Source organism: Cupriavidus sp. UGS-1 (assembly GCF_021213615.1).
Taxonomy (GTDB): domain Bacteria; phylum Pseudomonadota; class Gammaproteobacteria; order Burkholderiales; family Burkholderiaceae; genus Cupriavidus.
On the sequence record NZ_JAJQJF010000001.1, the window covers coordinates 1 to 114183 of the forward strand.

Consider the following 114183-nt stretch of genomic DNA (forward strand, 5'->3'; position numbering starts at 1 on the left):
TTATGCCTGGTGACCATAGCAAGTCGGAACCACCCCTTCCCATCCCGAACAGGACCGTGAAACGACTTCGCGCCGATGATAGTGCGGACTACCCGTGTGAAAGTAGGTCATCGCCAGGCTCTCCATTCAAAAACGCCCCAGATCCCACAAGGTCTGGGGCGTTTTGCTTTGCGGCGGGCCGAAATAGGGCGACTTCAGCAGCGCTTCCCCGCTTGCCGCAAGTGCCTCACAATGCCGGTTTCGCGACCGCGCCTCTCATCCTTTATCTGAAAGTGACCACGCCATCCGACCATTGCTGGTACCTGTACCTGCTCGAATGCGCCGATGGCAGCCTCTATACCGGCATCACCACCGATGTCGCACGCCGATTCGCGCAGCACCAGGCGGGCACGGGTGCCCGCTATACGCGCTCGCGCAAACCGATCGCGATCGCCGCGCAGCTGCGTTGTGCCGACCGGGCGGAAGCGTCACGGCTGGAAGCGCTGGTCAAGCGCCTGCACGTCGCGCGAAAACGAGAGCTGTGCGCCTTGCTGGAGCTGGACCAGGCCGACATGCCGGATTTGCTGGCGTGGCTTCGCGACGGCGGCCGTCCATCCACGGCCGCCGCGCCGCTTGGGGAAGCGTGATTTGTTGGTGAGCAGGGCCCACACTTTCCTTCCCGCACTTTCCTTCCCGCACTTTCCTTCCTTAAGGCTCGTTTAAGTCTCGGCCCCTAGCATGTCCTCGTCGCGCCACCGTGGGCGCCTGAATCAACGAGGAGAACCAGATGATTCGCCGAACTGTTGCTCGTACCGCCATCGCCATTGCCGCCGTGGGCGTGCTGGCAGGCGGGTACAACTATCTCCAGAAGGAAGCGGTGTCATCGAGCTATGCCGCCTCGACTCCGGTTGTCGCGCAGGTCAGCGCCGCGCCGGGCCGCGCGATGGCAACGCCGACCGATTTCTCCGGCATCGTCGACCGTTACGGTCCGGCCGTCGTCAATATCAGCGTAACCGCACGCGCGCAGCGCACTGCGGCGCAGATGCCGCCGGGCATGGATCCCGACGATCCGATGTTCCAGTTCTTCAAGCGCTTTGGCATTCCGTTCCCCTACGGGCCGCAGCCGGACCAGCCGCAATTGGCGCGCGGGCTGGGCTCAGGCTTTATCGTCAGCCAGGACGGCATGATCCTGACCAACGCGCACGTCGTCGATGGCGCGCAGGAGGTCGTCGTCAAGCTGACCGATCGTCGGGAGTTCAAGGCCAGGGTGCTGGGCGTCGACAAGCAGACCGACATCGCGGTGATCAAGATCGATGCGAAGGACCTGCCGACCGTGCAGCTGGGTGACCCGTCTCAGGTTCGCGTCGGCGAGCCGGTCGTGGCGATCGGTTCGCCGTACGGCTTCGAAAACACCGTGACGGCCGGCATCGTCAGCGCGAAGTCGCGCGCGCTGCCTGACGATACCTATGTGCCGTTCATCCAGACCGATGTCGCGGTAAACCCCGGCAACTCGGGCGGCCCGCTGTTCAATCAGCGCGGCGAAGTGATCGGCATCAACTCGCAGATCTACAGCCGCACCGGCGGTTATCAGGGCCTGTCGTTCGCGATCCCCATCGACGTCGCCACCAAGGTTCAGCAGCAGCTGGTTGCGCATGGCAAGGTCACGCGCGGACGCCTGGGCATCGGCGTGCAGGAGGTCAACCAGGCGTTGGCGCAGTCGTTCGGCTTGCCGAAGCCGGCCGGTGCGCTGGTCAATACGGTCGAGCCGGATGGCCCGGCGGCGAAGGCGGGCCTGAAGCCCGGCGACGTCATCGTGCAGATCGGCGATGACACCGTCGACCGTTCGACCGATCTGCCGGAACACGTCGCCGATCTGAAACCCGGCACCGAAACGAAGCTGAAGGTCGTACGCGAGGGCAAGCCCATTACGCTGACCGTCAAGGTAGGCGCGGCCAACGAGCAGACCGTCGCGCAAAAGAGCGATGGCGCCGAGTCTGGCGGCAAGCTTGGCCTCGCGGTGCGGCCGCTGTCGCCAGCGGAGCAGCGCGAGAGCGGCATCGCCGGCGGCCTGGTAGTCGAGGGCGCGTCGGGTCCCGCGGCACGCGTCGGCATTCAACCCGGCGACGTGATCCTGGCCTTCAACGGCACGCCGATCAAATCGGTCGAGCAATTGCGCACGATGGTGTCGAAGGCTGGCAAGGAAGTAGCGCTGCTGGTGCAGCGTGACGACACGCAGCTGTTCGTGCCGATCGAACTGGGCTGATCGAACTCGGCAGACCGAAAGGCGCGCAAGGCGTCGCGCACGGGCGATCGATAGACGATCGACAAGCCCGGGCGCGACGCCATTTTTTGCCAGTGCGCTGTCGCGCGCCAGCGTATACGAGGAGGTATACGCGCACGTATACGACCCCGTATACCTGTCGTATACGCGCCGACGTCGACGGCAGGTATACGTATACGTACCCACCCCGAAATCGTTGCCCAGAGCGGTTTTCCGGGCTGCATAGCCACACAGGAACGCAATCACGGCGTATCATCTCGACTGCGATGCATGACGAGGCATCGGTGCCATCGTCTTGTGGACTCGATCGAAAAGGAAGTCTATGCAGTTGGATCTCACGCGTGCATCTACGGTGACGGCGACCGACCGGGCGCGGCGCATGCCGCGCGCGACGCCGTCGCCCCGTCGTCGCAAGAAGGTAGAGGTCACCTACTGGGAGCGCGGCTATCGTTCCCACTACTACCGCAACGAGCGCGGCGACAAGCTGGGCGAAGTACATCTGTCCGAGCGTGGCGAAGTGCCCGTGGTCTATCGCTGGGCGGCCGGCAACTATTCGGGCGCCGAAGGGTCGCTGGCGCACGCGCGCATGCGCGTCGAAGAGACCGTGGGCTTCGGCATGCGCCAGCTGCCGTTGTTCTGACGACGGCAACGCTGCCGGGCAACACCCTCACATCGACCGCAGCCTCTGCCGCGGTCCCGCGCGGCGCGCTCCATCGAGCCGGCGCTGCCACAGCATCGCCGCCGCGCACCGCGCCAGCAGCGCGATCGAGCGATACAGATCCTCGCACGCCATCAGCCTTGCCTATCGATGCAGCGGTCAGCGGGGCCGCGCGCTACGTCGGTTCTGCTTCGAGGCGCGCCGCGCGCGCTTCTGGCATCATCCGGTTATTCGCGCGCGAAACCGCCCCCTTCGCGCCTGGCTGAACCCGCGGCAAAGCCTGTTGCCTCGCCGCCTTGCCCGTCCCGCTGTCGCCATGACGACCCCTGCCGCTCCCCAACATCCCGATGCAATCGGCGACGCCGCCGCGCCGCCCGCCACGTCCTCATTCGATGCGCAGGAACTGGAGGCACTCGCCGCGGCGTTTCACCGCGACGGCTTCGTGGTGCTGCGTGGCCTGGCGGAGCCCGCCCTGTGCGATGCGATGGAGCGCGTGGCGCGAGCCCAGCTCGGCGCGGCGGTCGAGCCGGTCGAATACGAAGCCGAACTGGGTTATCCCGGGGCACCCCGCAGCCGCGACGCGGCGGGCGGAGCGACCGTGCGGCGCCTGCGCCAGGCCTACGATCGCGATCCGGTATTCCAGCAATGGGCGACCGACCCACGCGTGGCCACGCTGGTCACCGCGCTGCTGGGCGAGCCGGCGCAGCTGACGCTGGCCCACCATAACTGCGTGATGACCAAGCATCCGACCTATGGCAGCCAGACCGGCTGGCATCGGGACACGCGCTACTGGTCGTTCGCCAGTCCGGAGCTGGTGACGGTGTGGCTGGCCCTGGGAAAAGAAGACGAGAGCAACGGCGCGCTGCGCGTGATACCCGGCTCGCATCGGGTCGCGCTGGAGCCTGGGCAGCTCGATGCCGCGGAGTTCCTGGTGGACAGCCATCCGGCCAGCGCGGCGCTGTTGGCGGGCGCGACGCCGCTGTCATTGCAGCGCGGCGACGTGCTGTTCTTCGACAGCCGGCTGTTCCATAGCGCGGGGCAGAACCTGTCCGACGCGGTCAAGCTGTCGGTGGCCTTCGCCTATCTGGGACTGAGCAACCGGCCGCTGCCCGGCACGCGTTCGGCGCAGCACGGCATGGTGCAACTGCCCGCGCCGATGGCGAGCTGAAGCGCTGAATCCGAAGAAACGGGAAGGCGCAGCCGTCAGGTCCGCAGGCTGACCAGATTGGTGATCTTCTCCGACGCTTCGAGCAGCGGCGGCAGGAAACGGCGCACCATCTCCTCGGCGCTGGTGCGGTTGGCCTGACCACTGATGTTCATTGCGGCGATGACCTGGCCGGCGCGATTACGGATCGGCGCCGACAGCGACACCAGTCCTTCCTCGAGCTCCTGATCGTTCTGCGCCCATCCCTGTGCGCGGATGCGCGCGATGATCGCCTTCAGTTCGTCGATATCGGTGACCGTCCGCTGCGTGCGCTTGCGCAGATCGCTGGCGTGCAGCACGCGGTCGAGTTCCTGGTCGGACAGTCCGGCCAGCAGCACGCGGCCCATCGATGAGCAATAGGCGGGCAGCCGGCTGCCGATCGACAGATTGATCGTCATGATCTTGCGCGCGGGCACGCGCAGCACGTAGACGATTTCCGTCCCGTCCAGTACCGATACCGAGCAGCTTTCATGGACCTGCTGCGACAGCGCCTCCATGATCGGCTCGGCCAGGTTCCAGAACGGCATCGAGGTCAGATAGGCGAAGCCGAGGTCGAGGATCTTCGGCGTCAGCCGGAACAGCCGGCCGTCCGCCTCGACATAGCCCAGGCCCACCAGCGTCAACAGGATGCGGCGGGCGCCGGCCCGGGTCAGCCCGCTGGCCTGCGCGATTTCCGTCAGGGTCTGGGCCGGACGCTGGGCGTTGAAGGCGCGGATCACCGACAGCCCGCGCGCGAAGGACTGGACGTAGCTGTCGCTGGGCTTCTCGGCCGCGGTGCCGGCGTTGCCGGTGCTGCCCTGCGTTTCGGCGGCGGACGGCTGGGAATCCTGGGAATCGTTCGGGGCGTGGCTGGCCATCGAGGTATACGGCTGGATGCCGAATGCGCACGGAAAGGCCGAAAGAGTAGTGGAAAAGGCCGCAAACCGCCAGAGGGGCATGCCGCAATGCCCCGTTGTGCCGCAGACCGCGGCGGGTCGCGCCCGGCAGCGCCCGAGGCCTGGCGCCGCGGGCGCCACGCTCAGCGGAAACTCTTCTGTACCAGCACGAAACCCGCGATCAGCATGCAGACCAGCGCGAAGCCGTGCAGCAGATCCATGCCGGCCAGCAGCGTGGCCTGGCGGTCCACCTCCTGCGACAGCCGCGCCAGATCGAAGCTGGAGAGCCCGCCGCCCTGCTGCAGCGCGGGCTCGAAGCGCGTCACGTGCTCGACCAGATGGGTGCGGTGCGTGGCCGCGCCTTGCTGCATCCACATGCTGGCCAGCCCGGTGCCCGTGGCCGAGGCGATCTGCTTGCAGACGTTCTTGAACTGGTAGGCGTGGGCGAAGTCCTCGACCGGCAGATCGAGATAGGTCATCGAGGCGACCTGGATCATCAGCAGCACCGGCGTCAGTCCTTCGAGCAGCACCACCGGTACCAGCGCGTAGTCGGGCGCACCCGGCATCAGCCGCTGCGACAGCAGCATCGCGGCGCAGGCGTAGACCACCAGGCCGGCCGCAATCACCCGCCGCTTGCGGAACACCATCGCCATGCACAACGTCAGCACGACCGCGCCGATTGCCGACACGGTGCCGCTGACCGACAGCAGCATGCTGGTGGTGCGGAAGGTCAGGCCCAGTCCGCTCTGCGTCAGCGTCGGCAGCAGGTAGGCCCAGATCGCCGACAGCAGGTAGTACAGCGTGTAGAAGCCCAGGCCATACAGATACCGCCGGCCGAGCAGCCGCGACGGATCGATCCACGGGTCCTGGTGGCGATGCAGCCGCCAGGCGCAGAACAGCAGCAGCGCCAGCCCGGCGGCGGCCATCAGCGGCATGTGCGGCGTGCTGAAGAAGCGCGTGTAGCGCATCTCCTGCAGCGTGTGCAGCAGCACCAGCGCGCCGGCGGCGGCGCTGAGCGCCGCGGGCCAGTCCAGCGTCGATACAGGTGGGTGCGGGTCGCGCGGGCCGCGGCGCGGGTAGGTCAGCGCCACCAGTGCCAGCACCGGCAACGCGATCACGGCCTGGAACAGGAACACCGCGCGCCAGCCGATCTCGTCGAGGAAGATGCCGGTCAGCCACGGCGTCACCGCCAGCAGCCCGAACGATCCCAGCCCGAAGCGCAGCAGCAGCGGGGCGCGTTCGGTGGGCGCCGTCAGCAACTGCACGAGGATGCGCGAGGCCGCGAACAGGCCGCCGGCGCCCAGGCCCTCGATCGTCTTGCCGACGATCAGGCCGGTGGGGGAGCCGGCCTCCGCGCACAGGATCGCGCCGAGCACGAACACGACCAGCGACGCCATCGTGAAGCGCTTGTAGGTGATGCGCCGCGCGATCTGGTCGAGCAGCATGTTCATCAGCACGGCGGCCGCGGCATAGGCGCTGACCGCGTACAGGTAGTCGCTCGGCGTCGCATTGACGCCGCCCTGGATGTGCTGGCTCGCCACCGCCATCATCAGCGTCGACGAAAAGTCGAGCCCGGTGACCAGCCCTAGCGTCAGCCCGAATGCCGACAGCCGCAGCGGTCCCATCTCGGGGTGCGAGGCGAGACGCAGCGAAGGTGTCGGGGAGGGATTTGGCGCGGGCAGGCCCGCCGGCAAAGGTTGGTGGGGCATGGGCGCCAGCTTAGCCGCGCACGCGTGCGCGAAAAACCGGCTGCGCTGGAAACTTCGTCCGGCTGTCGGAACAATCGGCGCCGCGCGCGCCCATGAAAAATGCCTGCAGGCGCAGGCCGCGAAAAGGGGAGTCGTGTCGGTCGTACCGGGTCGTTGCGATCAGCGACCGCCAGATGCGCCGTCATCCTGCTGCCGCGCATAAACCACCAGCCGCAGGTGCCGGTCTTCGTCAACCGTCAACGACGTATGCTCGAACGGCTCGGCCTGGCCGTCGACCACCAGCCTGCGCACGCCATTGCAGGGCGCATGAACATCGTGCTGCCGCCACCACGCCTTGAACTCTGGCGCCACCCGTTCCAGCTGGTCCACCAGTTCATGAATATCGGCTTCCTGCGTGGCGCGGGCGAAGTCGCGGCGGAAGCTCGACAACATCAGCGGAGCCTGTTCCTCCCATGCGTCGATGCGCGCGTGCAGCATCGGATCGGTGAACAGCAGCCACAACAGGTTGCGCCGCTCGGGCGCATGCGTTGCGAAGCCGAAAAGCGCGTCGGCTGGCGCATTGAAGCCGAGCACGTCCCAGCGCAGGTTGAGTACGAAGGCCGGGTGCGGCAGGTCGTGCATCAAGCGTCGGACCAGCGGCGGCAGCACGCACCAGGTCTTGCCCGGCTCGGCAGGCGGGCGTTCGTGGGCCAGCAGGAATAGGTGACGGCGCTCGGCGGCATCCAGTTTCAGTACCCGTGCCAGGTTGTCCAGAAAGGTCGCCGACACCCCTATGTCGCGTCCTTGTTCCAGCCATGTGTACCAGGTCAGCCCGACGCCAGCGAGCGCTGCGACTTCCTCGCGCCGCAGTCCCGGCGTGCGGCGACGGCCACCGCTGGGCAAGCCCAGGTCGGCGGGCGAAAGGCGCTCGCGGCGCGCCCGCAGGAAGGCCGCCAGATCGGAGCGGGTTCGTTCCAAGCTTCGCATCGCTATCCCATTACTTTAAGTAATAGCATAAGCTGTTAAATTGTAATTGTTTAACAAGGATTCGAGAATGATTGCGTCTTTACTCGGGATACGCAAGATGAACTCGAATTCCTGCTTGGCGGCGCTGCCGGCGCGCGCCGTCAATGGCCCGCCGTGGCTCGGTTTGTCCGTTCTGCTGCTGGCCGGTTTCGTCACGATCTTCGACCTGTTCGTGGTCAATGTCGCCATCCCCAGCATGCAGGCCGGACTCGGCGCGAGTTTTGCGCAGATCGGTTTCATCGTGGCCGGCTACGAGCTGGCCTTCGGAATCCTGCTGATTACTGGCGGCCGGCTGGGCGACTGGTTCGGGCGACGGCGCTTGTTCATCGTCGGCATGGCGGGCTTCACCATGGCCTCGGCCTTGTGTGGCTTGGCCCCCGGCGCGGGATTCCTGATCGGCGCGCGGGTGTCGCAAGGGCTGGCGGCAGCCCTGCTGTTTCCACAGGTCTATGCGTCGATCCGCGTCAATTTCGACGCCGACGATAGCCGCCGCGCCTTCGGACTGCTGGGAATGACGCTGGGCCTGGCTGCCATCGCCGGGCAGGTGCTGGGTGGCTGGCTGGTGCATGCGGACCTGTTCGGGCTGGGCTGGCGCAGCATCTTCCTCATCAATGTTCCCATCGGGCTGTTTGCCATCGCGGCGGCACGCTACATCCCCGAATCTCGCGCGCCGCAACGACCAGCCCTGGACTGGACGGGCGTGGCGATGGTCAGCGCCGGGCTGGCGTTGCTGCTGGTGCCCCTGATCGAGGGGCCGGGCCAACGCTGGCCGGCCTGGAGCTTCTGGTCGCTGGGCGTAGCGGCAGCGCTGCTGGCGCTGTTCCATCGGCAGCAGGAGCAGCGGCGAAGGGCTGGCGGCTTGCCTCTGGTGGATATGCGGCTGCTGGCCCAACGCCGCTTCGCGCTGGGCGCGGTATTGGTGCTGCTGGTCTATTCCACGTCCAGTTCCTTCTTCTTGTGCTTCGCCTTGCTGGTGCAGACCGGGCTGGGCCTCGACCCCTTCGTGGCGGGCAGCATCTTCGCGCCGTGCAGCGTGGGTTTCGTGTTGGCGTCGCTTGCCGCGCCGCGGCTGGTGGCGCGCTGGGGAACGCGCGCCATCGTCGCGGGTGCGCTGGTCTACGCGGTCTCCGTCGGGCTGCTGATCGTGCAGGTGCGGATGGCGGGCGCGGAACTGGTGCCCGCGCGGCTGATTCCCGTGCTGGTCGTGGTCGGTGCGGGCCAGGGTTTCGTCATGACGCCACTGCTGAATCTGGTGCTGGGCTTCGTCGAGGAGGCACAGGTGGGGATGGCTTCGGGGTTGATCTCGACAGTGCAGCAGATCGGCGCGGCGTTGGGCGTGGCGGTGGTCGGCATCCTGTTCGGTGCGGCGCTGGCTGCCGATGAAGGCGTCGCCGCACAGGCTGGACAATATGCCTCGGCCTTCGTAACCGGGATGCTCTACAACCTCGGCGCGGCTCTGCTGGTCTGCGTGCTGTTGCTGATGCTGGCGAGAACCCAGCGGTCGGCAGGCTGACTGTATCGGCGTTTGGCGCAGTCCACAGGAATGCGGCACTGAAGTCATGGTGAAATGAAAAAACCGGCCCGCAGGCCGGTTTTCATTGGCACGCCGAAGGGCGCGCGAGGACGTCAGGCGCCCTGGCCGAAGCGATCGCGGTTGTCCGACACGTGGTCGGCGCGCGCGCCGTCCGTGTAGGCATCGACGCTGCGGGCGCCATCGGTGTAGGCGTCCACCGTGCGGGCGCCGTCGGTGTACGGGTCGGCCTTGCCGACGTGCATCGAGGCGCCTTCGAGACGCAGCACGTCGCGCTCGAGCGTGGTGGCGTGCAGCGCGGTGGCGGACAGGGACAGGCCGGCGGCGCAGAGCAGCGCGAAGGCCAGGCGACGGGGTTGTGCAAGAGTCTTCATGGTTTTTTTCCTTTGATCAAAGCCGTGTGGCCGGCGTCAGCCGACCACACCGCCCGAATCTACGCCCGTCGTTGGCGTGGAAAAAGAGGCTCTGCAGCAACACACTGTTCAGGCATGCGGACAATGGCCGCGAACCATCGTCTGGACAAGGCCGCGCTGGCGGCAGCGGGACAAGCGGGGTTCAGAGCAGATGCCGCAGGCCGAACAGGTTGACGCTCAGTCCGGCGATCACCATCAGCAGCACCTGCGCGAGGATGAACAGCACCAGCGGCGAGATATCGAAGCCGCCCAGGCGCGGGATCACGCGGCGGATCGGATCGAGCAGCGGATCGGTCAGCTGCTGGATCACCGGGGTGATCGGCGAATGCGGATTGACCCAGGACAGGATCGCCATCAGCAGCGTGACCCACATCACCAGGCTGATGCCCCACTTGAGCACGTTGAGCACCGCGATGCCGAGCACGGCGGGCAGCAGGCCGAACGGACTGCCTGCGGTCAGTCCGATCACCGCGAGCAGGAACACCACGGCGGTCAGCCAGGCCGCGACCACGGTGGCCCAGTCGATGCCGCCGACGCCGGGAATGATCCGCCGCAGCGGCCGTACCAGCCAGTCGGTGACCTGGAACACCGCATGCGAGATCGGATTGCGCGCGGGCAAGCGCGTCAGTTGCATCCACAGCCGCAGCAGCAGCGCCATGCCGAAGAGCGTGAAAACGGTGTCGAGCAGAAAGATGGCGATTTGCGAGAGCATCGGATTTCCGTGGTCGTGACGCAGGTGTCTGCGGACGCACAGATTCTGCCATACCCGCCATGCCGCGCGTAGCGCAACGGTGGCCCAGGCCGCAGAGGCGTGCCGGTGCGCCGCGCCGTGTCTGGCCGCCTTGCCGCGCACCTATAATGACGGCCGACTCCAGATTGCGGCCGCGCTGCCACGCCGGCCGCGCCATCGCACGCCATGAACCAGCCCCGTTCCCCGAGCGCCGCCGAGCTTGCCAAGCAGGACTTCGAGGCGCTGTCCGACTTCCGCTACCAGCTGCGGCGCTTCATGCGTTTCTCCGAAGACGCCGTGCGCGAGGAGGGCCTGACCGTGCAGCAGTATCTGTTGCTGCTGCATATCCGCGGCTTTCCCGGGCGCGACTGGGCCTCGATCGGCGAACTGGCCGAGCGGCTGCAGGCCAAGCAGCACGGCGTGGTCGCGCTGGTCAATCGCTGCGAGGCGGCCGGGCTGGTCAAGCGCAAGACCAACGCGGCCGACCGCCGCGTGGTCCAGGTCCATCTGCAGCCCAAGGGCGAGCGTTGCCTGAACCGGCTGGCGCTGCTGCATCGAAGCGAACTCGAATCGCTGCGCCACACGTTCCGCATCGCGCGCCTGACCGCCTTCAACGACGACGGCGTGTCGCGCGGCTAGGGCACGCGCGTCAGGCCGGCTGCGCCAGCGCCTGCGCGAGGAAGGTCAGTGCGCGGCCGTGGGCCAGCACCGCCGACGGCTGGTGATAGGAGCCGCGGGCCCAGCAATTGAAGCCGTGATCGGCGCCCGGATACACGTGGACCTCGGCGCGCGCGTTGCCGGCCATCGCGGCGCGCACCTGTTCGACCGCCTCGGGCGGAATATTGGCGTCGCGCTCCCCATAGTGGAACTGGATCGGGACGCGTACCGAGCCGGCCTGGTCCAGGCGGCGCTGGATTCCGCCGCCGTAGTAGGGCACCGCCGCGTCGACCAGACCGCGCGCCGCGCTCAGATACGCCAGCAGACCGCCGAAGCAGTAGCCGACCGCGGCGATCCGGCCGTCCGGCCCGATCTGCGCGCGCAGCGCCTGCGCCGTCAGCGCGATGTCGTCGACGATGACATCGGGATCGGTGGCCTTGTACAGCGCCATCGCGCGTTCCTTGTCGGCGCCCACATAGCCGAGCTCGATGCGCTGCGCCTCGCGCCAGAAGATGTCCGGCGCCATCACGACGTATCCATCGAGCGCGTATTGGTCGGCCACCGCGCGGATATGTTCGTTGACGCCGAAGATCTCCTGGATCAGCACGATGCCTGGTGTGCCGGGGCGCGTGCCGCCGGGCGGCAGGCTCAGGTAGGCATCGAACGCATGCGGGTCGGTGCCGACGCGGATCCAGCGGCGCAGCGTATCGTTTGCGGACAGGGTTGCGGTCATCGTTTCCTCCATCGGTAGGGCGCACAGGGTAAGGCAAGCCGCGCGAGCTTGCCAAGCGCGCACGGTCGGCCGCAGCCCCATCGAGGACGCTGCCCACATCGCATGTAGGCGGATTCCGACAAGCGCCGGGGCCGGCGGCGGACGGCGGTTCCGTGCAGGGCTTGCCATACTGCTGGCGGAGGTCCGCCGGACATCCTGGTCCCGCTGCGCCTCCTTTCGTTTCCGCAGGGATGCCGATGACCGCTGAAGACGCGCCTGAAGACCGGCATGGTGCAGCCGGCGTAGCGAGGACGGAGCGCCGCGATGGCGCACCGCCTGCCGGCGCCGGCCATCGCGCGCCTGACGCCACCACCGCGCGGCTGCTGCAGCCGGGCCGCAACTGCTGGCGCATCGAACGCGCGTCGCGCTTCGCCATGCTGGTCGATGGCGACGAGTACTTCCGCGCGCTGCGCTCGGCGCTGACCCATGCGGAACACACGGTCTTCATCCTCGGCTGGGACATCGACAGCCGCTTCGAACTGGTGCCCGGCGGCGCCGACGACGGCTTTCCGCGCGGGCTGCGCGATTTCCTCGACGCGCTGGTGCGGCGCCGCCGCCGGCTGCGCATCTACGTGCTCAGCTGGGACTTCGCGATGGTCTACGCGATGGAGCGGGAATGGCTGCCGGCGGTCAAGCTGGACTGGCAGACCCATCGCCGGCTGTCGTTCCGGCTCGACGCCCGCCATCCGGTGGGTGCCTCGCATCATCAGAAGGTGGTCGTGATCGACCACAGCCTGGCCTTCGTCGGCGGACTGGATCTGACGCGGTGCCGCTGGGACACACCCTCGCATGCGCTGCAGGATCCGCGCCGTGTCGACCCGGACGGCAAGCCCTATGGGCCGTTCCACGACGTGCAGGCCGTGGTCGAGGGCGACGTGGCGCGCGCCCTTGGCGAGATGGCCGCCGAGCGCTGGCGCCGCGGCACCCGGCGCGAGCCGCGCGCGCCCGATCCCGCGGATGTCCGCGGCCGGCGGCTGTGGCCCGATGGCGTCACCCCGCTGCTGACCGATGTGCCGGTGGCGATCGCGCGCACCGCGCCGGCGTTCGCCGGCGATCCCGGCGTCGGCGAAATCCGCGCGCTGCATCTGGACGCGATCGCCGCCGCGCGCAGCACCCTGTATCTCGAGAACCAGTATTTCAGTTCCGGCGTGCTGGCCGACGCGTTGGCCGCGCGGCTGGCCGAGCCGGAGGGCCCCGAGGTCGTGCTGGTCTCGCGCCGCAGCGAAAGCGGCTGGCTGGAGGAGCACAGCATGGGTGTGCTGCGCGCCCGCGCGCATCGCAAGCTGCGCAGCGTCGATGCGGGGCATCGCTATCGGCTCTATTACCCGCAACTGCCCGGCGAGGGCGAACCCGGCCCCGACGGCGCCCCGCTGCCCGGCATCAACGTGCACAGCAAGGTCATGGTGGTCGACGACACGTTGCTGACGATCGGCTCGGCCAATCTGAACAATCGCTCGATGGGGCTCGACACCGAATGCAATCTGGTGATCGAGGCCGGCGGCGATGACCGCATCGCCGCGGCGATCCGGGCGATGCGCGCGCGGCTGGTGGCCGAGCACCTGGCCTGCGATGCCGACGAACTGGCCGCCGCCCATGCGCGCGGCGAGCCGCTGCACGAGACCATCGCGCGTTGTCATCGGCCCGCTCAACGGACCCTGCAGGCCTTCGATCCGCCGCTGGTCCCCGAAGTGGATGCCGTGGTGCCCGACGAGCGGCTGCTGGACCCGATCGAGCCGATCGATCCGGACGGGCTGGTCGATGAGTTCCTGACGCACGAGGCGCGTCCGCGTGTCATCGGCCGGCTGGGCGTGGCGATCCTGCTGCTGGTGGTACTGGCGGGCCTGGCATTTGCATGGCGCTATACGCCGCTGCGCGAATGGGCGGACTTCCGCCGCGTGCTCGATGTGGTCGAGCAGATCCGCGACATGCCGATGGCGCCGCTGGCGATGCTCGGCGCCTATGTCGCCGCGGGACTGGTGATGGTGCCGGTGACGCTGCTGATCGTGGTCACGGTGATTGTGTTCGGTCCGGTCAAGGGCGCGCTGTGCGCGCTCGGCGGCGTGGTGCTCAGCGCCGCCACCGGCTACGGCATCGGCCGCTTCGTCGGGCGCGATGCGGTACGGCGCTATGGCGGCAAGCGCCTGAACGCGTTGAGCCAGCAGGTCGGCCAGCACGGCCTGCTGGCGATGGTGGTGCTCCGCCTGGTGCCGGTCGCGCCGTTCACACTGGTCAATCTGGTGGTGGGGGCCTCGCGCATCCGTTTTCGCGACTGCCTGCTCGGCACGCTGATCGGCATGACGCCCGGCATCGTGATCTCGGCCTCGCTGGTCGACCGCATCGCGGCGGTGGCGCGCAATCCGAACCCGCTGACGGTCGCGCTGCTGCTGCTGGTGCTGCTGATCCCGCTCAGCGTACTGTGGCTGCTGCGCCGGCGCCGGCGCGCGGATGCCGCGCAGGCGGCGCAGGCCGCGGAGGCGGCCCAGGCCGCCAGGGAGGCCCAGGTCGCGCAGGCGATGCAGCCGGCGCAGACCTCCCAGGCGGTGCACCGCGCCGCCATCGGCGAACCCCGCCATGGAGGGCATGCATGAGTCGGATCTATCCATTCCGTGCCGGCGACGTCGTGGAACCGGTCGCGCAGACACCGAGGGAGGCCGCCGCCGCCGCGGCGCCGGCGCAGTTCCTGGTGGCCAGCTACAACATCCACGGCGGCATCGGCGTGGACGGACGTTTCCTGCCGAAGCGGATCGCCGGCGTGCTGTCGGAACTGCAGGCGGACATCGTCGCGCTGCAGGAAGTCGAATCGCGCAGCACCGGCTTCGACATGCTCGCTTATCTGCGCGACCAGACCGGCTATCACGCGATTCCCGGACCGACGCTGACCCGGCACGACGGCGAATACGGCAACGCGCTGCTGACGCGCTTTCCGCCGAGCCGGATCCGGCAGATCGATCTGAGCGTGGGCCGCCACGAACCGCGCGGCGCGATCGACGCGACGCTGAGCTGTCCCGACGGCGTCCATGCCGCCCCGCTGCGGGTGATCGCCACCCATCTGGGGCTATGGCCCGGCGAGCGGCGCATGCAGGTGCGCAGGCTGCTGACCTCGCTGGCCGAGCAGCCGGGGGTGCCCACCGTGCTGCTGGGGGACGTCAACGAATGGTTCCTGTGGGGTCGGCCGCTGCGCTGGCTGCACGCGTACTTCGACGGTGCGCCGCATGTGGCGACGTTCCCGTCGCGGATGCCGGTGCTGGCGCTGGACAGGCTCTGGTGTTGTCCGCGCTCGGTGCTGGCCTCGGTGTCGAGCCACCGCAGCGCGCTGGCACGGATTGCGTCGGATCACCTGCCGCTGCTGGCGCGGCTGCATGCGCGGCCGGCGGTGCCGGCGGCCGCGTCATCCGCGGCGGTGGCGGACGAGGAAGCCGACCTGGCGCGCCAGGCCGATCAGCCGTCGCGATAGGCGTCCAGGCGGTTGTACAGCGTCTTCAGGCTGATGCCGAGCGCCTGCGCCGCGCGGCGCTTGTCGCCGTCGAAGCGTGCCAGCGTGGCGAGGATCAGGCCGCGCTGCGCGTCGGCCAGCGTGGTGCCGATGCGTACGTTCAGCACGCCGTCGGCGGCGGTGGGCAACGGCGGCTGCGACGCGATGTTCGGGTTCGGCAGTTCGATCACGCGGTCGGCCAGGATGAAGGCGCGATAGACCGTGTTGCGCAGCTCGCGCACGTTGCCGGGCCAGCCGTACTGGCACAGCCGCTCGAGTGCGCTGGCCGAGAACACCTTGTCGGTGCCTTCGGCGGCGTTCAGCTCGGCCAGGAAGTGCCTGGCCAGCGGAACGATGTCCTCGCGCCGTTCGCGCAATGGCGGAATATGCAGCGGCACCACGGCGAGCCGGTACAGCAGGTCTTCGCGCAGCACGCCGCTGCGCACGGCCTCGAGCGGATCGCGATTGGTCGCCGAGACGATGCGAACGTCGCAGACCACCTGTGCGTCGCCGCCGACGCGATGGAAGGTGCGCGTCTCCAGCACCCGCAGCAGCTTGATCTGCATGTCGGGCGCCATTTCGGTGACCTCGTCCAGGAACAGCGTGCCGCCGTGCGCCTGTTCGAAATAGCCGGCCTTCTGCTGCATCGCGCCGGTGAATCCCCCCTTTTCGTGGCCGAACAGCTCCGATTCGATCAGCGCCGGCGCGATCGCGCCGCAGTTGACGGCGACGAAGGGTTTGCCGCGCCGGTTGCTGCGCTCATGTATCGCGCGGGCCACCAGTTCCTTGCCGGTACCGCTTTCGCCGACGGCCAGCATCGGCACATCGGTGGCCGCCACGCGGGGAATCTGCTCGAGCAGCCGGCGCATCGCCGGCGAGGTGCTGCGCCACAGGAGCGCAAAGTCGTCGCGCGCCGGCCCCTGGCCGCCGTCCTCGCGTGGGTGGTCCCGCGCGGATTCCCGATGGCGGGAGCGCGTCGTGTCCGGCAGATCGTTCGAGGTGCTGGTCGACATGTAGCGAAAGGCGGAGCGGAAAATAGAGACAGGCGGTCGGCGGACGGTGGTCGCGGGCGGCACGGCCGGCGGCAGACGCGCGCGATCCACGGCTTGGCGAGAGCCGCATTGCGGTTCGCGTAACGCAATGCTAGCTTGCGATCGCGCGGGCCACCATTGCAGTTTGTCCGACAAGCCGGTACGGCGCGGCCACCAGCGGATGTCAGACTAACACCGGTATGGCGGCGCCTGGCGCTTGCATAGAATGGGGTCTATTCAGGGCAGCAACGCCCGCCGCGGCGGCAAGGGCCGCGGCGCCTGTCTCATTTCCACCATTCCGGTCAAGGGTTTCAGCGGCCGGCATCAGTCAAGCCTATGCCTCACATCCTGATCGACGACGACGACGAGAACACCTGTGCAGCGCTGGCCGAGATCGCCGCGGCGGAGGGCTTCACCGCGGCCACCGCGGGCGACCTGCGCGAAGCGTGCCTGCAGATCGGCTGGCAGATGCCCGATGCGGTGCTGGCCGATCTGAAGCTGCCCGACGGCGACGGCAAGGATCTGTTCAACGAAGTCGGCTCGGCCGGCGTCGATATCATCCTGATGACCGGCTACGCCAGTGTCGAGAGCGCCGTCGAGGCGCTGCGCCTTGGCGCGACCGACTACCTGGTCAAGCCGATCAACGTGGCCCGCCTGCAGACGGTGCTCAAGCGCATCGCCACCACGGGCGACCTGAAGGCGGAGGTGCGCTCGCTGCGTGGCGAGCTGCGCCGCTACGGCCGCTTCGGCCGGCTGCTGGGCAGCTCGGAGGCGATGCAGGCGGTCTATGACCAGATCAGCAAGGTCGCGCCCACCGAGGCCACGGTGCTGCTGGTCGGCGAAAGCGGTACCGGCAAGGAGCTGGCCGCGCAGACGGTGCACGAGCTGTCGCCGCGCCGGCGCCAGCCCTTCCTCGCCGTCAACTGCGGCGCGATCTCGCCGAACCTGATCGAATCCGAGATGTTCGGCCACGAGCGCGGCAGCTTCACCGGCGCCGAGCGCCAGCACAAGGGCTATTTCGAGCGCGCGGCCGGCGGCACGTTGTTCCTGGACGAAATCACCGAGATGCCGATCGAGCTGCAGGTCAAGCTGCTGCGCGTGCTCGAGGCCGGCACTTTCATGCGTGTGGGGACCAATCGCGAGCTGCGCGCCGACGTGCGCGTGGTCGCGGCGACCAACCGCAATCCGGAGGAGGCGGTCGCCGAAGGCAAGCTGCGTGCGGACCTGTATCACCGTCTCAACGTGTTCCCGATCGAACTGCCGCCGCTGCGCACCCGCGGCGACGACGTGGCGCAGCTGGCCGGGGCCTTCCTCGATCAGCTCAACGCCGAACACGGCACGCAGCGCCGCTTCGGGCCGGACGTGCTGGCCAATCTGCGGCTGCATTCGTGGCCGGGCAATGTGCGCGAGCTGCGCAACTTCGTGCAGCGCGCCTTCATCATGGCCGAGGACGACGTCATCGCCGAATCGCCGGTGCCGTTGCAGGCTGCCGCCTCGCAGGTGCCCGCCACCGCGATCGTCACGGTGCCCGTCGGCATGTCGCTGGCGGACGCGGACCGCGAGCTGATCTTCGCCACGCTGGAGCAATGCGCCGGCGTCAAGAAGCACGCGGCGGAGATCCTCGGCATCAGCCTGAAGACGCTGTACAACCGGCTCGAGGAGTACGCGGCCGGCGGCAAGTTGCCGGAGTCGTTCAAGACCTCCGGCAATGGCGCCAACAGCGGAACCAACAGCGGCGCGCACGAGCGCCCGCCCGCCGCCAGCTGACCCTGCACGAGACTGTCCTGCCCGCCCCCCACCACCGAAGCCTCGGGCTGGCCCGAGGTATGCTTCGGCTCGGAAATCCGGCCCACCGCAATGGCGCGGGGACCCTGAGATGACCCAAACCTCCATGTCCAAGCGACCTCTCCCCTCCAGCCGCGCCGATGCGGAAAACGGTGGCCAATCCGGTGGCCAGTCCGGCGGGGCGGGCACCGAACACTGGGTGCCGGCGACTGTCGATGCCACCTCGGAAGTCACGACGCTGATCGACCAGGTGTCGCACGATCTGCGCTCGGCGCTGAACGGCGTCCAGAGTTGGGCCTACGTGCTGGACCATTCGCTGGACGCGCCCACCGCGTCGGTGCAACGGGCACTGGCGGGCTTGCGTACCGCGATGCAGCAGCAGGTCGCGCTGATCCAGCATATGGAAGAGGCGGTGCGGTTGCTGGCTGACGAGGCCGAGCCGCAATGGCAGGCGGTCGATCTCGCGGCCGCGATGGCGCAGGCGATGGAGTCGGTCAAGCCGGCCGCCGAAGCGCGCCGCGTCACGCTGGCCGATGTGCTGGTGCACGAAGACCGCGGCGGCCGCGGCGATGTCCTCGTGCTGGCGGACCCGCGACGGCTCGAGCCGATGCTGCGCCATCTGGTGTTGCATTGCCTGAAACAGGCGCGCAACGGCGACACCATCGACGCGCATCTCGAACCGATGGACGACCAGGTGAAGCTGCGCCTCACCGAGAGCCGCGCGACATCCGATCGCATCAAGGAGCGCCTGTCGGTACTGTCCGAGTTTTTCCGGCGCGACGTGGGCAACGCCGGCGCCGCGCCGGCGCGCCAGAGTTCGGCGCTGCTGCTGGCGCGCCGCATGGCGGAGCTGCATGGCGCGACGCTGGGGGCTGAACCGTCGACCCAATGCGAGCAGGACGGCGACAGCGCCTGCATCGCGGTGACCTTTCCGCGCGTGCCGCCGGCGGCCGCGGCGGCAGGCCATGAGCCGCCGTTCGGTCCGTCCGCGGGTCCGGCCTGACGGACACCGCAGGGCCTGACGCGCACCAGGTCCAGCGCTGTTTCCCGGCTGCTGGATCCGCCTTTTTTCCCGCCCTTCCTCTGTCGTTTTCTCCCCTTCTTTTTTCCCGCCTTCCCCCCTTTTCACACGCGCGCACCGGCCGCTCGCGACGCCAGTACTTTTTACGTGCGATGCACTTTGTGCAACGCCGAGTGCTGTCGTATGCGCCGCTTGCGCGCCGGTCCCGGCATCTTCGCTTCTGGCCCGTCGCTTGCATCTGTTTCGCTATTCCAAACGAGCAGGAGCCGATGATGCAGAAGGCCAAGACCGGGTCCGCACCCGCCCATGGATCCGCCGCGAAGTCTGCCTCCGCCAGCGCGGCAAAGCCGGGCAAGAAGGCCGACCGGCAGGACGACGTGAAACAGAGCGACGCCTGTACGTATCAGCAGGCGGTCGACGAATCGGTGGAGATGACCTTCCCGGCGAGCGACCCGATTTCACCGAGCGCCGCCATGCATGCCGAGAAGGAGACCAGCACCGACGTGGACGACACCGACTGGGAAATCGAACCGGGCAGCGCGCATCAGCCCGAGGGCACGCGTCCCGCGGCCGAGCGCAAGGGCGCCGCCAAGGGGGCCGCCAAGTCTGCAACGAAATCCACGTCGAAGGCCAAGTCCTGATGCCAGCCTGGCTGGCGTCGCGACCGCCGAACGCCATGCCGAATTCGATTGCCGATCCATCGCTCGCCAAGCGGGTGTCTGCCAACCGATTCGAAGGAGCCAGCATGTCCCTGATCATCGCCGGACGCTTTGATACGTTCGCCCAGGCCGAGGCGGCGGCGGGCCAGTTGTTTGCCCGCGGTTTCGCCGAGGACGACGTGACCCTGTTCTTCGTCAATCCCCCGGGGCAGCACGGACGCTTCCCGCTCGGCGGCGACGTGGCGGTCGATGCGGGTACCCGCAAGGCAGGGGCGGGCGCGGGCCGCGGCATCGTGTTCGGCGCCATCGCCGGTGCCGTGATCGGCGCGGTGGCGCTGGCGCTGATGCAGGCCTCCGTGCTGGTGCTGGCGCTGGCCACGGGCCTGGGCGCCTACCTGGGTTCCCTGGTCGGCGCGCTGTCGATGACGCGCGACCCCGACCGCGTCTCGAACGCGCCCGATCCCAATCGCCAGGTCAAGACCGAGCGCGATGCCGGCGTGCTGCTGGCCGTGCATGTCAATCCCGATACGCGCGAGACGGCCGCCGAGGTGTTGCGCCAGGCCGGCGCCAAGGACGTCGAGCGCGCCTACGGGCGCTGGAGCGAAGGCCGCTGGGTCGATTTCGACCCGCTCGCGCCGCCGGTACCGGCCAGCCGTCCGTGAGGCTTGCCGGTTCAATGCGAGCCGCGGCCGCGGCGATCAGGGGCGCGAGCGCGCCGTTGTGTCAACCGATAACCGAAGCAGGAGCCGCCAATGAATCCACTGGACAGAGACCCGCGCGATCCGCGAGACATCAGAGACCCACGCGATCCCCGCGACCCGCGTGACATGCGCGATCCCGCCGCGGCACGCGCGCCTGCCGGCGCGACCATCGTCGGCGACGTCGATACCAATGCGAGCGGGCCCGGCCCATTCGTGATGGCCGCCGATACCTTGGAAGGCAACAGCGTGATCGGACCGGCCGGCGAGGACCTCGGCACCATCGACCACATCATGCTCGACGTGCAGGGCGGCCGTGTCGCCTATGCGGTGCTGTCGTTCGGCGGCTTCCTCGGCATCGGCGAGAAGCTGTTCGCGGTGCCGTGGTCGGCGCTGACGCTGGACACGCGTCGCAAGTGTTTCGTGCTGGGGGTCGACAAGGACAAGCTGAAGGCCGCGCCCGGCTTCGACAAGGACCACTGGCCGGCGATGGCCGACCCCCAATGGGCGACCAGCATCCACCAGTACTACGGGACCTCGCCGTATTGGAAGGAGGACTCGTACGATCCGTGGGCATGATGGCCCGCCTGATGCCCCGGTTGAGGCCTCCTTGAGGCCTCCTTGAGGCCCCCTTCAGGCCCCATACCGTCTGCTGACTGTCGTTCCCGCGAGCGCGGGAACGACGGCGGTGGCCAACGACAGAGACCGCTATGCGCGCTTGCGCTGCGGGCTGCGCGATGCGCTGTCGCTGCCGGCGCGTTTGGCCGCGGTTTTCTTCGTGGACGACGACGCCTTGCCGGACTTGGCCGCGCTCTTGCGGCTGCTTGCCGGCTTGGCCTCCTTTTCGTCCTTGGCCCCGGCTGATTTACGCGCGGTCTTGCGCGCGCCCGTGCTTCGCTTGCGCGGTGCTTTCTCTTCCTGCTGCTCGTCCGCTTCCTCGTCCTGCGCCTCGTCGCGTGGCTCGTCGCGTGGCTCGTTACGCCGCTCCCCGCGCGTACCGCCGCGATCGCCCCTGCGTTTGATGCTTTCCTTCAGCAGCGCCATCATGTCGATCACCTCGGCGGACTTGCGCGGTTCCTCGCCGCCTGGCTCGGCCGGCGTCAGCAAGTGGGTCTTGCCTTCGGCGATCTTCCCCTCGATGCGCTCCATCAGGTCGTCGCGATAGGTATCGCGATAGGCCTCCGGGTTCCAGTCCTCCTGCATGTCCTCGACCAGCCGGGTCGCCATCTCGATCTCGCGCGGGCTGACGCCCTGCTGCTTGCCGCTGCTCTTGGGCAGCTTCAGCTCGTCCATCGGCAGCACTTCCTCGGCCCAGCGCATGGTGTTGAGCACCAGCGCATCGCCGAGCACCAGCACCGCGGCCAGATGCTGGCGGTTGTGGATCACCACCAGGGCCAGCGCCGCGCGCCCGGTGCGGCGCAGCGTCTCGCGCAGCAACGCGTAGCCCTTCTCGCCGCGCCGGTCCGGCTCGAGATAGTAGGGCGTCTCGAAGTAGTACGGCGGGATCTGGTCGGCCTGCACGAAGCTGACGATATCGACGGTCTGCGTCGCCTCGACGTTGGCCTGGCGGAAGTCCTCCGGCGACAGCAGCACGTATTCGCCCTTCTCGTACTGATAGCCCTTGACGATATGGTCCTTGTCGACCGGCTTGCCGGTCTTCTTGTTGATGCGCTGGTAGCCGACCGGCGCCATGTCGCGCTCGTCGAGCCAGTCGAAGTCGAGCGCGTTGTCGCGCGCGGCCGCCTTCAGCACGACCGGGATGTTGACCAGGCCAAACGAAATGGCGCCTTTCCAGATGATGCGCGGCACTGGGCAGCTCCGGCTCAGGCCCGCTGCGGCGGAGGCGGCGGCACGTCGCCCGGCGGCGGATCGATGACGGGCTCGTGCGGATCGATCGGCGGCACCTCGGGTTCGGGCGTCCTGGGCGGCTGGTCCGGGGTTTGATCCGGTTCTGGCGTGGTGTGCATTCGTTTCTCCGTGGAAGCGTTCGGACTGGCGGCCGCGCCGGTGCCGACCGGGTGCGCCAATGGCGAATGCAGCGGCGGTGGCGCACCAGCGCCGGTCGTGGCATCCGAGCCGCCATCGCTGCGGCCATCGCCGCGGCATTCGTCGAGCAGGCGCGAGAGCACCTCCAGATCGACCGGCTTGGTCAGGTGGTCGTCGAAACCGGCGGCCTGCGTGCGCAGCTTGTCGCCGGGCTGGCCGTAGCCGGTCAGCGCGACCACCTTCATCGTCTGCAGCTCCGGTATCGCGCGCAGCCGCTGCGCGATCTCGAAGCCGTCCATGCCGGGCATGCCCAGGTCGAGCAGCACCAGCTCGGGCTTGTACTTGACCGCGCGCACGATCGCGGCGGCGCCGTCGAGCGCGGTGATCACGGTATGGCCGAGCGCTTCGAGCGTCATCGCCATCGCCTCCAGCGCGTCGACGTTGTCGTCGACCACCATCACCGTGCGCGGCTTGCCGGCCGGCGCCTGCCGTCCGCCCAGCGTCGGCTGCCAGCTGCGCCACGGCTGCATCGGCAGCTGCACGATGAAGCTGCTGCCATGGCCGGGCCCGTTGCTCTGCACCGACAGCTGGCCGCCATGCATGCTGACCAGCCGATGGACCAGCGACAGGCCGATGCCGGGCCCATTGCCGCCGGCCACGGCGATATTGCCGTTGGCGCCGTCGCGCTCGAAGGTCTCGCGCAGGCCCTGCAGCCGTTCGGGCGACATCCCGGTACCGTTGTCGGTGATCCTGATGGTGACCATGCCTTGATCGGCCTGGGCTTCGATCGACAGCAGCCCATCGGGCGGCGTGTACTTGGCCGCATTGTTCAGCAGGTTGCCGAAGATCTGCGTCAGGCGCACCAGGTCGCCGCGCACCGGCATCGGCCCCTCGGGCACCGACAGGCGCAGCTGATGGTTGCGCGACTCGATCAGCGGGCGGACCGTCTCGACCGCGGTGTTCAGCGCGGAACGCAGCTCGACCAGGTCGTCGCGCAGTGTGATGGTGCCGCGCGTGAAGCGCGAGATATCGAGCAGGTCGTCGACCAGCCGGGTCAGGTGATAGAGCTGGCGGGCGATGATGTCGCGCGCCTTGAAGCTGTCCTCGCGCGAGGGCGCGCAGTGCATCAGCAGATCGGCGGCGCTGCGCATCGGCGCCAGCGGGTTGCGCAGTTCGTGCACCAGCATCGCGAGGAAATCGTCCTTGCGGCGCTCTTCCTCGCGCAGCATCTTCTCGGCACGCTTCTGCTGCGTGATGTCCTCGCACACGCCGACCACGCGGTAGAACTCGCCGCTGGCGTTGTTGACCGGGAAGGCGCGCGCGCGCACGTCGCGGGTCTGGCCGTCGGCGTGGACCAGCGCGAACTCGAGGTCCATATGGCCATCGCGCAGCATCGCGTCGCAGGCAGCGCGCACGCGTTCGCGATCGGACTCGGCGACCCAGCCGAAGCAGGCGCTGCCGTGCCGATGCAGGTCTTCGACCGGACGGCCCGTCAGCGTGACGAAGGCCGGACCGACGAACAGGAACTTGCGCTCCTGCGGATCGAAGATCCACAGCACGTCGGACAGGTTGTCGGCCAGCTGGCGGAACAGGAACTCGTTGTCGCGCAGCGCCTGCGAGGTCCGGTGGTAGGCCTCCTCGGCTCGCCGCAGCCGCAGCAGCGCCTTGACGCTGGAGACCAGTTCCTCCGGCTCGACCGGCTCCACCAGATAGCTGTCGGCACCGTGGTCCAGCGCCTCGACCCGGTAGCGCGGGTCGCTGGCCGATCCCGACGTATGCAGGATCAGCGTGCGGCAGCTTTGCGGGTCGTCCTTGATGATGCGGCAGACGTCCAGGCCGTCGATGTCCGGCAGCTTCATGTCGAGCAGCACCAGGTCCGGCGCATAGCGGCGCACCAGCGACAGCGCCGACTCGCCGGTCGACGCTTCCAGCACCGCATAGTCCGCTCGGCGCAGGATGCGGCTCTTGATGTAGCGCGAGCCCTCGTTGTCGTCGACCACCAGCACCAGCGGCCGGTTGTCGCGGGAATCGGACGACGTTCTTGTTTCGATCGGACTCATGCTGTCCTCGCCATCGGCAGGCGTGCGGCGTGGCAACGAGGTGGCAGGTCGGTTTTTGCGTTCGGCGCAATCTTGCCGCCAACGCGGTTTGTAATAATTACCAATCTAGCTCTCCAACACTTGTAGTTGATGCAAAGCCACTTTTGAGGCGGAATTCGCTCGATAAGTGGCTTTAGCGGCGCTGCGCCTGACCGGAGTGGGCCTCCGCGCTGGGGGCGGTGCCGCCATGCGGGCCGCTGGGCCGGACCTCGGCCGCTTTCTGCGAGACCTCGCTGGGCGGCGTGGTGCCGGACGGCTGCGCGCCCTTGCCGAAGCGGGCGGCGATCTGGTCCTGCACGCGCGCCAGCGCGTCGGCCTGCTGTTTGGCGACCTCGGCCTCCTTGGCCTTGCGTTCGTCGGCGGCGCGCTGCTGTTCGGCGGTGGGCGCCGGCAGGCGGGCCTGCGCGGGGGTCCAGGCGAGCGCCGTCATCAGCGCCAGGGCGGCAAAGTGGGCAATGCGGATCGTGGTCCGAGGGGTTGTCATGGTGGCTCCCGGTTCGTGCTTGCGTCGTCGTTCCGTCACGCGTCCGGCGCTGCAATGCGCGGACGCATGTGTCCGAAGTGGCAAGAACCATGCCCTCGTTTGTCCGACACGGGGGAGCCGCATGATGCACTGCGGGGGTGGAACGGCGGCGGGGCGCCGGTCCGGGGGGCTTCAGCCGTTGCCGAGGCGCCGGATCGCCGCGGTCAGCGTCTGCCTGGTGCTGCCGTAGTCCGCCCAGGGATCGGCGTGCTCCATCTCCTCGATGCGCGCCAGGGCGTTGGCGATGGTCCATTGCGCGCCCGAGCGCAGCGATGGCAGCTCGTCCCAGCTGCACGGGATGGACACGCCAAGGCCCGGCCGCGCGCGCGCCGAGAACGCGGCCACCGTGGTGGCGCCGCGCCCGTTGCGCAGGTAGTCGATGAAAATTTTGCCGACGCGGTTGCGCGGACCGCTCTTGGAGACGAAGCGCTGCGGGATGGTCTTTGCCATATGCACGACCAGCTGCTGGGCGAAGTCCTTGACCTCGTCCCAGCCGAGCCGGCGCGTGATCGGCACTACCACGTGCAGGCCCTTGCCGCCGCTGGTCTTCAGGAAGGCCGTCAGCTCGAGCTCGTCGAGCATGCCCTTGGTCAGCGCGGCCGCCTCGACCACATGCTTCCAGGGCACGCCCTCTCCGGGGTCCAGGTCGAAGATCACGCGATCGGGCTTTTCGATCTGGCGCTTGTCGGCGTTCCACGTATGGAACTCGATCACGTTGAGCTGCGCCGCGGCGACGATGCCGGTCTCGCTGGCGACCTCGATCATCGGCGGGTGGCCCGGCCACAGCGACGGATCGAGGCGGTTGACGCCGGCGATGTTGAAGGTCTCGGCATGCTTCTGGAAGAACAGTTCGCCGCCGACGCCGGACGGGCCGCGCAGCACCGCCAGCGGCCGGCCGCGCAATTCCGGCAGCATGCGCGGGGCGACCGCCTCGTAGTAGCGCACCAGGTCGCCCTTGGTCGCGCCGGTCGACGGATCGATGACGCGATCGGCATGGCTGACGCGGACGTTGCCGATCTGCTGGCGGCCGGAGGAGGACTTCGTCGCGGCAGCGGGTCTGGCCGATCGCGACGTTTCCGCGGTCTCTGGCTCGTCGGCCTTGCCCGGCTTTCTGGCGGACTTCGCCGGTTTGTCGTCCTGCTTCGTCTTGTCCTTCGTCTTATCGTTCGCCTTCCGCTCGGAGGCCACCGTTTTTCCCTTGCCCACGGTCTTCCCTGGAGCGGGCATCGCCTTCTCCTTGCCGATTGCGCTGGCGCTCTTGTCGGACCGCAGTCCATGGAAGACCGCATGGCGGATCAGTCCGTCGCGCGTCCACGAGCCGAACGACACCTCGGCGACCGCCTTGGGCCGAACCCAGATGCCCTTCACGCCCTTGGCGATTGCCGGCATCTTGTCGAACGGGGAGGCATCGGTGCGCAGGGCATCGAGCTTGGCCCGGATCGTATCGAGCGTCTTCGTGTCGAAGCCGGTGCCGACCTTGCCGGCATAGATCAACCGGCCCGATTCGTCGTGGATGCCCAGCAGCAGGGCGCCCAGACCGTTGCGCGTGCCCTTGGGCTCGGTGAAGCCGCCGATCACGAACTCCTGCCGTTCGCTGCATTTGAGCTTGATCCAGTTCGGCGAGCGCGCGGACACATACGGCGCATCGACGCGCTTGCCGATCAGCCCCTCGAGCCGCAACCGGCAAGCCGCGCTGAGGATCTCCTCGGGGCCTGCCTCGAAGCTCTCGCTGAAACGCAGATGCGCCGACACGTTGTGTTCTTCGAATACCCGCCGCAGCAGGTCGCGGCGCTCGACCAGCGCGACCTGGCGCAGATCGTGGCCGGCATAGTACGGGACGTCGAACACGAAGAACTGGATCGCATCGGTGCGGTCGCTGTCGAAGGCGTTCTGCAACGCCTGGAAATCGGTGCTGCCGTCCTTGTCGACGACGACGATCTCGCCGTCGAGCCAGGCCGACGGCAGATTCAACGTGCCGAGTTCGCGCGCCAGCGTCTTCAGCTTCGACGTCCAGTCGTGGCCATTGCGCGTGAACAGCTTGACGTCGCTGCCGTCGATGCGGGCCAGCAGGCGATAGCCGTCGAACTTGAGCTCGTAGATCCAGTTCTGCGCATCGGCGGGCGCGCCTTGCACCAGCGTCGCCAACTGCGGCGCCAGCGTCAGCGGCAGTGCGGCGCGGCGCGCGCCGGGTGGAAGCCGGATGGCGCTGGCCGCGGACCGCTTGCTGGCGGCAGTCTTGCCGCTGGCCGCCGATTTGCCGGAGGCTGTTTTCTTCGCGGCTTTGGTTGCCGCGGTCCTGGTTGCGGTCTTGGTTGCCGTATTGGTCGAGGGCTTCGGCGCGGTCTTCGACGATGCCTTGCGCGCGCGCGCGCCGTCCGTCTCCAGCGCGCCACCGCCCAGTACGCTGTCCGGCATCGCCTCGGTGATATCGAACTCCGCCGCCGGCCGCGCCGCGTCGTCGCGCTCCTTGATCAGCAGCCATGGCTCCTGCCGTTCGTCCCGGCCGCGCATCCGTACCAGTGTCCAGGCCCCATGCAGCTTCTCGCCCTGCAACTCGAACTTGAGCTTGCCGTCGCGATAGCCCTGATGCGGATCGCCGATCGGCAGCCAGGTGCCGCGGTCCCAGACGATCACGGTGCCGGCGCCGTACTGCTTTTCGGGGATCACGCCTTCGAAGTTCGCATATTCGAGCGGGTGGTCCTCGACGTGGACGCTCATCCGTTTGTCGGCCGGGTCCAGGCTTGGACCCTTCGGAATGGCCCAGCTCTTGAGCGTGCCGTCGAGTTCGAGGCGGAAGTCGTAGTGCAGGCGGCGCGCCGCGTGTTTCTGCACGACGAACGACAGCGCTTCGGCGGTTTTCGCCGCGGCACGCTGGGCGACCGCGCGGCCGGCCGGTTCCGCCGTCGTGCCAAAGTCGCGCATCGTGCGATAGCGCTGCAGCGGGTCGGGATTCGCGCCTCGCGCCGCGCGCGGTGCCGCCGGACGCGCGGCGGCGCGCGACGTCGACCGTGTGCCCGAGCCTTTGGCCGCGGCTGCAGGGGTCTGCCTGCCGGTTCGCTTCGCTGCGGCCTTGGCCGGCTGCTTTGCTGCTCGCTTTGTCGCCATTGCGGCCGCTCCTCGATCGGAACACGCGGAATTGCGTGGCCCTGGTCCTTCGCGTCAAGCGCGGCATTTGCATTGCCGTGATTTCGCTTGAGATTTCGCTTGAGATTTCGCTTGTTAGTTCGCTTATAGGCAATCGGAATGCGGCGATCCATCGGCCACCGTCCTACATCCGGCAATGACCGGAACGATCGCCACCATGGCGGGATAGCGGGGCGAGCGGATCCGCATGACGAACAGCGGGCATGTTGCCGCGCTATGGGCGCTGCCGCACAGACGCCGCCGTGCACATCCTGCATGGCCGAGTAAAAAGTACGAGCCAGACGCATCGCGCCGTGTTGACCGGCGATATGGCCGCGTGTCGCCGCGGCGCGGCCTGCGGTGATTGCCGCGAGCCATTGCGTCGCCGTGGCGCGCGGCGAAGCGTGTCGGCCGCGCGTGGAAGACCTGTTGTTTCTGGCATGCGTTTCGCGTCATGGGCGGCGTAGGCCGGGTCCTGCGCGGGGCATCGCCGTGCCGGCAGGGCCTGATCACGAACCCGCCTGGCGTGGCCGCGGGCGTGCCGCCAACGCGCGCGCCATCGCGGCATGCATGGGCCGTCTCAGGAGTGAACAACATGACGAAACACCACCTCGTACGTAGCGCGCTCGCCGCGCTGGCATTGACCGGTTCCTGCGTCGCGCTGGCGCAGGTGCCGGGTGACCGCGGCGCTGCCACCGGCACCGCGCCGGGTACCGCACCGGCGGGCCAATACGATCCCGCCAATCCGGCCGCGGCAGGCACGCGCGATCCGTACAGCAGCGGCGCGCGCGTGGGCGACAAGTTCGATCCGTATACGCAGGGCACCAACCAGCCGACGCAGCAGTATCTGGCGCCGGCGGGCACGCAGCCGATGCCGATGAGCGGCAGCTACGACGCGCGCATGGAGAATCACGACACGCACTATCACGACCTGTCGACGCTGGGCTCGCGCGTCGGCAAGCGCAGCCAGTTCCTCGACGGAGGTTGATCGGCCGGCTGCATCGATTCGAGTACCGGGGACAGCAAGGAGCGCGGCGGGCATCGGCCCGCCGCGCTCCTGTCGTTTCAACGAGGCCGCCACTGAATGCTGTCGATCGGTGTCCCTCTATCGCTGCGGCGGAAACACGTACCACGAACCGTCGCGATGACGGAAGAAGACGATCGACAGCCGTTTTCCCGCGCGTTCGAAGCCGATGCACGCATAGGGCACGCGGCCGCTGCCGGTATGTCCGAAACGGGTGACCCGGCATGGGTGGCTGGCCGACAGCGGCAGCCATTTCTGCGCGGCCTCGCGCAGGGTCGTCGTCTTGCCTTGCATCGCACGCTCCCCTTGATGTTGGTAACGCGATGCCGCGCTCGCGAACGCAGCACGGCGGCGCGATCTCGCGTTCTTGCTTACCAGCGTAGGAGCGACGGCGCGCGCGGCACGTCGGCTTGATCCGCGGCGCGGCCTCGGCGATCGGCGGATTGCGTTGTCAGCGAATGACCACAGCGATGCCGTGAGGAATTTTCACGGGTCGTAAGAAGGGGAGGGAAGGGGAAGAAAAAAGGGACGCGGATGCGTCCCTTTGCTGCCGATGGAAGGCAGCCGATCATCGGCAATTACCGCTCGCGGTTCTGGCCCGACTGGCCGCCGGAGGACTGCTGCCCAGGCTGGCCGCTGGTGCCGGACTGCTGTTGTTGCTGGCCGCCGCTCTGGCCGCCCATGCCGCTCTGCTGGCCGCTCTGCCTGCCGCCTTGCTGCTGCTGGCCGCCTTGGCCGCTTTGGTTACCCATTCCGCCCTGCTGGCCGCTCTGGCCGCCGCCTTGCTGCGACTGGCCGCCCATGCCGCCCATGCCGCCTTCGCTCTGGCCCATGCCGCCCTGCTGACCGCCCTGGCGACCGCCTTGCTGTTGCTGACCGCCCTGGCCGCTTTGGTTACCCATTCCGCCCTGCTGGCCGGTCTGGCTGCCGCTCTGCTGATGCTGCTGAGACGATTGGCCACCCTGGCCCATGCCACCCTTTTCGGTGCCGCCTTGCTGCGCCTGCGGTTGCTGTTGCTGTTTCATTGCTGGTCTCCATCAGCGGCGAAATGCCGCGCCTTGGTGTCGTGCAATGGGCGTGCCACCGCGCCGCAACATGATTGCAAGCCGGGCGCCCGGGCATGAGACGACGCAGGTATGGCGTTTGCGTGTCGTCGATGGTCAACATTCGGTCAGGGGAGGGCATATGACCAAGCAACCGACGCATCCGGAACGTGAACCTCGGCAGGGTCAGGCCGGCGGACGGCCGCAGGGCGAGACGACGGGAGAAAGAACGGCACAGGGAACCAGCGAGGGTCCGGGACCGCTGGCCGAGAAGTCGCAGCCGGACCCCGGCACGCTGCCGCAGAAGGGCGGCGGCGAACCGATGCCGCGCCTGCCGCACGAGCGCGACGAATCGCATCAGAGCCAGCACACCGGCAGCCGGCCGGTGGGACGTCAGGCCGCGCGCGATATCGAGCGCGGCCTCGAGGAAACCGATCTGTACGGCTCGCGCGGGCGCCGTGGCGGCGCGGCCTCGGAGGACAACGATTGAGCCTAGTACGGCAATGACAGCCGATGCCGGCTCTGCCAATTGTCGACGTAGCGCTTGACCAGACGTGCATCGCCGCGAATCAGGATGCCGTTCTCGGTGTTGCGTTCCTCGGCCGATTTGGTGAAGTTGAACGAGCCGGTGAAGACCGCCTCGCCGTCGAAGATCATCACCTTGTTGTGCGCGATGGCGGGGCGCGAATCGATCATCACCTCGATGCCCTGGTGCTTCAGGAAGGTGGCGCTGGTATAGCGCTCGGACACCTGGCTCTTGTCCAGGATCACGCGCACATCGACCCCGCGCTTGCGCGCCTGCATCAGCGCCTCGGCGATCGGCTTGCTGGTGAACGAATACGCCTGTACCAGCACGCTGCGCCGCGCATTGCGGATCGCGTCGACCAGCATGGCCTGGCAGCTCTCGCCATCGGGCGTGAAGCACAGCGCGTAATTGGCGCCGTCAGCGAAGCTGCGCGCGCCGTCGGCGGGGGCTATCGGCACTTCGCCGCTGCGGGGCAGGATGCGCGCGGACGCGGCGGGCGCCAGCAGTGAAGAAGAAAGCAGAACGGACAACAGGGCGCCGGCGACGATGGCGGGCGCGCGAAACACAAAGGACATGAGACAGCGTGAATGCGTTGCCGCGGAGCGCGCCGCTCGCGGCAACGGTAGCCAATTGAATAACGAATCGAAATGGAAACGTTGCGAGGCGGGGAAGTTAGCAGCGCGAGCACGCAAAGGCAAGGCGGTTGGAACGGCGCGGCCCGGCTGCCTATGATGAAACGCGCGCCGGCACATGCCGACGCCGATCGGTTATCCCAACCCAGGCGCCATCAGCCCGGCGCCCAACCCTTGGAGGCAAGCGATGTCGAATCACACCTACAAGCTCGTCGAAATCGTCGGCACGTCGCCCGACGGCACCGATGCCGCGATCCGCAGCGCGCTCGCCAAGGCGTCGGAGACCATCAAGAACATGGACTGGTTCGAGGTGGTGGAAATGCGCGGCCATATCGTCAATGGCCAGATCGCGCACTACCAGGTCACGTTGAAAGTCGGCTTCCGCGTCGAATGAGCGTGCCGCACGGCTGGCGCCGCGCATGCCGCGGCCGCCGCCGCCGTGTTGGATTCCTTCCTTCCTTTCTTCCTTCCTTTGGTGTTCCTCGCTGCTGCCTGACTGTTCCGCTGAAGCGGCGCGCGGCTTGCGGTTTCACTTCCATCTCTGCAGGGGCGCCCGGGCTCCCGCCTTGACCCCGGAACCCCACGGGTGTACCCTCTGCATTGTTGTTCATTCTGCGAATTGAAGTTCGTATAGCGAACATCGGCAACAACAAGAGTCCGCATGACGGACCATCGTTTGACTGCTAGGGCCTTTATGGGCGCCGCCACGGCGCGCCCGGAACCACGCCAGGCAGAACCCTCCGGAGACGACGCTTCCAGCGGCCGCCCGACACGTCGGGCGGCGGGCTCCGGCCGGTCCGGCCAGGCCATCTCGACTGGAACGCAATTGATCAACAAGCTCTTCGACTCGGTGGAATCGGCGGTGGCCGACATCCATGATGGCGCGACCATCATGATCGGCGGCTTTGGCCTCGCCGGCATGCCGGCGCAACTCATTGATGCGCTGATCGCCCAGGGCGCGCGCGACCTGACCATCGTCAACAACAACGCCGGCAACGGCGAAACGGGCCTGGCCGCGCTGCTCAAGGCCAAGCGCGTGCGCAAGATCATTTGCTCGTTCCCGCGCCAGGTCGATTCCTACGTGTTCGATTCGCTGTACCACGCCGGCCAGATCGAGCTGGAACTGGTGCCGCAGGGCAACCTGGCCGAGCGCATCCGCGCCGCCGGCGCCGGCATCGGCGGCTTCTTCACCCGCACCGCCTACGGCACGCCGCTGGCCGAGGGCAAGGAAACCCGCATCATCGACGGCCAGGGCTATGTGTTCGAGTCGCCGATCCACGCCGACTTCGCGCTGATCAAGGCCGACACCGCCGACCGCTGGGGCAACCTGACCTACCGCAAGACTGCGCGCAACTTCGGCCCGATCATGGCGATGGCCGCCAAATGCGCGATCGTGCAGGTCAGCCGCGTGGTCGAACTGGGCGAACTGGACCCCGAGCACATCGTCACGCCGAGCCTGTTCGTCAAGCGCGTCGTCAAGGTCGACGCCGCTGCCGCAGACAACGCCGCGGCCAACGCCGCCTGACGCGCGGACGCGCCCAACCCGCATCGAAGAGAGAAGCGATATGCAACGCCTGACCCGCGATCAGATGGCCGCCCGCGTGGCCCGAGACATTCCGGACGGTGCCGTGGTCAACCTCGGCATCGGCCTGCCCACCCTGGTCGGCAACCATCTGCCGGCCGACCGCGAGATCCTGCTGCACAGCGAGAACGGCCTGCTGGGCATGGGCCCGGCGCCCGCGCCCGGCGAGGAAGACGGCGACCTGATCAACGCCGGCAAGCAGCCGGTCACGATCAAGCCCGGCGCCTCGTATTTCCATCACGCCGATTCGTTCGCGATGATGCGCGGCGGCCATCTGGACTACTGCGTGCTCGGCGCGTTCCAGGTGTCGGCCACCGGCGACCTGGCCAACTGGCACACCGGCGCGCCGGGCGCGATTCCCGCCGTCGGCGGCGCGATGGACCTGGCGATCGGCGCCAAGCAGGTGTTCGTCATGATGGAACACCTGACCAAGCAGGGCGAGAGCAAGATCGTTCCCGAATGCACGTATCCTCTGACCGGCATCGGCTGCGTGACCCGCGTCTACACCGACCTGGCCACCATCGACGTGACCCCGGACGGCCTGGTCGCCCGCGACCTGGTCGAAGGCCTGTCGTTCGACGAGCTGCAGCGCCTGACCGGCGTGCCGCTGAAGCAGGCGCAGCCCGCTTGATGCCCCGCCTGATGCACCATCCGATGGCGACGGATCGCAGTTGCTGCCGATACCGCCGCCACCACCACTGAAACCAAGGACGAGACACCATGACCGAAGCCTTTATCTGCGACGCGATCCGCACCCCCATCGGCCGTTACGGCGGCAGCCTGTCCGCGGTGCGCGCGGACGACCTGGGCGCGGTACCGCTGAAGGCGCTGATGGCGCGCAATCCGAACCTGGACTGGAGCGCGATCGACGACGTGATCTACGGCAACGCCAACCAGGCCGGCGAAGACAACCGCAACGTTGCGCGCATGTCGCTGCTGCTGGCCGGCCTGCCGCAAAGCGTGCCCGGCGCGACCATCAACCGCCTGTGCGGCTCGGGCATGGACGCGACCGGCACCGCCGCGCGCGCGATCCGCGCCGGCGAAGCCGGGCTGATGATTGCCGGCGGCGTCGAGAGCATGAGCCGCGCCCCGTTCGTGATGGGCAAGGCCACCACCGCGTTCTCGCGCGACGCGCAGATCTTCGACACCACCATCGGCTGGCGCTTCATCAACCCGGCGATGCGCGCGGCCTACGGCGTGGACTCGATGCCCGAGACCGCCGAGAACGTCGCCACCGACTACAAGATCAGCCGCGAAGACCAGGACCTGATGGCGCTGCGCAGCCAGGAAAAGGCCTCGCGCGCGCAGGCCGACGGCACGCTGGCGCAGGAAATCACCGCGGTCACGATCCCGCAGAAGAAGGGCGATCCGATCGTCGTCGAGCGCGACGAGCACCCGCGCGCCACCAGCATGGAAGCGCTGGCCAGGCTCAAGGGCGTCGTACGTCCGGACGGCACCGTGACCGCCGGCAACGCCTCGGGCGTCAATGACGGCGCCTGCGCGCTGCTGCTCGCCAGCGAGGCCGCCGCGCGCCAGCACGGCCTGACGCCGAAGGCCCGCATCGTCGGCATGGCGACCGCCGGCGTGGCGCCGCGCGTGATGGGCATCGGCCCGGCGCCGGCCACGCAGAAGCTGCTCAAGCAGCTGGGCATGACGATGGACCAGATCGACGTGATCGAGCTGAACGAAGCGTTCGCCGCGCAGGGGCTGGCGGTGCTGCGCGAGCTCGGCGTCGCCGATGACGATGCGCGCGTCAATCCGAACGGCGGCGCGATCGCGCTGGGCCACCCGCTCGGCATGAGCGGCGCGCGCCTGGTGACCACCGCGATGTACCAGCTGCATCGCACCGGCGGCCGCTTCGCGCTGTGCACGATGTGCATCGGCGTGGGCCAGGGTATCGCGATGGTGATCGAGCGCGTCTGAGCGGCGCCCGCATTCGCAGCGCCGAGAGGACGCTCGAGCCGCTCAAGCCGCTCCATCCGCTCAAGTTTTGCGGCGCGCCTGCCGTTGACCAAGGCAGGCGCCGACGCTCAGCGCTGCGACAGATTTCCCAACGCAGTTGGTGCGGCCGGGCCGACTGGCTCGCCGGTCCGCCGCACGCTTTCTTTGCGCCCGAATTTGCGCTGAACTTCTGCTGAATCTTCGCAGTACCGGTTCCATACCGGCATGGAGTAATCGGATGTCTCTTCCCGTTGCCACGCTCGTCACCGGCGCCAGTTCCGGCATCGGCCGCGCCATCAGCGAAATGCTGCTGGCCGACGGCGTGACCCGCGTCGTCAATGTCGACTATGCCGCCCCGGGCTGGTCGCATCCCAACATGACCTTTTTCCAGGCGGACCTGACCGACGCCGCGGCCACGCGCGCTGCGGCTGCCGAGGTGACGTCGCGTTTCGCCATCACGCGCCTGGTCAACAATGCCGGCGCGACCCGTCCCGGCACCGCCGATAGCGCGACCGTCGAGGATCTCGACTACGTGGTCGGCCTGCACCTGCAGGCGAGCCTGCTGTTGACGCAGGCCTGCCTGCCGGCAATGCGCGCCGCGGGCTTCGGCCGCATCGTCAACATGGCCTCGCGCGCGGCGCTGGGCAAGCCCGAGCGCGTGGTGTACTCCGCCACCAAGGCTGGCATGGTCGGCATGACGCGCACGCTGGCGATGGAGCTCGGCGGCGACGGCATCACCGTCAACGCGGTTGCGCCCGGGCCGATCGCCACCGAATTGTTCCGCCGCAGCAATCCCGAGGGCAGCGAGCAGACCAAGCGCATCCTGGCCAGCATCGCGGTCAAGCGCATGGGCACGCCCGAGGACGTGGCGCGCGCCACGCTGTTCTTTCTCTCCCCCGAAAATGGTTTCGTCACCGGACAGGTGTTGTACGTCTGTGGCGGTACCACGCTGGGCGTCGCACCGGTCTAGGCGCGGCCCTATTACAAGTCGTGGCCCGCATGGACGGCCACCGAGGAAACTCCCTGGAGCATACGATGAAGTTCAAGTCGCAACCGTCGCAGGCGCGCCGCCGCCTGCTGGCCGCCGGCGTCGCGCTGGCTACCACGTTCGCCGGCGTCTCCGGCGCTGCCTACGCGCAGGATGGCTATCCGACCAAGCCGATCACGATGATCGTGCCGTTCTCGGCCGGTGGCACCACCGACATCCTGGCCCGCATCGTCGGCCTGCAGCTGGGCAAGGCGCTCGGCCAGCCGGTGGTCATCGAGAACCGTCCGGGCGCGGGCGGCAACATCGGCGCCTCGCTGGCGGCCAAGGCGCCGGGCGACGGCTACACGCTGTTCATGGGCACCATCGGTACGCACGCGATCAACCAGTCGCTGTACTCGAAGCTGCCGTACGACCCGGTCAAGGACTTCGCGCCGATCACCCGTGTCGCGATGGTGCCGAACCTGGTGGTGGTCAACCCCAACGTGCCGGCCAAGAGCGTCAAGGAGCTGATCGCCTACGTCAAGGCCAATCCGAACAAGATCAGCTACGGCTCGTCGGGCAACGGCTCGTCGATGCATCTGTCGGGGGAACTGTTCAACTCGATGACCGGCCTGAACATCCAGCACGTGCCGTACAAGGGCAGCGCCCCGGCGGTCAACGATCTGCTGGGCAACCAGATCGGCCTGATGTTCGACAACCTGCCGTCGTCGTACCAGCACGTGAAGGCCGGCAAGCTGCGCCCGCTGGCCGTGACCTCGGCCAAGCGTTCGCCGGCGCTGCCTGACGTGCCGACCGTCGCGGAAGCCGGCGTGCCGGGCTATGAAGCGACGTCGTGGTTCGCGCTGTACGCCACTGGCGGCACGCCCAAGGCCATCGTCGATCGCCTGAACGCCGAAGTGGTCAAGATCCTGGCCATGCCCGACGTGCAGAAGCAGATGGCCGGTCAGGGCGCCGAGCCCAACCCCGAGAAGCCGGAACAACTGGCTGCCTTCATGAAGACCGAAGCGGCCAAGTGGGCCAAGGTCGTCAAGGCCTCGGGCGCGACCGTGGACTGATCGTTGCGGATGCCGCGCCAGGTTCGCGCGGCGCAACGACGGGAAAGCCGGCCTTCGGGCCGGCTTTTTCATGGCCGTCGCTTTTTGGGGCCGGTATAATCCGCGGCTTTCAGCGCAGCTTCCGGCCGGCATCCCCATGCCACGCCCGAACGCCGGACTGCACTCCGATTCGCCTTCCCCTGTTTTTTCGTCGCAACGCGGTTGCGAGCGCGCGCGGCGCCCTCCATAGACCAGACCCATGCTTTCCTTGCGCCAGCAATGGTTCGGCAATATCCGCAACGACCTGCTCGCCGGCACCGCCGTCGCGCTTGCGCTGATCCCCGAAGCCATCGCCTTTTCCATCATCGCGGGCGTCGATCCGAAAGTCGGCCTGTACGCGTCCTTCTGCATTGCCACGGTCATTGCCTTCGCCGGCGGACGGCCTGGCATGATCTCGGCCGCCACCGGCGCGATGGCGCTGGTAATGGTCACCCTCGTCAAGGAGCACGGCCTGCAATACCTGCTGGCCGCCACCGTGCTGACCGGCGTGCTGCAGATCCTGGCTGGCCGGCTGCGGCTGGGCGTGCTGATGCGCTTCGTGTCGCGCTCGGTGATCACAGGCTTCGTCAATGCGCTGGCGATCCTGATCTTCATGGCGCAGCTGCCAGAACTGATCGGCGTCAGCTGGCACGTCTACGCGATGGTGGCCGCCGGCCTGGCGATCATCTATCTGCTGCCGCGGATCACGCGCGCCGTGCCGTCGCCGCTGGTGACGATCGTCGTGCTGACCGCGGTGTCGATGCTGCTCGGGCTGGACATCCGCACCGTCGGGGACATGGGCCAGCTGCCGGACAGCTTGCCGATGTTCCTGCTGCCGCAGGTGCCGCTGAACCTGGAGACGCTGGCAATCGTGCTGCCGTATTCGGCGACGCTGGCGGTGGTCGGGCTACTCGAATCGATGATGACCGCGGCCATCGTCGACGACATGACGGACACGCCCAGCGACAAGAATCGCGAATGCATGGGGCAGGGCGTGGCCAATATCGCCGCCGGCCTGCTGGGCGGCATGGCGGGCTGCGCAATGATCGGGCAGTCGGTGATCAATGTGAAATCCGGCGGCCGCGGACGGCTGTCTACCTTGGTGGCCGGCGTGCTGCTGCTGGTGATGGTGGTGTTCCTGGGCGATTGGGTTGCCCGCATTCCGATGGCGGCGCTGGTCGCGGTGATGATCATGGTGTCGATCGGCACCTTCAACTGGGCCTCGATTCGCCGCCTGCGCGAGCACCCGCCCAGCTCCAGCATCGTGATGATTGCCACGGTCGCGGTGGTTGTGATGACTCACGATCTGGCCCGCGGCGTGCTGGTCGGCGTGTTGCTGTCGGGCGTGTTCTTCGCGTGGAAGGTGGGCAGGATGCTGGATGTCGCGTCGTCGCTGGAGGGCGGCGTGCGTGTCTACACGGTGACGGGCCAGGTGTTCTTCGCCTGCGCCGACCAGTTCGTCCGCGCCTTCGACATCAAGGAAGAGGTCAAACGCATTCGGATCGATGTCAGCCGGGCTCACTTCTGGGACATCACCGCGATCGGGGCGCTCGACAAGGTCGTGCTCAAACTGCGGCGGGCCGGAATCGACGTCGAGGTCGTCGGGCTGAACGCGCCCAGCGCAGCGATGGTCGAGCGCTTTGCATTGCACGACAAGGGCGGGGATGTCCGGGAATTGCCGGCGCACTGATCGCCGGCACTGGCTGCCGGCACGGGTCGCCGGCACGGGTCGCCGGGAGCGGCGGCAAAAAAAAGCTCGCGACTGGCAGCGAGCTCGAGTTCCGGCCCACCCGGGCAGGAGGAGACATCGTTGGGAGCCGCGGCAGCGCGGCTGCCTCGGCTTGGGCGTCGGGCGGGCTCGGGTCTTGGCCTGGGCCTTGACTCGGCCTCAGTTCAGGCTGACCTTGACCACCTGTTCCTCGACGCCGACAAAGCGGACCAGCTGGCGCAGCCCGCTGGGATACTCCTTGATGTGATGGCCGACCGGGGTATCCGGCAGGCGGTAATAGATGGCGCTGGACGGGGCGGCGCTGGTTGGGGCGGCGATTCGGCCTTCCACTGCGGAGGGACCGTCGCCTTCCCACGGAATATCCCGCTCCTCGGCGAGATCGTGCGATCCGGGCATGGCGGCTGTTCCTGATCAAATGCGGCTTTGTCTCCAATGTATTGCAGCGCCAGCCGATTTGCTATTTCACCTTTTTTAATTCTGGCCTAGCCATCGGCTCCATTTGTCATATTGCGAGCAATAGGGTGCAGGGCCGAGCCGATGGCTTGCGCGCCGCCTCCATGCGCTACCATTGGCGCTTTGCGCGCATTCCGGCGCGCATTTCGCTCCCATCGTCCGCATGTCGATCCAGCACGCCCTTCTGACCTCGTTGATGGAGAAGCCCTCGTCAGGCTACGAACTGGCGCGGCGCTTCGACAAGTCGATCGGCTATTTCTGGCACGCCACCCACCAGCAGATCTATCGCGAACTCGGCCGCATGGCCGAACGCGGCTGGATTGCCGCGCAGGACGACGAAACGGACGCGCGCAGCCGCAAGAAGGTCTATCGTGTGCTGCCGGCGGGGCGGGAGGAGCTGGTGCGCTGGGTGCTGTCGCCGACGGCCGGGCTGGACCAGCGCGACGAGATCCTGGTCAAGCTGCGCGCCGACGCGGTGGCCGGCCCGCTCGGACTGGGCGACGAGATGCGGCGGATGATCGCGTTGCACGAAGAACGGCTGGCAACCTATCGCGCGATCGAGCAGCGTGACTTCGCCGCTCCGCACCCGGACCGCGCCCAACAGCTGCGGCATGCGCTGCTGCGCCGCGGGATCCGTTACGAAGAGGATTGGGTGGCGTGGGGCACGGCGGTGTTGCCGTTGCTGGAGCCGGAGGGCGGGCGGTAGCCCGCGCGGCAATGGTGTTGTTGCCCGCCATCGCCGCACCAGGATGTCGATATGGAATGGGACTTCGCTAACCGATACCGCAGATCGCTGCCACCCGCAGTCGAATCTCTTTGAGTTCCTGTTCGGTCGCGCATTGCCCATCATAGCGGGCACTTCGGGCGATCCAATCCAACGTGGTGATTTGATCCGGCAAGGCCGCGCATTCGCGCGGCATGCCCGATATACGCACTTGCATGCGGGCACGAGCGGTGCCGGCGGGCGCGAGAGAGGTCGTCAGCGGAACCCCGATAAAGCGCTTTGTCGGGCCGTTGATTCCTGCCGGCGACAACACCAGTATGGGCCCGAAGCCCGCTTGTTCATGTCCCTTCGTTGGATCGAGGCTCATCCACCAGATTTCACCCGCTTGGGGAACTCGATGCTGAACGTCGGCCGTTGCGAACGCGCCGATTGCCGTGCCGCTCGTCGTGGTTGATCGCATAGACAATCATCAGTCGTTATCAGGATTGCCCGCGGCACCAAATTCATTGCCTACCGGAGCTCCCCAATCAACGGTAGCCTCGACCTCATGCCCGGCTTGCAGTTCGAGGATGAACTCCTCCAGCGAGAAGGAAGGCTCGGCCTTCTTCTCCAGGACCAATTTCCCCTCAAGTACCGTCGCCTCTATCACCGCGTTCTCAGTGATATTTGCTTCTTCTGCCAAGTACGACGGAATGCGAAGAGCAAGACTGTTGCCCCAACGCTTCACTGTCAATGCGGTCATTAGCTGTTCCTCCACTTTCAAACTTCGCGCGTGAGGAGAGCCCCCCGTGATCTGGTCGTCATGTTCGGGGAGCGGGACCGCAGGCTATATCGCAGACAGCTCCATTCTTTTGCTCCACCGTCAACCAATTCATAACTTTGGTAACGGGACGGCTGCGGTGCGGCGTCCTCACGTATCTACAGTGTAGATACGTGAATAGGGGGTGTCAATCTGGCTCACTGCAATGGAGACGGGGGCCAGGACGGTCCCCCGTCCGGTTTCGTTTACACCAGATCCCTCACCCCAACGCCCGCGCCGACGTCAGCCAGCCCCAGCCGGCGGCGGGCCAGCGCGTATTCCTCGGCGAAGCGGTCGACCAGGTCGGCGGCGGGTACCACGCGCTTGATCGCGCCGACGCCCTGGCCGGCGCCCCAAATGTCCTTCCACGGTTTGACCCGGTTCGAGCCGAAGTTCATCGCGGTCGGGTCGGACGCGGGCAGTGCTTCCGGGTCGAGGCCGGCGTTGACGATGCTCTGGCGCAGGTAGTTGCCGTGCACGCCGGTGAACAGGTTCGAATAGACGATATCGCCGGCCGTGCTGTCCACGATCATCTGCTTGTAGGCCGGCTGCGCGTTGGCTTCCTCGGTGGCGATGAAGGCAGAGCCGATATACGCGAGGTCGGCGCCCGCGGCCTGCGCCGCCAGGATGCCGTTGCCGCTGGCGATGGCGCCCGACAGCAGCAGCGGACCATCGAACCATTCGCGGATTTCATGCAGCAGCGCAAACGGGGACTGCGTGCCGGCATGGCCGCCGGCGCCCGCGGCGACCGCGATCAGGCCGTCGGCGCCCTTGTCGATCGCCTTGTGGGCGAACGTGTTGTTGATGATGTCGTGCAGCACGATGCCGCCATACGAGTGCACCGCCTGGTTGACCTCGACACGCGCGCCCAGCGAGGTGATCACGATCGGTACCTTGTAGCGCACGCACAGCTCCAGGTCGTGCTCGAGACGGTCGTTCGACTTGTGCACGATCTGGTTGACCGCGAACGGAGCCGACGGGCGGTCCGGATGCCTGGCGTCGTGCTCGGCAAGCTCGGTGGTGATGCGGTCCAGCCATTCCTCCAGCAGCGAGGCCGGCCGTGCGTTCAGCGCGGGGAAGGAGCCGACCACGCCGGCCTTGCACTGCGCGATCACCAGATCGGGATTGGAGATGATGAACAGCGGCGAGCACACCACTGGCAGGCGCAGGCGTTGCAGGAGCGGAGGAAGGGACATGGCGGCCTCGGTTCGTAAAGAAGGGTTGTGTTCGATGGATGGCTGCAATCGATGGCTGCATCGATATGCAACCAGTTGCATAGTGAATCGAAAGTTAGCACGGCGTTCGCAGGCTTTCAATACCCGTGACCAACGCATTGGCGCGCTGTGACGCTTGCGCCGGGCGATTACCGTACGGTGCCGCGCATCCGCTGCGTGGGGACGCGGTGGCGCCTTGTCTACAATGTGCCCAATGAATCAGCAGGAGTGCAGGTGAGCGACGATCCTCGACCGGCAGCCGCGGGCCGCGATCTGTTCGAAGGCAATCTGGCGGACTGGCATGCCGATCCCGAGCGGGCTTTCGATGGCTGGCTGGCGGTCCATGGCTTTGGCCATGGCACCGCAGTGGTCTATCGGGCCATGTGGGGCAAGCTGCTGCGCTGGTCGCGCGAACATGGCGTCGCGCCGCTGTCGTGGTCGGCCGCGCAGATCGGCGCCTTCCTGGATGCCGAGGGGCTCCACAAGCGCCATCGCTATCGCTATACGCGGCTGATCGAGCGCGTCTTTCACTACCTGTCGCTGCAGCAGGCGGGCCTGCATAACCCCGGCAGCCAGGCGGTGCGGGCCCATCTGGCCGAAGGCGACAACGATCCGACCCCCTTCCTGCTGCCGGCCGAGCGCGACGCCGTGGTGGCGCGTGTGCTGGAACCGGTCACGATGCCGGACGCGGATGCCACGCCGAGCGCGACCGCCTGGAAGCGCGCGCGGGACATCGCGGTGGTCGCCACGATGCTGGGCGCCGGCCTCAAGGTAGGCGAGGTACGGGGGCTGCGGCTCGACAGCATTGCGTCCGACGCCAGCGAGCTGCGGCTGACCCGTACCGACAACGGCCGCACCTATCGCGCGCCCGTGTTCGACTTCGCCCGCCGGCCCCTGCTTGCCTGGCTGGCGGTGCGAGAGGCGGGTGGCACGCTCGGCACGCTGGTGTTTCCGGCACAGCCCGCGGGACGGCCGCTGCACGCCGCCTCGCTGTACCGGCGGGTCGAGCAGTTGCTGGACGAGGCCGGCGTGCTGGACGGACGCACCGAGCGCGCCTCGCCGCAGACGCTGCGCAACAGCTATGGCGCGCTGCATTTCGAGGCCGGCGCCGAGCCGGCCACCGTCGCACAGTATCTGGGCATGCGCGATCTGGAGTCGGGCTGGCGGCTGCACGCAGCGTATACCGCCTGGCAGGCGCGCAGCGGCCAGCTTGCCGCGGCCGGGGCGGGATCGCCGGCCGGGTTACCATAACGCCCCTGACGGCGGTGGCTCGGCCCCGCCGTCCGCATGTTCAATCGATAAAGTTCACGATGCCAGACACTCTGCTGCTGACCGGTGCCACCGGCTATATCGCTTCGCATACCTGGGTTGCACTGCTCGCGGCCGGCTACGACGTGGTCGGGCTGGACAATCTGTCCAACAGCAACCGTGCGGTGGTCGACCGGATCGCCACCATTTCCGGCAAGACGCCGCGATTCGTCGAGGGTGACGTGCGCGACCGCGCCTTGCTGGACCGGCTGTTCGCCGAGCACAAGATCGGCGGCGCGATCCATTTCGCCGCGCTGAAGGCGGTCGGCGAATCGGTGGCGCAGCCGCTCGCCTACTACGACAACAACCTGAACGGCCTGCTGACGCTGTGCGCGTCGATGCAGGGGGCCGGCGTCAAGACGCTGGTATTCAGCTCCTCGGCCACCGTCTATGGCAATCCGCATGCGGTGCCGATCCGCGAGGAATTCCCGCTGTCGGCGACCAATCCCTACGGCCAGACCAAGCTGATGGGCGAGCAGATCCTGCGCGATCTCGAACGCGCCGACCCGCACTGGCGTATTGGGTATCTGCGCTACTTCAACCCGGTCGGGGCGCACGAAAGCGGCTTGATCGGCGAGGATCCGGGCGGCGTGCCGAACAATCTGATGCCCTATGTGGCGCAGGTGGCGGCGGGCCGCCGGGAGCGCCTGATGGTGTTTGGCGGCGACTATCCGACCCCGGACGGCACCGGCGTGCGCGACTACATTCACGTTTGCGACCTGGCCGACGGCCATCTGGCGGCGCTGCGCTATTTGAACGAGCGCGGCGAGGGAATGACGGTCAACCTGGGAACGGGCCGCGGTTACAGCGTGCTGGAGGTGGTGGAAGCGTATCGCCGCGCCAGCGGGAAATCGATTCCGTATGAAATCGTCGCCCGCCGCCCCGGGGATATTGCCTCGTGCTATGCGGACCCGGCATTGGCACAGCGCCTGCTCGGCTGGCAGGCGCGTCACGATCTGGACCGGATGTGCGCGGACTCGTGGCGCTGGCAGTCGATGAATCCGCTGGGGTTTGCGTCCTGAGGGACGATCCTCGCCGATTGCCGCAATGAAAAACCGGGCCTGGGTTTGGCCCGGTTTTTTTATTGCCCCGCGCCGACCCCAATCCCGGTGGCTGGGGCTTGCCGGTGTGGTGACGCCGCAAGGCGTCCCGGCGGATGCTGCCTTTATCGCACCAGGAAGTCGTCGATCGATTTTCCGGAGGCCAGCGCCTGGGTCAGCCAGCCGGGGCGCTTGCCGCGGCCCGTCCAGGTATTGCCAGCGCTGTCGCGATAGCGCACAGGCACTTTGCGCGCGGTTTTCTTGCCGGGTACCGCCTTGCTGCCAAAACCGAGATCTTCGGCGGTCAAGCCATATTCTTCGATTTTCTTGCGGATATCGTCGATTACCGCTGCCTGCTCTCGTGCCTTGATCTCTTCGGCTTGCTTCTGCAATTCGTTGATTTTCTGAACGATTTCCTGATAGGTTGCCATTTTGAGACCTCTGATTACGGTGGGCGAGATGAACGGCATGAATTATAACGGCCTGCGATAGCGATGCAAATGCTGGCGCAGGTTGAAACCGATTTTTGACAAAATCGGTCACGAAACCTTTCATGATGAACTTTTCTCGCGCCGGTCGGTCGCCGGCGTCATCTTTGGCCGGATTCCATGCGATTGCCGCCTCGCCGGCGTGGTTTCGTGATGCCATGGGCCTGGCTCTTTCGTTTGTCGCATTCGTTTTGTGCAATATGGCGCGGTAAAACGGATGCGATGTTGCCCTTGGCGCGTTTCCATTGCCCGTCGGCGTCACGGATCTCCGCCACAGGGACCCCGCCGCCATTCCCCGATTCAAGTAATCCCCACCGGCGGTCGATATCCCCACAGCATGGGCTGTCGCCCGGCAGGTTGGCGGACTGTCCGCCGCTACTGATCGATCGAGTCGTCCCATGTCCTTGCGTCGCCTTGTCCTGTCTTCGTCGTCGAATGTCCGCGCACAGCTTGCTGCCAGCGCGGGTGAAGCCAGGCAACGTGCGATCACCGACTGCTTTCGTTGCAATAAGGTGACGTCGCGTGCACTGCGTGCGGTGGCTATGCTAACGTCCCGGGCGATGCCGACCCGGCGGCCGACGGCAGCCGGTGCGTGCACGGTGCGCCGGGGTCCCGCACCACGATTTGCCGCGCTCGACGCGGTTCCGCAATACCAAGGGCGTCCCGTCGCCGGCCTGCGGGCCCGAGCCTGACGGCGCCACCTACACGCATTCCGCAGCGCCCCCTTCGATATGAGTTTTAGCGTTCTGCTGCTCGCCATCCTGCTCGGCATCGCCGTCGGCCTTCGCGCTGTCGGCCGTGGCCGCGATGGGACGGGATGGTCCGGCCGCATGATGGCCCTGACCGCGGGACTGGTGTCGCAGGCGTCGATCGGCCTGCCGGTCTGGGTCGTGTTGCTGTCCGGCTCGGTGCCGCGTTCAGCGGAGTGGTCGCAGGCGCTGGCCGCGCTCGTGGGCGGCATCGCGACGACGGTGCTGGCCCAATGGCTGCACCGCGCGCTGGCGTACTGGCGCGGTGCCGCCATGCTGGCGACGCTGGCCGGCGCGGGCGTGATCGCCGCGGCAGGAATCGGGCTTGGCCACCAGTGCGGCGGCGCGGCCTCGCGCACCGCCTGCATCGATGCGGTGAACCTGCTGCATCCGGCCTGGTTCGGCCTTGGCCTGGCCGTGCTGGGGACGGCGGCGTTCGCGCTGTTGTCGTTGCTGGACCGCCGCCATGCGCCGCAGCGCGAACGCGACGTCCTGCTCAGCGATGCCGGCGAGCCCGAGAGCGAGCGCAACGGCGGCGCGTCGCCGGGTTTGCCGGCGCGGATCGTGCGCCGGCTGAACGGCCGCATGCCGGGCCGGTTGACGGTCCGTCCCGTGGGGCGCGGCCAGGCGACCGTCGGTGAATACAGCGTGGCGACCGATGTGCCCGATCGCGCGGCGTTCGCCCGCTGGCTCGACCAGTCGATCGCCCATGCGCGGCTGGCCGAGACCAGCTGCGCGGTGCTGCTGATCCATATCGCCGACTTCCGCGAGGTCGATGAAGTCTTCGAGGTGCGCGCCGACGACATCCTCGCTCAGGACGCCAGCGTGCTGGCCCAGGCCGCGCTGGAGCCGCACGACTTCCTGGCGCGTCTGGCCCGCGACGAGTTCGCGGTCGGCGTCCCGGCGCTGCTCAATTCGAATCGCGCGCACGAGCTCGGCTCGCGCGTGCTGGCGTCGATCTCCGAGTTCGTCACCGCGCGTGGCCTGCAGATGCAGATCGGCGTCAATATCGGCATCGCGGTCTATCCGCGCGACGCGCAGAGCTCGGAAGGGCTGATGCAGGCGGCGCGCGTCAGCCTGTCCGAGGCGCGCGAATCCGGCTCGAACCAGGTGCGCACCTTCAATTCCGCCGCCGGCGAGCGCGCGCGCCGCATGCGGGTGATCCGCCGCGACCTGTGGCTGGCGATCCAGGACGACGGCCTGTCGCTCGAATACCAGCCGAAGTTCGACGTCGACGCGCGCACCGTGGTGGGCGCCGAGGCGCTTTGCCGCTGGCGCCATCCGACGCTCGGCGCGGTCAATCCGGCCGAATTCATCATGGTGGCCGAGCAGTCCGGTCAGATCGACAAGCTGGACGACTGGGTCATCGCCAGCGTCTGCAGCCAGGTGCGCGAGTGGCAGGACGCCGGCCTGCCGGTGGTCCCGGTCGCGATCAACGTGTCGGGGCTGCGCTTCGCCAGCCGCGATTTCCCGCAGTACCTGCTCGAGCAGATCCACCAGCACGACATTCCGCCGTCGGCGATCACGCTCGAGATCACCGAGACGGCGGCGATGAAGGACATCGCGCAGTCGTTGGAGACGCTGACCGAACTGCAGGCGCTCGGCATCCACGTCGCGCTGGACGACTTCGGCAGCGGCTATTCCAGCCTGGGCTATCTGAAGCGGCTGCGGGTCGGCACGCTGAAGATCGACCGCACGCTGATCGGCGGCCTGGAGTCGGATCCGCAGGGCCGCGCTATCGTCGGTTCGATGGTCGCGCTGGCGCACGAGCTGCGGATGCGCGTGGTAGCCGAGGGCGTCGAATCGCAGGCCCAGCTGGACATCCTGGCGCGCATGGGCTGCGACGAAGTGCAGGGCTATCTGCTGGCCCGCCCGATGGAAGCCGCCGGCTTCGCCGACCTGCTGATCACTGCGCGCCGCTGAACGCCACGCCTCGGAACCTGCGAACTAAAGGAAGCGAGCCTGCCGGCCGATAAGTCTGGTTGGCGCACAGCGCCGCGGTATGGGGCCGATCCCGGTCCGATATGGCGGCACGCGCCGCAGCGATGCGCCGGCAGGGGCCGGCGCCGACCAGCACAGCATACGGATCGCCGCACGGACCATGCCGGCCGATCCGCCGCCGTTTCGAGGTAGCCGCCATGCCAGCTCAACGCATTCTTGTCGTCGACGATTCGCCTTCCCTGCGTCGCATGATCGCCGCCTGCCTGCGCGCCGGCGGCTACGACGTCGCCGAGGCGGGGGACGGCGACGAGGCGCACGCGGCGGCCGAGGCCGCATCGCCGGCGCAGCCGTTCGACATGCTGGTCACCGACCAGGTGATGCCGGGCATGGACGGCCTGACGCTGATCCGCCGGCTGCGCGCCACGACGCGCTACGCCGCGATGCCGATCCTGATGCTGACCACCGAGGCCGACGGCCAGATCCGCGCGCAGGCGCGCGAGGCAGGCGCCAGCGGCTTCCTGCCCAAGCCCTTCGATCCCGATCAGCTGATGCAGTCGGTCGCCGCGCTGCTATCCCCCTCCGAAGAGGGGTAATTCCGGCCGCTTCCGACCCTTCAGCCGCGCATCGGAACTGCCGATAACCAGCAAGGGGCGAGGCGCGCGCCGTTCGCGGGCGCCGTTGGGGCCGCGCCATCGCGGCGCCATCGCCATGCAGTTGCCAGGGCAGTTGCCACGCAGTGGTCAATAAAGGCGGTCGGGCCGGCTGGGGTGCACTCCGCCAGCGTGCAACGACGGCCACAACCGGGGAGCGGGAGCGCAAGATGAACGTCAGCATCAGGACCGAAGGAAGCGGCGAGGAGTTTCTCGCCTTCACGCTGGGTCGCGAGGAATACGGCGTCGACATCCTCAAGGTGCAGGAAATCCGCGGCTACGAGGCGGTCACGCAGATCGCCAACGCGCCGGCCTATCTGAAGGGCGTGATCAACCTGCGCGGCACCATCGTGCCGATCGTCGACCTGCGCATCAAGTTCCAGCAGCAGACCGTCAGCTACGACCAGTACACGGTCGTCATCATCGTCGACCTGAACCATCGCACCACGGGCATCGTCGTCGACGGCGTCTCCGACGTGCTGACGCTGACCCCCGCCCAGATCAAGCCCACGCCGCAGTTCTCCGGCAATCTCGACACCGAATACATCCGCGGCCTCGGCTCGGTCGAAGACCGCATGCTGATCCTGGTCGATATCGAGAAGCTGCTGGCGACCGAGGAGCTGGCCGCGATCGAAGCCGCCGCCGCGGCCTGACGCGCGCACCCCGAACGAATCGAGCAGCACAACGTCATGAGAAACAACCAGCCTGTCACCGCGCGCGAATACAAGCTCGCGCCCAACGATTACCTGATCTCGCGCACCGACCTGAAGGGCCGCATTACCTTCGCCAACCGCGCGTTCATCGAGGTCAGCGGCTTTACCGCCGAGGAACTGCTCGGCGCTCCGCACAATCTGGTGCGCCATCCCGACATGCCGCCCGAGGCCTTCGAGGACCTGTGGCGCACGCTGCAGGCGGGCCGCTCGTGGGTCGGGCTGGTCAAGAACCGCCGCAAGAACGGCGACTACTACTGGGTCAGCGCGACGGTGACGCCGACCCGCGTCGACGGACAGACCGTCGGCTATACGTCGGTGCGCTCGATGGCGAGCGCCGAGCAGATCGAGGCGGCGCAGGCCGCGTACGCGCGCATTCGCGCCGGCAACGCCGGCGGCATCCGCATCCGCGAGGGCGCGGTGGTCCGCCGCGGGCCGCTGGGCTGGATCGACGGGCTGCGCCGCCTGGGCCTGCGCGGCCGCATCATGCTGTCGCAGGGCGTGGGCCTGGCATGGTTCCTGGCGGCGCTGGTCGCCTTCGAGTTGCTGGCCGAACCGCAGACGCGCGCGGCACTGCGGCCATGGCTGTGGGGCGGCTTCGTACTGGCGGGGCTGTCGGCGATGGCCACCGGCGCGGCGCTGCTGGCGATGGTGCATCGGCCGATGCGCGAGATGCTGGACTTCGCGCTGCGCCTGGGTGCCGGCGACCTGACCACGCGCTACGAGTTCTCCAGCAACGACGAGATCGGCGCGCTGGCCAAGGCGATGCAGACCATGCAGCGCAGCCTGCTGTCGGTCGTCCGCGAGATCCAGGAAGGCATGAGCGCGATCGCCACGGCCACGCGCCAGGTGGCCGCCGGCAACAACGACCTGTCGCAGCGCACGGAGCAGCAGGCGGCGTCGCTGGAAGAGACCGCGTCGAGCATGGAAGAGCTGACCGGCACGGTGCGCCAGAACGCGGACAACGCGCGGCAGGCCAGCGGCCTGGCGGCCAACGCGTCGGAGACTGCGGTCAAGGGCGGCGAGGTGGTCGGCCGGGTGGTGCAGACGATGGACGAGATCAACGGTGCGTCCAAGAAGATCGTCGACATCATCGGCGTGATCGAGGGCATCGCGTTCCAGACCAACATCCTGGCGCTGAACGCGGCGGTGGAAGCGGCGCGCGCAGGCGAGCAGGGCCGCGGCTTCGCGGTGGTGGCCGGCGAGGTGCGCAGCCTGGCGCAGCGCAGCGCCAATGCGGCCAAGGAGATCAAGGGCCTGATCGGCGATACGGTGGCGCGGGTGGACAACGGCTCGGCGCTGGTGGGCCAGGCCGGACAGACCATGGGCGAGATCGTGCAGGCGGTCAAGCGGGTGACGGACATCATGGGCGAGATCAGCGCGGCGTCGGCCGAGCAGAGCTCGGGCATCGAGCAGGTGAACCAGGCGGTGGCGCAGATGGACGAGGTCACGCAGCAGAACGCGGCGCTGGTCGAGCAGGCCGCCGCCGCGGCCGGTTCGCTCGAGGACCAGGCCGCGCGGCTGCGCGACGCGGTGGCGGTGTTCCGCGTCAGCCTGCACGCCGAGCCGCGCCCGCAACGTCCGCGCGCCGCGGCGGTGCCCGACACTGCAGCGCCGCGGCTGGCACGCGCGTGATGATGGGTTTTTGACGGGCGATCGGGACGGACGCCGGCAGGCGCCCGGCACCGATCGAAGCACGGACAGCAGTATCAACCGGCACGACAACGAAGCCGGAAAGCAAGCCGGCAAGCGCACCGATCGCTGGCGATCGGCGCCGCATCCGGCCGGACGGTCATCCAGAAGAAGAGGTAGTTCTCATGCAATGGTTCAAGCAACTGCGAGTCGCGACGAAGCTGGTCGTCGGCTTTCTGATCGTTTCCGTCATCGGCATGGCGATGGGCCTGCTGGGGGTGGTCAATATGGGCCGGATGACCGAGTGGACCAGCCGGATCTACAACACCGACCTGCAGGCGCTGAAGGCCGTGCAGGACGCCAACATCAATCTGCTGTACGCCAGCCGCGCGCAGATCGCGCTGCTGTCGGCCTCGACGATGGGTGAACGGACGACCGAGAAGACGCTGATCGAGAAGTCGTTCGGCGTGGTCGACGAGCGCATCAAGCAGGCCCGCAATTCCTTCCAGACCGAACAAGGCCAGGCGCTGATCAAGCAGTTCGATACGTTGCTGCCGGCCTATCGCGACCGCATGGCCAAGTACGTCGAGCTGGTCTCGCGCCAGCCGCTCGATACCTCGCAGTTCGAGAGCCAGGTGTTCGAGGAAAGCACGGCGCTGCTCAAGGATGGCCATGCGATCGAAGAGCTGATGTTCAACATGGTCAAGCGCCGCGACGCCGGTGCCCGCGCGAACATGGAAGAAGCCGAGGGGGTCTACGAGAGCTCGCGCCTGTGGATGCTGGCGCTGGTGCTCGGCGGCCTGGCGGTGTCGTTGCTGCTCGGCGTGTTCCTGGCCCGCGCGCTGTCGCGCCAGCTGGGCGGCGAACCGGCCTACGCGGCCGCGATCGCATCGCGCATCGCCGACGGCGACTTCTCGACCGAGATCAAGCTGCGCGCCGGCGACCGCGACAGCATGCTGTACGCGATGAAGCAGATGCAGCTGCAGCTATCGGGCATGGTGCAGGAGTTCAAGACCGCGGCCGAATCGATCGCGTCGGCCTCGCGCGAAATCGCCGCCGGCAACAACGACCTGTCGCAGCGCACGGAGCAGCAGGCGGCGTCGCTGGAAGAGACCGCGTCGAGCATGGAAGAGCTGACCGGCACGGTGCGCCAGAACGCGGACAACGCGCGGCAGGCCAGCGGCCTGGCGGCCAACGCGTCGGAGACTGCGGTCAAGGGCGGCGAGGTGGTCGGCCGGGTGGTGCAGACGATGGACGAGATCAACGGTGCGTCCAAGAAGATCGTCGACATCATCGGCGTGATCGAGGGCATCGCGTTCCAGACCAACATCCTGGCGCTGAACGCGGCGGTGGAAGCGGCGCGCGCAGGCGAGCAGGGCCGCGGCTTCGCGGTGGTGGCCGGCGAGGTGCGCAGCCTGGCGCAGCGCAGCGCCAATGCGGCCAAGGAGATCAAGGGCCTGATCGGCGATACGGTGGCGCGGGTGGACAACGGCTCGGCGCTGGTGGGCCAGGCCGGACAGACCATGGGCGAGATCGTGCAGGCGGTCAAGCGGGTGACGGACATCATGGGCGAGATCAGCGCGGCGTCGGCCGAGCAGAGCTCGGGCATCGAGCAGGTGAACCAGGCGGTGGCGCAGATGGACGAGGTCACGCAGCAGAACGCGGCGCTGGTCGAGCAGGCCGCCGCCGCGGCCGGTTCGCTCGAAGACCAGGCCGCCCGCCTGCAGGCGTCGCTGGCCCGCTTCCGTCTGGCCGCCGACGAGCTGTTCGCGCCGTCGCTGCAGGCCCCGTCGGTCGCCAGCCCGATCGCCGCTCCCGCGGCGCCGGCATCGGCCGCCGCGGTCGCCAGCCGTCACGACGAGCCTGCTGCAGCGGATCGTGCGGAACGTACCGAACGTGCCGAACGCGCCGAACGTGCCGAGCCGGCTCCGGCCAAGTCCGCCCCGCGCCTGCCGGGCCGTCCGGCTCCGCGCGCTGCCACCGCCGCTGCGGCTGCTGCCGCCGCCGGTGCCGACAGCGACTGGAGCGCCTTCTGAACACCCCGCCGCGGCGGGGCGGGCGCGGCCGGCACGGCGCGCCCCCGACCATGACAGACGATGAACAGCGAAATCACCCTGTCCCTGCCGCGTGAGGCCGCGGACAAGCTGCGCGGCGAGTTCGACCATTTCGTCCGGCTCTCCACGGGGCTGGACCGGCAGTTCGTGCCGCCCTCGTTCGAGGACTTCCTGCGTGCGCGCGTGATGCACCAGGACGGGCCGCTGACCGAGCGCGCGGTCACGCGCCTGCTGACCGGCGGCGAGTACGCCTGGGCCAAGCGCGTGTTCGACAAGCAACTGCCGCATGCGCTGGCCAATCTGATGCGCGATGCCGAACGCTTCGGCTTCGGCCTTGCGGTGCGCTCGGAATGGTCGCAGTCCGAACGGCTGGCGCAGGCGCGCAAGTGGGCGGTCGAGATTCTCGACCACGCCGGCGCCGATCCGGCGCTGGCCGATACGCTGGCAGAACACATCGCCAACGCGGCGATCGACGTGCGCACGATCGAAGAACAGATGCAGACGCCGGCCTGGCGTCTTGCCGACAGCCTGCGCCGGCGCGTCTACGACCTGCTGTATCTGGTGCAGACCGAGCGCGGCACTGGCGCCGCGCTGACCCGCCTGGGAGAGCTGCGCGCGATGGTGGGCCTGGCGCTCGACTACGGCGCGATCGACGCGCAGGAAGCGGGCCGCGTGATGGAGCAGATCGAGCACGCCCGGCCGCACCTGTTCCGCGACGAACCCGACGATGTATTCGCGCGGCTCGCCGCGTGGCTGCGCCGCGTCTTCAAGCCGATGCCGGCTGCGCCGTCAATGGTGGAAAGCGACAGGCGTTCGCCGTGAACGTGAAGCGTTTCCAGTAACACGGGAAACTCGCCCGAAAACTGCGCTGAATCGCCTCCCAAGTGATTCTCGCAGCATGTCTGCTGTTACAGATTTGATTCAGATCACGTTACAAGGTTGTTACATCTGTCTGCGTCGTTTCGGCCATGTATCATCCGTACGACAATGCGCATCCCCAACGTAAGTAGGGATTGGCAGCGGCAGCCGATTGCCGATATAAAGCGGTCAGTCCATTTACATTCCGTAACATTTGTTACCAGATGTGAGTTTTGTAACTGGACCGGAGTAGTTCCGATCAGATGTAGTACCCGTCGCACACGCACTGAAACGATCTGGACGCCGGAGGTCTGCCACCGGTAAGCGCTGGACAAGCGGGCGAGGGTTCCTTGGTAGCGGGGATAAATTGGAAAGCAGTGAACTTCTGCAGGAGATCAGGGAGGTCAATCTCGCCTATCTGCTGCTCGCGCAACGCCTGGTGCGCGAAAACCAACTCGAAGCCATGTTCCGCCTGGGCGTCAGCAAGGAGATCGCTGACATCCTGGCCAAGCTGACGCCGGCTCAGCTGGTCAAGCTGGCGGCGTCCAACATGGTCCTGTGCCGATTCCGGTTCGACGATCACGCGTTGCTGTCCACGCTGACGCATACCGCCAAGAGCCACGATATGCAGCAGATCCACGCTGCGATCCTGCTCGCGCGGCAACCGGTGGAGTCGCTCAATTGAGCGCGCTGCTGCAGGCCCAACCGGCCCGGAGCTACACGGCCGCTCCGGCCGCCCCGCGCAAGAGCGTACTGCAGGATGCCAACCAGACGCAGCTCGCCATCGAGCTGATCGGCCTGGGTGCGCGACTGCAGGTGCTCGAAGCCGAGACCACGCTGTCGCGCGACCGGCTGATCCGTCTGTACAAGGAACTGCGCGGCGTGTCCCCGCCCAAGGGCATGCTGCCGTTCTCGACGGACTGGTTCACGACCTGGCTGCCGAACATCCACTCGTCGCTGTTCTTCTCGGCCTACCAGTTCATGGTCGAGCAGGGCGAGGCGAGCGGCATTCGTGCCGTGGTCGCCGCATACCGGCTCTACCTCGAGCACGTGTCCCTGCTAGGCGGCGAAATTGTCTTAAGTTTTACGCGTGCCTGGACGTTAGTACGGTTCTTCGAGAGCAATATGCTGCAGCTTTCCAGTTGCACATGCTGCGGAGGACAGTTCGTCACACACGCCTACGAGCCGAACGCGAACTTCGTCTGCAGCCTGTGCCGGCCGCCATCGCGCGCGGGCAAGGCAAAGAAGCCCTCGAAGGACGCCACGCCAGCGCAACCCGCCTGATTCACGCCGGGCTTGCGCGGCGAGCCAGACCGAGGCGGCACGGCGCGCAGCTTGCCGTGTCTTCCGAGGTACGGCTCGCGCGTGTCCGACGCGTGTTTTTCTGACGGGGAATCGATCGTGCTAGTTGTTCTTGGCTATGTCGTCGTAGTGGCGGCGGTGCTTGGTGGATACGCCATGACTGGCGGCCACATGGGCGCGCTATATCAACCGGCAGAACTGGTGATCATTGGCGGCGCCGCGGTCGGCGCCTTCATCAGCGCCAACAGCGGCAAGGCGATCAAGGCGACCTTGCGCGCGCTGCCGCAGCTGCTCCGCAGCAGCAAATACAACAAGGCGCTGTACATGGAAGTGATGGCGCTGCTGTACGTGCTGCTGTCCAAGGCGCGCCGCGAGGGCATCCTGTTCCTCGAAAAGGAAATCGCCGATCCGGCCGCCAGCAGCGTCTTCAGCCAGTACCCGCGCATCCTCGCCGACCCGGCGATGATGGAATTCCTGACCGACTATCTGCGCATGATGGTCAACGGCAACATGAATGCCTTCGAGATCGAGGCCCTGATGGACCACGAGATCGAGACCTTCAAGCACGAGGCCGAAGTGCCCGCCCACGCGCTGGCGCGGGTCGGCGATGCGCTGCCGGCATTCGGCATCGTCGCCGCGGTGATGGGCGTGGTCCATGCGCTGGCCTCGGCCGACCTGCCGCCGTCGGTGCTGGGCGCGCTGATCGCGCATGCGATGGTCGGTACCTTCCTGGGCATCCTGCTTGCCTACGGCTTCGTCTCGCCGCTGGCCTCGCGCGTCGAGCATCAGGTTGCCGAGACGGTCAAGATGTATCAGTGCATCAAGGTCACGCTGCTGGCTTCGCTGAATGGCTACGCGCCGCTGGTCGCGGTCGAGTTCGGCCGCAAGGTGCTGTACTCGAGCGAGCGTCCGTCGTTCCTGGAACTGGACGACCACGTGCGCGAAGTCAAGAGCCTGACGTAAGCGCGTCGTCCAGGCAGTCCGCGAGCCAGTCCATTCGTCCGTCCAACGCAGGCCAAGCATGACCGATCACGCGCGCCCCATCGTCGTCCGACGCGTCGCCGCCCACGACAAGCCGCACGGCAACCACAGCTGGAAGATCGCCTACGCCGATTTCATGACGGCGATGATGGCCTTCTTCCTGGTGCTGTGGCTGCTGAGCACGTCGACGCCGAAGGACCTGGTGCAGGTGGCCGAGTACTTCCGCACGCCGCTGAAGGTCGCGATCGCCGGCGGCCAGAAGACCAGCGAGTCGCCGAGCGTGATTCCCGGCGGCGGCATCGATCCGGCCAGCAAGGACGGCGAAACGCGGCGCATGCGCGAGGACGACCCCCAATCGCTGCAGAAGCGCCGCGACCAGCTCGAGACCGAGCGGCTGCGCGCGCTGAAGCAGCGGCTCGAACAGCTGATCGAGAACAACCCGGTGCTGCGCCAGTTCCGTCCGCAGCTGCTGCTGGACATCACCAGCGAAGGGCTGCGCATCCAGATCCTCGATACGCAGAACCGGCCGATGTTCCGCACCGGCAAGGCGGTGGTCGAGCCGTACATGCGCGACATCCTGCGCGAGATCGGACCGGTGCTCAACGAGATGCCGAACAAGGTCAGCCTGTCGGGCCATACCGATTCGTCGACCTACATGAACGGCGAGCGGACCTATTCGAACTGGGAGCTGTCGGCCGACCGCGCCAATGCCTCCCGCCAAGAGCTGATCGCTGGCGGCATGCAGGAGGGCAAGGTGCTGCGCGTGCTGGGCCTGGCCGCCACCATGCCGCTGGACAAGAAGGATTCGCTGGCGCCGGTCAACCGCCGCATCAGCATCGTGGTGCTGAACCAGCGCGCCCAGGCCCGCTTCGAGGCGGAGAACGCCAGCGCGGCCGACGTCGCGGTGCGCGCCAAGGCCGGCGAGTCGGCGCAGGCGCTGCAGCAGGGAATGGACGAGGCGACCGGCGCGTCGGCGGCGCGGGCGCAGTAGAAAGGCTTGCCCTCTCCCCCGGCCCCTCTCCCGCAAGCGGGAGAGGGGAGCGCCTTCCGCATGCCGAGGGTGTTCCCCTCTCCCGCATGCGGGAGAGGGGTAGGGGAGAGGGCAGCCGGCGCTTAAATCAGTAACAAAATTTAATAAGACCGTCGGCGAGGTCGATAACCAGCTGGTAACGGCTCAATGCTTAGCAATCAGTGATTCAGGACGGTCATGTCTGTCGATATCGATATCACGCAGTTCTACCAGACCTTCTTCGAGGAAGCGGAAGAGCTGCTCGTTGAAATGGAGCAGTTGCTGCTCGGCCTCGACATCGAGGCGCCCGACGCGGAAGACCTCAATGCGATCTTCCGCGCGGCGCATTCGATCAAGGGCGGGGCGGCGACCTTCGGCTTCAGCGCGCTGACCGAAACCACCCACCTGCTCGAGAATCTGCTGGACCGCACGCGCCGCCACGAACTGGCGTTGTCCAGGGCCATCATCGATACCTTTCTGGAAACCAAGGACGTGTTGCAAGACCAGCTCAACGCCTACCGCAACGGTACCGAACCCGATCCGCAGACCCTTGCGCGCATCTGTGCGGTGCTGCAGCAGCTGGCGTACGAGACCGGTGGCGAAGCACCGGCCCCCGCGCCGGTAGCGGCCGCTCCGGCGGCGGCCCCGGCTGCCGCCACGGCCGCGCCCGGCGGCGCGCTGAAGGTGCGCCTGCTGAACGTGTCGAAGGACGACCAGGCGCTGCTGCGCGAGGAGCTCGGCAATCTCGGCGAGATCCTCGGCGAGACGCAGAGCGACAGCGAGCTGGCGATCGAGCTGGCGACGCAGTGCAGTCCCGACGATATCGTCGCGGTCTGCTGCTTCGTGATCGACGCCGAGCAGATCGTGATCGAACCCGCCACGGGCGCGGCTGCCGCGGCGCCGGCCGCCACCGCCGCGACGGCCGTTGCCGAAACCGTGGCCGCGCCGGCTCCGGCCCCCGTTACCCCCGCACCGGCGGCGGCACCCGCAGCCAAGGACAAGGAGCGCGCCAAGGCCAGTGCCGCGGCCGCGCACCAGGAGTCCGGCTCGATCCGCGTGCCGACCGAGAAGGTCGACCAGATCATCAACCTGGTCGGCGAACTGGTGATCACGCAGTCGATGCTGGCGCAGACCGCGTCGTCGCTCGACCCGGTGCTGTTCGACCGGCTGTTCTCCGGCATGGGCCAGCTCGAGCGCAACGCGCGCGATCTGCAGGAAGCGGTGATGTCGATCCGCATGATGCCGATGGACTATGTGTTCTCGCGCTTCCCGCGCCTGGTGCGCGACCTGGCCGCCAAGCTTGGCAAGCAGATCGACCTGGTGACCTTCGGCAAGGCCACCGAACTGGACAAGAGCCTGATCGAGCGGATCATCGACCCGCTGACCCATCTGGTGCGCAACAGCCTGGACCACGGCATCGAGACGCCGGACAAGCGCGTCGCCGCGGGCAAGGATCCGACCGGCCAGCTGATCCTGTCGGCGCAGCACCACGGCGGCAACATCGTGATCGAGGTCAGCGACGATGGCGGCGGCCTGCGCCGCGACAAGATCCTGGCCAAGGCGATGCAGAACGGCCTGCCGGTGTCGGAGAGCATGAGCGACGAGGAAGTGTGGCAGCTGATCTTCGCGCCGGGTTTCTCGACCGCCGAGGCGGTCACCGACCTGTCGGGCCGCGGCGTCGGCATGGACGTGGTCAAGCGCAACATCCAGGAGATGGGCGGCCATGTCGAGATCAGCTCGCGCCCCGGCAACGGCACCACCACCCGCATCGTGCTGCCGCTGACGCTGGCGATTCTCGACGGCATGTCGGTCAAGGTCGGCGAGGAGACCTTCATCCTGCCGCTGAACTGCGTGATGGAGTCGCTGCAGCCGAAGGCCGACGACGTGCGCACCGCCGCCAATACCGAGCGCGTGATGCACGTGCGCGGCGAATACCTGCCGCTGCTGGAGCTGCACCGCGTCTTCAACGTCGAAAACGCGGTACAGGAGCCGACCCAGGGCATCGCCATCATCCTGCAGGCCGAGGGCAAGCGCTTCGCGCTGCTGGTCGACCAGCTGATCGGCCAGCACCAGGTCGTGCTGAAGAACCTGGAGACCAACTACCGCAAGGTGCCCGGCATCTCGGCCGCGACCATCCTGGGCGACGGCAGCGTGGCGCTGATCGTCGACGTCGCCGCGCTGCAGCGCACCGGCGTGCGGCGCCAGGAGCCGGCGCTGGCGTAACGACAAACGGATATTCATACCGTCGTCCCCGCGAAAGCGGGGACCCAGCGACTCGACACACGATGCGGGAAAGACGCTGGGTCCCCGCCTTCGCGGGGACGACAAGGATTGAACAAGGAGCAACACATCATGGCCGGCATCGGACATAGCGACACCCCCGGAAGCGAGGCGGCGGGCCAGGAATTCCTGGTGTTCACGCTGGGCTCCGAGGAATACGGCATCGACATCCTGAAGGTGCAGGAGATCCGCAGCTACGACGGCGTGACGCGGATCGCCAACGCGCCGGACTTCATCAAGGGCGTGACCAACCTGCGCGGCGTGATCGTGCCGATCGTCGACCTGCGCATGAAGTTCCGCCTCGGCAATGTCAAGTACGACCACCAGACCGTCGTCATCATCCTGAACATCGCCGGCCGTGTGGTCGGCATCGTGGTCGATGGCGTGTCGGACGTGCTGACGCTGACGGGCGAGGCCATCAAGCCGGCGCCCGAGTTCGGCGTGTCGGTGTCGACGGAGCACCTGACCGGCCTGGCGACCGTCGAAGGCCGCATGCTGATCCTGCTCGATATCGAACGGATGATGACCAGCCCCGAGATGGAGCTGATCGAGGGCGAGGCCGCCTGAGCGGGCGCGGGCCCCCAACGGCCCGCCGCTCGCCATCGCCAGCCCCGCGCATCATCCTCACCTCGTCGCCACCCTCGCCGATCCGCCCGCAGACATGACGCCGCACCGAACCCCCGCTCCCCGCGCCGCGGCCCCCGCCATGCCGCTCGCCACGTTGCGGGACGACGCGCGCGACTTCCTGCTGACCGACCGCGACTTCGACAAGGTGCGCGCGCTGATCCACCGCCGCGCCGGCATTTCGCTGGGCGCGCAGAAGCGCGAGATGGTCTACAGCCGGCTGGCGCGCCGCCTGCGCGCGCTGCATCTGAGCGACTTCGCCAGCTACCTGGCGCTGCTCGAAGCCGACGAGTACTCCGGCGAGTGGGAGTTCTTCACCAACGCGCTGACCACCAACCTGACCTCGTTCTTCCGCGAGGCGCACCATTTCCCGCTGCTGGCCGAACATGCCAAGCGGATCGGCCGGCCGTATTCGGTCTGGTGCGCGGCGGCCTCGACCGGCGAGGAGCCGTATTCGATCGCGATCACGCTGGCCGAGGCGCTCGGCGATCGCGCCGGAACCGTGCTGGCCACCGATATCGACACGCAGGTCCTGGCCAAGGCGCGGACCGGCGTCTATTCGGCCGAGCAGGTCGCGCGGCTGTCGCAGGAACGGCTCAAGCGCTTCTTCCTGAAAGGCACCGGGCAGCGTGCCGGCCAGGTCAAGGTCAAGCCCGAGCTCGCCTCGACGATCACGTTCGAGCCGCTGAACCTGCTGGCGCCCGACTGGGGCATCCGCGAGCGCTTCGATGCGATCTTCTGCCGCAACGTGATGATCTATTTCGACAAGCCGACCCAGGGCCGCATCCTGGAGCGCTTCGTCCCGCTGCTCAAGCCGCATGGCCTGCTGTTCGCCGGCCATTCGGAGAATTTCTCCTACGTGACGCGCGCCTTCCAGCTGCGCGGGCAGACCGTCTACGAACTGGCGCCGGGCGCCGCCAGGGCCGGAGCCGCCTGATGCAGACGCCGCACCTGCCGGAGGCGATCGCCACCCGCACCTACTTCGACCGCGAGTTCGGCAAGCAGGCGATCAAGCTGCTGCCCAACGAGTACTACGTGACGCGCGACGACGTCGTGCTGACCACGGTGCTGGGCTCGTGCGTGGCCGCCTGCATCCGCGACGAAAAGGCCGGCGTCGGCGGCATGAACCACTTCATGCTGCCGGACGACGAGAACGCCGGGCCCGACCGCGTGCTATCCGCATCGATGCGCTACGGCTGCTATGCGCTCGAGGTGCTGATCAACGAGCTGCTGAAGATGGGCGCGCGCCGCGAGCGGCTCGAGGCCAAGGTGTTCGGCGGCGGCGCGGTGCTGGCCAACATGACCACGCTGAACATCGGCGACCGCAACGCCGAGTTCGTGCTGCGCTATCTGAAGACCGAAGAAATCCGGGTCGCCGCGCAGGACCTGCGCGGACCGCACGCGCGCCGGGTCAGCTATTTCCCGCAGACGGGCCTGGCGCTGGTGCGCCGGCTGACGCGCCAGGACGACCAGGCGGTCGTCGAACGCAGCGAACGCGCGCTGGCGCGCGCCATTTCCGCGACGCCGGTACGCGGCGGCGTCGAGCTGTTCGGGCGGCGCGGCGCCGCTTCCACCGTTTCCTGAATTCGAAGGACCCGTTTTCGACATGACCGCCGCCGCCAAGATCAAGGTGCTCTGCGTGGATGACTCCGCGCTGATCCGCAGCCTGATGACGGAGATCATCAATAGCCAGCCCGACATGGAGGTGGTCGGCACCGCGCCGGATCCGCTGGTCGCGCGCGAGATGATCAAGCGCCTGAACCCCGATGTGCTGACGCTGGATGTCGAAATGCCGCGCATGGACGGGCTCGATTTCCTCGAACGCCTGATGCGGCTGCGGCCGATGCCGGTGCTGATGGTGTCGTCGCTGACCGAGCGCGGGTCGGAGATCACGATGCGCGCGCTGGAACTGGGGGCGGTCGACTTCATCACCAAGCCCAAGCTCGGCATCCGCGACGGCCTGCTCGAATACACCGACACCATCGCCGACAAGCTGCGCGCCGCCTCGCGCGCGCGCCCGCGGCCCGCGGCGGCGCCCGGCGCCGAGCCCGCGGCGCCGGCGCCGATGCTGCGCACGCCGCTGCTGTCGACCGAGAAGCTGATCATCGTCGGCGCTTCCACCGGCGGCACCGAGGCCATCAAGGAATTCCTGATGCCGCTGCCGCCCGACGCGCCCGCGGTGCTGATCGTCCAGCATATGCCGGCCGGCTTTACCCGCTCGTTCGCGCAGCGGCTCGATGGCCTGTGCCGCATCAAGGTCAAGGAGGCGGAACATGGCGAGCGCGTGCTGCCGGGGTATGCCTATATCGCACCGGGCGACCAGCACCTGCTGCTGGCGCGCAGCGGCGCCAACTATGTCGCGCACCTGTCGCAGGACCCGCCGGTCAACCGGCATCGGCCGTCGGTCGACGTGCTGTTCGACTCGGCCGCCGTGCATGCGGGCAAGAACGCCATCGGCGTGATCCTGACCGGCATGGGCCGCGACGGCGCGCGCGGCATGCTGCGGATGCGCGAGGCCGGCGCCTACAACCTGGCGCAGGACGAGCAGAGCTGCATCGTGTTCGGCATGCCGAAGGAGGCGATCGCCGCCGGCGGCGCGCACGAGGTGGTGCCGCTGTCGGCGATGAGCCAGCGCGTGATGGCGCGGCTGGCCACCTTCGGTACCCGCGCGCAGCGCGTTTGAAAACCACGCGGATGCGCCGCGGCTGCGCGGCGCGTCCGGATAGACGCAATCATCCACAACCGTAATGGAGCCGTAGAGTGGACAAGAACATGAAGATCCTGGTGGTCGACGACTTCCCGACCATGCGCCGCATCATCCGCAACCTGCTCAAGGAGCTGGGTTTCGCCAACGTCGAGGAAGCCGAAGACGGCGCCGCCGGCCTCGAGAAGGTCAAGGACGGCAGCTTCCAGTTCGTCGTCTCGGACTGGAACATGCCCAACATGGACGGCCTGACGATGCTGCAAGGTATTCGCGCCGATCCGGCGATTGCCAAGACCCCGGTGCTGATGGTGACCGCCGAGGCCAAGAAGGAAAACATCATCGCGGCGGCGCAGGCCGGCGCCAATGGCTATGTGGTCAAGCCGTTCACCGCGGCGACGCTGGACGAGAAGATCACCAAGATCTTCGAGAAGATCGCCAAGGAAGGGGCTTGAGGCAGCCGCTATGTCCACCACGTCGAATATCAATATCGAGTCCGCCGAGCAGATCATCCAGCGCATCGGCAGCCTGACGCGCATGCTGCGCGACAGCATGCGCGAGCTGGGCCTGGACAAGGAGATCGAGCGCGCGGCGCAGGCGATCCCCGACGCGCGCGACCGTCTGAGCTACATCGCCAACATGACGGAGAAGGCGGCCGAGCGCACGCTGAACGCGGTCGAGCTGGCGCAGCCGATCCAGGCCGATCTGGAGAAGCAGGCCGAGGCGCTCGACAAGCGCTGGGAGGACTGGTTCGCGCGGCCGGTGGAGCTGGCGGATGCGCGCGAGCTGGTGCTCGACACGCGGTCGTTCCTGACCGAGGTGCCGACGCAGGCCCGCGCCACCGGCAGCCATCTGCTCGAGATCATGATGGCGCAGGACTTCCAGGACCTGACGGGCCAGGTCATCAAGAAGATGATGGACATGATCCAGACGCTGGAGCAGGAGCTGCTGCAGATGCTGATCGACAATGTCCCGGCCGAGCGCCGCGTCGAGACCGGCCCGGCGACGCTGATGAACGGACCGCAGGTCAATCCGGAAGGCAAGCACGACGTGGTATCGGACCAGTCGCAGGTCGACGATCTGCTGGCGAGCCTGGGTTTCTGAGCTTCCGAACCTGCGACTGCCTGAACGCCTGAACGCCTGTACGCTTGTACGCCTGTACGCGAACGGCGGTGCGTTCAGCCGATCGTCCTGTCGGCTGCCGGCAGCGTGTCGTACAGCGCCCAGACCCGATCGCGCCACGCCGTCGCACCGATGCCGCGAAGCAGGCCGTGCACGGCGCCGCCGCGCGCTTCGCGGTGCAGCGCTTCGATGGCGTTCAGCAGGGGCGGATACACCGTGTCGACGCCTGTTTCGTCACGCGCGTCCGCGGCCCAGCGGGCCAGAGCGGTGACGATGACGACCTCGTGCCGCTGCTGGCCGGGCAGCTGGTGGTGCGCGAGCAGTTTGCGAACCTGTGCCAGCAGCCACAATGCGACCTCGGCGTTCCAGGTCCAACGGGTGTACGTGGCCGCTGAAGTGAGGTCGAGCAGGATGGCACCACGCTGTCCCGGCGTCAGCATGTCCAGCAGCCGCTCCAGTTGCTCGCGAACCGAATCGATGGTGACGGGCGCCCCGTTTCGGACGGCATCGCGCCACATCTCGCTGCTGCCCGACATGACGCCGAACAAGCTCTTGGCCAGGGGCTCCATTGCCTTGTGTCGGACCGGAGCCGGCAAGGCCGACACGCGCGCGAGATGCAAGTCCCAATAACAGGGATGGGCGCCAAGCGTCTTGATCGCGCCCGCCAGCGCGGACGCCTTGCCGCGGTCGGAGACATCCGTGGCCAGCTGCAGATAAGCCGATACCGCGCCCTCCGGATCGGCATGCCATCGGCCCAGGTTGCACACCATCGAGGGCAGCAGCGCTTCGCGGACACCCGGCGGCCAGTCCTTGATGAGCCCATGCACCAGGTTCCACCGACGTGTCGAATCGGCCGGCCGTGCGTCCATCGCATCGACCCGGAAAGCCAGGAGCTTTGCCAATCTGGCCTTGACCGACATGTCGCGCGCCGCATCGGCCAGACGAAATACGGTGGACCAGACGCTCTCCAGCCGCTCGGCCTGGTCCGCGATCGACAGCAGGTGTTCGCACAGCTCGACGCACAGCGATGCATCGAGACGCATGGCGCAATCCGCGAGGTAGCCCGCCATGCCGCTGTCCGCGATGGCGCATCGCTCCTCAGGCTCGACCACGTGGGCGACCATGCCGAGAAGCACGCGTGCGGTCTCGGCGGGCCGCAGCCGTTGTACCGCGATGTCGGCCAGCGATCGCCAGCGCGGCAGCGATGTCTCCGGCAGCGGATGCGTGGCATCCATTCGCACGCTGCGACCCAGTGCCATCAATACCTCGGCGCATGACTGCGCCGGCAGCTCGGTGGCGCAATGGAGCAGCGCATCCCAGCGCGCGCGGCGATCGGACACCGTCACCCCAAGAAGATCGCCAGGATTCGCCTCCTCCAGGCCAAGCGCCGATGCGCACAGCAGCTTCGTACGAAGCGCGCACGCGGGCTCGCCTCGCGATGCCAGGGCTTGTTGCCGCTCGAACAGGCAGGCGTGCGTCTCGAGCCAGCGCGTCCCCGATGCGCGATCGGGAGCGCTGGCGTAGGTGCCGATGGCGGCCAGCAGCGCGATGGCGTCCTGCTCGTCCGGTGCATCGTCCGCGATGGCCAGCCATTGCCGCAGCGGCATTTCCGCCAGAACGCTGCCCTTGCTGTCGGATACGCAGGTGGCCAGTGCCCGGCTGCAATCGCCCGGCGGGAGGGCAAGCATGTCGGTCACGAAAGCGGGACGACGGGCATGCTGGATGCGGGTGCCAGCGGCCACGGCGGGGCGAAACGGTGCCAGTATGCGGCTGGCTTCGTCGTCCAGGATCCTCCATCGCGTCGTGACGCACTGGAACAGGCGCTCGTGGAGAACCGCATGCCATGGCTTGAGCAGTGCCGCGATTTCCGCACAGCGCGCATGCAGCTGTGTCAGCGAGCGGGTCCATCGGATGCGGTCCTTGACCCGGGCGGGACCGGTGAACAGCCGCTCCATCACGGCATGGATATGGCGATTGACCCGGGCCAGCCGGACCTTGTCGGCCTTGTGCAGCCAGGTGGCGACATGTTCGAGCACATGGTCGTTGGTGCCGAGGCCTTCAGGGGGTGCGGTGGCAGGGGAGGGGGGCGTAGCGGTCAGTGGCATGGCGGCAGACAGGGCGATCAGAAGGGAAGGCATGGCGCCTGGGATGGGATTTCGCGCCGTTCACGCATCGGCTGGCCGGTCCCGTGCCTTGCGTTTGAGGCGATTGCCGTCGGCGGCCGGTGGCTCATCCTCGACCGGCAGCGACGCATGGAAATGCGCCCATACCGGCGCGAAGAGGTGGATCATGTCGGCCTTCTGGCAGGCATCGTGCAGCCAGTACAACGCGGAGGCGCACTGGTCCGGTTGCAACGTGCGAATCGCCGTGGCGAGCGCCGGCAGTATCTGCGCGGCGTCGCGCGGTTCGGTGAGCCGCGTGGCGCGTTCCGCCAGCGTCGTGAACAGCCTGACTTCGTGGCGTCCGCTGCGGGGCAAGTACAGCCCTTCGTCGATCAGCCAGGTAAATCGGTGGACGGAGGCGTAAGGCGCCATGGCCATCAATACGAAGCCGCGATCCGCCCACGTCAGCATGCCCAGCAGCTCGGTGAATTGTCGCCGCGCCTGACGCTCGCTGACGGGCCAGGCCGCGAGCGAGACATCGCCTGGTGCGGCCGCGGCAGTGTCGTCGGCTCGCTGCGGCGGTGGTGTGTCGGGCAACGGCTCGCGCGTGACCAGCAGCTTGTGCGCGATCGCGGCGAAGGGGTCGCGGCGCATGCGCCGCGGCAGATCGACCGCCGCGTTGACCATATCGGACCAATGGCGGGGGGCGTCGTCATACACCTGGAGCAGGCCCGACAGCAACGTGGGCCGATCGTCCAGATCGAGTTCCTCAAGTAAGCCCATCAGGCGCGGTACCGCGAAGCCGGCCGGCACGTCCGTGCTCAGCTCGGCATCGACCATGGCCAGCAACGGCTCGCGCCGCAGCGCGCGTGGCAGGGCGGCAACGCGGTCGCTCAGCGCGAACCAGCGTTGCAGGCGACCGTCGGCGTCCGGCAAGCGCTGGCCGAGCGCGACCAGGACCTGCTGTTGAAGCGCGGGCTCGAGCCCGCGCGACGCCCCGAATACCGCCTCCCAGATCCGCTCGTAAACCGCGACGGAATTCATGCGGGACGCCTGCTCGACTACCCGGTTCATCACGAGGACCGCGAGCGCGTCGGGCAGCCGGCTTGCCGCTTCCATCAAGGCGATATAGGGCGCCGGCCTCGAGGTGATCTCGTCGAGCCCGTCGATCCGGTCGAGCATGGCGACCAGGGCCTCATTGGCCTGGTCCGCCGGCATCTGGTTGCCGATCGCGCCGATGATGCGGTACCAACAGGTGTCGCGCGGCTCGGCGGGCATGTCCTGTTCCAACGCAGCGGCGAAGTCGCATGCCGCGCTTGCTGCCAGCGCCAGCCAGATCGGCGGCCGCGCTGCCGGCGGTAACGCCCGGGCTTCGTCGAAGACGCGATGCCAAAGCGATGCGCGGCACGCCATCCGCACGACATAACGCGACGGATCGCCCAGTGCCTCGGCGACCGCCGTCAGCAATTGCACGCGTTCGGCCAGGCTGGCCACGCCGGCGCGTCCCTTGCGCTCGTGGGCAGCCGCCAGCATGCCTTCGAGCAGGTCGCGCCATCGTTCCTTGTTCCTCGACGCCCTGGCGGCCAGGCCGGTCAGCGCCGGGACGCGTGCGTCCGCGTCCAGGGCCAGCGCGATATCGAGCAGGGCCGGGACCGGCCGCTGCGCGATGTCAACAAGCGGCGCGCGCGCAGTTGGCCCTGGCGCGTCGGTGTGGAGCAGTGCGAACCGGGCCATATCGGCGCGCATCTGGATGGCCGGATGGAGCTGTTCGACCGGCATCCGGTTCAACAGCGAACAGCGATCCGCCGGGGCCAGCTGGGCGATGTCGCCGAGCGCTCGCTGGAACGCCGAGTTCGAGACGATCCACTTCAATCGCTCGCGCAGTCGGACGGGTGCGACGAAGTCGCGATCGAGCTGGCCATGCATGCGCCTGGACGTCCGCGACAGCGCCACGATGGCCGCGCCGCGCAGCCGCTCGACGATCTGGCGCAGCATGCATTCGGGCAGGGTATCGAGCGCGATGCGCCCGGCGCCCTGGGCCAGGGTGCCATTGCCGGTGGCATGTTGCGCCGGCTCGGGATTGGCGTGGGCTGCGGCGATCGCTTCGCCGGATGAAGAGATAAGGAATTGGAAGGGCATGGTTGCCTCCGTCGTGTCGCCGCGCTTTCGCGCTGCGGTGTGGCCCGCCCCGGCCGGACAAGGGATCGAGCCGGGCACCATAGCGGCATGCCATCACCGGCTCTTTTCGAATTGCCCCGGATTTACCGCAATCGCTCGCCGGCGCGCCGCCATCCCGAAAGAATCCCGCAGGACCGCCGTTAACCTCTGTGATCGAACCGTTCTCGCGGCGCTGCGTGCCCGCGCGCCCCTGCCATCGGCCAAATAGCGTGGCAATCCCCCGCCTATTTCCCCTAATGGCGGCGCTCCCTCGCTCCGATAATCGACCCCGTCGAAGGGCGGCATGCCGCTTCGCCACGGAGCGGCCATGTCCGAAGAAAGCGATCTCGAGAAAACCGAACCCGCCTCACCCCGGCGCCTGGAAAAGGCGCGCGAGGAGGGGCAGGTGGTGCGTTCGCGCGAGCTCGGCACCTTCGTGATGCTGATGGCCGGCGTGGCAGGCCTGTGGGGCCTGGGCGGGATGCTCGGCCGCAAGCTCGATACCGTGATGCGCGCCGCGCTGTCGTTCGAGCCCGCCGTGGCGCACGATCCGGCCCGCATGCTGTCCGGCTTCGCGCAACTGGTGTGGGAATCGCTGCTGGGGGTGCTGCCCCTGTTGCTGCTGTTCGCCGTCGCCGCGCTGCTGGCGCCGATGGTGCTCGGCGGCTGGCTGTTCTCGACCAAGTCGCTGCTGCCCGATTTCTCCCGGCTGTCCCCGCTCAAGGGGCTGGGGCGGCTGTTCTCCGCGCAGTCGCTGGTCGAGCTGACCAAGGCCGTCGCCAAGTCGCTGCTGGTCGGCGGCATCGGCTTCTGGGTGCTGTGGCGCCATCTGCCGGACGCCGTGGCGCTGATGAACGCGCCGGTGCAGGAGGCGCTGCTGCGCCTGCTCGAGCTGGTGCTGCTGTGCTGCGCGCTGGCCGCCGGTTCGCTGCTGCTGGTGGCCGCGATCGACGTGCCCTGGCAATTCTGGGACTACTTCAAGAAGCTGCGCATGACCAAGGAAGAGGTCAAGCAGGAGCACAAGGAAAGCGAGGGCAACCCGCACGTCAAGGGCCGGATCCGTCAGCTGCAACGCCAGATGGCGCGGCGCCGGATGATGGCCGAGGTGCCCAAGGCCGACGTGGTGGTCACCAACCCGACCCATTTCGCCGTGGCGCTGCGCTACGAGGAAGGCCGCATGGGCGCGCCTCGCGTGGTCGCCAAGGGCACCGAGGAGGTCGCCGCGCGCATTCGCGAGCTCGCCGCCGAGCATCGCGTGCCGATCCTGTCCGCGCCGCCGCTGGCGCGCGCGCTGCACCGCCATGTCGAGCTGGGCCACGAGATTCCTTCCGGGCTGTACACCGCCGTGGCGGAGGTGCTGGCCTGGGTCTACCAACTGAAACACTGGCACCACGCCAACGGGCCGCTGCCCGAAGCCCCGACCGGCCTGCCGGTGCCCGACGAACTTGCCGTACCGGAAAGCCGCGCATGAATGCATTGAACTCGCTGTTCCGACTGCCCGGCGGGCAGTCCGCCGGCCAGCTGAAGGCACTGGCCGGGCCGCTGCTGATCGTGATGATCCTCGGCATGATGGTGCTGCCGCTGCCGCCATTCCTGCTCGATCTGCTGTTCACCTTCAATATCGCGCTGTCGATCATGGTGCTGCTGGTCGGCATGTACACGCAGCGTCCGCTGGACTTCGCCGCGTTTCCGGCCGTGCTGCTGTTCTCGACGCTGCTGCGGCTGTCGCTGAACGTCGCTTCCACCCGCGTGGTGCTGCTCGAGGGCCATACCGGCCCCGACGCGGCCGGCAAGGTGATCGAGGCCTTCGGCCATTTCCTGGTCGGCGGCAACTTCGCGGTCGGCATCGTGGTGTTTGCGATCCTGGTCGTGATCAACTTCATGGTGATCACCAAGGGCGCGGGCCGTATCGCCGAGGTCGGCGCGCGCTTCATGCTGGACGCGATGCCGGGCAAGCAGATGGCGATCGACGCGGACCTGAACGCCGGCCTGATCAACGAAGAGGGCGCGCGCAAGCGCCGCGCCGAGGTCGCGCAGGAATCGGACTTCTACGGCGCGATGGACGGTGCCAGCAAGTTCGTGCGCGGCGATGCGATCGCCGGCCTGCTGATCATGTTCATCAACGTGTTCGCCGGCATGGTGGTCGGCATGGTGCAGCACGACCTGGACTTCTCGACCGCGGTGCGCAACTACACGCTGCTGACCATCGGCGACGGCCTCGTTGCCCAGATCCCCGCGCTGGTAATCTCGACCGCCGCCGGTGTCATCGTCTCGCGCGTGTCGAACGACCAGGACGTCGGCGAGCAGCTGACCGGCCAGCTGTTCTCCGATCCGCGCGTGCTGTACCTGACCGGCGGCATCATCGGCCTGCTGGGCATCATCCCCGGCATGCCGCACATTGCCTTCCTGCTGCTGGCCGGCGGGCTGGTCTGGTTCGGTACCTATGTCAGCAAGCGCCAGCTGGCTGCCAAGCAAACCGCCAAGCGCGAAGAGCGTACGCCCGCCGCGCTGGCCAACGAGAACACCGAGGCGACCTGGGACGACGTCACGCTGGTCGATCCGCTGGGCATGGAAGTCGGCTACCGGCTGATTCCGCTGGTCGACCGCGCGCAGAACGGCGAGCTGCTGGGCCGGATCAAGAGCATCCGCAAGAAGGTCGCGCAGGAGGTCGGCTTCCTGGTGCCGGTGGTGCATATCCGCGACAACCTGGAACTGAAGCCCAACGCCTACCGCATCACGCTCAAGGGCGTCGAGATCGGCTACGGCGAGGCCGTGCCCGGCCAATGGATGGCGATCGATCCGGGCCAGGTCAGCGGCACGCTGCCCGGCACGCCGACGCGCGATCCGGCGTTCGGCCTGCCGGCGGTCTGGATCGACAGCGGCATCAAGGAACAGGCGCAGGCGCTTGGCTATACCGTGGTCGACGCCAGCACCGTGGTCGCCACGCACCTGAACCATCTGATCCACCAGCACGCGGCCGAGCTGCTGGGCCGCCAGGAAGTGCAGGCGCTGCTGGACCGTATCGCCAAGGATTCGCCGAAGCTGACCGAGGACCTGGTGCCCAAGACGATCACGCTGACGTCGCTGCAGAAGGTGCTGCAGAACCTGCTCGACGAGAGTGTGCCGATCCGCGACATGCGCACGATCCTCGATGTGATCGCCGAACATGCGCCGAAGATCAGCGACCCCAACGAGCTGACCGCGCTGGTGCGCATGGCGCTGGGCCGCGCGATCACGCAGCAGTGGTTCCCCAACGGTGCCGACCTGCAGGTGATCGGCCTGGATGCCGGCCTCGAGCGCGTGCTGTCGCAGGCGTTGAACTCGGGCGGCAGCATCGAGCCCGGCCTGGCCGATGCGCTGGTGCAGCAGGCGCAGGCCGCGGTGGCCCGCCAGGAGCAGATGGGCCTCGATCCGGTGCTGCTGGTCCCGCATGCGCTGCGGCCGTTGCTGTCCCGCTTCCTGCGGCGGACCATGCCGCAGCTCAGGGTGCTGTCGCACGCCGAGGTGCCGGACAACCGCAATATCCGTATTACCGCGATGATCGGCGGCGCGGGCTGAGTTGGATCGTCGGGGCCGGCGCCGCAGCCGCGGTGCGATCGCAGGCGACAGGAGCACTCCCTGTCGCCTGTTTCTCATCAGGGGCCAAAATAATTGCTGGCCGCTGCCGTTAACCCGGAGACGAGGACGTGCGGCGCCGTCATCGCCCAAATAGCGCCGCAATCCCCCGCCTATTCAGCCCAATAGCACGAGACCCCCGCTCGCATAATCGACACGTCGAAGAGGCCGGCTGCCGCTTCGCCACGTGGTGTCGATAGCCGAATGCGGCGATCCCCGCAACGTCCCGCTCCCTCCTTCCTGCGCGAGACGTCCGTCGCCACCACGCGAGAACAGACCGGCCTGTGCCCGTCGGCCGCATGCCGACACCATCGCGGCCAGCGATGCCGCGGTGCCGGACAACCGAACATCGAATGATTGCCACGAGCGGCGGTGCCGCTGGATCCCGCTGAAACAAGGGTCGCGAAACATGAGCGTAGCCAAATTTGTGGCGGCCAACGGCCGCGAAGCCTTGCGCCAGGTGCGCGAAGCCATGGGGCCGGACGCCGTGGTGCTGTCCAACCGCACCGTCGACGGCGGCGTCGAGATCGTGGCCATGCGCGATACCGATCTGGGCGCGATCTCGGACAGCGCGCCTCGGTTCCAGCCGCCGCTGCGCGAGCCGATCCAGGCCGCGGCCGCGGAGGACATCGACGGCATTCGCGGCGAACTGCAATCGATGCGCGCGCTGATCGAGCGGCAGCTGTCGGGCATCGCGGTCCCCGCCGTGCCGGCCGCCGCGGCCGATCCGCTGCGCGAGTCGCTGTTCGAATGGCTGGTCGGCGCGGGCTTTTCCGCGCAACTGGCGCGCACGCTGCTGGCGCGGCTGCCGGCCGGCTACGACCGTCCGGCCGCAATGGGCTGGATCCGCCAGGAGATCGCCAGCAAGGTGCCGGTGCTGGCCGACGAGGACGCGCTGTTCGGCCAGGGCGGTGTGCTGGCGCTGGTTGGCCCCACCGGGGTCGGCAAGACCACCACCACCGCCAAGCTGGCCGCGCGCTTCGTGCTGAAGCACGGCGCCGACAAGCTCGCGCTGCTGACCACCGACACCTTCCGGATCGGCGCGCACGAGCAGCTGCGGATCTACGGCGACATCCTCGGCGTGCCGGTGCACGCGGTCAAGGATGCGTCGGATCTGCGTCTCGCGCTGGGCGCGCTGTCGCAGAAGCATCTGGTGATCATCGACACCGTCGGCATGAGCCAGCGCGACCGCAACCTGTCCGAGCAGATCGCGATGCTGGCCGGCGCGCCGGCGCCGGTGCAGCGCGTGCTGCTGCTCAATGGCGCCAGCCACGGCGATACGCTCAACGAGGTGGTGCACGCCTACCGCCACGATGCCGCGCCGGGCGCCGGCATCGACGGCTGCATCATCAGCAAGCTCGACGAGGCCACCCATCTGGGCTCGGTGCTCGATGTCGTGATCCGGCACCGGCTGCCGGTGTTCTACGCGTCGACCGGCCAGCGCGTGCCGGAGCATCTGGAACTGGCGCGCGGCGACGCGCTGGTCGAGCGCGCCTTCCTGATGCCGCGGCGCGGCTCCGTGTTTGCCGACGCGCAGGCCGCGCGCCGCGCGCTGGCGGCGCAAGGCGCCGACGATGCCGCGGACGCGAGCCACGGCGCGCGCAGCGAAGCCCACGACGTGCTGCGCTCGATCGCCGACAGCGGCCATGCCGTCGGCGCCTGCGTCAACGCGCTGCGCGATGGCCCCTATGGCTTTGCGCTGCTGCGCGAGCTGTGGGCCAGCCGCGGCCAGGGCCAAGCCGCCCCGACCGAGCTGCGTCCGCTGGTACGCCAGGTCCGCGATGCCGTCTGCCAGGACGCCAGCCGGCATTGCGAACACTTCGTGCTGTCCGCCTCGGTGACGCTGCCCTGCGCGGTGCCGGGCCGCCGCGCGCCGCAGCCGTGGCAGCACACGCTGTGGCTCGGCGACCGCGACGGCATGCCGCTGATGGCCACCGTGACGCCGCTGGCGCGCACGCAGCAGGCCGGCGGCTGGGACACCGAGATGGCGGACTGGCGCGCCGCGCTGGCCGCACGCCGTACCGTCGTTCATCTGCTCGATACGATGCCGGCCGGCGCCACGCTGCAACGCTGGCAGTCGAGCGGCGAACGCTGGCTGGCGGCAGCACGCAAGAGCACGCGCGTGCTGTGCGATGGCACGGCATGGAAGCTCGACGCACTGGCCGACACGCTGACTTTCCACGCGCAGGCCGAGCTGCGCTGGCGCGACCGCGACGCGGTGCAATGGGTTGCGCAGACCAGGGTGCGCGTGCTGGAAGGGCAGGCCCGCGCCGCGCGCGGCACCGCCACCGAAGGCGGCATCGAGGCCGTGCTGCTGGTGGCGCGCACCATCGAGCGCGACAGCGGCCAGACGCTGGCCGTCGACTATCTGCTGGCCGATCCGGCGCTCGCCGGCGCCGGCGCGCAGCTCGCCCAGTGGGCACGCTGGGGCGAGGCCGCGGCGCTGCAATGCCGCACGCTGCGCCATGCGCTGGACCATCTCGGCCGCCCGGCCGGCACGTCGCCGCAGGCCTTTGACGTCGATGCGCTGGTCGCGCTGCAGGCGGGCATGACCGCGTTGCGGCTGGCTCATGCGCCGGCCCAGGCGGCGATCGACTGCCTGGCAGGGCTGGCCGGCCAAGCAGGCCGGTCGGCCGCCAGGGACGCGGCGCCCGGCGCCGCCGCGCTGCTCGAAGGACTGGGCCGCCTGCTGGCCTTGCTCGACGTGCTGGAGAACTTCCCGGGCCGCAACGCCGCGGCGTCGTCGCCGGCTACCGGCTCGAACGAACAGCGTGCTGCGGATGCGCCGATCGCCGCGATCCACGTCGCGACCCATGCCGATGCGGCCACTGCACCGCCCACTCCGGCGCTGCCCGAATCCGCGCAGCACCTCGCCCAACGGATGACGCGGAGCGCCGCGGGCACGCAAGAGAACGCGTCGGCGAAGTTCGACCTGGCCGCGCTTGGAGACTGATTGAACATGCTTGCCGTCGATCAGGCCGAAAGCCTGCGCCGCATGCTGGCGCCGCGCGCCACCCGCCGTATCGCCGTGTTCGCCTGCGAGCCGGGGGCCGGTGCGACCACGGTCGCGCTGGGCCTCGCGCATGCGCTGGCGCTGCAGGGCGAGCGCGTGCTGCTGGTCGATGAGGACCTGCCGCACGCGCGCGCGACGCGCCTTGCCGGTGCCTCGCCCTCGGGCACGCTGGCCCAGGTGCTCGCCGGCACCGTTGCGGCCGATGCCGCGGTCGGTCGCCGCGAAGCCGGCATGCCGGCGCTGCTGCCCGGCGATGCGACGGCGTGGGGCTCGCTGCAGGCGCTGCAGGACTTTCGCACCGTCGTCACCGACGCACGAGTCGGCGCCGATGGCGCGCTGTCACGCTTCGCCGGCGCCGCGCACAACCTGGTGGTGGTGATGCGGCCCGAACGCGAATCGCTGACCGCCGCCTATGCCTGCATCAAGCGGCTGCATCATCGTTACGCCTGCCGGCAGTTCGAGCTGGTGGTCAACGGCGCCGCCAGCGAAGCGTCGGCGATGGCCATCGCCGGCAATCTGGCGCGCACCGCGGGCCAGTACCTGGGCGTGCAGGCGCGCTGCGCCGGCGTGCTGCCGGCCGACCCGCTGGTCGCGCGCGGCACGGCGCTGTCGCGCGGCGTCGTCGACGCCTTCCCGGGCGCGCCGGCCACCGCCATGCTGCGCCGACTTGCCGCCAGCATCGCTGGCTGGCCTCTTTCACCCGATCCCGAACCGATGCCCGCTGCGGGCCCTCCTGGCGCCTCGACCATTGTCGCCAGCGCCGCGCCGCCCGCATCGGCGATGGCCTGCTAGCACTCGCGAGAATTCCACCATGTACACGATCCAGGGAAAGCTCGAACAGACCGACACCGTCCAGACCCATGCGCCGCTGGTCCGGCGCATCGCCCTGCAGCTGGCGGCGAAGCTGCCGGCCAGCGTGCAACTGGACGACCTGATCCAGGCCGGCATGATCGGCCTGCTCGATGCCGCCCGGCGCTACGAAGACACCCACGGCGCGCGCTTCGAGACCTATGCCAGCCAGCGTATCCGCGGCGCGATGCTCGACGAGGTACGCGCCAATGACTGGCAGTCCCGCAGCCTGCGCCAGTCGACGCGCCGGATCGAACGGACCGTGCGCGCGCTGGAGCAGAAGCTCGGCCGCACGCCGCTGGACTCGGAGGTCGCCGAAGAACTCGAGATGCCGCTGGACGAATACCAGAGCATGCTCAACGAGGTCTATGGCTGCCAGCTGCTGCACTACGAGGACTTCGAGCGCTCCGGCGAGGAGGACTTCCTCGATCGCCACCTGACCGTCACCGAGGACGGCAATCCGCTGACGCTGCTGATGGAGAGCGGCATGCGCGGCGCGCTGATCCGCGCGATCGAACGGCTGCCCGAACGCGAGAAGCTGGTGCTGTCGCTGTGCTACGACCAGGAGCTGAACCTGCGCGAAATCGGCGCGGTGCTCGAGGTCACCGAATCGCGCGTTTGCCAGATCCGCAGCCAGGCGATCAACCGGCTGCGCAGCCAGTTGCGCGGGCTGCTGTGATGGCTGGCACGGCAGCTCGCATGTTCCGGCCGATCGCGGCGGTCGCCGCGGCGATGACGTCGACCGCCGTCGTCGCCTCGCCGCTGATGCATACGAACTTCGGTGCCGACTCGCGCCATGCGTGGACGGCCTCGGTGTCCGCACCGGCGCTGTACGGCCGCGGCGTGCGGGCCTTGTCGGCGCCTATCCTACCCAGCGGCTTTCTGACACAGGCCGAAGGGGTGATCACCGCGGTGCGCTGGCGTTACCGTTTTGCCCGTGTGCCACCGCCAAATCTGCAAGCCTATCTCTGTAATGCCAACCGCTGCGTGATGCTGCCGGGGCCCGAGGGCAAGACCGATGCCTTCCGCGGGGATGATGCCGACAAGGGTTTCGTCTTTGCGTTCCGCATTCCGGGACAGGGGCCGCTGAGCCCCGTGCTGCAAGGACAGGCCAGCCAGATCACGGTCAGCTATCGCTGAATGGCGGGCGCCGCGGAGGCGGCAAGGTGACCGCGAAGCCGCCGTCGTGACGACGTGATTTGCGGTGGACTTGCCGGCTCGGAACGGGTGGCATTGAATGTGCTTGTTGCCAATGGAGAATTTGGCAGCGAGACATCGAAATGAGCCCCAACCGAACCAGCGGTAATCGCATCCGCCTGCTGGAGAACGGCGACGAATATTTCCCGCGCGTCTTTGCCGCGATCGCCGCCGCCCGGACCAGCGTGCTGCTGGAAACCTTCATCCTGTTCGACGACCGCGTCGGCGTGGCGCTGCGCGAGGCCTTGATTGCCGCGGCAAAACGCGGTGTCCATGTGGCGATCACGGTCGACGGCTACGGCTCGCCCGATCTGCCGCCGGAGTTCGTCGCCGGCATGGTCGCCGCGGGCGTGCGCTTCCACATCTTCGCGCCACGCCGGCGGCTGCTGGGCGTGCGGACCAATCTGTTCCGCCGGCTGCATCGCAAGCTGGTGGCGATCGATGGACGGATCGCCTTCATCGGCGGCATCAACTTCTCCGCGCAGCACCTGACCGACCATGGTCCGCAGGCCAAGCAGGACTATGCGGTCGAGGTGGAGGGACCGGTCGCCCACGAGGTGCATCGCTTCCTCGCGCAGACGCTGCCGCCGGGCGACGTCGAAGTGCCCGCGGTCCCGCCTCCGCCGCCGGCCGGCACCATGGCCGCGTGGCTGGTCACGCGGGACAACGACGCGCATCCGACCGATATCGAATGGGAGTACCTGCAGGCGATCCGCGCCGCGCGGCACCAGGTGGTGATCGCCAACGCCTACTTCCTGCCCGGCTATCGCGTGCTGCACGCGATCTGCGAGGCCGCGCAGCGCGGCGTCGACGTGCGGCTGATCCTGCAGGGCAACCCCGACATGCTGTGGGTCAAGCGGATGGCCGACATGCTGTACGCCCATCTTCAGGACGCCGGCGTGCGCATCTTCGAATATTGCGAGCGGCCGCTGCACGGCAAGGTCGCGGTGATCGACCGTGACTGGTCCACCGTCGGCTCCAGCAATCTCGACCCGCTGAGCCTGTCGCTGAATCTCGAAGCCAATCTGGTGATCCGCGACGCCGGCTTCGCCCGCGGCCTGCGCGAGAACCTCGACACGCTGATGGCCAATGCGTGCCGCGAGATCCCGCCGAATCGCCAGACGCGGCGCGCGCCGCTGCAGCTGGCGGCGACCACGCTGATGTTCCACTTCCTGCGCCGCTTCCCCGCATGGGCGGGCTGGCTGCCGGCCCACACGCCGAAGCTGGTGGTGGCCACCGCCGAGCCGCCGCGCCGGCCCTGGCGATTTCCGGTCCTGAAGCGGGGCGCCGGCGGAGCGGAATAGATGACGGTACACAGGGATGACGCGCGAGGATGACGGCAATACGACGACGGCAAATCGACCACGACAACCAGATGACGGCACGACAGGCGACTGACCACGACACGAGAACACGGCGGCGCAGCCGCTGGGCGCAGGTGCGCCGCGTATTGGGCATCGTCTTCGTCGCGCTGGTGGTGGTGCTGGTGGTCAGGAAGCTTGCCGAGGTCGAATGGGCCGAAGTCTGGGTCACGCTGCAGGAATACGACTACCGCACGCTGACGCCGGCTGCGCTGCTGGTCGTCCTCAGCTATTTCTGGCATTCGGCGTTCGACCTGCTGGGCCGCTGGTATGCGCGGCATCGGCTGTCGTCGCCGCGCGTACTGGTGATCGCCTTCGTCAGCTATGCCTTCAATCTGAACCTGGGCGCGCTGGTCGGCGGGCTCGGCATTCGCTATCGGCTCTATTCCGGGGCGGGACTGTCGGGCGCGCAGATCGCGTCGGTCTATACGATCGGCGTGGTCAGCAACTGGATCGGCTATCTGGCGCTGCTCGGCGCGGTGCTGGCTGCCCGCACCGTGGTGCTGCCGCCCGAGTGGGGGCTCAATGCCACGCTGCTGCAGATCGCGGGGTTTGCGCTGCTGGCCGCGGTCGCCGCGTATCTGGTCGCGTGCGCCAGGGCGCGGCGGCGCCGCTGGACGGTACGCGGCCATGCCTTCCATCTGCCGCCGTTGCGGTTCGCGGTGATGCAGTGCGCGCTGTCGATAACCAACTGGCTGACCATCTCGGCCATCATCCAGACGCTGCTGCCATCGTCGGTGCCGCTGCTGGTGGTGCTGGGCGTGGTGCTGATCGGCAGCATCGCCGGCGCGGTCGCGCATATTCCGGCGGGCCTGGGCGTGCTCGAGACGGTATTCGTCGTGCTGCTGGGCGACCGCGTGCCGCACCACGCGCTGCTGGCCGCATTGCTGGCCTATCGGGCGATGTACTACCTGCTGCCGATGCTGCCGGCGGTGGTGGGATATTTCCTGCTGGAGGCGCGGGGAAGGCGCGCCAGCACGGTCGAGCCGACCGCGTGAAGGGTCGGGTTCGCCCCTCTCCCGCTTGCGGGAGAGGGGTGGGGGAGAGGGCGGCGGGCGGCCGCTATGTGGTGGCGCTTGCAACCACCTCTTCTCCCCAGAGAGAGAATCAGCCGCTGGCCAGGCTGACGCCGCGCGGACCGGCCTGTGCCCGGCCGTTGCGGCCGTAGACCGTGGCCGTGTCGCCGCGCTGGCGCAGCGTCTGCAGCGCGTCCTGTGTGTATTCCAGGTGCGCGGACACCACGGCCCCATTCAGCGTATTGGCCTCCGCCGCGCCGCGCGCGGTCAGTACCAGCGTGCGCCACGCGGCGGCGACGCCTTCATCGATATGCAATCCCACCAGTTGCCGGCCGCTGCCCACGCGGATGCCGAGCGCGGCCATCTGGGCCTGGCGTGCGGTGCCCAACTGGGCGATCTGCTGCGCCAGCTCCTGCTTGCTCTGCACCAGCTCGCCCAGCGACTGGAAGTCGCCGGCGCGAATCGCGGTCCGTTCCTGCTGCAGGGCATCGACGAAGGCCGCGATGGCTTGCGTTTCCCGCTGCATGCTGGCGATCAGGGCTTGGCTCATGGGCGCGAAGTCGAAGGAAATCGGTGGGGGTAGGGTCTACGGGTTCAGTGAGATCAGCCGGTTCAGCCTGATCAGCGGCCGCCGTCCTGTGTCAGCTCGCGCAGCGTGGCCAGCAGACCGTCGGCGATCTTGCTCGGGTCCATCTTCAGGCGCCCTTCGGCGATGGCCTGGCGGATCTCGTCCACCTTGGCTTGATCGATATCGCCGTCGGCCTCATGGGCCAGACGCGAACCGATATCGCGTACCTGGCTGCCCAGGGGGCTCATGGTCAGGCCGCTCGCGGACGGTGCGGCGCCCGGCACGGGGCTAGACGCGGTGCGTCCAGTGCTTTCAGCGGCACCTTCGCCGGTGCGCGGCAGGGTCGATTGGTGGATCTTCACGGGATGTCCTTGCTGGGTTTGCTCAGCTTAACGGCGGGGCGTGGCCAAACTTTAGGACGCGAATTGTGACACGCTGTAACGACGTTGTGGCGACGGCTGGGGCTGCGGGTGGGGCTACGGCTGGGCTATGGCGGCGGCTATTGCTGCAGCACCACCGTGTCGGCGTCCCGCACCAGCCCATTGACCACCTGCCCGCTCTTGAGCCGGACCTGGACGGTGTTGCCAGGGGCGGCGTCCGCCAGGATCTTTCCCTCGCTGCGGATCTGGAAGGCCTCGCCTTCGATGGTCACGGCGACCATCTGCCCCTGCTTGACCGCGATCGCCTTCCGGACCATGTCCATCCGCAGCGGCGAGCCGGCCGCGATCCGGTTGGCCGTGACCGCGCCCTCGAGCTGCGCCGGGTCGGTGACGACGGCGCGCGGCAGCCCGGCAAGATCGCCTTCGCGCCGTTCCAGATCGGCCGGGCCGATCGGCTGGCCCGGCGCCAGCGCATGCGCGGCGACATAGTAATCAGCCACCACCGAGACGCGTGCCTGCACGTAGCGTGTCCATGGCCGCTCTCCGCCGCAGCGCACGCCAACCGAAACCCGGCCCCAGGCCGCCGCGCCGCCCGGCAGGAACGGCTGCGGCGCCACGCATTCGCGCGCGCGCCCGCCCGACGGCGGCACCACCTGGATGCTGGCCTTGCCCGGCAGCCCGGCGGTCTCGCGCAGCAGGAACTGTTCGACCGCGACGCGCACCGGATCGTCGGTGAACGGCGACGGCTGCGCAGCCTGGGACGGCGAGGCGGATGTCGTGACGGGTGTCGTGGCGGTGGCCGCCAGCGCGGCGGTGCATGGCAGCGCCGCGCAGAGCGCCAGCAAGGCGAGGCGGCGTGATGCCGATCGGTGCGTGCGAAACATGGCGTGATCCCGGCAGGCGAAACGGAAAGTCAAGAAACAAGGCGGCAGGCCGTACGCGGGCGCGCGCGGCAGGCGCGCGTGGAGGCGACAAGCGTCCGGCAACGAGACCTCATTGTAGGCAGCGGCCCGCGCGCCCTCCGCCCGAAATGCGCACGTTTCCCCGTCTTATTCATCCGATTGCACTGGCCAGCCGGCACCTAAGATGGCACCCGTAAAGAAGGCCGGGTCCGATCCCGGCCGCCCTCACGCCTTTGCCGACGCAGGGGCGCGTGGTTTCGTCACACGTTCCTCGATAGCGAGAGATAGCGAGATACGGACATGATCGACAGACTCGATGCGTCGTTCCGTTTCCAGCAGGAAGCGTTGAACTTGCGCAATCAGCGGCAATCGGTGATCGCCGCCAATATCGCCAATGCCGATACACCGGGCTTCAAGGCCCGCGACTTCGACTTTGCCAGCCAGCTGTCCGAATCGGTCGAGCGGGGGCGGCAGGCCAACGGCGTGTCGCTGTCGACCACGTCGACGCGCCATCTGCCGGGGCAGGCCTCGGTTGCCAGCGAGTTCGAACTGGCGTACCGCATTCCGATGCAATCGAGCATCGACGGCAACACCGTCGAAATGGACACCGAGCGGGTGGCGTTCGCCGACAACTCGGTCAAGTACGAGTTCGGCCTGACGGTGATGAACGCGAAGATCAAGGGCATGTTGTCCGCCATCCAGTCGTGAGGAAGCCATGCCCGCAATGAATATCTTCGACGTGACCGGTTCGGCGATGGCCGCCCAGTCGCAGCGCATGAACGTCACGGCCTCGAACCTGGCCAACGCAGACAGCGCGGTGGCGCCCAACGGTCAGCCGTACCGCGCCAAGCAGGTCGTGTTCGGCCTCGCGCCGACGCCCGGCCAGGCCGATATCGGCGGCGTGCAGGTGCGCGGCGTGATGGAAGACCCGTCGCCGCCGCGCATGGTGCACAACCCCACCCATCCGCTGGCCAACGCCGACGGCTACGTGGTGATGCCCAACGTCAATCCGGTGGAGGAGATGGTCAACATGATCTCGGCGTCGCGGTCCTACCAGGCCAACGTCGAGGTGTTGAACTCCGCCAAGAACATGATGCTCAAGACGCTGACCATCGGTCAGTGATTCCGCCATTTCAACGGGACCAACCGGACCAACGGGACCAACGATGACCACCACGCCACCCGTCAGCAACAACAGCAACAGCGCCGCCAACCAGCTGGCCAACAGCGCGTCCAGCGCCGCGGATCTGCAGAACAACTTCCTGAAGATGCTCGTCACGCAGATGAACAACCAGGATCCGCTCAAGCCGATGGACAACGCGCAGCTGACTTCGCAGCTCGCGCAGATCAGCACGGTCAGCGGCATGCAGACGATGAACGCGACGCTGGCCCAGCTGCTGAACCAGGTCAGCGCCAGCCGCGCGATGGATTCGGCCGCGCTGATCGGCCGCACGGTGATGGTGCCGGGCAAGGAAGTCGCCGTCTCGGGCGGCAAGCCGAGCCAGTTCGGCATCGACTTGCCGGCCACCGCCGACGCGGTCACCGTCGACGTGCTGGACAAGGACGGCAACGTGGTGCGCACCATCGACCTGAAGGGGCAGACCGCCGGCGTGCACGACGTGAGCTGGGACGGCAAGAACAACGCCGGCGGCGTCGTGCCGGACGGCGAATACACGTTCAAGGTCAGCGCGACCGCGGACGGCAAGAGCGTGCAGCCGGTGGCGCTGGTCTACGGCAAGGTGCAGGCCATCAGCGGCGATGCCAATGGCGTGCTGGTCGATATCGGCGGCGGTCATACCGCGCTGGTCGACGACGTTCGCAAGATCCTTTAATCCGAATCATCGGCATTCAACAGAACGCCAGCGCGGCGGTGCCACGGGCGCCGGCGCGGGCAAATTCGTACGACGCGTAACAAGGGGAAATCATGGGTTTCGGTCAAGGAGTCAGCGGCATCAATGCCGCGGCACAGAATCTGGACGTGATCGGCAACAACATCGCCAACGCGAACACCGTCGGCTTCAAGCAATCGACCGCACAGTTCGCCGACGTCTACGCCGGCTCGAAGGTCGGCCTGGGCACGCGCGTGAACTCGGTGGTGCAGTCGTTCACGCAGGGCAATATCGAGGCGAGCGGACGCTCGCTGGACGTGGCGATCACCGGCGGCAATGGCTTCTTCCGCATGGTGGGCGCCGACGGTTCCGTCTTCTTCTCGCGCAACGGCCAGTTCCTGCGCACCGACGACGGCCGCATCACCAACGCGCAGGGCCTGCAGCTGACCGGCTATCCGGCCGGCGTGCAGCCCGGCGGCGGCGTGCAGCCGCAACCGCTGGTGGTGTCCAGCGCCCAGATGGCGCCGAAGGCCACCGACCGCATCACCGCGCAATACAACCTGGACTCGCGCGGCACCGCGCCGACCGTGCCGTTCACGACCTCGGCCGGCAACCCGCCCGCCGCCGCGATGTTCAACTACAGCAGCACCATCGAGGTGTTCGATTCGCTGGGCAACGCGCAGCAGGTCACGGCCTACTTCCGCAAGGGCGCAACCGACGCGACCGGCACCGACTGGGAGGTCTACGTGACCGACGCCACCGGCGCGCAGCTGTCGGGTCCGAACGCGATGCGCTTCGATCTGAACGGTGCGCTGGTCACGCCGGCGCCGGGCGCGACGATTCCGGTCAACGTGCCGGCCGCCGGTGGCGCCGCCGCGATGAACATCCAGCTGGACCTGGCCGGCACGACCCAGTTCGGCGACGACAACGATCCGAAGTCGATCGTGCAGAACGGCTATACGTCGGGCTCGCTGCTGGGCTTCTCGATCGAAGCGGACGGCACCATCCTGGGCAGCTACTCGAACGAGCAGACCCAGTCGCTGGGCCAGGTCGTGATGGCCTCGTTCGGCAACGTCGAAGGGCTCAAGCCCGAGGGCGACAACGTCTGGAGCGCCACCGGCGCCTCGGGCCAGCCGCTGCTGGGCTCGCCGGGCGGCAGCATGGGCCAGCTGCAGTCGAACGCGGTGGAAGCGTCGAACGTCGACCTGTCGGGCCAGCTTGTCAACCTGATCATTGCCCAGCGCAACTACCAGGCCAACGCGCAGACCATCCAGGCGCAGGACCAGGTGCTGCAGACGCTGGTCAACATCTGATCGGCACGTCAGCGGTAACCGCAAGCATTGGATAGGAATCGCAGATGGATCGCCTGATCTACACCGCCCTGTCGGGCGCCAAGCAGACGCTGGACCAGCAGGCCGCGGTGGCCAACAACCTGGCCAACGTGTCGACCACGGGCTTTCGCGCGCAGGTCAACATGTTCCGCGCGGTGCCAGTGGTCGGGCAGGAGACGCCCACCCGCGCCTTCACGCTGGCCAGCACGCCGGGCGCCGACATGAAGGCCGGCCCGCTGACCTATACCGAGCGTCCGCTCGATATCGCGATCAAGGGCAACGGCTGGCTGGCGGTGCAGGGGCGCGACGGCGCGGAAGGCTATACCCGGGCCGGCTCGCTGCAGGTGGGCCCGGACGGCCAGCTGCTGACCTCGAACGGCCTGCAGGTGCTCGGCGACGGCGGCCCGATCGCGGTGCCGCCCGGCTCCACGGTGACGATCGGCAACGACGGCACCATCACCGCGCGCGGCCCTGGCGAGACCGCCAATGGCCTCGCGCAGGTGGGCCGGCTGCGGCTGGTCAATCCGCCGCCCGATGCGATCGCACGCGGCGACGACGGCCTGTTCCGGCTGCGGCCGGGCGCTGCGCCGCTGGAGACCGACCAGACCGTCCGCGTGATCGCCGGCGCGCTCGAAGGCAGCAACGTCAATCCGGTCGAGGCGATGGTCGACATGATCGCCAACGCGCGCCGCTTCGAGATGCAGATCAAGATGATCCAGGGCGCCGACGCCAACGAGCAGCGTGCCAACGCGCTGCTGTCGAACCGTTAAGCGCCGACGCCAAGCACCCACCAATGAATCGACAGGGCACGCCGGCGCGCGTGCCCGCCACCGAAGGAACACCATGAACCGCTCTCTCTGGATTGCGAAGACCGGCCTCGATGCGCAGCAGACGCAGATGGACGTGATCTCGAACAACCTGGCCAACGTGTCGACCACGGGCTTCAAGCGCAGCCGCGCGGTGTTCGAGGAATTGATGTATCAGACGATCCGCCAGCCCGGCGCGCTGTCGTCCGACCAGACCACGCTGCCGTCGGGCCTGCAGCTCGGTACCGGCGTGCGTCCGGTCGCCACCGAGCGCATCCACACGCAGGGCAATCCGCAGCAGACCGGCAATGCCAAGGACGTGGCCATCATCGGCCAGGGCTTCTTCCAGGTCACGCTGCCGGATGGCACCACCGCGTACACCCGCGACGGCTCGTTCCAGGTCGATCAGAACGGCCAGCTGGTGACCGCCAGCGGCTTCGTGATCGAACCGGCCATCGCCATCCCGGCCAACTCGACCTCGCTGACGATCGCGCGCGACGGCACCGTGTCGGTCACGCAGCCGGGCAATGCCAACAACGTGCAGGTCGGCCAGCTGCAGCTGGCGACGTTCATGAACCCGACCGGCCTGGAAAGCCTGGGCGAGAACCTGTACGTGCAGACCGACGCGTCGGGCGCACCGAACCCGACCGTCCCCGGCCTGAACGGCGCCGGCATCCTGCAGCAGAACTACGTCGAAGCGTCGAACGTCAATGTGGTCGAGGAGCTGGTCAGCATGATCCAGACCCAGCGCGCCTACGAAATCAACAGCAAGGCCGTACAGACGTCCGACCAGATGCTGCAACGCCTGACTCAGCTGGGTTGAACATGAACGCCATGCTGTTCCGTCTGGGCCGGTCGGCCTGCCGTCTGGCCTGCATTCTGGGGCCGCTGCTGGCCACCGGCTGCGCGCTGATGCCGCGCGAGCCGCTGGTGCAGATGCCGACCACGGCCCGGGCCGAGCAGCGGCCGATGATCGCGCCGACCGGCTCGATCTATCAGAACTCCTACGCCGGCAACCCGCTGTTCGAGGATCGCCGCCCGCGCAACGTCGGCGACATCCTGACCATCGTGATCAGCGAGAACGTCAACGCGTCGAAGAACTCGGGCACCAACGCCTCGCGCACCAGCAATGCGGCGCTGGCCTTCGACGCGGTGCCGCGCGCGCTCGGCGGCCTGTTCGGCGCCAGCCAGAACGCCAACATGAGCGGCGAGAACGGGATTCGCTCCAGCGGCGGTTCCAGCGCGGCCAATACGTTCAACGGCACCATCACGGTCACCGTGATCGAAGTGCTGGCCAACGGCAACCTGGTGGTGTCCGGCGAGAAGCAGATGGCCATCAACCAGGGCGCGGAATTCATCCGTTTCTCGGGCGTGGTCAATCCGCGCACGATCACCGGCGACAACGCGGTGCCGTCGACCCAGGTGGCCGACGCGCGCATCGAATACACCGCCAAGGGCTATATCGACGAAGCGCAGAACATGGGTTGGCTGCAGCGCTTCTTCCTCAACGTTTCACCGTTCTGATTCGCGTCATGTCTTTGCGCCTGGCTGATTGCCTCCGCGGTTGCCGCCGCTCTAGCCGTCCCGGCGTCTCCACGCCGGGCCTCCTGCCGCTGTTCGCGCTCGCCTTGGTGCTGGCGCTTGGCCTGCTGCTGCCCGCGGGCCCCGCCCATGCCGAACGCCTGAAGAACCTGGCGACCATCCAGGGCGTGCGCGACAATCCGCTGGTCGGCTACGGCCTGGTGGTTGGTCTGGACAACACCGGCGACCAGACCATGCAGACGCCGTTCACGACGCAGAGTCTGACCAACATGCTGTCGCAGCTGGGCATCACGCTGCCGGCCGGCCGCAACATGCAGCTGAAGAACGTGGCCGCGGTGATGGTCACCGCGACGCTGCCGCCGTTCGCGCAGCCGGGCAGCCAGCTCGACGTGGTGGTGTCGTCGATGGGCAATGCCAAGAGCCTGCGCGGCGGCACGCTCTTGATGACGCCGCTCAAGGGCGCCGACGGCCAGGTCTATGCGATCGCGCAGGGCAACCTGCTGGTCGGCGGCGCCGGTGCCTCCGCCAACGGCAGCAAGGTACAGATCAACCAGCTGGCGGTCGGCCGCATCGCCAACGGTGCCATCGTCGAACGCGCGGTGCCGGCGTTCCAGGCGGACAACGGCATGCTGACGCTGGAGCTCAAGAGCTCCGACTATGGCACCGCCGAGCGCGTGGTCGAGGCGATCAACCGCAATCTGGGCGGCGGCGTGGCCAGCGCGCTCGACGCGCGCGTGGTGCAGGTGCGCGTGCCGCAGGCCTCGTCGCAGCGCGTGGCGATGCTCGCGCGCATCGAGAACATCGACGTGACGCCGGCCCGCGCCGCGGCCAAGGTCATCCTGAACGCCCGCACCGGCTCGATCGTGATGAACCAGGACGTCACCGTGCAGGACTGCGCGATCGCGCACGGCAACCTGTCGGTCGTCATCAATACCCAGCCGGTGATCAGCCAGCCGGCGCCGTTCAGCGGCGGCGAAACGGTGGTCGCGCCGGTGTCGGAGATCAACCTGAAGCGCGACGGCGGTTCGCTGCAGCTGGTCCGCGCCGGCGCCTCGCTGTCGGCGGTGGTCCGTGGCCTGAACTCGCTTGGCGCGACGCCGGCCGATCTGCAGACCATCCTGGAAGCGATGCGGGCGGCGGGCGCGCTGCGCGCCGAGCTCGAAATCATCTGATCGCGACGGGCCATCGCATGAGCCAACCGATCCACGCTCAAGCCGATCTGTCGCAGCGCTTCGCGCTCGACACGCAGGGATTCGAAGCGCTGAAGCAGGGCGCGCGCGACGGCAGCGCCGACACGCTGAAAGCCGCCGCCAAACAGTTCGAGGCCGTCTTCACGCAGATGGTGCTCAAGAGCATGCGCGAAGCGACGCCGCAGGACGGGCTGTTCGACAACGAGCAGACCAAGCTCTATATGTCGATGCTGGACCAGCAGCTGGCCCAGCATCTGTCGTCGAAGGGCATTGGCCTGGCCGAGGTGATGGCGCGCCAGCTGGCGCGTGCCAGCGGCCAGCCGCTGCCGCCGGAGGCCGCCGCCGCCAGCCGCATGGACGATGTGGCGGGCTCCCTCGGTCCGCTGCTGGACGGACGCACCACCGCAGCGGCCGGGGCCGACGAGGAACAGGTGCCGCGCGCCGGCACCGTGGTGCCGGGCGCCAACTGGAACCCGACCGCGGGCCTGCGCCAGTACCAGGCGCAACAGAGCGGCCAGTGGCAGGGCGGCGCCGCCATGTCCGAAGACACGCCGTCCCATATCAGCGCCTTCGTCAGCCGCATGGCCGGCCCGGCCGTGGCCGCCTCGCGCGCCAGCGGCGTGCCGGCACGGTTGATCCTGGGCCAGGCCGCGCTCGAGTCGGGCTGGGGCCGCCGCGAAATCACCCATGCGGACGGCAGCACTACCCACAACGTGTTCGGCATCAAGGCCGGCGCCAACTGGAAGGGCCCGGTCGCCGAGATCACCACCACCGAATACGTCGACGGCCAGCCGCAGAAGATCAAGGCGAAGTTCCGCGCCTACGGCTCGTACGAGGAAGCCTTCGCCGACTACGCACGGCTGCTGACCAACAACCCGCGCTATGCCGGCGTGGTATCGGCGGGCTCGGCCGAGGAAGCCGCGCACGGCCTGCAGCGCGCCGGTTATGCGACCGATCCCGAGTATGGAGCGAAGCTGGTCAGGATCATGCGCAAGGTGCCGGTCTAAGGACCGGCTGTGCGATCCAGAACACCGCCGGTTTTCTCTCCTCTCCCGCTTGCCGGAGAGGCGCGGGGGAGAGGGCGTTCCGCGGTTCGCACGCCACCGCCGCCCGAAACGACCCGCAACCCTAAAGTCCGCCGCCCAATCTGCCGTTACCACCCTCATCCACCGCCACGGTCGCGACTGCATCGCGCGGCCAGGGCGACCAACAGAATCCGGGGCTAGTGCATGTCTCTCTTCAATATCGGCCTGTCCGGCCTGAATACGGCACAGAACGCGCTGACGACCATCGGCCATAACGTCAGCAACGCGGCGACCGCCGGCTACACGCGCCAGAACACCATCATCGCGTCGTCGGGCGGCCAGTACACCAGCCAGGGCTTCTTCGGCCAGGGCTCGACCACCACCACGGTGATGCGGGTCTACGACGAATTCCTGACCGGCCAGCTGCGCGCCGCCGAAACGTCGAGCGCGCACCTGTCGACGTACTCGGAACAGATCAAGCAGATCGACAGCCTGCTGGCCGACCAGAAGGGCGGCATCGCGCCGCTGATGCAGAAATTCTTCGCCGCGGTGCAGGGCGTGGCCGACAAGCCGGGCGATACCGCGGTCCGCCAGAACATGCTGAACGCCGCCCAGTCGCTGGCCGGCCAGCTGCGTTCCGCGGCGTCGTACTTCCAGAACCAGCAGGAAGGCATCAACAGCGAGATCCAGAGCTCGGTCACGCAGGTGAACGCCTTCGCCAAGGAGATCGCCTCGCTGAACAGCGAGATCGCCAAGGCCACCGCCGCCAGCGGCGGCCAGCCGCCCAACGATCTGCTGGACCAGCGCGACGAAATGGTCGCGCAGCTGAACAAGCTCGTCGGCGTCAAGGTGGTCGCGCAGGACGGCGGCAGCTACAACGTGTTCGTCGGCAACGGCCAGCCGCTGGTCGTCGGCGCCAACTCGTACGACCTGAAGGCCGTACAATCCGCGGCCGACCCGTCGCGGATGGGCATCGCCTATACGCTTCCGGACGGCACCGCGATCGAGATGGATGACGCGCTGTTCAGCGGCGGCAGCATCGGCGGCCTGATGCAGTTCCGCAGCGAGACCCTCGACGCCGCGCAGAACGCGATCGGCCGACTGTCGCTGGCGATCGGCCAGACCTTCAACGCGCAGCACCGCCTGGGCATGGACCTGAAGGGCCAGATCGGCGGCGACATGTTCGCGATGGGCTCGCCGACGGTGATCGGCAACACGCGCAACAACGGCACCGGCACGGTGGCGGCCACGGTTGCCGATGCCACCGCGCTGACCACCAGCGACTACACGGTGACCTACGACGGTACCAGCTACAGCCTGGTGCGGATGTCCGACAACGAAGTGGTCGCCACCGGCGCCGGCCCCACCTTCACGGCCGACGGCCTGAGCATCACGGTCGGCGGCACCATGGCCGCGGGCGACACCTTCCAGATCCAGCCGACCCGCAATGTCGCTCGTTCGTTCGACCTCGCCATCACCGACCCCGCCAAGGTCGCCGCCGCCTCGCCGGTGCTCGCCGAGAGTAGCGCATCCAATGTCGGCTCCGGTACGGCCAAGGTCAGCAATGTCGCACAGGGCTTCAACGTGCCGCCGTCGAAGATCGTCGCGACCTACGACGGCACCGGCTATACCTTCACCGACGCCGCCGGCAATCCGGTGACGCCGGACGCCGGCCCGGTGCCCAACGGCAGCGCGGTCGACTATACGTTCGACGGCGTGACCGTCAGCTTCGGCGGCGCGCCGAAGGCCGGTGACAGCTTCACGATCGGCTCCAACGTCGGCGGCTCGTCCGACAACGGCAATGCGCTGGTGCTGGCCAAGCTCCAGACCACCAAGACCATCAACGGCGTGTCCAGCTTCAACGACGCCTATGCCGAGCTGGTCAACGACATCGGCAGCCGTACCAAGTCGATCGATATCGCGTCGACCTCGCAGAACAGCATCACGACCCAGGTGCGTACCGCCCAGCAGTCGGTCTCCGGCGTCAACATGGACGAGGAAACCGTCAACCTGCTGCGCTTCCAGCAGCTCTATCAGGCCAGCGCGCAGGTGATCCAGACCGCCTCGTCGCTGTTCGACGCCATCATCAATATCCGCTGACGGGCCGCCCGCCTACCGAGACCAGGAAACCATCATGCGTGTCGCCACTTCCACGTTCTACCAGCTCGGCCTGTCCGCGATGAACGGCCAGCAGTCCTCGCTGCTGCACGTGCAGCAGCAGCTCGGCACCGGCCGGCGCGTGCTGAACCCGTCCGACGACCCGATTGCCGCCACGCGCGCACTCGGTGTGACGCAGTCGATCGGCGTCAACGAGCAATACGCCACCTCGCGTACCCAGGCCAACATCAGCCTGGCGCTCGAGGAAAAGACGCTGCAGAGCGTGATCACCACGATCCAGAACGTGCAGACGCTGATCGTCAACGGCGGCAACGGCACCATCAGCAACGCCGACCGCGCCTCGATCGCGTCCGAACTGCAGAGCAACTACGAGCAGCTGCTGGGACTGGCCAACGCCGACGATGGCAACGGCCAGTACCTGTTTGCCGGCTTCAAGTCGGGCACCCCGCCGTTCGCGGCCAATGGCGGCACCGCGCAATATGTCGGCGACACCGGCTCGCAACTGCTGCAGGTCGACGTCGCCCGCCAGATGGCCGCCGGCGACAACGGCCGCGATGTATTCCTCAGCGTCACCGGCTCGGCCGACTACGTGATGACCGAAGGCGGCGGCAACACCGGCACGGCGCTCTACGGCGCGCTGTCGGTCACCGACCCGAGCAACCCGCTGTACGGCCACGAATTCTCGATCGACTTCACCGTCGACGGCGCCGGCAATACCAGCTACACCGTCACCGACAACAGCGCCGTGCCGCCCACGGCCATCGTGCCGTCGACGCCTTACGTAGCCGGCGACGCGATCCAGTTCGGCGGCGTGTCGTTTACCGTCAAGGGCGCGCCGGCCAACGGCGACTCGATGACGCTGGCCCCGGCCAAGCAGGCGGGCACCGACATCTTCGCGAACATCCAGGCCGCCATCGACGCGCTGAAGCAGCCGATCGTCACCGAGGCCGACCGTGCGCGGCTCGATAACGCACTGTCGACCGCCAACCGCAAGATGTCCAACTCCCTCGACAACGTGCTGACCGTGCGCGCGTCGGTCGGCTCGCGGATGCAGGAACTCGATGCGCTCGACACCATCGGGGCCAACCGCGACCTGAACTACGAGCAGACGCTGTCGGGGCTGCAGGATCTGGACTACGCGTCGGCGATCGCCGAGTACTATCAGCGCCAGACCGCGCTGCAGGCGGCACAGCAGTCGTTCATGCAGATTCAGGGGATGAATCTGTTCAACTATCTGCGGTAAGCCTGGATAACACGGACAAGGCTGCCGGCCTGCACCCCGGACCAGGGGTGGGAGCCGGCGGCGTACCGCAGGTCTCCACCCGAACATCTCGACTGCCTCAGCCTTCCGCCGCCACGCGCGATCATCGCGTCGAACGCCTCATCCGCGTCGTCACGGAAAACGTCTCGGCGGGATGGATCGTGACAGAGACTTCGAAGGTGTCGCCTGCCTCGTCAAGGTAGCGGCGCACGACCTTCAGCACCGACGACCCGATTTCGATGCCGAGCGCGCGGGCCACGCGTTTGTCGGTCAGCGTCGAGGCACGTACGCTTTGTTCGATCTCGGCGATCTGCCGGCCGTGGCGCGACTCGATCAGCGAGCTGACGAGCACGTCCGGCGTATCTCGCACGATGGCGCCGATGTCCTCGTAGGCGGTATCGATATAGATGTCGGTCCACGCGATCGGCGTGGCGGCCGCATCGTCGTTCCATCGGACGCTTGAAATGCGCAGCCATTTCGTTGCCGGCGTGCCACCCAACGCAGCAGCCACTTCGGCAGGCGCGACGGTCGTCTCCACGGCTTGCACTACGCGCCGATGCTGCTCCCCGAACTGCATCAGATCTTCGACCGACGCCAGCGTCGGCTTGAACACCGCCTTGGGCTCGGCGGCTTCGACACGTGTGCCGACGTTCTTTCGGCGCGACACCAGCCCGAGGTCCTGCAGTTCCTGCAATACAGCGCGGATCGTGTAGCGGCTGGCGTGGAACTGCTCGCACAACTCGAACTCGGTGGGCAACAGCGCTCCGACCGGATAGCGGCCGCCCTTGATGCCGTCCAACAGTTCGCGAGTGATCTCTGATGCGGTTCGTCTGCTCATTTCGCCATTGTCCCCGACTCAACGGAGCGCGATTCAAGGGTTAACACCTATTTCCCGGCATATGTTCGAACATATTTAATGCGAATATGTTCGAACATATCGAACGACCAGCCTATTGCAACAAGGTCGCTCCATGCCCAGCTACAGCATTCCCGCCGCCAGTACCGTCGTCGATTCCGCGCTGTTCCGCGATGCTTTCGGGACCAGGAAGATGCGAGAGATCTTCTCCGACGGTGCGCTGGTACAGCGCTACATCGACGTCGAGGTCGCCCTTGCCAGGGCCGAAGCCCGCGTTGGCGTGATTCCGGCCGAAGCGGCCGAGACGATCGCACGCGAAGCGCGTATCGAGCGCATCGACTTCGATCACATGCGCGAGGAAACCGATATTGTCGGCTATCCCATCCTGCCGCTGGTGCACCAGCTGGTGCAGATGTGCGGCGACGCAGGACGTTACGTTCACTGGGGAGCCACCACGCAGGACATCATGGACACGGCGGTGGCCCTGCAGGTGCGCGACGGGCTGGACAGCATCGACGCCGATATTCGCGCGCTGCGCGGCATCCTGGCCGATCTCGCCAAGGCGCATCGCGATACCCCGATGGCCGGCCGCACGCACCTGCAGCAAGCGCTGCCGGTGACCTTCGGCTACAAGGCCGCTGTCTGGCTTGCGATGTTCGACCGGCACCAGCAGCGCCTGGCCCAACTGCGGCCCAGGGTGGCGGTGGTGCAATTTGCCGGTGCCGCGGGCACGCTGGCATCGATAGGGGACAAGGGCTTCGCGGTGCAGCGCGCGCTGGCGGAGGAGTTGGGCTTGGGCGTGCCAACCATGACATGGCACGTCGCGCGCGACGGCCTTGCCGAAGCCGTCAATCTGCTCGCGCTGGTCACCGGCTCGCTCGGCAAGATCGCGTTGGACATCATGATCATGGCGTCCACCGAGTTTGCGGAAGTCTACGAGCCCTTCGTCAAGGGGCGCGGGGCGAGCAGCACGATGCCGCAGAAGCGCAATCCCATCTCGAGCGAACTGATGCTGGCGGCATCGAAGGCGGTGCGTCAGCACGCCGGCTTGATGGTCGATGCGCTGGTGCAGGACTTCGAGCGCGCCACGGGGCCATGGCACGCGGAGTGGATCGCGATTCCCGAGAGCTTCATCCTGACGTCCGGCGCGCTGCACCAGGCAAAGTTCGCGCTCGGCGGACTGATCGTCGATGCGCCACGCATGGCTCACAACCTCGGCATCTCCAAGGGCCTGATCGTGGCCGAAGCCGTGATGATGCGGATGGCCCCGCATATCGGTCGCCAACAAGCGCATGACGTCGTCTACGACGCCTGCCGCACCGTCAACGAAGCCGGCGGCACGCTGGCCGAAGCCCTGCTCGCCTTGCCCGCTGTCACGCAGCACTTCGACCGTGCGGCGATCGAGCAGATGGTCGATCCCGCCAACTACCTCGGACTCGCGCCGCAGATGGTGGACCGCGCCGTCGCTCTATCGGCGGAAATCCCCTGAGCCAGCGCCGCCAGTACGGGACCGAGGCCGGTCAACGCGCACCGATCGCATCCAACGATTCAAGCGCATCCATTGCGGCGGCGGGCCGAAGCAGTCCGATCGCTGCAGCCTACCAAGGAGACAAATCATGAAAGCCATCCCAACCGTCGTGCGCGCCTCGATGACGATCGCCGCGCTGCTTGCCGCGGCGTCGGTACACGCGCAGAACTGGCCGACCCGGCCGATTACCTGGATCGTGCCCTTCGCCGCCGGCGGCCCCACCGACGCGCTGGCACGCACCATTGCCGACCGCGTGTCGCGCGAAGTCGGCCAGTCGATCATCATCGAAAACACGCCTGGCGCAGGCGGCACGATCGGGGCAGGGAAGGCAGCTCGCGCGCCCGCGGACGGCTACACGATGCTGGTGGGGCATATGGGCTATATGGGCGCCGCGCCGGCGCTCTACAAGAAGCTGCCCTACGACCCGGTCAAGGACTTTGCCCCGGTCTTCCGCTTTCCGGATACGCCAATGGTCTTGATGGTGCGCAAGGACCATCCCGCCAAGGATGTAAGGGCGCTGGTCGACTATGGCAAACAGAATCCGGGCAAGCTATTCATCAGCAATGCCGGCATGGGCTCGACCTCGCACTTGATCGCGGCGATGTTCGCCTCGTCCGCCGGCATCAAGGTCTCGCTGGTGCCGTACAAGGGTGCGGGTCCGGCGCTGATCGATGTCATCGGCGGGCAGGTCGATGGCATGTTCGACCAGACCAACACCGCGTTGCCGCAAATCACCGAGGCCAAGGTCAGGCCGCTGGCCGTCACGTCGGCCAGGCGGGTGGCACAGCTCAAGGACGTGCCGACGCTTGCCGAGACGGTCGCTCCCGGCTTCGAAGCGGCAACCTGGTATGGCATCTATGCGCCCAAGGGCACGGCACCGGCGGCAGTGGAAAAGATGCAGCAGGCCTATTTGAAAGTGATGAAGGACAAGGCGTTCACCGACCGGTTGTCGGCGCAGGCGATCCAGATGCTGCGCGAGGACCAGTACACGGCCAGCGCGCTGGGAAAGCACACCGAAGCGGAAGTCGCCCGCTGGAAGGTGCTGGCGGCCAAGGCCAATATCTCGCTGGACTGAGCGCGATGACGGCGACCCGCACCGAATACGACGCCTTCGGCCCGGTCGACATCCCCGCCGACCGCTACTGGGGCGCGCAGACCCAGCGTGCCCTGGCCGTCTTCGACATTGGCAGCGAGCGCTTCCCGCCCTGTCTGATCCGCGCGTTCGGCCTGCACAAGATGGCGGCGGCCACGGCCAATCTGCAGTGCGGCGCGCTGGATGCCGGCATTGCGGCCGCCATCATCGATGCGAGCGCAGAGGTGTGGCACGGCGCCTTCGACGACCATTTTCCATTGACGGTCTGGCAGACGGGATCCGGTACGCAGACCAATATGAATGCGAACGAGGTCATCGCCAATCGCGCGAACGAGCGGCTAGGCCAACCGTTGGGGACCAAGCGGCCCGTTCATCCGAACGATCACGTCAATCGCTCGCAATCATCCAACGACAGCTTTCCGACGGTGATGCACCTTGGTGCGGTGCTGGAATTGCAAGGCACGCTGCTACCGGCACTGACGGCACTACGAGACAGTCTGCAGGCCCGCGCCAGGGACTTCGCCGATATCCTGAAGCTGGCCCGCACGCATCTGATGGATGCCGTGCCGACGACGCTGGGCCGCAGCTTCGAAGGCTTCGCCGCGCAGATGGATCACGCGGTGGCACGCATCGAATCGACGATGCCGCGGCTGCTGATGTTGCCGCAGGGCGGCACCGCCGCAGGGACCGGACTAAACGCGCCCGCCGGATTTGCGCAGGCATTCTGCGACGAGGCAAGCCGCCTGACGGGTCAGCCATTTCGTCCCAATCCCTGCAAGGTCGAAGGCATGGCAGCCCACGACGCGCTGCTGGAGCTGTCTGGCGCGCTGAACGTGATCGCGGCATCGTTCATCAAGATCGCCAACGATCTGCGCTGGATGAGTTCGGGGCCGAGCTGCGGCATCGGAGAAATCGTCATGCCGGAGGACGGGTTGACATCGTCGATCATGCCGGGCAAACGCAACCCGACGATCGCCGAGGTCATGGTGCAGGCTGGCATGCAGGTGGCCGGCAATCACGTGACCGTAACCATGGCAGCCGCCAGCGGCAATTTCGAGCTGAACGTCGCCAAGCCGGTGTTGATCCATAACGTGCTCCAGTCCATTCGACTGCTCGCAGACAGCGCGCGTACGCTGGCACAGCGGGTGATTCCAGGACTGGAGCCAAATCACGCGACCATGGCGCGACAGCTCGAGAGTCCGCTTCTGGCGGCCACCGCGCTCAATCCAGTGATCGGCTACGACCAGGCAGCACGGATCGTGCGCCACGCCATGGCAATGGGAATGTCGCCACGTCAGGCGGCGGTCGACCTGGGGGTGCTCGGCGGCGAGGAGTACGACCGGCTCGTGAACCTCGAGAAGATGGGGCGTGGAGTCGCATAGTCCTTGCCCCATGCAGCGGTGAACGGGCCCGAGCCCTTTTGGCTTGAAGGCAAGCAAGCTTTGCCGTTGACCTGCCGCTCGATCCGAAGCGATCAATGACGCGGCGGATTCGGATCGCTTCCTGCGGGGTTTCGCGTCTCCTGTACCTTCTGCTCGCCTACCGGCGCATTGCTGACCGGCGAGACCAGCGAGGACGGATCTATTGCGCCAGAGCCGGTCGGCGCCGTACTTCCCTGCGCCTGCGTCGCCGGGGCTTCCGATACACCGACTCTACGGTCATCGTCGCCACCGCACGCCGACACCCCAAGGGCTGCCAGCGCTGCGGCGAACGCTACGCCGGCGCAGCGGGTCATCGAATCCTGTTTCACCTTGCACCTCCTGATTCTCGGCAATCGCTGCATGGTGCGGCACGCTCGGCAGTGCGGCCCGGCCCTGCCTTCGTAGGGGCAGTCTTGTCGCAAATCGACGCGACGGAGAAGACGAAAGCTGTAACAGATCGTTACGCGTCTTCTCATTTGGATCGCCCGAACTACCGTCTGCAATATGCGGCCCGCATGTCGATGTTCAGCCTTTGGTGACCCCGCCAAGGAGGCAACAGATGGGTGCTCGAATTGCAGTGATATCGCTCGTCGGTGCGACTTTGCTGGCCGCACATCCGGCTCCGGCGCAAGCGCCTTCCACCGATGCACAGATCAACGCGATCGTGCAATCGATCCTCAACCAGATGACGCAAGCCGAGAAGCTCGACTACGTCAGCGGCACCGGCGCATGGGACGTCAAGCCGCTGCCTCGGCTGGGCGTGCCGCAGATCCGCGCGACGGACGGCGGCCTTGGCGTGCGATTGAGCGATCCGCAAGGCGTCGCCTATCCGGCCGGCCCTGCGCTCGCATCGACATTCAGCGTCGATCGCGCCAAGCAGATGGGTGTCGGCCTTGGCCTGGACACGCGCAACCACGGGTTCCAGCAGGTGACCGGCCCTGGCCTGAACATGTATCGCACGCCTTTCGCCGGCCGCGCGTTCGAGTACCTGTCCGGTGAGGATCCCTTTCTTGGCGCGGTGCTGGGCGCCGCGCAGGTCAATGCGATCCAGTCGCAAGGCGTGTGGGCCGACGCAAAGCACTATCTCGCCAACGAGCAGGAGGTCAACCGCTTCAACCTGATGGAGACCATCAGCGAGCGGGCACTGCGGGAAATTTACATGGTGCCGTTCGAATCGGCTGTAAAGAACGCCAATGTCGCGGTGATCATGTGCGGATTCAATGGGCTCAATGGCGCCGATCCCGTTTGCGAGAGCGAGCATGCGATTCAGCGGGTGCTGAAGAACGAATGGGGATTCAAGGGCATCGTCGAGACCGACTATGCGACGCTGAAACATGGCCAGGCCGCGGCAGTGGCGGGCGTGGATATCGAACGGCCGTCAGCGATGCATTTCACGCCGGCGGCGCTGAGCGCGATGCTGGCAAACGGCTCGTTGACGCAAGCCCAGCTCGACGACAAGGTGCGCCGGATTCTTGGACGCGTCGTGGCCTACGGGTTTATCGGCAGCGTGCCGCCGGCGACCGGCGAATCGCATCCTCCGTTTTCCGAGCGCGCCGCGCTGGACGTGGCGCGCGAGGGCATCGTGCTGCTGAAGAACGGCGGGCAACTGCTGCCGTTGCAGCGCGGCTCGGTGCGCAATATCGCGGTGATTGGACGGCTGGCCACCGACGTGCCGCCGACCGGCTTCGGCAGCGCCTATGTCCGTGCTTCGCGCTTCATCACCGAGATCGACGGCTTGCGGCAGATCGCCGGTCCGGGCACGAATATCGTGTTGCTCGACGCGCTGACGCTGGATCCGGCCCGCTCCGCCTGGACCACGCCGACTGGGCAGCCGGGCGCGCAGGCGCAGTACTTCGCCAATGCCACCTGGAGCGGTGCGCCGGTGTTGTCGCGCGTGGAGCCGGTGATCAACCTCGATACGTCGGGCAATGCGCCGCCGGGAAGCGCCTATACCACGCGCTATGGCGGCGACGGCTCGGCGCCACCGTCGTCGGTACGCTGGACGACCACGATCCGGCCCACGATCACCGGGCCCCATGTGTTCAAGGCCAGGGCCGATGGCGCGGTCCGTCTCTACGTCAACGGCCAGCTGATCATGGACAACGGCGAGGGGACGCCGCTTCCCAACAACGTGATTCCGCCTACCGTGCCACTGAGCGCGCGCATGCATCTGCAGGCTGGGCAGACCTATACCGTGCAGTTCGACTACTCGCGCCGCCCTGGCTATATCCCTGTGTTCGGCGGCTTCCTCGGCGCGCAATTGAGCTGGGCCTCGCTGCAGGCGCCAGCGGATCTGCGCAATTACGATGCGGTGGTGGTCGCGGCCGGCAACAGCGCGGAGTACGAGGGAGAAGGATTCGATCATCCCTTTACGCTGCCGGAATTCCAGGACGAGCTGATCGCCAACCTGTCGCGAGCGAATCCGCGCACGATCGCCGTGCTGCACGGTGGCACCGGACTCGACATGCGCAACTGGATCGATCAAGTAGGCGCGGTCCTGCACGCGTGGTATCCCGGCTCGAACGGCGGGCAGGCGCTGGCCGAGATCCTGTTCGGCGACGTCAATCCTTCCGGCAAGCTGCCCATCACGATCGAGCGGAACATCACGGACAACCCGACCTATCCGAACTACCCGCAGTTTTCCAACGATCCCAACATCCGCGCGATGACCTACACCGAGGACATCTTCGTCGGCTATCGGGGATTCGAACGCAGCAACGTGGCACCGCTGTTCCCGTTCGGGTTCGGGCTCTCCTATACGACCTTTACCTACTCGTCGCTGAGCGTGTCGCCAGGGTTTGCCGCGGGGCAGGGCCGGATCGCCGTGTCGTTCGATATCACCAATTCGGGCCAGATGGCGGGTGCCGAAGCGGCACAGGTCTACGTGAGCCAGCGCGGATCCGCGGTGCCCAGACCGGTCAAGGAGCTCAAGGGTTTCACCAAGGTCTTCCTGCAACCGGGGCAAACGCAACGGGTCACGGTGTACCTGGACCAGCGCTCGCTGTCGTATTTCGACCCAGCCCGCAATGCGTGGGTATCGGAAGCCGGCGCGGTCGATGTCCTGGTCGGCGCTTCGTCGCAGGACATCCGGCTGCGCGGCCAGCTGTTCAATATCCTGCCCTCGGTGGTGACGCCGCGCGCCAGCAATCCGCTGCCGGACCCGACGCTGGTGCAATTGGGGCCGGTGCATCCTTGATGCCGGCCGGATGATCGCTTGACGCCCGGCCGGCGGGATCCAAGGCCGCCAGTGACGTGAATTCGAACGCAGCGCCGCGTGGCCGGTTCGGCCACGCGTGCGGGCGGCCGCCGCGAGCCCCACGGGTGGAGTATTCGGACTGCGGAGCCGGCGTCCGCCATGAACCGCGCGTGAAGGCGGTGGTCGTGATCAGAACAGCAGGATGCCCCCCAACGCGCCGCCGCGCTGCCTCGCCGACAGCCCGTCGAACGACTTCGATCGCGTCTCGCCGATCTCGGCGACCAACGTGATGCTCTTGGTCAGGCTGTAATACAGGCCCGCGGTGAGATTGGCGTTGGATTTGAGTCCGGTCCCTGGGTTGTCGCGATTGCGGCTCTGGCCATAGCCCAGACCGAGCTTGATTCGATCCGTTGCCTTGTACGTGCCCTGCACAAGATAGGCGGAGGTCCGCACATCGCCCTGGTCCGCATCCGACAGAATGCCCAGGCCCTTGCCGGTCTGGTAGTTCGCCAGCAGGCCAAAGCGCCCGACGTTGACCGAGCCGCCGACTTCCACTGCCGCCATGTTCAGCGAGTTTCCAGCGGTGTCCTCCATGCGCTGCGACTTGCCGCCCAGCCACAGCTTGTACTGGTCGGTGCCGAAATTGACGCGGCCCTGGAACTGAGGCGTGTTCTTCGCCGTGTAGTCGGGTACGCCGATCACCGGCTGCTGATCGACCGGGCTCATCACTGCCACATCGACGGACAAGCCACTGAACGACGGGGTGGTGTAGACGAACTGGCCATAGGTGCCGACATAGGCGTAGCCCGCGCCAATATGACCGAGCGACACGCGACCGCGCTGCGTGGCACGGGTCGCGGCACCGACACCGAGCAGCGTCATGTCGTTGATGATCGCGTTGTAGCCATACAGCCCATAGTCGCGGCCGAGCTTGACCGTGCCCATGCTGCTGTTGCCGAACGTCAGGTAGGCCTGGCGCACGTCCACCACGTTGTTCTGGGAGATGGCGTCGCCGGTCGCGGCTGCCGCCCCGATACCGATCAGCGCGGCCACATCGTATTCGTCCTGGCGCGACTTCGCGCCGACCGACAGATAGCTGGGCAGCAGGCCATTGCCGATGACCGTGCTGTTGTCCTTGCCGCCGCAAGCGAGCGCGCGGCTGCCAAGCGCGAGGCCGCCGATGTTGTCGCCCGAGCACGAGTTCGTCGTATAGAAGGCATTGATATTGCCGCCCACCGTCAGCGTCCAGTCGCCGGCCTGGAACTCCGCGGCGCCTGCATGGCTCGTGCAGACCAGCGCGGCGAGGACACATGCGCGGCGGATGGATTGTTGGGGCGGTTTCGGTGTTGCGTGCTGCTTGTGCATGGATGTCTCCTCTTGTGTTGTTGATCTGATGCAGCCGGTTTGCCGGCCGGGCGCATTGCGCAAGCGGCGTGCCGGAGCAGTTGAAGAAGAGGGGCGGATCGAAGGGCTGTGGCGCGGTGAGGCACCGATGCGCACGCTTGAAGCAGCCGTGCCGATCGATGCGGCAAAACGAAACAGGAGGCTCGGCGTGGGCATCCCGAGACGCCGAGTTCAATGACCGGTCGATGCGTCGCTCGAGGACAGTTGTTGCGGAATCGGTCAGCGATGCGCAGGCACGCTGGAACGGCTGTTCACGACGTGCGCTGTGCCAATTCCGCGCACTGTGCTGCGCAATGCCACAACCCGAAACAATGCCGCGATCGAGGCGATGGGGTTACAGTCCTCGGAAACTCAAGCGGAGGGAAACATGACCGTGGCGAGGCGTTCGGCAGGGCTGGTGGTGGTTCGTCGGTTTGGCGCCCAATGGCGCTGCCTGGTGCTGCGTGCGTACCGCACCTGGGACCTTCCCAAGGGAACCCCGGAACCTGGGGAAGACCTGTTGCAGACCGCGCTGCGCGAGACTGCCGAGGAGACGGATTTGTCCGCGCTGACGTTGCCGTGGGGCGATGACTATCGTGAGACCGAGCCGTACGCCAAAGGCAAGGTCGCGCGCTTCTACATTGCCTTGTCGAGAGACGAGCAGGTCAGCCTTCCGTTCAGCGCGGAACTGGGTCGTCCGGAACATCACGAGTTTCGCTGGGTATCGTTTGCCGCGGCGCTGGACCTGCTGCCGCCGCGCTTTGGACCGATTCTTCGGTGGGCGCAGAGCGTGGTAGCGGCAGGCGCCGAAGAACTCCGACTGTAAGCCGATATCTGGCATGACGGCAGTCCTACGACATGATGTCGCCTGCAGGATTCGTTTGACTCGGCCCTTTTGGGGCCGAAATGCCATCCAGTTTTCGTACCGATCCGGTCGAGCAGCATCCCTGCCAGCGTAGTTTTTTATTCCAGTCAGGCCGGTCGCGATCACTGATTCGTTTTACCTGACTGCGGTGATATCCTTTCGATCATTTCGATATTGGTTAAATCGTCTGGGTCGTGAATATGAGCTGCCATTCGCGAATGCAGCATCGAATCGGGGCATCTATCACTTATCCGCCGATTTCGACGCTCGTTTGAATTGTTCGCGGCCAACGGCCGATCTTTGGCAGCATGTCGATGCCATAAAGGGAACCCATGCTTCAGAAGCAAATCGCTAGCGCTCAGCAAAGAGACAAAAACCACCGAAGTGCGACGGCGAAAGTCGCCACGATCTTGGGGGCAATTTTTTCCATTACTGCAGCGGTCGTGATTGTCGCTGGCGGGAACGACTGGCACGTGGGACCGGTGACGTCGGTGCACAATGGCTGGCTAGTTCCCGGAACCTTGGCCTTGGCGTGTACCGCTGTATCCTTTGTCATCACCAAGTGGAAGCTGGGGATGCGTGGTTCCGCAATCACGGTTCTGCTTGCCATCTGCCTTTGGCTGGTGTGCGCGCTGTACGGGTTCCGCTACCCTGTATCGTTCGCGGTTGTACACGCCCCTCACGACAGAGCCGGGCGAATCGAAGGTACTTTCCTGTTCAACCTTCGCTATTCCTCCGAGCCGATGAAGATCACGCATTACGACAAGGAAGGCGACCCTGAATTGTGGGGTAGCAGGACAGCCTTCAAGCTGTTGTCGATGCGTAGTGATGGTGCGAAGTGCAGGAGCGGCGGCTCCGGATGCCACAACGTCGATTGTGAGGTCGCGAAGGTGTGGTGGTTTGCCGGGGCAAGCTATACGCGTCAATGGCAGCAGGATTGGAGCCTCGTACCCCGAAGTCTGGAAAAGGACTGCAAGCCCGCCGAGCCTGCCCACATGAAGCAGTACGACAAATGGGGGATTCGGATCGAGTGATCCGCCATGTCGTTGCTGCACGGGATTTTCTTCATCCTTGCCATTCTCATCTTGCCATCCCTGGGCGGCGGAGTTGTCCATCAGATCGGCAGGCTGATGGTTGCATGCTGGCGACGTGCACGAGCCCCGCGCGCAAGATCCGGTCAATACCGCCATGCGCTGGCTGCGGAACAACTGCAAGGCAACCGATTCACTGCCGTCTGGCGATGGGTGACGATCGCGGTGATCGTCGCCTTGGTGGTGGCGGTGATTGTGCTATTCCCGAAGGAATCGCAGCTGCAGCGCAACCTGACGGCACTGGTCGGCTACTCCGCTACCCGCGTCTCCGTGCGGCTGACGCATGACACGCCGGCGGATCGTGCGGCGGTTATGACGGCACTGGAGCCGGTGCTGCGCGATGGTGGGCGAAAGTTCGTCTACCGCTCCGGCAAGCGCCGGACCGGCAGCTATTCGAATCGCGCCGTGATGCCCGCGAGATATCGGTTCGATGCCGCGACGTTGGAGATCGTCATGGGAGGAATCTTGCCCAACGATCGCCTGGCTCCGATTCACGCCGCGCTGACTGCGGTTGCGGCCCACCGGTCGCTCGATGCCCTCGAAGAGCGGTCTGCCGCAACGCTGCGGATCGGCGGGCAGATTTACTCATTGACCGTACTGCCGCGCACGGCCCGGCTCAGTGGTCTGGCGTACTTCGATCCGGAATGGGCAATGGACGAAAACGCGTGTCATCTGCGCATCCACGCCGAGGTGCCGCCACAGGCTTCGGAGGCGTTCTTTTCCACGAGGGTCCACGACGGGTCTCCCGATCTCGTCAGCTTGAAGATCGGCGAAGAGCCCGGCGCGACGTTCTCGGTTATCCGCATGATGACCACGCCGATATGGATCCGACGACCACACATGCGTTCGGTCGTTCTGGCGCTCGTTCCCGAGTCGTTCGACGCACGGTCGCAATCGTGCGCGCTCGATTTCATGTCCTTCATCGATTCGCGGCTGGTGTCCGCTGCAGCGTTGAATGCGATGCCCGGCCTGCAGGGTCGCATCGCCGCGGTACAGATCCCGCGGCATCGGATGTTCTGGCCCTGGTTCAATGGAAAGTTCGAACGATTCGACGAGGACGAGCGAGGTGTCGCTGGCGGTAAGGCATGCACGTACGAGGATTACGCACTGCTGCGAGCCGAAATCCAGTCGATCAAGGCTGGTTGCCAGAACAATCCGACGTCGGACGCCTGTGCCGCCGCGGAGGCTCGTCGCACGCAATTTGCCGCGCACCTGTTGCAGTGCTTTACGCGAATACGGGAAGGCGGGGAACCCAGTCGCAATTGAAGCCGAATCGGTGCAGATAACCAATGACAGCCGATGTCGCTCCATACCTGGAACCTCCCGCACCCCGATATCGTCCAAGCTGGATTGGGACCGATATGGAAATCCATCATGCGAAAAGCTTTCCTGAGTGCAATGAGTCTCGTCTTGCTGCTTGGAATGATGGCGGGATGCAGCAACACCGGCGCCCCGGGCGACCGGCAATCCGGCATCACCATGTACGGCACGGTCGACGCCGGCGTCAGTGTCACGCGGTAGGGCGGGGCAACCTATCTCGATCCGTCTTTAACCGCACGACAGTGGGTCGAGCCATTCGCCAATGACCGTGCGTGCGGCGCGTTCCAGCAGAGGACCATGCCGCGCGGCATCCGCACGGATCGCAGCGATGTCGAGCCGATGCGCGGCCAACTCATGCGCATGCCCGATCAACCATCGCTCTATCTGCCGATGATCGGCCTCAAGGTGAAATTGCAAGCCGAGAATGCGCGGTCCGAGCGAAAACGCCTGATTGGGAAATCCTGGCGTTTCGGCCAGACGCGATGCGCCTTCCGGAATGGCGAATTGGTCGCCGTGCCAATGCAGTACCGGAATGGCGCCAATATGCCGCAGCGGCGAGGCTCGGCCGTCCTCGGTCATCGTCAATTCGCCGTAGCCGATTTCCACCTTGCCCGCCGACGCCACCGTCGCGCCCAACGCTTCGGCCATCAGCTGCGCGCCGAGACAGATGCCGAGAGTCGGCTTGTCCTGCCCGAGGCGCGCCGCGATGGCGTCCTTTACCTCCGCGAGAAAGGGATAGCGATCCGTCTCGTACACACCGATCGGGCCGCCCAGCACCACCAACAGATCCGCCGCCGTCACCGTCGCACGGTCGATTGCGTCGACGCCGGCCTCCAGATAGCGGACCGTATAACCGCGTTCGGTCAATAGCGGTTCAATGATGCCGAGGTCTTCGAAGGCGACATGGCGGATTGCCAATGCGATCGGATTCATGCGGTTCAGCTCCATTCCATCAATCAAACAATCGGTCGCCGTATTGGCAGCATCTCGGCCCGCAATTCGGCCCGCATTTCGGCCGGCAGGGCGGGCGGATGAATGCTCCGCCCGCCCTGCCGCCAGGCCAAAGGGCTTACGCGGCGGCCCGCAGCTTCACCGCCGGAAAATCCACCGGCACGGCAAAGGCCACATTGACGTAATTGGTGAACAGATTCAGCGCCACGTGAGCAAGGATCTCGACGATTTCCTCGTCGCTGAAGCCTGCCTCGCGAACCGAGCGCACATCGGCATCGTTGACCTGCCCGCGCGTCTCGACGACCTTCAGTGCAAAGCGAAGGGCTGCCGCGGTTTTGGGATCGGTGGATTCGCCGCCCTGCGCTGCCGACATTTCCTCGGCGCTGGCACCCGCCTTGCGGCCCAGCGCGGTGTGGGCAGCGAGGCAATATTCGCAGGCATTGCGGTTGGCTATCGCCACGGCGATCTGCTCGCCAAGCCGTGCAGGGATGACGCCGCCGCCGAGCGCGCCGAAGCTGCCCCACATGCTGTCCAGCGCGGCCGGAGAATTGGCCACGGCCTTGAACATGTTGGGCGTGGCGCCGAACGCGCCGTGGATCTGCGTCAGCAGTGCCTGGCGGTCTGCGGTGGTGTGATTGGGATCGATCAACGGGACGCGGGACATGCGGTGACTCCTTGAAGGGGATGGCTGCCGTCCGAATGGAGCGGTCGAGTGGAATGGTAGGTAGAATGCCTGGACGCGAGGTGCAATAACGTCCATGAAACTTGTCCATTCATCCGAAATCGCCGCCCAGTCGCCGACGGATCCCGTCGATCGGTTGACCGCGCTGCTGGACCGGTTCCGTGTCCGCACCAGGCTGTTCCATACGGGAAAGCTGTGTGGGCGATCCACCTTCGAGCCGCTGCCGGGACGGGCCTTCCTGCATGTGCTGCGCCGAGGCGAGATGGAAGTGCGGCACCGGCCCGGCGATACCGACGTGCCGCGCTTCCACCTTGCCGAGCCAACGCTGCTGCTCTATCCCCGCCCCGTGCATCACCAGTTCATCAATCCTCCCGAGGACGGGTCGGATTTCACCTGTGCGACGCTGGATTTCGACGGCGGGGAACGCAATCCCATCGTGCAATCGCTGCCCTCGCTGGTGCGGGTACCGATCGATGCGGTGGAAGGGCTCGGGCCTGCGCTGGACCTGTTGTTTGCGGAAGCGGATCAGGTCCGCTGCGGCTCGCGCGTGCTGGCCGATCGCTTGTTCGAGGTCGTGCTGATCCAGCTGTTGCGCTGGATCATCGATCATCCCGCGGAGGTGGGCGTGACGAGTGGGCTGATCATGGGGCTATCCGATCCGCGCCTGGCGAAGGCGCTCGTCGCCCTGCATCGTTCGCCGTATGAGGACTGGCCGCTGGCGCGGATGGCCTCGACCGCGGGCATGTCGCGCAGCGCGTTTGCCGCGGCGTTCAAGGACGCGACCGGCACCACCCCGGCCGCTTATCTGACCGACTGGCGGCTCAGTCTCGGCGCGTCGATGATGCGCTCCGGGCGACCGGTGAACCTGATCGCCACGGAGCTGGGATTCGCCAGCGCATCGTCGTTCTCGAAGGCGTTCCGGCAGCGGATGGGCGTGTCGCCGCGCAAGTGGCTGGCGGAGTCCTGATTCAGCGCGCCACGGCGGCGCGGCCGCGAATGGCCGCCAGCACCAGCACGGTCGCACACGCCTCGAGGAACGCGACGAAGTACAGGCCCGACGACAGCTGGCCGGTATTGGTCTTGAACCAGCCGATCATGTACGGCGCCACGAAGCCCGCCAGATTGCCGATCGAGTTGATCAGCGCGATGCCGCCCGCGGCAGCGGTGCCGGCAAGGAAGGCGGACGGCAGCGACCAGAACACCGGGAATGCGGCCAGGATGCCGATCGACGCCAGCGTCAGCGCGACCAGGGCCAGCATCGCGCTGTGCAGCCACAGTCCGGTCAACGTCAGGCCGACCGCCGCGAGCAGTGTGGCCATCGCGCAGTGCATCCGGCGCTCGCCGCTACGGTCCGAGTGAATACCGTTCAGGACCATCGCGATGGTGCCCGCGATAAACGGAATCGCCGATACCAGACCGATCTGCAGATTGCCCTGGACGCCCAGTTCCTTGATGATCGACGGCGACCAGAACGCAATGGTGGCGTTGCCGCTGACCACGCAGAAATAGATCGCGGCGCAGATCCAGACGCGGGAATTGACGAACGCGGCCTTCAGCGTCGAATGCTTGGCGGGATCGCGATTCTCCGCCTCGATCGCCCGGGTCACCAGTTGCTTCTCGGTATCGGACAGCCAGCGCGCGTTCGCGGGTTTCTCCGGCAGGTACATCATCACCGCGATGCCGGCGAGCACCGACGGAATGCCTTCGAGCACGAACAGCCATTGCCAGTTGGCGAGGCCATCGACGCCATCCATCGTCGTCATGATGAAGCCGGCCAGCGGGCCGCCGATCACGCCGGCGATCGCAAACGACGTCATGAACAGGCCATTGATGCGCGCGCGCCGTGCCGCCGGGAACCAGTACGTCAGGTACAGCACGACGCCGGGGAAGAACCCCGCCTCGAACACGCCCAGCAGGAAGCGCAGCGCGTAGAACTGCATCGGCGTCTTGACGAAGATCATCGCCATCGACGCCAGCCCCCACAGGATCGTGATGCGGGCCAGCGTCTTGCGGGCGCCGATCTTCTCGAGCAGCAGGTTGCTGGGCACCTCGAACAGGAAATAGCCGAGAAAGAAGATGCCGGCGCCGAAGCCGTATACCGCCTCGCTGAACTGCAGGTCCTGCAGCATCTGCAGCTTGGCGAAGCCGACGTTGACGCGGTCGATCCACGCGAGGATGAACAGGAAGACCAGGAACGGAATCAGGCGGATGGCGATCTTGCGATACGCCACTTCGCATTGCCGCGCGACCTCGATGGGCTGCGCGTTCTCCAGGGCGCCAGCGGCGCCGCTCATCGCGGAAGACATGGGTGTTGCTCCTAGGGTGTGGTGGGCGGGGCCGCGCTGCATTGGCGCAGCCCTCGGACGGTCGCTGTGCTGGGGGAACACCAGCCGTGGCGGCGCGATCTTCTCTGTGCCGTGTAGTTGGGGCCGACGGGGGCCGTGTCAGCGCAGCAGCGGCTCGATGGATCCGGCCACCTGCAGCACGCGCGCGTCCCTGCCATGCAGCCCGCAAACGCTCAGGCCAATACCCGGCGCGACCGGCAATGACACCGCGCAGCCGTCCAGGAAATTGATCACGCTGGGATTGCGCAGCACCAGCGCGTTGGTCGCGAAGAAATCCTCGTCGCGCTCGAGTGCATCGAGCCGCGGCGCCGGCACCGCAACGGTGGGCATCAGCCAGGCGTCCGCCTCGCGCAGCCGCGCGGCCGCGTGTTGCTGCATCGCGCGGCGCTCGGCCAGCAGCGTGATGTAGTCGGCCGCGCTCTGTTGCGCGCCGCGCCGGATACGCTGTGCCACCCGCTGGTCGTAGCGTTCGCCATCGCGCGTCAGCCAGTCGCGATGCAGGGCCCATGCCTCGGCCGCCGTCAGGCCGCCACCTGCGTTGATCTCCGGCAAGCGGCGCAGTTCGGGGAAATCGAACGGCACGATGCGCGCGCCTTGCGCCGACAGCCGCGACAGCATGTCTTCGAATGCCTGGGCGACGTCGGCATCGACGCCATCGCAGACGAAATCGCGCGTCACGTAGAGGCGCAGCCCGGCCAGCGACGCCGGACGCGCGTCCAGCGTCTCGCCGCTCAGCACGGCATCCATCGCGGCGCAACAGGCAACCGATCGCGCCAGCGGGCCCGCGGAATCGAGCGACGTCGACAGCGGGACGGCCCCGTCGAGCGGCACGCGGCGCGCGGTCGGCTTGAAGCCGGTCAGGCCACAGAAGGCCGACGGAATGCGGATGGAGCCGCCGGTATCGGTGCCCAGCGCGGCCGCCGCCATGCCGCCCGCCACGCTCACCGCGCCGCCCGAGGTGGAGCCCCCGGCGATCCGCTCGGCATCGAACGGCGAGCGGGGCGTGCCGTAGTGCGGGTTCAGGCCAAGTCCCGAGAACGCGAACTCGCTCATATTGGTGCGGCCGATCAGCACCGCACCCGCGGCCCGCAGGCGCGCGACGGCTGGCGAATCGGCGGCCGCCGGCGCATTGCCGTCGAGCACGCGCGAGCCGGCGCGGGTCACCTGTCCGCGCACGTCGAACAGGTCCTTGATCGAAATCGGCAATCCGGCCAAGGGCGAGGCCACCAGACCGGCGGCCCGTGCCTGGTCGGCGGCGCGCGCGGCAGCGTGCGCACCGGCTCGGTCCACCTCGACGAACGCCGCGCCGCCGGCGCTGCGATGGCTGTCGATGCGCGCCAACGCCCGCTCGGTCAGCGCGACACTGGTGGTCTGTCCAGCGGCCAATTGGGCCGCCAGCGCTGCAATGGTCGGCTCGCTCATTCGGCCACCGCCAGGGTTTGCACGCGATAGGCGTGGCGCAGCGTGCGGTTGCGCACCGGGTCATGCAGTTCGACCTCGAACGCCTCGCCATGGCCCAGCTCGCCGATCACGGCCTGGGTGCCGCAGAACATCGCCGTGCCAGGCGGCAGCGAGGCCTCGCCGGTCAGGCGCTGGATCAGTTCGCGCGGATCGAGCAGGCGCGTGACCTTGCCCTCCTGGTACAGCGCGCGCTCGCCGTCGCGCACACGCCAGCAGCGCATCTCGAGACTGTCCCAGTGGTCGGCTACATCGTCGAAGCGCCAGACCTGCGTGCCGACCGGTTTGTCGCACATCTGCTTGGACACCGTCACGTCGTAGGCCTCGACCTTGCGATCGGTGTGGTCCGACCCGACGCCGACGTACAGCCCATCGTTACCCTGCAGCAGCACGACTTCGATTTCGCCGGACGAGTCGTCGCGCGGCACTTCGATGACCTCCGCCGTGGTCAGCAGCGACGCGGCCAGCGGATAGAAGGTCGGCACGCTGGCGGGCGGCTTCACGCCGATGGCCTGCAGCTCTTCGATATGGTGCTGGACGGCCTGGAGATCGCGGCCGGTCCAGCCGGCAATGATCAAACGTTGAATGTCGAGGGCGAGTTCGCCCCCGCCGGCGACTTGGAAATGCAGTGTCGGCATTGCGTACTACCTTGATTGGGGAAAAGGGGGTGGTTAGAGCGTCCGGATGATGTTCTTCCGGAATTCGTCGATATGCGTGCGGACCGCTTCCCGCACAGCGGGCACGTCCCTGCGCTCCAGTGCATCGACGATCTCCAGGTGCTCCTGGTAGACGTTCTCGAGATGCTGCGGGTCGGACAGCGACAGGAACCAGAAGCGCGCCTGCTTTTCATGCAGGCCGCGCAGCAATTCGGCCAGTACCCGGTTGCGCGAGGCGGCCGACATCGCGGTGTGGAACTTGAGGTCCAACGAGGCCAGCGCGGGGATGTCGCGACCGGCGATCAGCGGTGGCGAGCGGTCGACGATGTCGCGCATCGCCTTGAAATCGCTGTCGTGCCCGCGCTCGCAGGCCAGCGTGGCGCACAGCACCTCATTGGTGGCGCGCACCTCGATCATGTCGAGCACTTCGTTCAGCGACAGCGGCGTCACCAGCACGCCCTTGCGCGGCATGATCGACACCAGCCCTTCGACTTCCAGCCGATGCAGCGCCTGATGGACCGGGGTGCGCCCCAGGCCGAGCATGGTCGCGACCTGCGCTTCGTTCAAAGGCTCGCCGGGCCGGAATTCGCACGAAATGATGCGCCGCTTGATTTCCGTATAGGCCATTTCACGCATGGCCGCCCCCGTCTGGGAGGCGCTCTGCTGGCCGGTTTCGTCGTCGGTTCCTACCAGTCGGATGGATGTCGCCACGGTCCGCTCTCGTTCTCATCTGAAGTGAGAGTGATACTAGTGTGATATTTCACTGAGGACAAGGGTGGGATTTATCAGGGTTTACGCTGAGGGGGTAGTACATCGAGGAGGCGGGGCGGATGGGAGGCTGGCGACGTGAGTGGCAAGGACGCCGCTTTCGATGCCTACTGGCTGCCGCGGAATTCGCAGTGGGCTGACTCCGACATCGAGCTTCAAACGTGCGGCTCGCTGTTCCACCTCGGCCGCCGTGCGCAGCATAGGTCGTGGAGGGGGATAGTGGAGCGCCGCTGCCGGGATTCCCGCGGCGGGAACCGGTGCGAAGGCGCATAAAAAAATCGGGGCCGCCGACAGGCCATGCGCCCCACCGACCGCCTCCTATGAGCCATCCGGGCGAGATCGTTCTTGGCTGGCCTCGATGGTTTCCTCCAGCATCTCCAGCCGGTCCTGTCCCCAGAACAGCTCGCCGCGATAGACGTAGGAGGGTGAGCCAAAGACGCCCGCCGCGACGGCCTCGTCGGTGTAGCGCCGATACTGTTGCGAGATCTCGGCCGTTCTCGCCTTCGACAGCAGGGCGCGATCGTCCATGCCATAGGCAATCAGGATTTGCCGAAGCGTCGCCTCCGATGAAATGTCCTCATCGTCGCACCATTGCGCATGGAGGATCGCCTTGTGCAGACGGCCCACGGATAGTCCAAGGGAATCGGCCGCGATGACGATGCACGAGGCGAGATCCGCGTTCGGACACATGAAAGCCGGCTTGGGGTTGATCGGCATGCCTAGCTTGTCGCACCAGCGACGCAGTTCCGTCAGGCGGTAGGCTTGGCGCTCGGGGGAGCGCTGGTGCAGCAGGATGCCGCCGGTGCGCGCATAGATTTCGGGAAGATCGACAGGCCGGTACCGGATCGCGATGTCGTGCCGCCGCACAATCGCCTCGAGGCGGTCGGCACCGAGATAGGCCCAGTCGGAGTTCATCCAGAAGTAGTAGTCGATGGCGGCCGTGCTCATGTGCGCGCTCCTTCGGTGGTTGCCGGCGGCACGGCGAATCGAAGCGGGCCATGCATCCGTGCCGCGCTGATTACCGCAATGATGCCCAGCGCGCTCAGATACCAGACGATGTAGCGCGGGTCGCCATTGCCGTAGGCGAGCAGCGAAGTCGCGACGATCGGCGCCAGGCCTCCGCCGATAGCGCCCGAGACCTGCACCGCGATCGAAATGCCGCTGTAGCGCACTTCGGGCGGAAACTGTGCGGAAAACAGGCTCCCTTGCGGACCATACAGGCAGGCGTAGACGACACCGATGGCGATCACCATGGCGAAGGTGATCGAGCCGGGGTCGCGGTACTGCAGCATGCCGAAGAACAGCGGTGCGAAGCCGATGACGCCGACCGCGCCCGCCATGAAGACCCACTTGTAGCCCACCCTGTCGCCGAGCATGCCGAACAGCGGCATGGCGAACAGCGCAACCACCGCGCCCCACACCGTGGCGTCGAGCATGGCGATGCGCGGAATGCCGAGCGTACCGGTCGCGTAGGCCAGCGCAAAGGTCACCACCGTATAGAACCACGTCACCTCGGCCAGCCGGCCGCCGATGACGACGAGCAACTCCCTGGGGTAGCGCCGCAGCACGACCTTGGCGGGCACCTGTACCTTGTCCCCCTTGCTCTTCATCCGCTCGAAGTCGGGAGACTCGGCGACCTTGACGCGAATGAACCAACCCACCAGCAGCAGGATGACGCTGGCCAGGAACGGCACGCGCCAGCCCCATGTCAGCATGTCTTCGTCGGGCAGCGTCGACACCGCGGCCATCGCCAGGGAAGAGAGGATGAGCCCGGGCGCGACGCCGGCCTGCGGCAGGCTGCCGAAAAAGCCCTTCTTGCCTTCCGGTGCGTGCTCGACCGCCATCAGCACGGCGCCTCCCCATTCGCCGCCCACGGCCACCCCCTGCAGCAGGCGCATCAGTACCAGCAGCACGGCGGCCCAGTATCCAATGCTGTCATAGGACGGAATCAGTCCGATCAGGATGGTCGGAATCCCCATCAACAACAACGTGATCAGCAGCATCGACTTGCGGCCGACCCTGTCGCCAAAGTGTCCGAACACGATACCGCCAAGGGGGCGTGCGAAGAAGCCCACCGAGTAGGTGGCGAAGGCTGCCAGCGTGCCGGTGATCGGATCGAAGGCGGGAAAGAAGATCTTGTTGAAGATCAGGGCTGCGGCGGTACCGTAGAGGAAGAAGTCGTACCACTCGATGGTGGTGCCCATCATGCTCGCGAGTCCGGCGGTAATGTATTGGCGGCGCGACCGCGCCGCCTGTGGAACAGGCGCTGTCATAGCGGCTTCCTTGAAGTGAGATGGCGAAAGCCGACCGGTCAGGCCGCCGGCAACGGGGCGATGCCCCGGGTCTGGCGCGCCCAGTAGTCGAAAGTCGCGTTGACGATCGAGGGCTTGAGCAGATAGTCGTGCGCTTCGCGCGCGAGGGCGTCGTCGACCGGCGTCAACGCGCCGAAGGCTTGCGCGCGGATCTGCATGCGCGCCGCCCGTTCCAGATAGACCGATAGATACGTCGCCTCTTCGCACGAGGCGCCCGCGGCCAGATAGCCATGGTGCGCCAGCACGATCGCACGCTTGTCACCCAGTGCCTCGGAGATCAGCACGCCCTCCTGGTCCGCGATCGGAACGCCCGGCCAGTCCGCCAGAAAGGCGCAGTCATCGTGCAACGGCGTCATGTCCATATGCGCGATTACCAGCGGCTGGCGAGCGGCCGCCAGTGCCGACGCCCACGGGGAATGGGTATGGATGATCGATTGCACGTCGGGGCGACCCTCGTACACCCACAGATGAAAACGCGTAGCCGGGTTGGCCATGCCTTTGCCCGTCAGCGTGTTCAGGTCGCGGTCGACCTCGATGAAATCGTCGGGGGTCGCTTCATCGAAGCCAAGGCCAAAGCGCAGGGTCCAGTAAGCACCGGGCCGCTGAGA

General features: G+C 67.3%; 106 protein-coding genes and 1 rRNA gene (1 of these 107 only partly in view). 71 read left to right on the forward strand and 36 right to left on the reverse strand.

All coding sequences use genetic code 11. The features are described 5' to 3' along the window. Window positions 1–5: 5 nt before the first annotated feature. From rrf to LRR16_RS00020, 4 genes are all read left to right on the forward strand, one after another. Window positions 6–119 (forward strand): 5S ribosomal RNA (gene rrf / locus LRR16_RS00005). A gap of 102 nt (window positions 120–221) precedes the next feature. After that, window positions 222–626 carry a GIY-YIG nuclease family protein gene (locus LRR16_RS00010; protein ID WP_231906628.1) on the forward strand — a complete coding sequence of 135 codons (405 nt, stop codon included), beginning with the start codon at window positions 222–224 and terminating at the stop codon, window positions 624–626. Window positions 627–766: 140 nt separating this feature from the next. Then, window positions 767–2242 (forward strand): DegQ family serine endoprotease, encoded by a 1476-nt coding sequence (locus LRR16_RS00015; protein ID WP_232204302.1) that lies wholly within the window; start codon window positions 767–769, stop codon window positions 2240–2242. A gap of 340 nt (window positions 2243–2582) precedes the next feature. Next, window positions 2583–2900 carry a hypothetical protein gene (locus LRR16_RS00020; RefSeq protein ID WP_006577865.1) on the forward strand — a complete coding sequence of 106 codons (318 nt, stop codon included), beginning with the start codon at window positions 2583–2585 and terminating at the stop codon, window positions 2898–2900. 27 nt (window positions 2901–2927) lie between these two features. On the opposite strand, the gene LRR16_RS24380 is transcribed toward LRR16_RS00020, so the two are convergent. Then, on the reverse strand, window positions 2928–3053 hold the full coding sequence (locus LRR16_RS24380) for a hypothetical protein (protein ID WP_023263502.1): 126 nt from the start codon (window positions 3051–3053) through the stop codon (window positions 2928–2930). Between the two features lie 181 nt (window positions 3054–3234). Between LRR16_RS24380 and LRR16_RS00025 the strand changes: the two genes are divergently transcribed. Then, entirely contained in the window at window positions 3235–4086 is an 852-nt protein-coding gene (locus LRR16_RS00025) for a phytanoyl-CoA dioxygenase family protein (protein ID WP_006577866.1), read from the forward strand. A 35-nt stretch (window positions 4087–4121) separates the two neighbouring features. On the opposite strand, the gene LRR16_RS00030 is transcribed toward LRR16_RS00025, so the two are convergent. From LRR16_RS00030 to LRR16_RS00040, 3 genes are all read right to left on the reverse strand, one after another. Continuing rightward, a complete protein-coding gene (locus LRR16_RS00030) occupies window positions 4122–4979 on the reverse strand; it encodes an IclR family transcriptional regulator (RefSeq protein ID WP_064577310.1) in 858 nt (285 codons plus the stop codon). 161 nt (window positions 4980–5140) lie between these two features. Continuing rightward, window positions 5141–6706, reverse strand: a complete 1566-nt coding sequence (locus LRR16_RS00035) for an MFS transporter (protein ID WP_370646725.1) — start codon at window positions 6704–6706, stop codon at window positions 5141–5143. 159 nt (window positions 6707–6865) lie between these two features. Next, window positions 6866–7672, reverse strand: coding sequence for a helix-turn-helix transcriptional regulator (locus LRR16_RS00040; RefSeq protein WP_232204303.1), 807 nt, complete (start codon window positions 7670–7672; stop codon window positions 6866–6868). Window positions 7673–7769: 97 nt separating this feature from the next. Between LRR16_RS00040 and LRR16_RS00045 the strand changes: the two genes are divergently transcribed. Then, window positions 7770–9224 (forward strand): MFS transporter, encoded by a 1455-nt coding sequence (locus tag LRR16_RS00045; protein ID WP_232204304.1) that lies wholly within the window; start codon window positions 7770–7772, stop codon window positions 9222–9224. Between the two features lie 113 nt (window positions 9225–9337). On the opposite strand, the gene LRR16_RS00050 is transcribed toward LRR16_RS00045, so the two are convergent. Continuing rightward, a complete protein-coding gene (locus tag LRR16_RS00050; RefSeq protein ID WP_006577871.1) occupies window positions 9338–9616 on the reverse strand; it encodes a hypothetical protein in 279 nt (92 codons plus the stop codon). Window positions 9617–9797: 181 nt separating this feature from the next. After that, window positions 9798–10367 (reverse strand): YggT family protein, encoded by a 570-nt coding sequence (locus tag LRR16_RS00055; protein WP_006577872.1) that lies wholly within the window; start codon window positions 10365–10367, stop codon window positions 9798–9800. A gap of 204 nt (window positions 10368–10571) precedes the next feature. Between LRR16_RS00055 and LRR16_RS00060 the strand changes: the two genes are divergently transcribed. Continuing rightward, entirely contained in the window at window positions 10572–11024 is a 453-nt protein-coding gene (locus LRR16_RS00060) for a MarR family winged helix-turn-helix transcriptional regulator (protein WP_006577873.1), read from the forward strand. Window positions 11025–11034: 10 nt separating this feature from the next. Here LRR16_RS00060 and LRR16_RS00065 read toward each other — a convergent pair whose 3' ends face one another. After that, entirely contained in the window at window positions 11035–11775 is a 741-nt protein-coding gene (locus LRR16_RS00065) for a dienelactone hydrolase family protein (protein ID WP_232204305.1), read from the reverse strand. 236 nt (window positions 11776–12011) lie between these two features. Between LRR16_RS00065 and LRR16_RS00070 the strand changes: the two genes are divergently transcribed. Together LRR16_RS00070 and LRR16_RS00075 are read left to right on the forward strand one after the other, a co-directional pair. Next, entirely contained in the window at window positions 12012–14402 is a 2391-nt protein-coding gene (locus LRR16_RS00070) for a VTT domain-containing protein (RefSeq protein WP_232204306.1), read from the forward strand. Further along, complete coding sequence (locus tag LRR16_RS00075) at window positions 14399–15268, forward strand: endonuclease/exonuclease/phosphatase family protein (RefSeq protein ID WP_232204307.1); 870 nt, start codon at window positions 14399–14401, stop codon at window positions 15266–15268. Before LRR16_RS00070 ends, LRR16_RS00075 begins: the two co-directional genes overlap by 4 nt. Here LRR16_RS00075 and LRR16_RS00080 read toward each other — a convergent pair. After that, window positions 15253–16299 carry a sigma-54-dependent Fis family transcriptional regulator gene (locus LRR16_RS00080; protein ID WP_232204308.1) on the reverse strand — a complete coding sequence of 349 codons (1047 nt, stop codon included), beginning with the start codon at window positions 16297–16299 and terminating at the stop codon, window positions 15253–15255. The genes LRR16_RS00075 and LRR16_RS00080 overlap by 16 nt on opposite strands. Window positions 16300–16653: 354 nt before the next feature. Between LRR16_RS00080 and LRR16_RS00085 the strand changes: the two genes are divergently transcribed. The 5 genes from LRR16_RS00085 (at window position 16654) to LRR16_RS00105 (ending at window position 21059) form a co-directional block, all read left to right on the forward strand. Further along, a complete protein-coding gene (locus LRR16_RS00085; protein WP_232204309.1) occupies window positions 16654–18084 on the forward strand; it encodes a sigma-54 dependent transcriptional regulator in 1431 nt (476 codons plus the stop codon). A gap of 124 nt (window positions 18085–18208) precedes the next feature. Continuing rightward, the gene (locus LRR16_RS00090) at window positions 18209–19105 is read left to right on the forward strand and encodes a sensor histidine kinase KdpD (protein ID WP_232204310.1); all 897 of its coding nucleotides are present in this window, start codon (window positions 18209–18211) and stop codon (window positions 19103–19105) included. 287 nt (window positions 19106–19392) lie between these two features. Beyond that, window positions 19393–19764: a hypothetical protein gene (locus LRR16_RS00095; protein WP_232204311.1), complete on the forward strand. Its 372-nt coding sequence runs from the start codon at window positions 19393–19395 to the stop codon at window positions 19762–19764. Window positions 19765–19868: 104 nt separating this feature from the next. Continuing rightward, window positions 19869–20444, forward strand: a complete 576-nt coding sequence (locus tag LRR16_RS00100; RefSeq protein WP_043437069.1) for a hypothetical protein — start codon at window positions 19869–19871, stop codon at window positions 20442–20444. A 165-nt stretch (window positions 20445–20609) separates the two neighbouring features. Next, the gene (locus LRR16_RS00105) at window positions 20610–21059 is read left to right on the forward strand and encodes a PRC-barrel domain-containing protein (protein WP_006578623.1); all 450 of its coding nucleotides are present in this window, start codon (window positions 20610–20612) and stop codon (window positions 21057–21059) included. Window positions 21060–21188: 129 nt separating this feature from the next. Here LRR16_RS00105 and LRR16_RS00110 read toward each other — a convergent pair whose 3' ends face one another. The 4 genes from LRR16_RS00110 to ligD all read right to left on the reverse strand — a co-directional run bounded on the left by LRR16_RS00110 (window position 21189) and on the right by ligD (window position 28193). Then, the gene (locus LRR16_RS00110; RefSeq protein ID WP_232204312.1) at window positions 21189–22289 is read right to left on the reverse strand and encodes a Ku protein; all 1101 of its coding nucleotides are present in this window, start codon (window positions 22287–22289) and stop codon (window positions 21189–21191) included. A gap of 14 nt (window positions 22290–22303) precedes the next feature. Continuing rightward, window positions 22304–24526 (reverse strand): response regulator, encoded by a 2223-nt coding sequence (locus LRR16_RS00115; RefSeq protein WP_064577328.1) that lies wholly within the window; start codon window positions 24524–24526, stop codon window positions 22304–22306. Between the two features lie 172 nt (window positions 24527–24698). Continuing rightward, window positions 24699–25049 (reverse strand): hypothetical protein, encoded by a 351-nt coding sequence (locus LRR16_RS00120; protein ID WP_043437056.1) that lies wholly within the window; start codon window positions 25047–25049, stop codon window positions 24699–24701. Window positions 25050–25220: 171 nt separating this feature from the next. Beyond that, window positions 25221–28193, reverse strand: coding sequence for a DNA ligase D (gene ligD, locus LRR16_RS00125; RefSeq protein WP_232204313.1), 2973 nt, complete (start codon window positions 28191–28193; stop codon window positions 25221–25223). 613 nt (window positions 28194–28806) lie between these two features. Here ligD and LRR16_RS00130 point away from each other — a divergent pair. Next, on the forward strand, window positions 28807–29199 hold the full coding sequence (locus tag LRR16_RS00130; protein WP_006577742.1) for a hypothetical protein: 393 nt from the start codon (window positions 28807–28809) through the stop codon (window positions 29197–29199). A 117-nt stretch (window positions 29200–29316) separates the two neighbouring features. Here LRR16_RS00130 and LRR16_RS00135 read toward each other — a convergent pair whose 3' ends face one another. Both LRR16_RS00135 and LRR16_RS00140 read right to left on the reverse strand, forming a co-directional pair. Continuing rightward, window positions 29317–29529: a hypothetical protein gene (locus tag LRR16_RS00135; protein WP_006577743.1), complete on the reverse strand. Its 213-nt coding sequence runs from the start codon at window positions 29527–29529 to the stop codon at window positions 29317–29319. Between the two features lie 284 nt (window positions 29530–29813). Then, on the reverse strand, window positions 29814–30260 hold the full coding sequence (locus tag LRR16_RS00140; RefSeq protein ID WP_006577744.1) for a hypothetical protein: 447 nt from the start codon (window positions 30258–30260) through the stop codon (window positions 29814–29816). A 160-nt stretch (window positions 30261–30420) separates the two neighbouring features. Here LRR16_RS00140 and LRR16_RS00145 point away from each other — a divergent pair, with 160 nt between their 5' ends. Beyond that, window positions 30421–30768, forward strand: a complete 348-nt coding sequence (locus tag LRR16_RS00145; RefSeq protein WP_006577745.1) for a hypothetical protein — start codon at window positions 30421–30423, stop codon at window positions 30766–30768. Between the two features lie 2 nt (window positions 30769–30770). Here the strand turns inward: LRR16_RS00145 and LRR16_RS00150 are convergent, their stop codons facing one another. Next, window positions 30771–31379, reverse strand: coding sequence for a phospholipase D family protein (locus tag LRR16_RS00150; RefSeq protein WP_082928726.1), 609 nt, complete (start codon window positions 31377–31379; stop codon window positions 30771–30773). A gap of 244 nt (window positions 31380–31623) precedes the next feature. Here LRR16_RS00150 and LRR16_RS00155 point away from each other — a divergent pair, with 244 nt between their 5' ends. The 7 genes from LRR16_RS00155 to LRR16_RS00185 all read left to right on the forward strand — a co-directional run bounded on the left by LRR16_RS00155 (window position 31624) and on the right by LRR16_RS00185 (window position 38710). Further along, a complete protein-coding gene (locus tag LRR16_RS00155) occupies window positions 31624–31830 on the forward strand; it encodes a dodecin (RefSeq protein ID WP_053824425.1) in 207 nt (68 codons plus the stop codon). 432 nt (window positions 31831–32262) lie between these two features. Then, on the forward strand, window positions 32263–32961 hold the full coding sequence (locus tag LRR16_RS00160; RefSeq protein WP_006577747.1) for a 3-oxoacid CoA-transferase subunit A: 699 nt from the start codon (window positions 32263–32265) through the stop codon (window positions 32959–32961). Window positions 32962–33001: 40 nt separating this feature from the next. Continuing rightward, window positions 33002–33649, forward strand: coding sequence for a CoA transferase subunit B (locus LRR16_RS00165; RefSeq protein ID WP_006577748.1), 648 nt, complete (start codon window positions 33002–33004; stop codon window positions 33647–33649). A gap of 89 nt (window positions 33650–33738) precedes the next feature. Further along, window positions 33739–34941, forward strand: a complete 1203-nt coding sequence (gene pcaF, locus LRR16_RS00170) for a 3-oxoadipyl-CoA thiolase (protein ID WP_023264891.1) — start codon at window positions 33739–33741, stop codon at window positions 34939–34941. Window positions 34942–35197: 256 nt separating this feature from the next. Beyond that, complete coding sequence (locus LRR16_RS00175) at window positions 35198–35929, forward strand: SDR family NAD(P)-dependent oxidoreductase (RefSeq protein ID WP_006577749.1); 732 nt, start codon at window positions 35198–35200, stop codon at window positions 35927–35929. Between the two features lie 65 nt (window positions 35930–35994). Further along, window positions 35995–37002: a tripartite tricarboxylate transporter substrate binding protein gene (locus LRR16_RS00180; protein WP_232204314.1), complete on the forward strand. Its 1008-nt coding sequence runs from the start codon at window positions 35995–35997 to the stop codon at window positions 37000–37002. 238 nt (window positions 37003–37240) lie between these two features. After that, a complete protein-coding gene (locus LRR16_RS00185; RefSeq protein WP_232204315.1) occupies window positions 37241–38710 on the forward strand; it encodes a SulP family inorganic anion transporter in 1470 nt (489 codons plus the stop codon). A gap of 198 nt (window positions 38711–38908) precedes the next feature. Here the strand turns inward: LRR16_RS00185 and LRR16_RS00190 are convergent, their stop codons facing one another. Continuing rightward, on the reverse strand, window positions 38909–39145 hold the full coding sequence (locus LRR16_RS00190; RefSeq protein WP_006577752.1) for a hypothetical protein: 237 nt from the start codon (window positions 39143–39145) through the stop codon (window positions 38909–38911). 220 nt (window positions 39146–39365) lie between these two features. Between LRR16_RS00190 and LRR16_RS00195 the strand changes: the two genes are divergently transcribed. Beyond that, window positions 39366–39908: a PadR family transcriptional regulator gene (locus LRR16_RS00195; RefSeq protein ID WP_023264889.1), complete on the forward strand. Its 543-nt coding sequence runs from the start codon at window positions 39366–39368 to the stop codon at window positions 39906–39908. Window positions 39909–39975: 67 nt separating this feature from the next. Here LRR16_RS00195 and LRR16_RS00200 read toward each other — a convergent pair whose 3' ends face one another. The 3 genes from LRR16_RS00200 to LRR16_RS00210 all read right to left on the reverse strand — a co-directional run bounded on the left by LRR16_RS00200 (window position 39976) and on the right by LRR16_RS00210 (window position 41921). Then, on the reverse strand, window positions 39976–40386 hold the full coding sequence (locus LRR16_RS00200) for a type II toxin-antitoxin system PemK/MazF family toxin (protein ID WP_232204316.1): 411 nt from the start codon (window positions 40384–40386) through the stop codon (window positions 39976–39978). A gap of 9 nt (window positions 40387–40395) precedes the next feature. Then, the gene (locus LRR16_RS00205) at window positions 40396–40668 is read right to left on the reverse strand and encodes an AbrB/MazE/SpoVT family DNA-binding domain-containing protein (protein WP_053824417.1); all 273 of its coding nucleotides are present in this window, start codon (window positions 40666–40668) and stop codon (window positions 40396–40398) included. A gap of 263 nt (window positions 40669–40931) precedes the next feature. Beyond that, on the reverse strand, window positions 40932–41921 hold the full coding sequence (locus tag LRR16_RS00210) for a nitronate monooxygenase family protein (RefSeq protein WP_006577756.1): 990 nt from the start codon (window positions 41919–41921) through the stop codon (window positions 40932–40934). A 252-nt stretch (window positions 41922–42173) separates the two neighbouring features. Here LRR16_RS00210 and LRR16_RS00215 point away from each other — a divergent pair, with 252 nt between their 5' ends. Both LRR16_RS00215 and galE read left to right on the forward strand, forming a co-directional pair. Then, window positions 42174–43190 (forward strand): tyrosine-type recombinase/integrase, encoded by a 1017-nt coding sequence (locus LRR16_RS00215; RefSeq protein WP_172682482.1) that lies wholly within the window; start codon window positions 42174–42176, stop codon window positions 43188–43190. A 59-nt stretch (window positions 43191–43249) separates the two neighbouring features. Then, complete coding sequence (gene galE, locus LRR16_RS00220; protein WP_232204317.1) at window positions 43250–44269, forward strand: UDP-glucose 4-epimerase GalE; 1020 nt, start codon at window positions 43250–43252, stop codon at window positions 44267–44269. Between the two features lie 143 nt (window positions 44270–44412). On the opposite strand, the gene LRR16_RS00225 is transcribed toward galE, so the two are convergent. Continuing rightward, a complete protein-coding gene (locus LRR16_RS00225; protein WP_006577758.1) occupies window positions 44413–44718 on the reverse strand; it encodes an H-NS family nucleoid-associated regulatory protein in 306 nt (101 codons plus the stop codon). Between the two features lie 887 nt (window positions 44719–45605). Here LRR16_RS00225 and LRR16_RS00230 point away from each other — a divergent pair. The 17 genes from LRR16_RS00230 to cheZ all read left to right on the forward strand — a co-directional run bounded on the left by LRR16_RS00230 (window position 45606) and on the right by cheZ (window position 63370). Continuing rightward, window positions 45606–47447 carry a putative bifunctional diguanylate cyclase/phosphodiesterase gene (locus tag LRR16_RS00230; protein ID WP_370646726.1) on the forward strand — a complete coding sequence of 614 codons (1842 nt, stop codon included), beginning with the start codon at window positions 45606–45608 and terminating at the stop codon, window positions 47445–47447. A gap of 215 nt (window positions 47448–47662) precedes the next feature. Further along, window positions 47663–48058, forward strand: a complete 396-nt coding sequence (locus LRR16_RS00235) for a response regulator (RefSeq protein ID WP_232204319.1) — start codon at window positions 47663–47665, stop codon at window positions 48056–48058. Between the two features lie 227 nt (window positions 48059–48285). After that, window positions 48286–48768, forward strand: coding sequence for a chemotaxis protein CheW (locus LRR16_RS00240; RefSeq protein WP_006578649.1), 483 nt, complete (start codon window positions 48286–48288; stop codon window positions 48766–48768). 36 nt (window positions 48769–48804) lie between these two features. After that, entirely contained in the window at window positions 48805–50460 is a 1656-nt protein-coding gene (locus tag LRR16_RS00245; protein WP_232204320.1) for a PAS domain-containing methyl-accepting chemotaxis protein, read from the forward strand. A gap of 182 nt (window positions 50461–50642) precedes the next feature. Beyond that, on the forward strand, window positions 50643–52493 hold the full coding sequence (locus LRR16_RS00250; protein WP_232204321.1) for a methyl-accepting chemotaxis protein: 1851 nt from the start codon (window positions 50643–50645) through the stop codon (window positions 52491–52493). 60 nt (window positions 52494–52553) lie between these two features. Continuing rightward, window positions 52554–53333: a DUF4088 family protein gene (locus LRR16_RS00255; RefSeq protein WP_006579235.1), complete on the forward strand. Its 780-nt coding sequence runs from the start codon at window positions 52554–52556 to the stop codon at window positions 53331–53333. A gap of 403 nt (window positions 53334–53736) precedes the next feature. Then, window positions 53737–54054 (forward strand): flagellar transcriptional regulator FlhD, encoded by a 318-nt coding sequence (gene flhD, locus LRR16_RS00260; RefSeq protein ID WP_006579236.1) that lies wholly within the window; start codon window positions 53737–53739, stop codon window positions 54052–54054. Next, window positions 54051–54653, forward strand: a complete 603-nt coding sequence (gene flhC, locus LRR16_RS00265) for a flagellar transcriptional regulator FlhC (protein WP_006579237.1) — start codon at window positions 54051–54053, stop codon at window positions 54651–54653. The genes flhD and flhC overlap by 4 nt, the downstream gene beginning before the upstream one ends. A gap of 117 nt (window positions 54654–54770) precedes the next feature. Next, the gene (motA, locus tag LRR16_RS00270; protein WP_006579238.1) at window positions 54771–55634 is read left to right on the forward strand and encodes a flagellar motor stator protein MotA; all 864 of its coding nucleotides are present in this window, start codon (window positions 54771–54773) and stop codon (window positions 55632–55634) included. Window positions 55635–55692: 58 nt separating this feature from the next. Beyond that, a complete protein-coding gene (gene motB / locus LRR16_RS00275; protein WP_023264293.1) occupies window positions 55693–56643 on the forward strand; it encodes a flagellar motor protein MotB in 951 nt (316 codons plus the stop codon). Between the two features lie 216 nt (window positions 56644–56859). Then, entirely contained in the window at window positions 56860–58884 is a 2025-nt protein-coding gene (gene cheA, locus LRR16_RS00280; RefSeq protein WP_232204322.1) for a chemotaxis protein CheA, read from the forward strand. A 129-nt stretch (window positions 58885–59013) separates the two neighbouring features. Next, window positions 59014–59508, forward strand: a complete 495-nt coding sequence (locus tag LRR16_RS00285) for a chemotaxis protein CheW (protein ID WP_006579683.1) — start codon at window positions 59014–59016, stop codon at window positions 59506–59508. A gap of 94 nt (window positions 59509–59602) precedes the next feature. Further along, a complete protein-coding gene (locus tag LRR16_RS00290; protein ID WP_043439985.1) occupies window positions 59603–60502 on the forward strand; it encodes a CheR family methyltransferase in 900 nt (299 codons plus the stop codon). After that, window positions 60502–61149: a chemoreceptor glutamine deamidase CheD gene (cheD, locus tag LRR16_RS00295; protein ID WP_006579681.1), complete on the forward strand. Its 648-nt coding sequence runs from the start codon at window positions 60502–60504 to the stop codon at window positions 61147–61149. Before LRR16_RS00290 ends, cheD begins: the two co-directional genes overlap by 1 nt. A 22-nt stretch (window positions 61150–61171) precedes the next feature. Continuing rightward, window positions 61172–62248 (forward strand): chemotaxis response regulator protein-glutamate methylesterase, encoded by a 1077-nt coding sequence (locus LRR16_RS00300; protein WP_232204323.1) that lies wholly within the window; start codon window positions 61172–61174, stop codon window positions 62246–62248. Between the two features lie 77 nt (window positions 62249–62325). Beyond that, window positions 62326–62721, forward strand: a complete 396-nt coding sequence (cheY, locus tag LRR16_RS00305; RefSeq protein WP_006577576.1) for a chemotaxis response regulator CheY — start codon at window positions 62326–62328, stop codon at window positions 62719–62721. Between the two features lie 10 nt (window positions 62722–62731). Continuing rightward, complete coding sequence (gene cheZ, locus LRR16_RS00310) at window positions 62732–63370, forward strand: protein phosphatase CheZ (protein ID WP_006577575.1); 639 nt, start codon at window positions 62732–62734, stop codon at window positions 63368–63370. A gap of 74 nt (window positions 63371–63444) precedes the next feature. Here cheZ and LRR16_RS00315 read toward each other — a convergent pair whose 3' ends face one another. Further along, window positions 63445–65526 (reverse strand): hypothetical protein, encoded by a 2082-nt coding sequence (locus LRR16_RS00315; protein ID WP_232204324.1) that lies wholly within the window; start codon window positions 65524–65526, stop codon window positions 63445–63447. Window positions 65527–65553: 27 nt separating this feature from the next. Beyond that, on the reverse strand, window positions 65554–67629 hold the full coding sequence (locus LRR16_RS00320; RefSeq protein WP_232204325.1) for a hypothetical protein: 2076 nt from the start codon (window positions 67627–67629) through the stop codon (window positions 65554–65556). A gap of 346 nt (window positions 67630–67975) precedes the next feature. Between LRR16_RS00320 and flhB the strand changes: the two genes are divergently transcribed. From flhB to LRR16_RS00360, 8 genes are all read left to right on the forward strand, one after another. Continuing rightward, the gene (gene flhB / locus LRR16_RS00325; RefSeq protein ID WP_006577572.1) at window positions 67976–69118 is read left to right on the forward strand and encodes a flagellar biosynthesis protein FlhB; all 1143 of its coding nucleotides are present in this window, start codon (window positions 67976–67978) and stop codon (window positions 69116–69118) included. Next, complete coding sequence (gene flhA, locus LRR16_RS00330) at window positions 69115–71205, forward strand: flagellar biosynthesis protein FlhA (RefSeq protein WP_006577570.1); 2091 nt, start codon at window positions 69115–69117, stop codon at window positions 71203–71205. Before flhB ends, flhA begins: the two co-directional genes overlap by 4 nt. Before the next feature lie 466 nt (window positions 71206–71671). Continuing rightward, window positions 71672–74215: a flagellar biosynthesis protein FlhF gene (gene flhF, locus LRR16_RS00335; protein WP_232204326.1), complete on the forward strand. Its 2544-nt coding sequence runs from the start codon at window positions 71672–71674 to the stop codon at window positions 74213–74215. A 6-nt stretch (window positions 74216–74221) separates the two neighbouring features. After that, entirely contained in the window at window positions 74222–75067 is an 846-nt protein-coding gene (locus LRR16_RS00340; RefSeq protein ID WP_232204327.1) for a flagellar biosynthesis protein FlhG, read from the forward strand. 19 nt (window positions 75068–75086) lie between these two features. Beyond that, entirely contained in the window at window positions 75087–75803 is a 717-nt protein-coding gene (locus tag LRR16_RS00345; RefSeq protein WP_006579141.1) for an RNA polymerase sigma factor FliA, read from the forward strand. A gap of 20 nt (window positions 75804–75823) precedes the next feature. Further along, on the forward strand, window positions 75824–76264 hold the full coding sequence (locus LRR16_RS00350) for a flagellar protein FlhE (RefSeq protein WP_006579140.1): 441 nt from the start codon (window positions 75824–75826) through the stop codon (window positions 76262–76264). Between the two features lie 140 nt (window positions 76265–76404). Further along, window positions 76405–77625, forward strand: a complete 1221-nt coding sequence (clsB, locus tag LRR16_RS00355) for a cardiolipin synthase ClsB (protein ID WP_006579139.1) — start codon at window positions 76405–76407, stop codon at window positions 77623–77625. Window positions 77626–77696: 71 nt separating this feature from the next. Continuing rightward, window positions 77697–78680: a lysylphosphatidylglycerol synthase domain-containing protein gene (locus LRR16_RS00360; protein ID WP_232204328.1), complete on the forward strand. Its 984-nt coding sequence runs from the start codon at window positions 77697–77699 to the stop codon at window positions 78678–78680. A 109-nt stretch (window positions 78681–78789) separates the two neighbouring features. Here the strand turns inward: LRR16_RS00360 and LRR16_RS00365 are convergent, their stop codons facing one another. From LRR16_RS00365 to flgA, 3 genes are all read right to left on the reverse strand, one after another. Next, a complete protein-coding gene (locus LRR16_RS00365; protein WP_232204329.1) occupies window positions 78790–79248 on the reverse strand; it encodes a flagella synthesis protein FlgN in 459 nt (152 codons plus the stop codon). Between the two features lie 71 nt (window positions 79249–79319). Next, window positions 79320–79628 (reverse strand): flagellar biosynthesis anti-sigma factor FlgM, encoded by a 309-nt coding sequence (gene flgM / locus LRR16_RS00370; RefSeq protein ID WP_006579136.1) that lies wholly within the window; start codon window positions 79626–79628, stop codon window positions 79320–79322. 137 nt (window positions 79629–79765) lie between these two features. Next, window positions 79766–80530: a flagellar basal body P-ring formation chaperone FlgA gene (gene flgA / locus LRR16_RS00375; protein ID WP_232204330.1), complete on the reverse strand. Its 765-nt coding sequence runs from the start codon at window positions 80528–80530 to the stop codon at window positions 79766–79768. A 318-nt stretch (window positions 80531–80848) separates the two neighbouring features. On the opposite strand from flgA, the gene flgB reads away from it, so the two are divergent. The 11 genes from flgB to flgL all read left to right on the forward strand — a co-directional run bounded on the left by flgB (window position 80849) and on the right by flgL (window position 91632). Beyond that, window positions 80849–81256, forward strand: coding sequence for a flagellar basal body rod protein FlgB (flgB, locus tag LRR16_RS00380; RefSeq protein ID WP_006579134.1), 408 nt, complete (start codon window positions 80849–80851; stop codon window positions 81254–81256). Window positions 81257–81263: 7 nt separating this feature from the next. Then, complete coding sequence (gene flgC, locus LRR16_RS00385; protein WP_006579133.1) at window positions 81264–81671, forward strand: flagellar basal body rod protein FlgC; 408 nt, start codon at window positions 81264–81266, stop codon at window positions 81669–81671. Window positions 81672–81714: 43 nt separating this feature from the next. Next, on the forward strand, window positions 81715–82380 hold the full coding sequence (flgD, locus tag LRR16_RS00390; protein WP_006579132.1) for a flagellar hook assembly protein FlgD: 666 nt from the start codon (window positions 81715–81717) through the stop codon (window positions 82378–82380). A gap of 92 nt (window positions 82381–82472) precedes the next feature. Beyond that, window positions 82473–83690, forward strand: a complete 1218-nt coding sequence (gene flgE, locus LRR16_RS00395) for a flagellar hook protein FlgE (protein WP_232204331.1) — start codon at window positions 82473–82475, stop codon at window positions 83688–83690. A 44-nt stretch (window positions 83691–83734) separates the two neighbouring features. Beyond that, window positions 83735–84478, forward strand: coding sequence for a flagellar basal-body rod protein FlgF (gene flgF / locus LRR16_RS00400; protein WP_006579130.1), 744 nt, complete (start codon window positions 83735–83737; stop codon window positions 84476–84478). Between the two features lie 73 nt (window positions 84479–84551). Further along, the gene (gene flgG / locus LRR16_RS00405; protein WP_023264122.1) at window positions 84552–85337 is read left to right on the forward strand and encodes a flagellar basal-body rod protein FlgG; all 786 of its coding nucleotides are present in this window, start codon (window positions 84552–84554) and stop codon (window positions 85335–85337) included. 11 nt (window positions 85338–85348) lie between these two features. Beyond that, the gene (gene flgH / locus LRR16_RS00410; protein WP_052511343.1) at window positions 85349–86038 is read left to right on the forward strand and encodes a flagellar basal body L-ring protein FlgH; all 690 of its coding nucleotides are present in this window, start codon (window positions 85349–85351) and stop codon (window positions 86036–86038) included. Window positions 86039–86046: 8 nt separating this feature from the next. Continuing rightward, window positions 86047–87228 carry a flagellar basal body P-ring protein FlgI gene (locus LRR16_RS00415; RefSeq protein ID WP_052511342.1) on the forward strand — a complete coding sequence of 394 codons (1182 nt, stop codon included), beginning with the start codon at window positions 86047–86049 and terminating at the stop codon, window positions 87226–87228. Window positions 87229–87245: 17 nt separating this feature from the next. Then, complete coding sequence (gene flgJ, locus LRR16_RS00420; RefSeq protein ID WP_232204332.1) at window positions 87246–88253, forward strand: flagellar assembly peptidoglycan hydrolase FlgJ; 1008 nt, start codon at window positions 87246–87248, stop codon at window positions 88251–88253. Window positions 88254–88475: 222 nt separating this feature from the next. Next, a complete protein-coding gene (gene flgK, locus LRR16_RS00425) occupies window positions 88476–90371 on the forward strand; it encodes a flagellar hook-associated protein FlgK (protein WP_006575498.1) in 1896 nt (631 codons plus the stop codon). 34 nt (window positions 90372–90405) lie between these two features. Then, window positions 90406–91632 (forward strand): flagellar hook-associated protein FlgL, encoded by a 1227-nt coding sequence (flgL, locus tag LRR16_RS00430; RefSeq protein ID WP_232204333.1) that lies wholly within the window; start codon window positions 90406–90408, stop codon window positions 91630–91632. Between the two features lie 121 nt (window positions 91633–91753). On the opposite strand, the gene LRR16_RS00435 is transcribed toward flgL, so the two are convergent. Next, entirely contained in the window at window positions 91754–92488 is a 735-nt protein-coding gene (locus LRR16_RS00435; RefSeq protein ID WP_053824388.1) for a GntR family transcriptional regulator, read from the reverse strand. Window positions 92489–92621: 133 nt separating this feature from the next. On the opposite strand from LRR16_RS00435, the gene pcaB reads away from it, so the two are divergent. The 4 genes from pcaB to LRR16_RS00455 all read left to right on the forward strand — a co-directional run bounded on the left by pcaB (window position 92622) and on the right by LRR16_RS00455 (window position 99744). Then, on the forward strand, window positions 92622–93995 hold the full coding sequence (gene pcaB / locus LRR16_RS00440) for a 3-carboxy-cis,cis-muconate cycloisomerase (protein ID WP_023264119.1): 1374 nt from the start codon (window positions 92622–92624) through the stop codon (window positions 93993–93995). Between the two features lie 127 nt (window positions 93996–94122). Further along, complete coding sequence (locus tag LRR16_RS00445) at window positions 94123–95109, forward strand: tripartite tricarboxylate transporter substrate binding protein BugD (protein ID WP_006575501.1); 987 nt, start codon at window positions 94123–94125, stop codon at window positions 95107–95109. A gap of 5 nt (window positions 95110–95114) precedes the next feature. Continuing rightward, window positions 95115–96509, forward strand: coding sequence for a lyase family protein (locus tag LRR16_RS00450; RefSeq protein ID WP_232204334.1), 1395 nt, complete (start codon window positions 95115–95117; stop codon window positions 96507–96509). 703 nt (window positions 96510–97212) lie between these two features. Beyond that, the gene (locus LRR16_RS00455) at window positions 97213–99744 is read left to right on the forward strand and encodes a glycoside hydrolase family 3 C-terminal domain-containing protein (RefSeq protein ID WP_232204335.1); all 2532 of its coding nucleotides are present in this window, start codon (window positions 97213–97215) and stop codon (window positions 99742–99744) included. 189 nt (window positions 99745–99933) lie between these two features. Here the strand turns inward: LRR16_RS00455 and LRR16_RS00460 are convergent, their stop codons facing one another. Beyond that, window positions 99934–101304: a porin gene (locus LRR16_RS00460; RefSeq protein WP_232204336.1), complete on the reverse strand. Its 1371-nt coding sequence runs from the start codon at window positions 101302–101304 to the stop codon at window positions 99934–99936. 109 nt (window positions 101305–101413) lie between these two features. Here LRR16_RS00460 and LRR16_RS00465 point away from each other — a divergent pair, with 109 nt between their 5' ends. The 4 genes from LRR16_RS00465 (at window position 101414) to LRR16_RS00480 (ending at window position 104604) form a co-directional block, all read left to right on the forward strand. Beyond that, entirely contained in the window at window positions 101414–101953 is a 540-nt protein-coding gene (locus LRR16_RS00465; RefSeq protein WP_232204337.1) for an NUDIX domain-containing protein, read from the forward strand. A gap of 371 nt (window positions 101954–102324) precedes the next feature. After that, complete coding sequence (locus tag LRR16_RS00470) at window positions 102325–103026, forward strand: hypothetical protein (RefSeq protein ID WP_232204338.1); 702 nt, start codon at window positions 102325–102327, stop codon at window positions 103024–103026. 6 nt (window positions 103027–103032) lie between these two features. After that, a complete protein-coding gene (locus LRR16_RS00475; protein ID WP_232204339.1) occupies window positions 103033–104349 on the forward strand; it encodes a hypothetical protein in 1317 nt (438 codons plus the stop codon). Between the two features lie 33 nt (window positions 104350–104382). Continuing rightward, the gene (locus tag LRR16_RS00480) at window positions 104383–104604 is read left to right on the forward strand and encodes a hypothetical protein (RefSeq protein WP_232204340.1); all 222 of its coding nucleotides are present in this window, start codon (window positions 104383–104385) and stop codon (window positions 104602–104604) included. Window positions 104605–104631: 27 nt separating this feature from the next. Here the strand turns inward: LRR16_RS00480 and LRR16_RS00485 are convergent, their stop codons facing one another. Both LRR16_RS00485 and LRR16_RS00490 read right to left on the reverse strand, forming a co-directional pair. Next, complete coding sequence (locus LRR16_RS00485; protein WP_232204341.1) at window positions 104632–105336, reverse strand: glutamine amidotransferase; 705 nt, start codon at window positions 105334–105336, stop codon at window positions 104632–104634. A 136-nt stretch (window positions 105337–105472) separates the two neighbouring features. Then, on the reverse strand, window positions 105473–106018 hold the full coding sequence (locus LRR16_RS00490) for a carboxymuconolactone decarboxylase family protein (protein WP_232204703.1): 546 nt from the start codon (window positions 106016–106018) through the stop codon (window positions 105473–105475). A gap of 94 nt (window positions 106019–106112) precedes the next feature. Between LRR16_RS00490 and LRR16_RS00495 the strand changes: the two genes are divergently transcribed. After that, a complete protein-coding gene (locus tag LRR16_RS00495; RefSeq protein ID WP_232204342.1) occupies window positions 106113–107003 on the forward strand; it encodes an AraC family transcriptional regulator in 891 nt (296 codons plus the stop codon). Window position 107004: 1 nt separating this feature from the next. On the opposite strand, the gene LRR16_RS00500 is transcribed toward LRR16_RS00495, so the two are convergent. From LRR16_RS00500 to LRR16_RS00530, 7 genes are all read right to left on the reverse strand, one after another. Then, complete coding sequence (locus LRR16_RS00500) at window positions 107005–108342, reverse strand: MFS transporter (RefSeq protein WP_232204343.1); 1338 nt, start codon at window positions 108340–108342, stop codon at window positions 107005–107007. 138 nt (window positions 108343–108480) lie between these two features. Then, window positions 108481–109803: an amidase gene (locus LRR16_RS00505; RefSeq protein ID WP_232204344.1), complete on the reverse strand. Its 1323-nt coding sequence runs from the start codon at window positions 109801–109803 to the stop codon at window positions 108481–108483. Next, window positions 109800–110477 (reverse strand): DUF2848 domain-containing protein, encoded by a 678-nt coding sequence (locus tag LRR16_RS00510; protein WP_232204345.1) that lies wholly within the window; start codon window positions 110475–110477, stop codon window positions 109800–109802. The genes LRR16_RS00505 and LRR16_RS00510 overlap by 4 nt, the downstream gene beginning before the upstream one ends. A 33-nt stretch (window positions 110478–110510) precedes the next feature. Beyond that, entirely contained in the window at window positions 110511–111206 is a 696-nt protein-coding gene (locus LRR16_RS00515) for a GntR family transcriptional regulator (RefSeq protein ID WP_370646727.1), read from the reverse strand. Window positions 111207–111581: 375 nt separating this feature from the next. Beyond that, window positions 111582–112211: a 2-hydroxychromene-2-carboxylate isomerase gene (locus tag LRR16_RS00520; protein ID WP_232204346.1), complete on the reverse strand. Its 630-nt coding sequence runs from the start codon at window positions 112209–112211 to the stop codon at window positions 111582–111584. Beyond that, window positions 112208–113536, reverse strand: coding sequence for an MFS transporter (locus LRR16_RS00525; protein ID WP_232204347.1), 1329 nt, complete (start codon window positions 113534–113536; stop codon window positions 112208–112210). The genes LRR16_RS00520 and LRR16_RS00525 overlap by 4 nt, the downstream gene beginning before the upstream one ends. A gap of 38 nt (window positions 113537–113574) precedes the next feature. Next, window positions 113575–114183, reverse strand: partial view of an aldolase gene (locus LRR16_RS00530; RefSeq protein ID WP_232204348.1) — the 3' portion only. The gene runs 171 nt beyond the window's last position; the window shows 609 of its 780 coding nt (coding positions 172–780); the start codon falls outside the window, past its right edge; it ends in the stop codon at window positions 113575–113577.

Coding starts and splice junctions, on each gene's coding strand:
- LRR16_RS00015 (WP_232204302.1), top strand. CDS start 767: ATGATTCGCCGAACTGTTGCTCGTACCGCCATCGCCATTGCCGCCGTG.
- LRR16_RS00020 (WP_006577865.1), top strand. CDS start 2,583: ATGCAGTTGGATCTCACGCGTGCATCTACGGTGACGGCGACCGACCGG.
- LRR16_RS24380 (WP_023263502.1), bottom strand. CDS start 3,053: ATGGCGTGCGAGGATCTGTATCGCTCGATCGCGCTGCTGGCGCGGTGC.
- LRR16_RS00025 (WP_006577866.1), top strand. CDS start 3,235: ATGACGACCCCTGCCGCTCCCCAACATCCCGATGCAATCGGCGACGCC.
- LRR16_RS00030 (WP_064577310.1), bottom strand. CDS start 4,979: ATGGCCAGCCACGCCCCGAACGATTCCCAGGATTCCCAGCCGTCCGCC.
- LRR16_RS00035 (WP_370646725.1), bottom strand. CDS start 6,706: ATGCCCCACCAACCTTTGCCGGCGGGCCTGCCCGCGCCAAATCCCTCC.
- LRR16_RS00040 (WP_232204303.1), bottom strand. CDS start 7,672: ATGCGAAGCTTGGAACGAACCCGCTCCGATCTGGCGGCCTTCCTGCGG.
- LRR16_RS00045 (WP_232204304.1), top strand. CDS start 7,770: ATGAACTCGAATTCCTGCTTGGCGGCGCTGCCGGCGCGCGCCGTCAAT.
- LRR16_RS00050 (WP_006577871.1), bottom strand. CDS start 9,616: ATGAAGACTCTTGCACAACCCCGTCGCCTGGCCTTCGCGCTGCTCTGC.
- LRR16_RS00055 (WP_006577872.1), bottom strand. CDS start 10,367: ATGCTCTCGCAAATCGCCATCTTTCTGCTCGACACCGTTTTCACGCTC.
- LRR16_RS00060 (WP_006577873.1), top strand. CDS start 10,572: ATGAACCAGCCCCGTTCCCCGAGCGCCGCCGAGCTTGCCAAGCAGGAC.
- LRR16_RS00065 (WP_232204305.1), bottom strand. CDS start 11,775: ATGACCGCAACCCTGTCCGCAAACGATACGCTGCGCCGCTGGATCCGC.
- LRR16_RS00070 (WP_232204306.1), top strand. CDS start 12,012: ATGACCGCTGAAGACGCGCCTGAAGACCGGCATGGTGCAGCCGGCGTA.
- LRR16_RS00075 (WP_232204307.1), top strand. CDS start 14,399: ATGAGTCGGATCTATCCATTCCGTGCCGGCGACGTCGTGGAACCGGTC.
- LRR16_RS00080 (WP_232204308.1), bottom strand. CDS start 16,299: ATGTCGACCAGCACCTCGAACGATCTGCCGGACACGACGCGCTCCCGC.
- LRR16_RS00085 (WP_232204309.1), top strand. CDS start 16,654: ATGCCTCACATCCTGATCGACGACGACGACGAGAACACCTGTGCAGCG.
- LRR16_RS00090 (WP_232204310.1), top strand. CDS start 18,209: ATGTCCAAGCGACCTCTCCCCTCCAGCCGCGCCGATGCGGAAAACGGT.
- LRR16_RS00095 (WP_232204311.1), top strand. CDS start 19,393: ATGATGCAGAAGGCCAAGACCGGGTCCGCACCCGCCCATGGATCCGCC.
- LRR16_RS00100 (WP_043437069.1), top strand. CDS start 19,869: ATGTCCCTGATCATCGCCGGACGCTTTGATACGTTCGCCCAGGCCGAG.
- LRR16_RS00105 (WP_006578623.1), top strand. CDS start 20,610: ATGCGCGATCCCGCCGCGGCACGCGCGCCTGCCGGCGCGACCATCGTC.
- LRR16_RS00115 (WP_064577328.1), bottom strand. CDS start 24,526: ATGAGTCCGATCGAAACAAGAACGTCGTCCGATTCCCGCGACAACCGG.
- LRR16_RS00120 (WP_043437056.1), bottom strand. CDS start 25,049: ATGACAACCCCTCGGACCACGATCCGCATTGCCCACTTTGCCGCCCTG.
- ligD (WP_232204313.1), bottom strand. CDS start 28,193: ATGGCGACAAAGCGAGCAGCAAAGCAGCCGGCCAAGGCCGCAGCGAAG.
- LRR16_RS00130 (WP_006577742.1), top strand. CDS start 28,807: ATGACGAAACACCACCTCGTACGTAGCGCGCTCGCCGCGCTGGCATTG.
- LRR16_RS00135 (WP_006577743.1), bottom strand. CDS start 29,529: ATGCAAGGCAAGACGACGACCCTGCGCGAGGCCGCGCAGAAATGGCTG.
- LRR16_RS00140 (WP_006577744.1), bottom strand. CDS start 30,260: ATGAAACAGCAACAGCAACCGCAGGCGCAGCAAGGCGGCACCGAAAAG.
- LRR16_RS00145 (WP_006577745.1), top strand. CDS start 30,421: ATGACCAAGCAACCGACGCATCCGGAACGTGAACCTCGGCAGGGTCAG.
- LRR16_RS00150 (WP_082928726.1), bottom strand. CDS start 31,379: ATGTCCTTTGTGTTTCGCGCGCCCGCCATCGTCGCCGGCGCCCTGTTG.
- LRR16_RS00155 (WP_053824425.1), top strand. CDS start 31,624: ATGTCGAATCACACCTACAAGCTCGTCGAAATCGTCGGCACGTCGCCC.
- LRR16_RS00165 (WP_006577748.1), top strand. CDS start 33,002: ATGCAACGCCTGACCCGCGATCAGATGGCCGCCCGCGTGGCCCGAGAC.
- pcaF (WP_023264891.1), top strand. CDS start 33,739: ATGACCGAAGCCTTTATCTGCGACGCGATCCGCACCCCCATCGGCCGT.
- LRR16_RS00175 (WP_006577749.1), top strand. CDS start 35,198: ATGTCTCTTCCCGTTGCCACGCTCGTCACCGGCGCCAGTTCCGGCATC.
- LRR16_RS00180 (WP_232204314.1), top strand. CDS start 35,995: ATGAAGTTCAAGTCGCAACCGTCGCAGGCGCGCCGCCGCCTGCTGGCC.
- LRR16_RS00185 (WP_232204315.1), top strand. CDS start 37,241: ATGCTTTCCTTGCGCCAGCAATGGTTCGGCAATATCCGCAACGACCTG.
- LRR16_RS00190 (WP_006577752.1), bottom strand. CDS start 39,145: ATGCCCGGATCGCACGATCTCGCCGAGGAGCGGGATATTCCGTGGGAA.
- LRR16_RS00195 (WP_023264889.1), top strand. CDS start 39,366: ATGTCGATCCAGCACGCCCTTCTGACCTCGTTGATGGAGAAGCCCTCG.
- LRR16_RS00200 (WP_232204316.1), bottom strand. CDS start 40,386: ATGCGATCAACCACGACGAGCGGCACGGCAATCGGCGCGTTCGCAACG.
- LRR16_RS00205 (WP_053824417.1), bottom strand. CDS start 40,668: ATGACCGCATTGACAGTGAAGCGTTGGGGCAACAGTCTTGCTCTTCGC.
- LRR16_RS00210 (WP_006577756.1), bottom strand. CDS start 41,921: ATGTCCCTTCCTCCGCTCCTGCAACGCCTGCGCCTGCCAGTGGTGTGC.
- galE (WP_232204317.1), top strand. CDS start 43,250: ATGCCAGACACTCTGCTGCTGACCGGTGCCACCGGCTATATCGCTTCG.
- LRR16_RS00225 (WP_006577758.1), bottom strand. CDS start 44,718: ATGGCAACCTATCAGGAAATCGTTCAGAAAATCAACGAATTGCAGAAG.
- LRR16_RS00230 (WP_370646726.1), top strand. CDS start 45,606: ATGATGGCCCTGACCGCGGGACTGGTGTCGCAGGCGTCGATCGGCCTG.
- LRR16_RS00235 (WP_232204319.1), top strand. CDS start 47,663: ATGCCAGCTCAACGCATTCTTGTCGTCGACGATTCGCCTTCCCTGCGT.
- LRR16_RS00240 (WP_006578649.1), top strand. CDS start 48,286: ATGAACGTCAGCATCAGGACCGAAGGAAGCGGCGAGGAGTTTCTCGCC.
- LRR16_RS00245 (WP_232204320.1), top strand. CDS start 48,805: ATGAGAAACAACCAGCCTGTCACCGCGCGCGAATACAAGCTCGCGCCC.
- LRR16_RS00250 (WP_232204321.1), top strand. CDS start 50,643: ATGCAATGGTTCAAGCAACTGCGAGTCGCGACGAAGCTGGTCGTCGGC.
- LRR16_RS00255 (WP_006579235.1), top strand. CDS start 52,554: ATGAACAGCGAAATCACCCTGTCCCTGCCGCGTGAGGCCGCGGACAAG.
- motB (WP_023264293.1), top strand. CDS start 55,693: ATGACCGATCACGCGCGCCCCATCGTCGTCCGACGCGTCGCCGCCCAC.
- cheA (WP_232204322.1), top strand. CDS start 56,860: ATGTCTGTCGATATCGATATCACGCAGTTCTACCAGACCTTCTTCGAG.
- LRR16_RS00285 (WP_006579683.1), top strand. CDS start 59,014: ATGGCCGGCATCGGACATAGCGACACCCCCGGAAGCGAGGCGGCGGGC.
- LRR16_RS00290 (WP_043439985.1), top strand. CDS start 59,603: ATGACGCCGCACCGAACCCCCGCTCCCCGCGCCGCGGCCCCCGCCATG.
- cheD (WP_006579681.1), top strand. CDS start 60,502: ATGCAGACGCCGCACCTGCCGGAGGCGATCGCCACCCGCACCTACTTC.
- LRR16_RS00300 (WP_232204323.1), top strand. CDS start 61,172: ATGACCGCCGCCGCCAAGATCAAGGTGCTCTGCGTGGATGACTCCGCG.
- cheZ (WP_006577575.1), top strand. CDS start 62,732: ATGTCCACCACGTCGAATATCAATATCGAGTCCGCCGAGCAGATCATC.
- LRR16_RS00315 (WP_232204324.1), bottom strand. CDS start 65,526: ATGCCTTCCCTTCTGATCGCCCTGTCTGCCGCCATGCCACTGACCGCT.
- LRR16_RS00320 (WP_232204325.1), bottom strand. CDS start 67,629: ATGCCCTTCCAATTCCTTATCTCTTCATCCGGCGAAGCGATCGCCGCA.
- flhB (WP_006577572.1), top strand. CDS start 67,976: ATGTCCGAAGAAAGCGATCTCGAGAAAACCGAACCCGCCTCACCCCGG.
- flhA (WP_006577570.1), top strand. CDS start 69,115: ATGAATGCATTGAACTCGCTGTTCCGACTGCCCGGCGGGCAGTCCGCC.
- flhF (WP_232204326.1), top strand. CDS start 71,672: ATGAGCGTAGCCAAATTTGTGGCGGCCAACGGCCGCGAAGCCTTGCGC.
- LRR16_RS00340 (WP_232204327.1), top strand. CDS start 74,222: ATGCTTGCCGTCGATCAGGCCGAAAGCCTGCGCCGCATGCTGGCGCCG.
- LRR16_RS00345 (WP_006579141.1), top strand. CDS start 75,087: ATGTACACGATCCAGGGAAAGCTCGAACAGACCGACACCGTCCAGACC.
- LRR16_RS00350 (WP_006579140.1), top strand. CDS start 75,824: ATGTTCCGGCCGATCGCGGCGGTCGCCGCGGCGATGACGTCGACCGCC.
- clsB (WP_006579139.1), top strand. CDS start 76,405: ATGAGCCCCAACCGAACCAGCGGTAATCGCATCCGCCTGCTGGAGAAC.
- LRR16_RS00360 (WP_232204328.1), top strand. CDS start 77,697: ATGACGGCACGACAGGCGACTGACCACGACACGAGAACACGGCGGCGC.
- LRR16_RS00365 (WP_232204329.1), bottom strand. CDS start 79,248: ATGAGCCAAGCCCTGATCGCCAGCATGCAGCGGGAAACGCAAGCCATC.
- flgA (WP_232204330.1), bottom strand. CDS start 80,530: ATGTTTCGCACGCACCGATCGGCATCACGCCGCCTCGCCTTGCTGGCG.
- flgB (WP_006579134.1), top strand. CDS start 80,849: ATGATCGACAGACTCGATGCGTCGTTCCGTTTCCAGCAGGAAGCGTTG.
- flgC (WP_006579133.1), top strand. CDS start 81,264: ATGCCCGCAATGAATATCTTCGACGTGACCGGTTCGGCGATGGCCGCC.
- flgD (WP_006579132.1), top strand. CDS start 81,715: ATGACCACCACGCCACCCGTCAGCAACAACAGCAACAGCGCCGCCAAC.
- flgE (WP_232204331.1), top strand. CDS start 82,473: ATGGGTTTCGGTCAAGGAGTCAGCGGCATCAATGCCGCGGCACAGAAT.
- flgF (WP_006579130.1), top strand. CDS start 83,735: ATGGATCGCCTGATCTACACCGCCCTGTCGGGCGCCAAGCAGACGCTG.
- flgG (WP_023264122.1), top strand. CDS start 84,552: ATGAACCGCTCTCTCTGGATTGCGAAGACCGGCCTCGATGCGCAGCAG.
- flgH (WP_052511343.1), top strand. CDS start 85,349: ATGCTGTTCCGTCTGGGCCGGTCGGCCTGCCGTCTGGCCTGCATTCTG.
- LRR16_RS00415 (WP_052511342.1), top strand. CDS start 86,047: ATGTCTTTGCGCCTGGCTGATTGCCTCCGCGGTTGCCGCCGCTCTAGC.
- flgJ (WP_232204332.1), top strand. CDS start 87,246: ATGAGCCAACCGATCCACGCTCAAGCCGATCTGTCGCAGCGCTTCGCG.
- flgK (WP_006575498.1), top strand. CDS start 88,476: ATGTCTCTCTTCAATATCGGCCTGTCCGGCCTGAATACGGCACAGAAC.
- flgL (WP_232204333.1), top strand. CDS start 90,406: ATGCGTGTCGCCACTTCCACGTTCTACCAGCTCGGCCTGTCCGCGATG.
- LRR16_RS00435 (WP_053824388.1), bottom strand. CDS start 92,488: ATGAGCAGACGAACCGCATCAGAGATCACTCGCGAACTGTTGGACGGC.
- pcaB (WP_023264119.1), top strand. CDS start 92,622: ATGCCCAGCTACAGCATTCCCGCCGCCAGTACCGTCGTCGATTCCGCG.
- LRR16_RS00445 (WP_006575501.1), top strand. CDS start 94,123: ATGAAAGCCATCCCAACCGTCGTGCGCGCCTCGATGACGATCGCCGCG.
- LRR16_RS00450 (WP_232204334.1), top strand. CDS start 95,115: ATGACGGCGACCCGCACCGAATACGACGCCTTCGGCCCGGTCGACATC.
- LRR16_RS00460 (WP_232204336.1), bottom strand. CDS start 101,304: ATGCCCACGCCGAGCCTCCTGTTTCGTTTTGCCGCATCGATCGGCACG.
- LRR16_RS00470 (WP_232204338.1), top strand. CDS start 102,325: ATGCTTCAGAAGCAAATCGCTAGCGCTCAGCAAAGAGACAAAAACCAC.
- LRR16_RS00475 (WP_232204339.1), top strand. CDS start 103,033: ATGTCGTTGCTGCACGGGATTTTCTTCATCCTTGCCATTCTCATCTTG.
- LRR16_RS00480 (WP_232204340.1), top strand. CDS start 104,383: ATGTCGCTCCATACCTGGAACCTCCCGCACCCCGATATCGTCCAAGCT.
- LRR16_RS00485 (WP_232204341.1), bottom strand. CDS start 105,336: ATGAATCCGATCGCATTGGCAATCCGCCATGTCGCCTTCGAAGACCTC.
- LRR16_RS00490 (WP_232204703.1), bottom strand. CDS start 106,018: ATGTCCCGCGTCCCGTTGATCGATCCCAATCACACCACCGCAGACCGC.
- LRR16_RS00495 (WP_232204342.1), top strand. CDS start 106,113: ATGAAACTTGTCCATTCATCCGAAATCGCCGCCCAGTCGCCGACGGAT.
- LRR16_RS00500 (WP_232204343.1), bottom strand. CDS start 108,342: ATGTCTTCCGCGATGAGCGGCGCCGCTGGCGCCCTGGAGAACGCGCAG.
- LRR16_RS00505 (WP_232204344.1), bottom strand. CDS start 109,803: ATGAGCGAGCCGACCATTGCAGCGCTGGCGGCCCAATTGGCCGCTGGA.
- LRR16_RS00510 (WP_232204345.1), bottom strand. CDS start 110,477: ATGCCGACACTGCATTTCCAAGTCGCCGGCGGGGGCGAACTCGCCCTC.
- LRR16_RS00520 (WP_232204346.1), bottom strand. CDS start 112,211: ATGAGCACGGCCGCCATCGACTACTACTTCTGGATGAACTCCGACTGG.
- LRR16_RS00525 (WP_232204347.1), bottom strand. CDS start 113,536: ATGACAGCGCCTGTTCCACAGGCGGCGCGGTCGCGCCGCCAATACATT.